The following is a 110,696-nucleotide window of genomic DNA, read 5'->3' on the forward strand; positions in this document are numbered from 1 at the left end:
GTCACCGGCGCGGCGGGCGGCCTGGGCGCGTCCCACGCCCGCGCGCTCGGCGCCCTCGGGGTCCACGTGTGCGTCGCCGACGTCGCCGACCCGTCCGATGTGGTCGGCAAGATCGTCGCCGGCGGCGGATCGGCGTCGGGGCACCACCTCGACGTCACCGACGCCGGTCAGTGGGACGCCGTGATCGCGGAAATCGAAGCCGGGCAAGGGAAACTCGGCGGGCTGGTCAACAACGCCGGGATCTCGCGGCGGCTGGAGTTCATGGACACCTCCGCCGACGTGTGGGATCAGGTCCTCGCGGTCAACCTGACCGGGCCGTTCCGCGGGATGCGGGCGGCCGCGCCCCTGCTGCGCGACTCCGGCGGCGGATCGATCGTCAACATCTCGTCGATCTCCGGTCAGATCGGTTACTTCTCGCCCGCGTACTCGGCCGCCAAGTGGGGCTTGACGGGCCTTTCGAAGTCGGCCGCCGGGAACTTCGCGAAGTGGGGCATCCGAGTCAACTCCGTCCACCCGGGACTCGTCGGCACGGCGCTGCTCGCGGGTGCCGACGCGTTCGTCCGGTCCGCTGTGGACAGTGTGCCGGCGGGCCGGATGGGCCGTCCCGAGGAGATCACCGACGCCGTGCTCTTCCTGCTGTCGAACCGGTCCACGTACATGACCGGCAGCGAGGTCACCGTCGACGGCGGCCTCGTCTCCAACGGGCTCTACCACCGCATTGTCGCGGAGTCGGGAGGTGATCTCGGATGAGCGGGCAGGAGTACGACGTCGTCGTCGTGGGCGGCGGGGGAGCGGGGCTGGCCGCCGCCGTGTCCGCCGCCGAACACGGCGGGTCCGTCCTGCTGTTCGAAGCCGAGAAGGAGCTCGGCGGCTCGACGCAGCTGTCGGCGGGCATGTTCACCGCCGCCGGCACGAGCGTCCAGCGGGCCTTGGGCATCGAGGACACGCCGGAGCGGTTCTTCCAGCACTACATGGACCTCAACCAGTGGCGGCTCAAGCCCGGGCTGGTGCGGGCGTTCTGCGAGGAGTCCGGCCCGGCGCTGGAATGGCTGATCGGCCTGGGCGCCGAGATTCCCGCGAAAGTGTCGCACAACGCGCACGCGCCGGGCCTCACCCGCGCCGGGGTCGAAGACGTCTGGCGCGCGCACGTGCCGAAGGACCAGGGTTACGGCCTCGTCCAGGTCCTCGACCGGGCGAGACGCGCGGCCGGTGTCGAAGCCGTGCTGAACACGCGCGTCGAGCGGCTGCTCGTCGAGGGCGGCCGCGTCACCGGCGTGGTCGCCGACGGGATCGACGTGCCCGCGGACGCCGTCGTCGTCACGACCGGCGGGTTCGCCCAGGACCCGGCCCTCGTCTCGCGGTACTACCCGGCCGCCGGCGCGGCGGGCGAGGACCTGTTCGTCGTCGCGGCGGAAGGTTCCCGCGGCGATCACCTCGCGTTCGGGGCGCAGGTCGACGCGGCGATCGCCGGCGACGGCTGGGGCCTGCTGCTGCCCACCGCGTACTTCCAGCGGCTGCACCACTGGCAGTCCGGCTTCCCGCCGGTGTCGCGGGTGCTGGTCAACGCCCACGGCCGCCGGTTCATGGACGAGGACGCCTCCTACGCCGTGTCCGGCGGGATCATCGACGCCCAGGACGGTCCCGTATGGACGGTCTTCGACGAGCGGGCGCGGCTGAGCCTGCCCGCCGGGTACGCGCATTGGGACGCCGGCCACGTCCTGGCCGAAGCCGACGCCGGGCGGACCGTCCGCGCGGACAGCGTCGAAGAGCTGGCCGGGAAGCTGGGCGTGGCCGCCGGCGCGCTGCGGGCGACGCTCGACCGGTGGAACGCGCACCTGCCCACCGGCGAGGACCCGGACTTCCTGCGGCACGAGACGCTGAAAGCCAAGGGCCGCACGGCACCACCCGAGCCGATCGCGACACCGCCGTTCTACGCGGCGCGCACGCTGCCCGCCGAGCTGGTCTGCACCCACGCCGGGCTGGAGATCGACGGCACCGCCGCCGTGCTCGACGCGCGGGGCGAGCGCGTGCCCGGCCTGTTCGCCGCGGGGGAGGCCGGAGCCGGTGTGCTCGGGCCGCGGTACGTCGGCGGCGGGAACGCCGTCGCCAACGCCATCACCATGGGCCGGGTCGCCGGCCGCACCGCCACTCACTCACCGTCGAGGAGCACCCCATGACCGTCCACACCGGACCCGCGCAGCAGGCGCTCGGCAGACGCACCGTCCGCAAGGTCGCCGTGCGGATCATGCCGATCGTCGCCCTGCTCTACGTCTTCAACTACATGGACCGGGCCAACATCGGCTACGCCCAGCTCGGCATGGGCAAGGAGCTGGCGATCGACGCCGCCACGTTCGGCGCCGCGTCGGCGATCTTCTTCCTCGCCTACGTCGTGTTCGAGGTGCCGAGCAACATGATCATGAAGCGGGTCGGCGCCCGGCTGTGGCTGAGCCGCATCGCGGTCAGCTGGGGCATCGTGACGGTGGTGACCGGGTTCGTCGCGAACACGACCCATCTGGTCATCGCGCGCATCGTGCTCGGCATCGCCGAGGCGGGTCTCTTCCCGGGCTTGCTGCTGTACCTGACCCTGTGGTTCCGCGGCAAGGAGCGCGGCCGCGCCATCGCGACGCTCGCGCTGGCCCAGCCGATCGCGCTGATCCTCGGCAGCCTCACCGGCGGCTGGATCCTCGATCACGCGCACTGGCTCGGGATGAGCAGCTGGCAGTGGGTGTTCGTGCTGCAGGGCGCGCCGGCCGTGCTCATCGGCGTCGTCACCTTCCGGTGGCTGCCGGACAAGCCGGGCGACGCGAAGTTCCTCACCCGCGAAGAACGCGGCTGGCTGCAGGCCGAGATCGACCGGGAGTACGTGCCGGAGGAGAAGGAGACGTTCCTGGGGCAGCTGAAGGCGGTCCGCAACGGCAAGGTGCTGCACCTGGCGTTCGCCAACCTGTTCATCGCCTGCGGGCTGTACGGGCTGACGTTCTTCCTGCCGCTGATCGTCAAGCAGCTCGACCCGAAGTACTCCTCGACCAACATCGGGCTGCTCGGCGCGATCCCGTACGTCGTCGGCGCGGTCGGCATGCTGCTGCTCGCGCGCAACTCCGACCGCACCGGCGAGCGCAAGGGCCACGTCGTCGCGCTGGTGCTCGTCGCGGCGCTGGGGTTCTTCGGAGCCATCCAGTTCAAGTCCGTGCCCGCGCTGTCGCTGGTCAGCCTGTCGCTGGCGGCGGTCGGGGTGCTCGGCTACCTGGCGCCGTACTGGGCGATGGCGGCGAAGGTGCTCTCGAAGGAGCACACCGCCGTCGGGCTGGCCGCCATCAACTCGATCGCGGCGCTGGGCGGGTTCTTCGGCCCCTACGCGATCGGGCTCGCCGCGACCGACACCGACGTCACCGTGGGGCTGTACTTCCCGATCGGCTGCCTGGTGCTCGCGGCGATCATGCTGGCCTTCCTGCGGGTGCCCCGCGAGCGCAACTAGTTTCGACTTTGACCAGTTGCTAGCCTGGAGTGATGGACGCTGAGCTGGACTTCTGGTCGTTCGTCGAGCTGGCCAACCGGCGGCTCGCGACCGAGTACGGCTTCCGCCACCAGCTGGCCACCGAGGTGCTGCTGACCCTCAACCGGGCCTCGGACCTGGTCACCTACGACCTGGAGGCCGCGGTGCACCGGCCCCGCGGCCGGTCGTGGTCGGCGTTCCGGCTGCTGTTCGTGGTCTGGCTGGCCGGCCCGCTGGAGCCCAAGAGCGCCGCCCGGCTCACCGGGATGAGCCGGGCGGCCGTGTCCAACCTGGTCAAGACGCTCGTCGCGGACGGCCTGCTCGACCGCGTCCCGGACACCCGGGACGGCCGCTCGGTCCAGCTGTCGCTGACCGCGGCGGGCCACGAGGAGATGGTCTCGGTCTTCCGCGAGCACAACGAGCGCGAATTCGGCTGGACGGACGCGCTGACCGAGACCGAACAGCGGATCCTCGTGATGCTGCTGGGCAAGCTGATCACCAGCCGGACGCGCCCGGACACCCGAAGCCGCCGCTGACCCCTTCCGGGGCGGCGGGCCGCGGGCTACGCTGCCCCCAAGATAGTAAAAACGTGAACTAAATACGCCGAGCGGTCAGGAGGCTAACCATGGCGTACTACCGCCGCGCGGGCACCATCCCGCCGAAGCGGCACACCCAGCACCGCACGCCCGAAGGCGGCCTGTACTACGAGGAGCTGATGGGCGAGGAGGGCTTCTCGTCGGACTCGTCGCTGCTCTACCACCGCGGGGTGCCGTCGGCGATCGTCGGCGCGACGCCGTGGGAGCTGCCGGACCAGACGCTCACCGAGAACCGCCCGCTGGTGCCGCGCCACCTGAAGCTGCACGAGCTGTTCTCCGGCCAGGACTGGAAGAGCGCCGACGTCGTGACCGGCCGCCGCCTGGTGCTCGGCAACGGCGACGTGCGCATCTCGTACGTCGCGGCGGGGGAGACCTCGCCGCTGTACCGCAACGCCGTCGGCGACGAGTGCGTGTACGTCGAATCCGGCGAAGCCCGCGTCGAGACGGTGTTCGGCGTGCTGCCGGCGCGCCAGGGCGACTACGTGATCCTGCCGCGCGCGACCACGCACCGCTGGGTGCCCTCCGGCGACGAGCCCCTGCGCGCGTACGTCATCGAGGCGAACTCGCACATCACGCCGCCGAAGCGGTACCTGTCCCGCTTCGGCCAGCTGCTGGAGCACGCGCCGTACTGCGAACGGGACCTGCACGGCCCCGAGGAGCCCCTGCTCGCCGAGGGCGAGGACGTCGAGGTGCTGGTCAAGCACCGCGGCTCGCGCGGCATCACCGGCACCCGGTACGTCTACCCGGCGCACCCCTTCGACGTCGTCGGCTGGGACGGGTTCCTCTACCCCTACACGTTCAACATCGCCGACTTCGAGCCGATCACCGGCCGCGTGCACCAGCCGCCGCCCGTGCACCAGGTCTTCGCGGGCCACAACTTCGTCATCTGCAACTTCGTGCCGCGCAAGGTCGACTACCACCCGCTCGCCGTGCCGGTGCCGTACTACCACTCCAATGTGGACTCCGACGAGGTGATGTTCTACTGCGGCGGCGACTACGAGGCCCGCAAGGGCTCGGGCATCGGCCAGGGCTCGATCAGCCTGCACCCGGGCGGGCACAGCCACGGCCCGCAGCCCGGCGCCGTCGAGCGGTCGCTCGGCGCGGAGTTCTTCGACGAGCTGGCCGTCATGGTCGACACCTTCCGGCCGCTCGAACTCGGCGAAGGCGGCCTGGCGAGCGAAGATCCCGGCTACGCGTGGACCTGGTCCGGACGGGGGCCGGTGGCATGATCCCCGCGCTCTTCGCCGGGCTCTGCGACGACGCCGCGGTGTTCCCGCCCGGCCTGGCGCCCCTGCCCGACGCCGTCGCGGCGCACGACACCCACGAGAAAGCCTGGTACGCCGACCTCGTCGGCCCGCTGGTGCTCGCCGCCCCGGCGCTCGGCGCGCTCGGCGACCTGCTCGGCTCCCGGGAAACGCCACTGCCGGTCGCGGTGACGCTGCCCGGCGGGCCCGCGCAGCTGCCCGGGGTGCTCGACGCCGTGGCGGGGCTGCCGGTCGAGCTGCGCGCGCTGGAGATCGCCGTCCCGGACGGCATGGGGCCGGACGAAGTCCTCGACGCCGTTTCGGCCGCGACCGCCCCGGTGTACGTCGAGATCCCGCGGGACGACCGGCGGCTTCCGCTGCTGCGAGCACTCGCCGGGACCGGCCACCGCGCGAAGTTCCGGACCGGCGGCGTCCGCGCCGGCCTCTACCCGTCCGAGGCCGAGCTGGCCGCCGCGATCTGTGCCGCCGTCGACGCCGGCGTCCCGTTCAAGGCGACCGCGGGGCTGCACCACGCGCTGCGCAACACCGACCCCGAAACCGGGTTCGAGCAGCACGGGTTCCTGAACCTGCTGCTCGCGGCCGGCGATCCCGACCACGCCGAAGCGCACCTCGCCGAGCGCGACGGCGAGGTCGTCGCCGGGCTGGTCCGGCGCCTGGACGCCGGTGTCCGCACGCGGTTCACGTCGTTCGGCACGTGCAGCGTCAGCGATCCCCTGACCGAGCTGGCCGCGCTCGGCCTGCTGCCCCGAGGAGAGGCATGACCACGATCGACATCCCCGCCGGCTCGCTCTTCGGCACCGCCAACCTGCCCTACGGCGTGTTCTCGGTGCGCGGCGACGCCCCGCGCGTCGGCGTCCGCGTCGGGGACTCCGTGCTCGACCTGGCCCGCGCGCTGGGGGACGACGTCTTCGCGGCGCCGTCCCTGAACCCGTTCATGGCCCAGGGCCACGACCGCTGGGTCGCGGTCCGCGAGCGGATCACCGCGCTCGTCGGCGGCGAGGTCCCGGACGGTTCGGTGTTCCCGGCCGGCGACGTCACCCTGCACCTGCCGTTCGAGGTCGCGGACTACGTCGACTTCTACGCGTCCGAGCACCACGCGTCCAACGTGGGGCGGCTGTTCCGGCCCGACGCGGAACCGCTGCTGCCCAACTGGAAGCACCTGCCGGTCAGCTACCACGGCCGGGCCGGGACGGTGCTGGTCTCCGGCACGGACATCGTCCGCCCGAGCGGGCAGCGCAAGGGCGACCCGGCGCCGGTGTTCGGCCCGAGCACGCGTCTCGACATCGAGGCCGAGCTGGGCTTCGTCGTCGGCACGGGCACGCCGCTGAACACGCCGATCGCGCCGGACGACTTCGCCCGGCACGTGTTCGGCGCGGTGCTGCTCAACGACTGGTCCGCCCGCGACATCCAGGCCTGGGAGTACGTGCCGCTGGGCCCCCACCTCGGCAAGAGCTTCGCGACGTCGATCTCGGCGTGGGTCGTCCCGATCCTGGCGCTGGAGGCCGCGCGGGTCCCGCTGCCCGGCCAGGACCCGGAGCCGCTGCCGTACCTGCGCGAGACCCGCCCGTGGGGGCTGGACGTCGAGCTGGCCGTGGCGTGGAACGGCCAGGAGGTCAGCCGCCCGCCGTACCGCGAGATGTACTGGTCGCCGGCGCAGATGCTGGCGCACCTGACGGTCAACGGGGCGTCGTCGCGCACCGGCGACCTCTTCGGGTCCGGCACGGTCTCGGGCACGGAGAAGCACCAGCGCGGCTCGTTCCTCGAACTCAGCTGGGGCGGCAAGGAACCGCTGACGGTCAACGGCGAGCAGCGCTCGTTCCTCGTGGACGGCGACGAGGTGGTGATCACCGGCACGGCCCCGGGCGCGAACGGCGAGCGCATCGGGTTCGGCGAGGTCCGCGGCCGCGTCCTCCCGGCCGGCTGAGGCGCGCGCCACAGTGGTCTTGACCACTGTTCAAAGAAGCGGTGGCGGGGTAATCGGGACACTGGAAGCAGTCGAAAGGACCGCCCGTGAACGAGAACCCCACCCCCCGCCTCGTCGCGAACCCGAACCGCATCCAGGTCCGGACCGAAGCGGACCTGCGTCGCGGCGCGCCTCCGGTGAACCCCCAGCCGGAGCCGGCGAAGCCGGGAGACCGCTGACGCGGCACCGGTCCGGTGTGGTCGGTCCACACCGGACCGGCCGGTCGCGGCCCGTCGAGCTGGTTCTTCAGGTCCGTCCACTGGTGCACCCCGGTCGCGTCCGCACGAGCCAGCCGGTCCACGCGGGGCTTCCCTCGCCGTCGCACAGGTTCCGGCGCGCCTGCCGGCGCCCCTCGGCCGTCGACACGGCCGAGGATCAGCGAGCGGGCTCCGGCGCGAGCACGCAGTGCGTGCCGGTGTAGATGGTGGGCATGCAGCGGTTGCAGTGGACGCACAACGACCGGGCGCCGGCGTCGGCCCGCATGCGCCGGACGAGGCCGGGTTCACGCAGCAGGGCGCGGGCCAGCGCGACGAACGCGAACCCTTCGGCCATGGCCAGGTTCATCGTGTCGACCGTGGTGATCCCGCCGAGCAGGATCAGCGGCAGGTTCAGCGCGGCGCGGAACTGGCGGGCGCGGTCGAGCAGGTAGGCCTCGCGGAAGGGGTACTCGCGCAGGAAGAACCGGCCGCCCAGGCGCAGGCCGAGCCGGGCCGGCTGCGGGAACCGGGCGGCGAAGTCGCGGACCGGGGCGTCGCCGGTGAACAGGTACATCGGGTTCAGCAGCGAGCTGCCCGCGGTGAGCTCGAGGGCGTCGACGCTGCCATCGGCTTCCAGCCACTGGGCGACCTGGATGCTTTCGTCCAGCCAGAAGCCGCCGGGGACGCCGTCGTCCATGTTGAGCTTGGCGGTGATCGCGAGCCGGTCGCCGACCGCGTCCCGGACGGCCCGCGCCACGGCCAGGGCCAGGCGGGCGCGGTTGGCCAGGCTGCCACCGAAGGCGTCGGTGCGGTGGTTGAGCCGCGGGCTGAGGAACGCGCTGACGAGGTAGTTGTGTCCGAAGTGGACCTCGACGGCGTCGAAGCCGGCGGCCAGTGCGGTGCGGGCGGCCGCCGCGTGCGCTTCGACGACGCGGGCGAGGTCGGCGGCGGTGGCGGCGCGGGTGAGCCGCATCCCGAGCGGGCTGAACCGGCGGCTCGGCGAGAGCGCGGGCAGCCGGGTGGACGCGGCGTTCGCGACGGGGCCGGCGTGCCCGATCTGCGCGCAGGCGGCGGCCCCTTCGTCGTGGACGGCGGCGGTGAACCGGCGCAGCCCGGGGAGCGCCTCGGGCCGCATCCAGATCTGGTGGCGGTCGGTGCGGCCTTCGGGGGAGACCGCGCAGTAGGCGAGGGTGGTCATCCCGACGCCCCCGCGAGCCGGCCGCCGGTGGTAGTCGATCAGCTCGTCGGTGACGAGCGCATCGGGCGTGCGCCCTTCGAAGGTGGCGGCCTTGATCACGCGGTTGCGCAGTTCGACGGGCCCGAGCCGGGCGGGAGCGAAGACGTCGGGCGGGTTCACGGCGCGTCCAGCCCGGCGAGCACGAACGACCGCACGGCGGGCAGCGGAATCCCGGGCGAGCGCGGTGCGGGCGCGGCGGGCGTCCCGAACACGTGCAACACGAGCTGAAACGCCAGCGTCCAGCGGCTCGCCGCCTGTTCCGCCGTCAGGTCGGGACGGGCCGCGCGCACCAGCTCGACCCAGGGATCCAGGCTGAACCACGGCGAGCTCCACGGCATCCGCCGTCCCGAAAACAGCAGCCGCGCCAGCAGGTGCAGCCGCAGGCTGCCGACCGGGTCGGCGGCCAGCCCGGCCAGCGGATCCAGCACGGCGTCGACCAGATCCGCCACCGCGGGCACCCACCCCGCCCGCCGGCGGCGTTCGACGTCGTCGAGCAGCTCCCGCCAGACCGGTGCCAGCCGGTCCTCCAGCATCGCCGCCACCAGCGCGTCCTTCGACCCGAAGTGGTAGTGCACGGCCGCCGGGTTGACGCCCGCCGCCGCGCAGACCGCCCGGACCGAGACGCTGTCGTAGCCCGCGGCCAGCAGCAGTCCTTCGGCGGCGGTCACCAGCCGGTCGCGGGTGGAGTCCGCCGTCGTCTTCTCCGCCATCCGACGAGTACACCACCGCGCCGTCCGAGTTTCAAGCACTGATTGAATCAGTGATGGGACCTGGGGTGTGTCCGGTAGGCGCTGACGGACAAGCGTGGGCGGTGATCGAGCCGTCGCTGTCACCGCAGCAAGGCGGCGGGCGGCGGTGGCTGGAAAACTGCGCACGAGCGCCTCCGGTCATCTCGGCGGACTCCGGCGTGGTCGGGGCGCATCAGCATGCCGCGGGTGCCCGGAAAAAGGGGATGCAGCGCCGCCGTCGAAGTCCTCGCCCTCGACGGGGAAGGACTCGGGCGGTCCCGAGGCGGGCTGAGCACCAAGATCCACCTGGCCGGTGCACCGACGCCGGGGCACGTTCGTCGGTCCGGAGCGCGATGATCAGTTCATCCGATGACTTACCGGGCAGCTCCTAGGAGTACGTCCAGTGCCCGAGCCACGACTCGCGCCACGCCACCGTCAGCTCGCTCACTCCGTCCACACCGGACTGATCCACCTGCGCCTTCCACGCCTCCTCCAGTGCCGCGCACAGCTTCGACGCGGGCAGCTCGATGCCCGCCGAGGAGAACCGGCGCAGGACCGGCTTCGGCAGGGCCAGCTTCGCCTTGCCCCGGATCACCGACTGCTCGGTGGCGCGGCAGATGAGGTACTCGACGGTGGCCAGCTCACCCGCCGACGCGACGCCGTCGGGCATCGGCACCTGGGGCGCGACCTGCGCCAGCGCCCGGTACAGGCAGTCCAGCGGCGCGGCGAGACCGCGGTGCTGGCGCGCGACCTCCCACGACACCCACACGGCCATGCAGTCGGGCATCTGGAACGGGCGGTAGGGGAACGCCGGCCCGGCGAAGGTCTGGTAGTCGCCGGTCGGGTCCTGTGCCACCGCGGCCGGGCCGTCCGGGTCGGGCGGCAGGCCCAGCCGCTTGAACAGCTCGCGCAGCAGCTTGTGCGGCCGCGCCGGGGTCGAGCACTCGCCGAGCAGCTTGCCGAGGATGCGGTTCAGCCGGTCGGCGGCCACGCCGTGGATCGCCAGCTGCAGGTGGACGAACGCGACGTCGGACAGCGTCGTCGCCGCGCAGCCGACCACGCCGACCTGCGGGTAGCGCTGCAGGAACGACACGATCGCGTGCGTCGACCCGATCCGCGCCGGCCCGACGAACGTCACCGGCAGGCAGGTGCCGATCCGCTGGCGCGAGCGCAGGTCACCCCGGTACAGCGGCGAAAACCCGCCGTCGGCGTGGGTGACCTCGAACCAGTTGCCCTGCCGGTGCCCCGGGCGTGTGTCGGCGAGCCAGAGGCTGTACCCGTGCTTCTCGCACAGCTCGCGGAACCGGTCGGCCAGCTCGAACCGGGCGGCCGCGGACACGTCCCGCAGCGCGATCGCGAACCGCACCGCCAGCGACGCGCACGGGGACGCGACCTCCTTGCGGGTGCGCAGATCGTGGTTGCGGGTCTTCACCACCGCCGGCAGCTGGGCCGGGCACTGCAGCGACAGCAGCGGCGCGTCGACGAGCGCGGACGCGGCGTCGGAGATCTCGCGCACCAGGTCACGCACGGCCAGGCCGTGCCATTCGCACACCTCGCGCGCCGCCGGGTCGATCCCGATCAGGGCCTCGAAGGTCTGCGCGGACTCGTAGATGAACGTCGGGTTCGGCGAGGTCGTCTGGTGGAACACCCAGCCGCCGTCGCCCGCCTGCGGGCGTTCCGCCGGCTGCTGGCCGTCGACCCGGTCGACGAGCTCGGCGCCGTCCAGCGGCTTGCGCGTGCGCGTGCCGATCACCACGCCGGCGCCGTTCGTCGCCGAGCACAGCGTCTCGAGGAACACCGCGCTGTCGGCGCCGGTGGACACCAGCTCGCGCAGGTACCCCTGGCGCGCCATCGCGTGGTGCACCTCGAAGTCCACTTTGGTCACCGGCTGGCGGGCGATCTCGAAGCCCGCCCGCGCGAGGTCGGCCACGTTCCGCACGGAAGCCCGCCGGCTGCGCATCTTCACCACCCACCCGACGAGTCGAACCGCACGTCGGCTTCCAGCGGCGTGCGCCGGTCCCAGGCGCCGGCGCCCACCCACCGCGGCGCGCCGATGCGGGACAACGGGATCGCCGACTCCCGCCACGACACCTGGCCGAACAGCACGAGCGCGGCCAGCACCGGCAGCGCCACCGCGACCGTGAGCGCCGCCTGCACGACCTCGCCGCGGCTCTGCGCCGCCACGCTCGCGGCGAACGCGGCCACGGCCGCGATGCTCAGCTGGACCAGCGCCTGCGGCAGCGTGCCGAGGTACCCGAGCACGGTGCGCCGCGGCGGCAGCGAAAGCCGGCTGTAGAGGAAGCCCGGCAACAGCAGCAGCATCGTGATCACGGACTGGCCGTCGCCGATGTGGCCGAGCGCCTCGGTCGCGGCCCTGCCGTACGGCCACGGGCGGCCGACCAGCAGCCAGCCGAGCACGAACGAGACCGTCGCGACGGCCAGCGCGTAGAACGTCACGTTGAGCGGGCCCGACTTCGTGGAGTCCCGCAGGACGAGCGTCGCGCGCACCCGGATGTGGTCCCCGCGCGGGTCGGGGCCACCGGAGCGGCGCCAGTACGCCCGCCCCTCGTCCTCGGCGATGCCGTTGACCAGGACGAGGTCCTGCCCGAACTCGCGCTCGGTCAGCTCGCGCGCGGCCGCGCGCAGGTTGGCGGCCGTGAACTCCGGGTGCCGCCGCAGCGAGTTGTCCAGTTCTCCCGAATCCGTCCGCACCGCTTCCCCGGTGGTGGCCGCGGCGGCGAGCCGGTGACAGGCGGGCAGGCTGCGCGGGGACAGCTCGACGCCGGACTGGCCCGCCTCCCACTTGCGGCGGCGCAGCAGGTCGGCCAGCCGCCGCAGCACGGTCTGCGCCTGCAGTTCCAGGATCTTGTGCCGGGCGCCGTCGGTTTCCTGCAGCGGGGCGGCGTCCTGGCGTTCGGCCAGTGACACGAGGTCTTCGGCCAGCCCGTCGACCTGGTGCCGGTCGGCGTCGGTCGACAGGTACATCCGGGAGATCTCCGCCTCGGGCGCGGTCCGGGCGACCAGGTGGTAGGACTTCAGCGTGGCCGGGATCATCGTCTCGTAACCCACGACGTAGCCGCGGCGGCTCGAGGCCAGGCGCCGCCACTGCTCCTTCGCCAGCGGCTGCCGCCGTTCGACGTGCAACGGGGTTTCGTAGCTGAGCCGGTGTTCTTCCACCGAATCGTCCAGCGCCACGACCAGCATGTAGTCGCGGATCGCGACATTGAGCAGGTACGCGTATTCGACCAGCAGGTCGGCACAGCCGTCGAGGATGTCCAGTGCCAGTTCGCGGCATTGCCGCCCGTGGCCGGGAACCGTGCCGCGGGCCGAGGGCAGCGTGAACTCCGCCTCCGGGTGGTTCCGCTCGGTGAGCAGCGTCAGCAGCGCCTGCTGCACCAGCCAGCGTGGTTCGTGCACCTGGAACAGGAAGGTGTTCAGCTCGTGCTTCGGGGTCTGCGCGTGCTCGTCGCTGGAGAGGATGCCGCGCAGGAGGCGGTACAGCCCGGCGGCGACCAGCCGGGACGCTTCGTGCTGGGTGAGCCGGGGCAGTTTCTGGCCCGCGCTGTCGAAGACGTCGACCGGGGAGGCGTCGCGGCGCGGCAGCCGGGCCAGCGGCACCCACAGGGAACGCTGCCGCGCGGGCCGTGAAGCGGCGCGCTCGCCGTGTTCCTGGCCGATGAGGTCCTGCAGCTGCGCGGTGGCCTCGCGTTGCCCTTCGTCGAGCAGCTTGAGGCTGACGTCGACCTCGGTGCTGCGCCGCGCCGTGCCGTGCTCGACCACGGTCAGCCGTTCGGTCAGCCGGCGCACGTGGTTGAGCCGCAGGGACGTGTCCAGCAGGGCCAGGCCGACGGCCGCGCCCTGCCGGGACAGGCGGGGCGGGGCGCCGGGAATGGGAATCGTTTCGATCGCGTGCCGGAGACTGTCGATGCCGTCCACACCACTGAGAGTAGGAGCCGGGGCGCGCTGATACGGGAAAACGCCGAAACTTCGTTCTTCCGCGGTTGTCACAGGATCCGCCCGGCCGGTGTCTGGTGTTCGTCCACCGAGACGACACAGTGAGGAAGAAAGCCATGGAACCCCGTATCGACCTGTTCGCGAACGAAATCGGCGCCCGGTTCGGCAAGCGGTTCGCCAACGCCGGTCAGGTCGTCGAACGGTCGGCGCTGCCGAAGTCCACCCAGGAGCTGGTCAGCCTGCGGGCCAGCCAGATCAACGGGTGCGGCTGGTGCATCGACATGCACACCAAGGAGGCCGCGGCCGCCGGGGAGACGCAGGCCAGGCTGCACCTCGTCGCCGCGTGGCGCGAGTCGACGGTGTTCACCGAGGCCGAGCGGGCCGCGCTCGCCCTGGCCGAGGAGGGCACCCGGCTCGCCGACGCGGCCACCGGCGTGTCCGACGAGACGTGGCACCGGGTGCGCGAGCACTACGACGACGACCAGGTCGCCGCGCTGGTCTGCCTGGTCGCCCTGATCAACGCGGCCAACCGGCTCGCGGTCATCGTCCACCAGAAGGGCGGTTCCTACGAGCCGGGGATGTTCGCCGCGTACGCCGGCGCTTGACAGAAGCGGACACCTGTCCGGTAAGGTCGCGATCAACCGGACAGGTGTCCACTTCGAGCGGGGAGCCGCATGACCATCACCGGAAAAGTCGTCGCCGTCACCGGCGCCAGCAGCGGAATCGGCGCGGCGACGGCACGTCACCTCGCGTCGCTCGGCGCGCCGGTCGTGCTCGGCGCCCGCCGCGCCGACCGCCTCGACGGGCTGGCCGCCGAGATCACGGCCGGCGGGGGGCGCGCGGCCGCCGTACGCGTGGACGTCACCGACCCCGGCGACCTGCGGGCGCTCGTCGACACCGCCGTGGACCGCTTCGGCCGGCTGGACGTCCTGGTGGGCAACGCCGGCGTCAGCCGGATCGGCCCGATGGCGGACCTGGACGTCGAGGGCTGGTCGGCGATGGTGGACGTGAACGTCAAGGGCATCCTGCACGGGATCGCCGCGGCCCTGCCGGTGTTCCGCCGTCAGGGCCGCGGGCACCTGGTCACCGTGGTTTCGACGTCGGGGCTGAAGATCGTCCCGACGCAGGCGGTGTACGCGGGCACGAAGAACGCGGTGCGCACGCTCCTCGAAGGCCTGCGGCAGGAGAGCACCGACGGCGTCCTGCGGACGACGTCGATCTCACCGGGCTACGTCCGCACGGAGCTCGTCGACCACGCGGTCGACGACCCGGTGGCGCGCGAGCAGGCGAAGCGGACCATGGCCGAGCTGGGGATCGACCCGGACGCCGTGGCCCGGGCGGTCGCCTTCGCGATCGACCAGCCCGAGGACGTGGAGATCGGGGACCTGACGATCCGCCCGGCCCGTCAGGGCTGACGGGCCGGACGCGGCCGTGCTCCGGGTCGCCGTCGTGGCCGGCTACCGCGTGAAGGTGAACCAGTTGACGTTCACGAAGTCCGACGTGCTGCCGCTGAAGGTCAGGTAGAGGTCGTGCACGCCGGTCGCCGCGCCGACGATGTTGGCGGGCACCGTCTGCCACTGCTGCCAGCCGCCGTTGTTGGCGAAGTCGATCTCGGCGATCACCGGTCCGGTCAGGCTGTCCAGGCGGGCCCGGACGGCGCCGCTGACCCCGGCGGCCGCGCCGGAGGCGAGCCGGGCGACGAACTGGCCGGGCGAGCCGGCGCCGAAGTCGACACGGGAGTACTTCAGCCAGTCGCCGTTCGCGATCCAGCCGACGTCGACGCCGCCGCCGGTGTCGCTGCAGGCTTCGTTCTGGGTGCCGCTCTGGGCGCTGTAGGACTCCGCCTGGATGGTGGAGTAAGCGCTCACGCCGCCGCCACCGGGCGACGTGCCGCCGCCGGCGCCCGCGCCGAGCGCGACCGTCCAGGACGTCGGCGCCGGGTCCTGGAGGTGGCCGTCCACGGGCCGGGAACCGGTCGGACCCACGTCGTCGTAAGGGAAGGCGTAGCCGATCGACGCGTACTGGTGCACCAGCCGGGCGTAGTGGTTGGTGGTGGCGTCCTGGTAGTACTGGGCGGGCGAAACCCCGTCGGGCTGGTTGTTGCCGCCGGCCACCAGCAGGCTGCTGCGGTTGAGCGCGGCGGCGAGGCGGGCGGCGACCGCGCCCCGCGCGTCCGCGCCGGAGTTGTACAGCGGGCCGCTCGCGCAGCCGAAGATGTCCGCCGCGCTCGGCTTGGTGAACGGCACGCCGTTGGTGTTCAGGCCGGCGAACACCAGTGTGTCGCCGCTGACCGTGCCCGTGTAGGACCCGATCGAGCCCTGCCCGTTGATCGTCAGCGGGGTGGTGCGGTAGTGGTCCCAGACGGCGTTGAGGTAGTTGGTCCAGTAGCCGCCGAAGTCGGTGGGGGAGTGTCCCGGCGCGAGCACCCGCACGACCTTGCCGGAGGCGTCGGTGACGACCAGCCGGTCCCACGGCGCGCCGTCCTTGGCGTGCTGGGCGCGCAGCCCGTCGGCGATGGCGCCGAGCGCGCCGTCCGGCAGCGGGCTGACCGACTGCGCGCCCGCGGCTCCGGTCGTGGCCATGGAAACCGGCAGCGCCACCATGTCGACGTAGCTGATGTTCGCGTAGAGGTTCGCGCTGTTGTAGGTGAACTCGCAGAACGTCCAGTTCGTCTGCCAGTTCGGGTCCGAGCTGGTGAAGCCGGGCTGGACCAGGCCGGGGCCCGGGTTGACGAAGAACTGGATCTTCTTGTCCACCGAGAACCACACCCGGCCGCCGATGAGGTAGTCGGTCAGCGTCACCGTGACCTGGGCGCCCGAGCCGCCGAGCGGGATGGCGTAGTCCGGGATCGGCGTCACCGGCGAGGACGGGTTCGGCAGGCGCTGGAACCGGCCGTCGGCGGTGACGAACCCGGGCCAGCCGGAGGTGTCGGCGCCGCTGATGTAGGCGTAGACGGTGCCGCTGCCGGAATTGTTCTTCAGCGTCAACGGCAGGGCGGCGGCGGCCCGCGCACGCGGCGCGGTGACGGCGGACCACAGCGGCGTGCCGGCGGCAACGGCCGCCAGACCCGCGGTGACGAAGGTACGCCTGGAAAGCATCGGCACCTCCTCGGAAACGGGCGGAAGGTCGCGTGGATCGGCACGCGTCCGCCGGGCAGGGTGGCCGAACCGTAGGAAAGCGCGTTCCGGCGGTCAATATCCGGGACGGCAGATGGGGCACGAAAGTCCCCCGACGCTGCCCTTTCGGGGCAATCGGGCCGGACCGGTGGCGGCAGTGGTACTGCTTCCGTCCACAAGGGACTCGCGCGGTCAGCGGCGCACGGTGGTCGTGTCGCTCGTCAGCGGCGTGCCCTCCGCCGTCGCCGGGACGAGCCGCGGGACCGCCCGCCCCCGCTCGTCCAGCAGGACCGAATGCGGCTCGCCCGCGCCGAAAGCGTGCCGCTCTCCCCACTGGCGCAGCGTGACGATCACCGCGAACAGGTCCTCGCCCGCCGGGGTCAGCTCGTACCGGCGGCGTTTGCCGGACGGCGCCTCGACCTGCGTCATCAGGCCGTGCGCGGTGAGCTTGCGGAGCCGGTCGGCGAGAATGTTGCGGGCGATGCCCGTGCGCTGCTGGAAGTCCGTGAACGACCGGGCCCCGTCCATCGCGTCGCGGACGATCAGCAGGCTCCAGCGGTCGCCGACCAGATCCACCGCCCGCGCGACCGGGCAGTGCGGGTCCGTCCACTCGTCGCGGGCCACCGCTCCTCCAATGAGTTGCCGTTCGAAACCATTCTGCCCTACCCTCCGAAGAGTTGCAAAGTGCAACCGATTGGGAGGTCGTGGTGGGACGCGGGACGAGGCTGCTCCTGGCGGTCGTGTGCGGGGTCGCCGTCGCCGGGGTCTACGCCGGGCAGCCGGTGCTGGGGCCGATGGGCGACGACCTCGGCGTCCCGCGCGAGGCGGCCGGCTGGTTCGTGGCGGTGGCGCAGCTCGGGTACCTGGCCGGGCTCGTGCTGCTGGTGCCGCTGGGCGACCTGCTCGACCGACGCCGCCTGATCGCCGCGCACCTGGGGCTGGTGGCGGCCGGGCTGACCGTCACCGCGGCCGCGCCGGCCGGCGGCCTCGCGTTCGCCGGTCTGGCGCTCGCGGGCGTGTTCGCGGTGGTGGTGCAGACCACCGTCGCCTACGCGGCGGCGTTGTCCCCGCCGGGGGAGCGCGGCCGCAACCTCGGTGTCGTCACGTCCGGGGTCGTGGTCGGCATCCTCGGCGCCCGGGCCGGCGCCGGAACCCTGGCGGACGTGGTGGGCTGGCGTGGCAGCTACCTCGCTCTCGCGTTCTTCGCCGCCGTCCTCGGCGTCGTCTGCCTCGTCGCGCTGCCGGCGGACACCCGGCGCCGCACCGAGCGGTACGGACAGCTCCTGCGGTCCTTCGGCGCGCTGTTCGGGCAGCGCGTGTTCCTCGGCCGCGGGCTGATCGCGTTCTTCCTCTTCGCCTCCTTCGGCACGCTCTGGAGCGGGCTCGCGCTGCCGCTGTCGGGCGAGCCCTGGCACCTGAGCCCGTCGCAGATCGGCCTGTTCGGCGTCGCCGGGCTCGCAGGCGCGGCGGGGGCCGCCCGGTCCGGCCGCTGGGGCGACGCGGGGCACGCCCGCCGCGTCACCGGCGTCGCGCTGGTCCTGCTGGCCGGGTCCTGGCCGGCGATCGGGCAGCTCGGCTGGTCGCTGCTGCTGCCGGTCCTCGGCGTGGTGGTGCTCGACTTCGCCGTCCAGGTCGTGCACGTCGGCAACCAGCACGTGCTCGCCGCGGTGTTCGCCGAGCGCACCAGCAGCGCCATCGGCGGGTACATGGTCTTCTACTCGCTCGGCTCCGCGCTGGGCGCGGCCGCGACCACGGCGGTGTTCGGCGCCGCGGGCTGGACCGGCTGCGCCGTCCTCGGTGCGGCTTTCGCCTGCTGCGCGTTCGGCGCGTGGGCGCTCACGCCGTCCGCATCCTGAAAACGGTTCGCATGGCGGCTGAACTGACCAGCCTCCTTGACAGGGCCCTTCGTCATTCATACATTCGGCGTCACTTTGTATGAATGACGGGAGGGTCCGCATGCTGGGCAAGACCGCCGTCGTCCTGGGTGGGAGTGCCGCCGGCCTGTGCGCCGCCGGTGCGCTCGCCCCCTTCTTCGACCGGGTTCTCGTGCTCGAGCGCGACGCACTGCCCGCCGGTGCCGAACACCGGCGCGGGGTGCCGCAGAGCAAGCACCCGCACTTCCTGCTCAACTCCGGCCGCCGGGCGATCGGGGCCCTGTTCCCCGGGTTCGAGGCCGACCTCATCGCCGCGGGCGGGCTGCACCTGATGCCGTCCATGGACGCCGCCTACCTCGACGGCGCGGGCTGGTCCGCGCGCAAGCGCAGCTCGATGACCATGGTGTACAGCTCCCGGATCCTCATCGAGCGCGTGCTGCGCGACAAGGTGCGGGAGCTGCCCAACGTCGTGATCCGCGAAGGCGTCACCGCCGGCGGTATCACCACGCACGACGGGAAAGTCACCGGAGTCGAAGCCGGCGGCGAGCACGTCGACGCCGGCTTCGTCGTGGACGCGATGGGCCGCGGCTCCCCGGCCGGCGGCTGGCTGGTGGCCGCGGGCTGGCCCGCGCCCGAGGTGCGCACCCTCGACGCCAAGGTCACCTACACCTCGCGCTGGTACGACCTGCCCGCCGAGCGGCCCGCGTCCTGGTGGTGGCGGCACCTGGTGATCATGCCGACCCCGGACAAGGGCGAGCACCCCGCCGAGCACGAGTTCCTCGTCAACTTCTTCCCGATCGAGGGCAACCGGGTCATCGCCTGCATGGGCTCGTGGGGGCTGGAGATGCCGCGCACCACCGAAGCGTTCGCCGAGGTCGCCCGCCGGGTGCGGACGCCGTTGTTCGCGGCCGCGATGGAGCGGTGCGCGCCGGCCTCCGAAGTGCACCTCACCCGTTCGACCGGCAACAAGTGGCGCCGCTACGACCGCCTGCGCACCCCGCCGGCGAACCTGGTCTTCGTCGGCGACTCGATCTGCGCGTTCAACCCGTTCTACGCCCAGGGCATCAGCTCCGCGGCGGGTTCGGCCCTGCTGCTGCGGGCGCACCTCGCCCGCGCCGGTCGGCTCGACGCGGCGTTCGTGCCGCGGTTCCTGGCGGCGCAGCGCAAGCTGCTGGCCGTGCCGTGGCGGCTGGCGATGGCCAGGGACCAGGGGTACGAGTGCGCCGAGGGGACCGAGAAACCGCCCGAGTGGCGGCGGCGCCTGCTGGCGGCCGTGTCCGGGCCGGCGTTCCGGCTCATCGTCGGCGCCGCCCGGGAGGACGACGTCGTCGACGAGCACTTCGCCAAGGTGTTCAACCTCGACGAGTCGCTCGGGGACATGCTGCGCAACCCCCGCGTGCTCGCCGGGCTCCTGCGCTACCGCGTCCGCGCGGCGCTCGGGCGGCACCGCGTGCCGTCCGGGTTCGACCCGCGGGCCGAGCCACCCGCCACGGACTACTCGCCCGCGGCCGCGCGATGAGCACCGCGTGCGGGCCGGACGCCGAGGCCGTCACGCGCGGGCTCGGCTTCGACTGCCACGACGTCTCGCCGGTGGTGTCGGTCCGCCCGCCGTGGCAGCTCGGGAACTGGACGATGCCGCTGCTGGAACTGCTGGTCGTCGGCGGCGCCGTCTTCGCGCTGGTGCACGCCGTCCGCCGGGCCCGCGCGGGCGATCCGGTCAACCTGGCGCTGTGGTGGGCGTCGCTGGTCTACCTCCTGGTCACCGAGCCGCCGCTGTACTTCCCGGAGTGGTTCGGCCTCGACCGGCGGTACGGCTTCATCTTCGCCCACAACCGGTTCACCGTGCAGTTCATGGGCGACCGGCTGCCGCTGTACATCGTCGCGTTCTACCCGATGTTCAGCCAGCTCGCGTACGAGCTCGTGCGGTCGCTGGGCATCTTCCGGCGCGGCGCGCTGCGCGGCTCGGTGGCCGTCGCCTTCGTGTGCCAGGTGTTCTACGAGGTCTTCGACCAGATCGGGCCGCCGCTGAAGTGGTGGGCCTGGAACCCCGGCAACCGGATCGTCGACCGGCCGGCGCTGGCCACGGTGCCGTTGACGAGCATGCTGCTGTTCGCCTCGGTGTCGATGGCCGCCATGACCTACCTGGTGGTGCGGTTGGCCGGGCACCGCGCGTCGGTCCCGAAGGTCCTGCTGGCCGGTGTGCTCACGCCGTTCGCCATGGTGGTCGCGGGCCTCCCGGCGAGCCTGGTCCAGGGCCACACCACCGCGCAGGCCTGGATCCTCGGCGCCGAGCTGGCCCTGGTCTGGCTGGCCGGGGGCTGGGTCGTCGCGACGCACCGGTCGCCGCCGGAGGAACCGGTGCCCGCCTTCGCCCGGTACTACCCGGCGAGCTACCTCGGGGTGCTCGCCGTGATCTGGCTCGGCTCCTTCCCGGTGCCGCCGGCAAGCGCGCTCTACGCGCTCGCCTGCTTCCTCGCGGCCGGTCTCGTGCTGGCCGCGCTGTACCGGGCCCGGCGGCCTGCTCCGGCCTGAGTGATCCCGGTCGGGGAAGATGGGCCCATGGGGTACCACGGATGGCGGGGCAACCCGCCCGGCACGGAGAACGAGGCGCGCCGCCGGATCGTCGAAGCGGCGACGGCGTGTCTCGACCGCGCCGGCCTGGCGAAGACGAGCTTGTCCGACGTCGCCGCCGAAGCCGGGGTGACCCGGCAGACCGTGTACCGCTACTTCCCGGGCCTGAAGGACATCCTCCGCGCCGTCGCGCTGGCGGGCGTCGAGGAGTTCGCCGGGCGGATGGAACGCCACCTGGCCGCCTTCGGCAGCGCGACCGAAGCGGCGGTGGAGTCGGTCGTCTACGCGGTCCGGACGGTTCCGGCCGAACCCCACCTGGGCCTGCTCCTGCAGGCGGGCGAAGCCGACTTCTTCAGCGACGGCGTCCTTTCGCCGCAGGCGTTCTCGTTCGGCGCGCGGATCCTCGGCAACCTGCCGGTCGACTGGGCGGCCGCCGGCGTGAGGACCGACGACGACCTGCGCGGCCTGGCGGAGGTCCTGATGCGGCTGTTCATGTCCTTCCTGCAGCACCCCGCGGACCCGGCGTCCACCGACGACCGGCTGCGCGCCCTCGTCCGCCGCTGGATCGGCCCGGCCTTGGGCGGCTAGCGTCAGGTCTTCGGCGGCTTCCGGTACGGGCGCGTCGCGCCGGTTTCGGCGTCGTGCTCGGTGACGTCGATGCCGTTCTGCTCCAGCTTCGGGTACTCGATCTTGTCGAAGATGTTGTCCGGACGGCGGTACGGGTAGACGTCGCCGTCCGGGTTGGGGATGCCCGTGCTCGTCTCCTTGCCCGGTCTGCCCGGGAAGACCACGTGGGTGTCCGGCGTCGAGTTCTTCGCGAACGTCTCCGACGCGTAGTCCCACTTTTGCCCGACGAAGTTCTTCTGGTCCGTGTTGGACGTACCGTGATCGCCGTGCGACCAGTACCCCTGGTCCGGGTCCTTCTTCATCTTGTCGTCGACCCAGCCCGGCATCTTCAGGTGGTTGTCGGCGACGAGCCCTTCCAGGGTGTTGCCGCCGTGCTGCTTGGCGATCTGGTTGGCGCGGAACTCGATCGAGCCCAGGTACGGGTCGTCGGGCGCGCCGTGCCCCTTCTTGTAGCCGCCGGACCAGAAGAAGTGCTTGTCGGCGCGCATCATCTGGTCGAGCTGCGGCTTGAACCGCTCCCACTCCTCAGGCGTCATGCGGTTCACGTCGACGCCGAGGTCGGGCTTCTTCGACGGCGGCGGCCGCAGGTCCGGGTCCTGGTCGAACCCGTCCGGTCGCGGCCGCTTCGGCGGCTGCGCGCCGCCGGTCCTGCCGCACGTGCCGACGAGCCCGAGCGGGTCGGCGGCGAGCAGGGGCTCGTCGACGTAGCCCGCGGGGTCCGGCGCGGCGGCCAGCCCGAGCGGGTCCTGGCTGAGGTACCGCGCGGTCTCCGGGTCGTAGTAGCGGAACACGTTGTAGTGCAGCCCGGTTTCCTCGTCCCGGTGCTGGCCGGGGAAGGCCAGCGGCACGGCCGCGGTGTCCGCGCCCGGCAGCGGCACGCCCCAGAGGCTGCTGTGGTCGCGCCAGGTGACCGCGCCGCGCTCGTCGAGCAGCTCGGTCGGCGTACCGGCGGGTGAGGTGATCACGCAGCGGAACCGCTCGCCGGAGTCGGTCCGCTCGACCTGCACGACCGGCCGGCCGTCGCGGGGGTGGCGCTCCCACGTCAGGATCCGGGCCGTGCCGTCCGGGCCGAGCTCCACCCGCTCGACGAGGTCGAACCCGCTCCAGAAGAACCGCGTGTCGACGGCGAGCTCGGGTTCGCCGCCGGCACCGGTGACCCAGCGGCGCTTGGCGAACCGGCGGCCCAGCGGGTCGTAGTGGTAGGTCCAGCGCGCGCCGTCCGGGGTGCGCACCCCGCGCAACCGGTCCAGCTGGTCCCACGTGTACGTCCACGACCGCTCGCCGCGGTGGCGCCCGGTGACGCGGCCCTGCGCGTCGCCGGTGTAGCGGGTGCCGCCGGCCGAGACCAGCGTGTTGCGCCGGTAGGTCCGCGGGCCCGGCAGCGACGGCGTGGCGGCCGCGGTGACGCTGCCGGCGGCGTCGCGGGTGAACCGTTCGGCCCCGCCCGGGCCGTGGGCCTCGATCACGCGGCCGGCGTCGTCGAACTCGAACCGCCACGGCCTCGTCGCGTCCCCGACCGCGGCGAGCCTGCCGTCGGGCCGGTAGCCGTAGGTGCGCTGCCCGACGCCGGCGATCTCCTCCGCCGCGAGCCGGTCCTCCGCGTCGAACCGCCGCCGCAGCACCACCGTGCCGTCGACGCTGCGGACGGTTTCGCGCCCGGCCGCGTCGTGCTCGAACCCGACGTCGTGCCCGGCGATCCGCAGCGACCGCGGCAGGCCGGCGTCGTCGAACGACCACGCACTGTCCACTCCGGACGACGTGCGGCGGCGCAGGACGGTGCCGTCGTAGCTCCAGCAGACGCCGAGGCCGTTGACCGTCTCGGCGATCACCCGGCCGCGCCGGTCCCGCGTGAACTCCAGGCGCGACTCGGCGTTCTCGGCCAGGACGAGCCGGCCGAGGGCGTCGTAGGCGTAACGGGTGACGTCGTCGGCCGTGCGCCGTTCGACGACGTTGCCGAGTGCGTCGTAGCGGAATTCGATGTGCCGGCCGAGGCCGTCGGTCATCGTCCGCAGCCGGCCGGCCGCGTCGTAGCCGTAGGTGAGCCGCCTGCCGTCGTAGTCGGTCTCCTCGACCAGCCGCCCGGCCGGGTCGTAGGTGTAGTGCCAGGTCAGGCCGCGCGGGTCGGTCACCGACGTGAGCCGCAGCTCGCCGTCGTAGGTGTAGGTCGTGCGGGCGCCCGCCGCGTCGATGTCCGCGACAGCGAGCCCGAAGGGACCGTACGCGCGGCGCCGTACCCCGCCGGCCGCGTCGCGGTATTCGACGACCTGGCCTTCCGCGTCGTGCACCCAGGTCTCCCGGTGACCGTGCGGGCCGATCCGCCAGGCGCGGCGGCCCTCGGCCGTCCAGCCGAGCCGGGCCGCGCCACCGGAGGCGGTGTGCACCAGCCGCGGACGGCCGAACAGGTCGCGGTCACCGGGGCGCACACCGGTCACCGGCGCGTCGCCGAGCGGGTCGGGCGCGGCCACGGGCCCGGCTTCCGGCGCGGTTCCGGGCAGCGCGGCGAACGGCGTGGCCGCGGGCACCACCCGCTGCACGACGGCGTCGCCGTCGCCCGCCTGCAGCCGTACCTGCCCGTCACCGGCCGGGGTGATCCCGGCCACCGAGCCGTCCGGCCGGGTGACCGTGACCAGCTCGCCGTTCTCGTAGCCGTAGCGGGTTTCGCGGCCCAGTTCGTCCACTTCGGACAGCAGCTCGTCGTAGCGGCTCCACGTGTACCGCCGGGAGTGGCCGAGCGGATCGATCCGCTCGACGAGCTGCCGCGCGTCGTTGAGCCGGTAGGTCCAGGTGTGGCCGGCCGCGTCGGTGTGCCGGGTGACGCCGGGCTCGTAGCCGAATGTCGCGTTGTAGTAGCCGTTCGCCCCGGCGGTGCGGACGCAGCGGCCTTCGGCGTCGTAGACGTACCGGTACCAGGTGCCGGTGCGGTCCTGCCAGCCGACGAGCCGGTGCTCGAAGTCGTAGTCCAGCGTCATCGGACGGCCCGCGAAGTCCGCGACGGTGGTGAGCTGGCCCAGCCGGTTGTAGCCGAACCGGACCAGCGGCGCGGCTCCCGGCGCGCCGAGCGCGACGACGCGGCCCGCGTCCGTGGCGATCCGGACTTCGACGCCGTCGTCGCGGCGCAGCGCGGCGGGCGCGCCGTCGTCGGCGTAGGCGATTTCGGTGCGGCTGCCGTTCTGCTCGATCGCCGTGAGCGGCACGACGCGGCCGTCGCCGGCGAAGTGCAGCTCGCGGTCGCCGGTGGACAGCCGGTAGCCGCCGGGGGAGCGGCGCAGCGGGTGGCGCGGGCCTTCCAGCGGCAGCACGGCGTCCCCGGCGGGCACCGGGTAGACGAGGACCATGCCGTCCTCGGCGTAGAACCGGATCCCGCCGTCGCCCACCTCCAGCCGCTGGTCCAAAGTGGACGTCCAGGAACGGCCGAACCACCGGCCGGCGCGGTAGGCCGACAGGTGGGTGCGGGACAGCGCCAGCTCGCCCGCCTCGCCCGGCAGGGTCAGGTCGACCTGGGTCATCACGACCTCGCCGGTCGCGACGTCCACGGGGTCCCCGCAGTAGGTCTTGGCGTCGGACGGCAGGGCGCGGTCGCGGGCGCGGGCGCCGTCGGTGCCCGGGTCGCTTCTCGGCGTGCTCCCGCCCGCGGTGTGCCCGCCGCCGGAGGAGGTGGTGGTGTCCGGAGTGGGCGAAGGGGTTTCGTCCGGTCCCTTGGGCTGCGGGTCGGTCTTGGCGCCGGGTCTCGGGTGCGGGGTGTCTCCGGCGCCGGAGGTGGAGGTGCTGTCGCCGTTGGGCCCGTCGAGTCCTTTGGGGTTGCCGTCGATGCCGGCGTGCTTCGGCGGCGGCGCGGTCTTGCCCGGCGTGATCTTCCGCAACGCCTTGGCCGCGTCGTCGAACAACGATCCCGCCCGCTTCAGCAGCGGGATCAACGCCTGCAACGCCTTCACCAGACGTTTCGTCAGATCCGCGATCTTCGACGCCGTCTTCGCCACCGCGCCGACGACCTGCGGCACCACCCAGGTCAACCCGATCCCGAGCGTGAACACCACCTGCAACGCCCAGCTGATCAAATGCCCGACCAGCTCCGCGATGATGTCCCGCACCAACGCCCGCACCGCCGCGACGACCTCACCCGCGGTCTTCACCCCGCTCGAGGCACCTTCGCAGCCCTTCCGCGCCGTCTCCAGCAAGGTCACGGTGTCCTGCGCCCGCTGCCGGTACGCGTCCCCCGCCACGCCCGTCCACGACGCCGTGTCGGCCTGCACCATCCCCGTCAAGTCCTGGCCGATGCTGCCCAGCTCCGTGGCGATGTTCTGCCACGTCTGCGCCTGCGCCGCGATCTCATCCGCGTTGCCGGTCAGCCCGTTCAGCGCCTCCTTCAAGGGCCCGACGTGCTCCATCAGCCACCCCACGCCCGCCGCCAGGATCGCGCCGAACGGGTCCATCGCCATCGACAGCGCATCCAGCGCCGTCCCCACCGCACCCAACGCCACCGAAGCCCAGTCACCACTCTCGATGGCCGACTTGAGGTCGTTCGCCGACTCCAGCAGCGACACCCCGGAGTACGCCGTGGTCGAGTCCTTGGTCTCGGCGACCAGCGGGTTGCCCACTACGCGACCCTCCTGACATCCAGGCGAACTTTGGTGGAACTTTCAAGCAAGTCTGGGGGGTGAAAGTAGCAGTGCGCGCCGAGGACGCACCGGAGCCGCGGCGCGGGTGCCCGAAAATCCGCCATTCGTGCCCCCGGCGGCCATCGACGGGGAACGCGCCGGTGCCCAGGCGGGCACCGGCGCGTCGGCCGGGGGAGCGGCGGTGAGAAGTCGTCCGGTGCCCGGGCGGCGGCACCGGCACGGTGTCCGGGTAGGGGCGGTCAGAAGTCGTCGGGTGTGCTGATGCGGCTGCGGACCAGCGCACCGGACTCGGTCAGCGTGCCCGTGCCGTAGTCGGTTCCGGCGCAGGTTCCGGGGCGCAGCGCGGCGCTGCTTTCGTTCGCGTCGGAGTAGGTCCAGTTCGCGTAGCTGATCTTCAGCTGGTCGAGCAGGTCGAGCCAGGCCGTGCTGCTCGACTGGTCCAGCGCGCCGCCGCCGGTCGCGCTGACCGTGCCGAACTCCGTGACGAACAGCGGCAGCTTCGTGGCCGCCCGGCTCACCGTGGCGCGGTAGGTGTCCTTGTGGCTGGCGGCGTAGAAGTGGAACGTGTACATGATGTTGGTCGCGTTCACCGGGTTGTTGACGATCTCGGTCTCGTTCGAGCCGTCCGAAACGCCGAGGGACGACCAGCCGCGGGTGCCGACGATCACGACGGCGTCCGGGTCCGCGGCACGGATCACCGGGATGACCTGCTCGGCGTAGCTCTTGATGGCCGCCCAGCTGACGCCGTTGGGTTCGTTGGCGATTTCGTAGATCACGTTCTTCTTCGCCGCGTTGCGCGCGGCGACGGCCGCGAAGAACGTCTTGGCGCGGTCGAGGTTGTAGTTGGGGTCGCCCGGGGTGAGCGCGTGGAAGTCGATCACCGCGTACATCCCGCGCTTCTCGGCTTCGTCGACGAGGCTGTTGACGCGGTTGGTGAACCACGGCGGATTGGTCTCGTACCCCTGCTCCTGGACGTACATGGCGATGCGGAGCAGGTCGGCGTGCCAGTCGTTCGCCAGCGCGTCGAGCGACGCGGTGTTGTAGCACCCGTCGAACCACTGGAGCCCGTGGGTGCTCATGCCCCGCAGCTGGATCACCCGGTTCGCCTCGCTGCACAGGTGGACGCCGCAGACGTGCAGCTGCCCGTTGGCCGCCAGCGGCGTGCGCCCGGCCGGCGGCGTCGTGGTCGTGGTGCTGGTGCTGGTGGTGGTCGTCGGGCTCGGGCCGGTGGTGCCCGTGCAGGTCACGCCGTTGAGGGCGAACGACGCCGGTACCGGGTTGGCGCCGGTGGTGGTCCCGGTGAAGCCGAGGTCGACGGCGGCGCCGGAGCCCAGCGACCGGTTCCAGTCGACGTTGGTGGCGGTGGCCGTGGTCCCGGACTGCGACCAGGTGGCGTTCCAGCCCTGTGCCACCTTCTGGCCGGCGTCGGGGAAGGTGAACCGCAGCGACCAGCCGGTGATCGCGTCGCCGAGGTTGGTGACCTTGACCCCGGCCTGGAACCCGCCCTGCCACTGGTTGGTGACCGTGTAGTCGACCCGGCAGCCTTGGGCGGCGGCCGAGGCCTGGGGCATCACCAGCAGGGCCGCGGATCCGAGGACCGTCGCGCAGGCGGCCGCCAGCGCGGCAATGGAGCGCTTCATCGAACTCCTCAGTGTCGTGTGTGTTCCTCCGCTGCGGCTGGGAGCGCTCCCAGGAATGAGAACATCCGCCTCGGGACGACGTCAAGGGTCCGGGTGTCAGGGGGTGAGTGCGTCGGCCCGGCCGCTCACCAGGCCGAGGACCTCGTCCACTCCGGTCAGCCGCAGGGTGCGGGCCACCCCGCTGTGCTCGGGGGTCACCACCCGCAACCGGGTGCTGCGGCGGGCTTTCAGCAGGATCGTGATGCCGATGGAGGCGAGGAAGGAGACGTCGGTCAGGTCGACGACGATCAGCGCGGGCCCGCGGGCCAGTGCGGCGGCGAGCGCGTCGCCGAACATCGGGGCGGTGTGGAGGTCGACTTCCCCCGACACCTCCACCACCAGCCGCTCGTCGGTGTCCCCGGCGCGGCGGGTCGTCGTCTGCAGCAGGTCCTCCGGCCGGACCCGGCCACGCTCACCCGTCACGTCCACCCTCCGGCTGTCGTCGGCGTTTTCCCCGCCATACCCACGGCCGTGATGGTCGAAACATCGGCTTCCCGGCCCGCGACCGAGGCGTCACGGTCTTTCACCGGTGCTGGCCTGCATGGCTGGTCACGCCTCGTGGTGCGGGAACCGCGGGCACCGAGCGCAGGTGCCGGGCGGCGTGGGCCAGGTAGCGCCGGATCGGCCGCGCTCTCCCGGGATGGGCGGCGGCAGACGCTCCGCGCCCCGTCGCCGGATCAGCCGCGCTGTCCCGAGGTGCCCCGCGCCAGACGCCCCGCGCGCGACCGCTGGATCGGCCGCGTCCTCCGAGATGGCGGGCGCCAGACGCCCCGCGCGCGACCGCTGGATCGGCCGCGTCCTCCGAGATGGCCGGCGCCAGACGCCCCGCGCCCAGTCGCCGGATCAGCCGCGCTCCTCCTCCACGTGCAGCGCTTCCTGCTCCGGCCCCGCGGCCGACTCGTCGCGCGCCGCCGCGCCGACCGCGTCCGGCTCTGTGTCCCGGGGTGGCCCATCGCCTTCCACCGGCTCCAGCTGGACCGCTGCCCGCTCCGCCGACTCCGCGTCCGGGTTCTCGCGCGACCACGCCGGCGAGTCCAGGCCGTCCGGCTCCGGTTCGCCGTCCAGCTCCAGCCGTTCCTGCTGCTCCGAGCGGGCGAAATCCTCTTCGGACATTCGGCCTCCACCTCCGGTCGGTTCCCTTCGTGGCCGCATGGTTACCCCGGCGATGTGCGCCCACACTTCCCGGCTGGTGGTTGCAACGTGGCATGCCACGTTGCAAACTGAGGTGCTCCCGTCCCCACCCCCCTCCGGAGGTCAAAGGTGACCGACTTCGATCGACGTGACGTGCTGCGTGCCCTCACCGCGCTGGGGGTGACCGGCGTGACCGCGAGCCTGCTCGGCGGGACCGCCGAAGCCGCCGCCCCGAGCCCGCTGGACCTGAAGTTCACCGTCAAGGAGCAGTTCCGGCCGTTCGACCTCATCGCGCCGAACTTCGTCCAGGTCGACACCGCGGCCGGGCCGGGCTCGCTCGTCGAAACCGGCGTCCGGCCGAAGGCGCCCTACGGGACCGTGACCGCCGAGGTGCGCGGGGCGGGCGCGCACGTCGTCGCCGGGCTGGCCGGTGGCGGCGTTTCCGTGCTCGGCACCTACGACGCCGCCGCGGGGCAGGCGGGCATCGAGATCACCACCGCCGCCGGCACCGCCGTCGTCAAGACCGTGGCGGCGAACCTGCCCTCGTCGTTCGGGTTCGCCGTGGTGGTCAACGAAAACGCGGTCACCGTGCTCGCCGACACCGGATCGGGCTGGCGGCCGCTGCTGACCGAGCGCGACCGGGTCCGGGCGCGGATCGACCTGCGCGATCCCGCGGTGCTGGGCAAGCTCGGCTACGCCTACGGCAGCCGCGGGACGGCTCGGCTGGGCCGGGTCCGGGCCGGGTACTTCGGGCAGGCCGGCGTCCGCGATCCGCACGTCGTGCAGTACGCCGACGGCCGGCCCTACATCCGTCACGGCAAGCTCTACCTGACGATGACCAACGCCGGGCTCGGGTTCTTCCAGCAGGCGCACTGGGCGGTGTGGACGCTCGACCTCGCCGACCCGACGAAGCTCGAGCAGGTCGCGACGCTGTTCTTCGCGCGCGACGGCGTCGTGCTCGGCGACCACGCCGGCCAGATCGTCCGCGACGGCGACCGGTTCATCCTGCTGATGAGCTCCTGGGGCGACTTCGCGTTCAACGGCGTCCACGTGCGCCACACCGTCACCCACGCCGACGTCCTTTCCGGCGTGCACGTGCTGCCCACCGAGCAGCTCCCGCTGCCCACGGCCGTCAGCTCGTGGGACCCGGCGCTGACGAAGATCGACGGCCGCTGGCACATCGCGTTCGTCGAAAGCCCGGCCCAGCAACCGGCTTTCGTGTTCCACCCCGCGCTGGCCGCCGCCCCGCGCGGTGCCGACTACGACCAGGGCCTGACGCTGCTCGGCGCCGACACGTCCGTCAAGCAGACCGAAGGCACGATCCTGCAGCAGGTCGGCGGCCGGTGGTACCTGTTCGCCAGCGACGGCGACGCCCGCGAGTATCCGGTGTACGACCTGCGGCTGCGCAAGCTGGGCACGCTCAACGCGCCGTACGGCACCAACATCCCGCACCCGATGCTCGTCCGCGTCGGCGGCCGCTGGTGGCTGCCGACGTTCAACGGCACCCAGTACGCCGAAGACGTCCTGGGCTACGGCGGGCACGGCGACTTCATCCTCATGCAGGCCTGAACCCCCGCGCGCGCCCGGCCGTCGCCGGGCGCGCGCGGACGGCGGGCCGGGAAGCGCTCGGCTGGGCCGCCGTCCGCGCCGCCCGTGACCGCACGCCCAGCGCGCCCGGGCACGAGCGGTCCGGCGTGGTCGCCGGACTCGGCCACGGCACCACCGGCCAGACCGTGCTGATCCACGGCGCGGCCGGCGGACCTCGCCCACCGGGGGCGGTTGAAGCCCCTCGCCGAGGCCGCCGACGCCTTCGCCCGCCGCCGGGAAGGCCGGGGAAACACGATCATCCGGGTCGGCTGAGGAGACCTGGTCAGGCCGTCCGGTAGCGCGAGGCGAGTTCGGGGCTCTGCCCGCCGAACGCGGCCAGCTCCGCCTCGAAGACGGTCTCGAGGAGGCTCGCGTCCTCCACGCCCGGCGCGCAGACGACCTCGCCCAGCTCCAGCCCGCGCAGCGACGCGGTGACGACGTCGGCCGCGCTCATGCGCGGGACCGAGCTCAGGTCCATTCCCTGGCGCTCGTGGAACTCGGTGGCGACCACGCCCGGGCACACGACCTGCACTCCGACGCCGGTGCCTTCGAGTTCCGCGCTGAGCGTCTGGGACAGCGTGACCAGGTGGGCGAGGGTGCCGGCGTACACCGCGCGGCGGGGCATCTGGCTGTGCGGTGCCGGCCCGCTGAAGGCGATCATGCCGGCGACGTTGACGATGGCGCCCCGCCCACGCTCCCGCATGCCGCCCACGGCGGCGCGGGCGAGCAGCGTGGGCGCGAGCACCTTCACCTTGACCAGTTCCCGGGCCTTGTCGGCGGGCAAGTCGGCCAACGGCATGTAGTGCGCCACGCCGGCGTTGTTGACCAGCAGGTCGAGAGGTTCGCTTGCCGCGATCTCCGCGACCGCGTCGATGCCTTCGTCGCGGGAAAGGTCGGCCGCCACGGTGCGGACCGCGACGCCGGGGTGGGCGGCGGCGAACTCGTCCAGCCGCTCCTGCCGCCGTCCGACGAGCACGAGGTCGTGGCCGTCGGCGGCCAGGCGTTCAGCGAACGCGCGGCCGATGCCGGAGGTCGCGCCGGTGACGAGGGCGAGCTTGCTCATACGTGGTGTTCCTTCGGTGCGGGGGCCGGAGCCGGGGCCAGCGCGGCGGACCCGAGGAGGGCCAGCTTGTCCGCGGCGTCCGTGCCGGGGTCGGGGTGGTAGACGGCGAGCACGAGGCCCGGTGCCTCGCTGACGAGCAGCTTTTCCCGGTTCAGGACCAGTTCGCCGACCACCGGGTGGGCGAACCGGACCGTCGCGCCGCGCCGGTTCTCGACGTCGTGGCGCGCCCACAGCTCGCGGAAACGGGGACTGGCCAGCGAAAGCTCGCCGACGAGCTCGATGAACCGGGGATCGTCGATCTCGGTGCCCACGGACTGGCGGAAGCCGGCGACCAAGGCCCGTGTCGCGCTTTCCCAGTCCGGGAAGAGCGCTTTCTCGGCCGGGTCGAGGAAGACGTCCCGCAGCCGGTTGGCGCCCACGACCAGGCGCGGGGAAAGCGCCGCGGCGAGCGGGTTGGCCGCGAGGACGTCGAGGTAGCGGTCCTCGACGAAGGCGGGCAGCGTGAGCGCCGCGACGAACTTGACGATGTTCGGCGGGACGGTTTCCTTGCGGCTCCGCCGCCGTCGGCGGCGCGGCGGGGGATCGGTGAGGCTGATCAGGTACGCCGTGGCGTCCTCGTCCAGCTGCAGCACGCGGGCGAGTGCCTCGATGACCTGGCGGGACGGGTTGCGGTCACGGCCCTGCTCCAGGCGCAGGTAGTAGTCGGCGCTGATGCCGGCCAGCATCGCGACCTCTTCCCGGCGCAGGCCCGGCACCCGCCGCACCCCGTCCGCCGGGATGCCCGCCCGTTCGGGGGTGAGCAGCTCCCGGCGGGCGCGGAGGAGATCGCCCAGGAGGTTCGGTTCGTCGGTCACGTTTTCACGGTAGCCCGCGGTTCCCGCCCGTGCCTGGCCCTGTCACTCCCAGGGACGCGGTGTCCGAAGTGGACTCCGCGGTGGCTGCTGTGGACGGTCAGCCGACGGGGAACTTGACCCCGGTCAGCTCCTCCGAGACCGTCCACAGGCGTCGCTGGACCGCCAGGTCGTAGGACCGCGGGCTGGACGCGACCACCTGCGGGCGCCCGCGGTAGCCGCCCGGGCCGTCCGGGCCGTAGTACTGGCCGCCGAGGGCGGCCGGGTCGGTCGCGGCACGCAGGATCGGCAGCGCGCCCCGCTCCGAGCTCTGGGTGAACAGCGGCGCGACCGCCGGGAACAGCGCGCGGGCGATCGCGGGGGAGTTGCGCATCAGCTCCGTGCGGGCCACCCCGGGATGAGCGGCGAGCGACGCCGTCGTGCCGTGCGAGGCGAGGCGGCGCTGCAGCTCGTAGTGGAACATCAGGTTGGCCAGCTTGGCCTGCCCGTACGCGGCGACGCGGTCGTAGGAGTTCTCCCACTGCAGGTCGTCGAAGTGGATCGCGGCGCGGATGCGGTGGGCGATGCTGGCGACCGTCACCACGCGGGAGCCCGCGACCGGCAGCAGCAGGTCCAGCAGGAGCCCGGTGAGGGCGAAGTGCCCGAGGTGGTTCGTGCCGAACTGCAGCTCGAACCCGTCCCGGGTGGTCTGCCGCGGCGGGTACATCACGCCGGCGTTGTTGATCAGCAGGTCGATCTTCGGCAGCGTGGCGTGCAGGTCGGCCGCGGCGGCGCGGACGGACTCGAGCGAGGCCAGGTCCAGCTCCTGCACGGTGACGTCGGCACCCGCGCCGAACCGGGCGGCCGCCTGCTTGCCCTTCTCGACGTCGCGGACGGCGAGCACGACCTTCGCCCCGCGCTGGGTCAGCACTTTCGCCGTGTCGAAGCCGAGGCCGGTGTTGGCGCCGGTGATGACGGCGACGCGGCCCTGCTGGCTGGGGACGTCGCGTTCGGTCCAGTTCCTGCTCATGGTGATCCCTCCGTGCCGGCTCGTTGCGGACCGGCGGTCTGTTACGTCTCCGACGCTAAGGAACCGTCGGTCTGTTGTCAAGAGACCGCCGGTCTTCAAGGTGCCGGAAAGGCGATACGCTGGGTGGCATGACGTTCCAGCGGGCGCGCAGCGCGGAGCAGCGGGAGGAGCGGCGCCGGACGATCCTCGACACGGCGCTGGCCATGCTCGCCGAAATGCCGGTGGCCGAGGTGAGCCTCAACGAGCTCAGCAGGCGGGTCGGGCTGGCCAAGTCGAACGTGCTGCGCTATTTCGAATCCCGCGAAGCGGTCCTGCTCGAACTGCTCGACCGGGCACTGCGGGACTGGCTGACCGAGCTGGCGGGCGAGCTGGCCGCGGGCGTCGACCCGGGCCTGCCGCCGGCGGAGCGCGGCGAGGTGTTCGCGGCGGTGGTCGCCCGCTCGCTGGCCCGCCGCACGGTGCTGTGCGACCTGATCGGCGCGCAGGCCGGCGTGCTGGAGCACAACGTGTCCGTGGACGTGGTCGTGCGCTTCAAGCGCTCGGCTCTGGCCGGGCTCGACACGATGGCCGAGCTGATGCGCCGTTACCTGCCGGAGGTCGGGGACGAAGCGAAGCCGGTGTGCCTGCTGGCGATGATCCTGACGGGCGGGCTGTGGACGCACTGCCGTCCGTCGGCGAGCGCGCTGGCCGCCTACGAGGCGGACCCGGCGCTGACGGCGCTCCGCCTGGACCTGGCACCCGCGCTGGAGCACGGCCTGGCGGTGCTCATCGCGGGCGCGATGGCGCGGACCGCCGGCTGATCCGTTGTGGACGCCCGCGCGTCACGGGCCGTCGAGGAGGATGAGCACGCCGATGCCGATCAGGACGAGCGGCAACAGGAAGTGTCCCCGCCGCGACAGCGCCTTCGCGATCGCCGGGCGGGTGGCGAAGAACCGGCCCGCGGCGAGCCACCCGGCGACCAGGACCAGGAACACGGCCAGGTAGCCGGTCATGCCGCCGACGCCGGCGGTGGCGAAGACCGGTACGTAGACGCCGATGTTGTCCCCGCCGTCGGCCAAGGTGACGGCGGCGACTTCGAGGACGCCGGGACCACCGCCGCGGCCGGCCTTGCCGTCGCCGGGATCGTGCCGGTGCCGCCAGGCCCGCACGGCGGCCCGGACGCCCAGCGCCACCGGCAGCAGCCCGAGGTACGGGAGGACGCGCGCGGGCAGGAGAGCGGCACCGGACGCGGCGGCGGCCGCCACCGCCAGGATCGCCGTGAAGCCGGCGTACTGGCCGATCGCGACCCTGCGGGCGGACCCGGGGTGGCCGGCTCCTTGCGCGAAGAACAGCGCCAGGACCACGAGGTCGTCGACGTTGGTGACGGCGAACAGCCCGGCCGCCCGGCCGATGACGCCGAAGTCCATGCCCGGCACGGTACCCGGAGCGGGCGGGCCGCTCGGTCCCGTCCGGCCGCGCCTCGGCGAACCGGGGACGCGTCGGCGTGCGGGGCGTAAGGCGGTCCACGCGGTCGATGTCCCAGCCGGCCAGGTACCAGCGCCGTCCCGTGTGGCCACTTCGCCGCGATCGAGGCGCCGGACCGCGCGTCGGCGACGTCCGGGCGTCTTCGGGAAGCCGCGGTGGCGGGCATGCTCATTTGCTAGCATGCGGGCATGCCTTCGACCGCGAAGCGGCAGTTCAGCGTCTACCTGCCTGCCGACCTCATCAGGCGGGTGAAGCACGCGTCGGTCGACGCCGATGAGTCGCTGTCGGCGTTCGTGGAGCGCGTGCTCGAGGACTACCTGCGACGAAGCGAGGAACGCCCGTGATGCGTGTGATGCCGATCCGCTACACCGCCGACGTCGAAGCCTTGACGCGGTTCTACCGGGTGCTCGGCCTCGAGGCAGGCCCGGTGTCACGCCCCGGCGGGTGGGCCGAGCTGCCCGCCGCGGGCGGGATGCTCGCCGTCCACCGGTCCGGCGGAGCCGACGTGGGCCGGTGCGAGCTGGCCTTCGAAACCGGGGAACCGCTCGACGCCGTCGCCGCGCGGCTGCGGGCGGCCGGGTTCGAACCGGGGCCGGTGATCGACGAGGGGTACGGCAGCTCGCTGCGGGTCCAGGACCCCGACGGCGTCTGGGTGCAGGTCAACGTGTACGAGCGAGAGCTGTACACGTGAGCGCGCCGGCGCGGCGGCCGGGCTCGCTGCTGCTGGCGGCCGGCGTCGTCGCGGTGGAGTTCGCGGCGGCCGTGACCAGCTTCGTCGCGTCCACGCTGCTGCCGGTGATCGCCGGCGACCTCGGCGCCCGGGACCGGCTGGGGCTGCTGATCGCCGGTTCGACGCTGGGGCTGTTCGTCGCGCTGCCGCTGGCGAGCCGGGTGCTCGCCGGGCTGGGCACGCGCGGCACGCTGGCCGCCGGGACGCTCGCCTACGCCGGCGGGCTCGCCGTGGCGGCCACCGCGCGGACGGCGTGGGTGTTCGCGCTGGGCCAGCTGTCCACCGGGCTCGCGAGCGGGCTGCTGGCGGTGTTCGGGATCGGCTCGGCGATCCGGCACCTCGACGAGCGGCTGCGCCGCCGGGTGGTCGCGGCGTCGTCGGCGATGTGGATCCTGCCCGCACTGGCCGGTCCCGCGGCGACGCTCGGCCTGGCCCACCTCGCCGGGTGGCGCTGGACGCTGCTCGCGCCGGTACCGTTCGTCCTCTTCGGACGGTTGCTCGTCGTGCGCGCCGCCGGCGACGAGCCGGAGGCGCCGCCGCGGCCGCTGGGCCGGACGCTGCTGGTGCCGCTCGGCGCGGCGGGGGTGGTCCTCAGCGAGGGATGGTGGCCGCTCGCGGTCCTCGGCGCGGTCGTCGCCGGTGCCGGGACGATGGCGATCCTGCCCGCGGGCACCGCGTGCCTGCGCCGGGGCACGCCGGCGGCACTCGCGGCCATGGTGTTGTTCGCCGTCGGCTACTTCGGCGCGGACAGCCTCGTGACCGTGCTGCTGACCGCCGGGTACGGCGTGAGCCTCGGCCAGGCCGCGATCGTCCTGAGCGCCGCGCCGCTGGGCTGGGCGCTCACGAGCCTGGCGGTCGCCCGGTCCCCGCGCCGCTTTTCGGCGGCCGGGCTCGCCTTGACCGCGGCGGGGACGGCGGTCCTGGCCTTCGGCGGCTCGTTCGGCGTGGCGCTGGCCGCGTGGGCGGTGGCCGGGATCGGCGTCGGTCTCGCCTATCCCGGCCTGTACGTCCGCGCGACGACCACGGGCCCGGCCTACAGCGCCACCGAGCTGGCCACCGCGGTCATCACGGCCGAGTGCGTCGGGCAGCTGCTGGGCCGCGCGCTCGGTGGCGCGCTGAGCTCGGCCGGCGGCCTGTTCGCCGCCTACGGCGTGTTCGCGGTCGCGCTGGCCGCCGCCGCGCTGGTCAGCCGAAGGTGAACCACCGCGACGTCAGCAGCACCAGGCCGAGGGAGCACGCCGCCACCACGACCAGGCCCAGCGCCGCGACGACGAGGGGCCGGAACCCGCTGCGCGCCATCTGCCGCAGGTCGAAGTTCAGGCCGACGCCGGCGAAGCACAGCAGGAACGCCCACTTGGACAGGTTGCCGAGGCCGGTGACCTCGGCCTTCGTGAACACGTGCGCGGTGGCCAGCGCGGACACGGCGATGAAGCCGAGCACGAACTTCGGGAACGTGCGCCAGACGAAGACGGCCCGCTCTTTCGGTCCATTCGCGACCGACTTGCCGCCGCGGGTCGACCAGTAGGCCGCGTAACCGAGGACGACCAGGCCGATCAGGGCGTTGCGGGTGCTCTTCACCGCGACGGCGACGTCCTGGGCGTGCGGGGAGTAGGCCGCGCCGGTCGCCGTCGTCTCCGCGGTGTTGTCGACGGCCAGGCCCGCCCACAGCCCGAACTGCGTGTCGGACAGGTGCAGGGCGTGCCCGATCAGCGGGAAGGTGAACAGGGCGACCGCGCCGAGCGCGAGGATCGCGGCGATGGCGTAGCCGGAGTCCTCGTCGTCGGCGTCGATCGAGCCGCGGCCGGCGATGATCGCCGAGACGCCGCAGACGGACGTGCCGATCGCCAGCAGCGAGGACAGCTTCCCGCCGAGCCCGGAAAGCTTGCCCACCAAGAGGATCGCCGTGGTCGCGACGGCCATGTCGACGAGGATCAGGCCGAGGCTCAGTCCGCCGAGCTTGGCCAGGTCGCCCAGCACGAACCGGGCGCCGAGCAGCACGATGCCGATCTTCAGCCAGAACTCGTAGGTGGCCACGCCCGGCCGGAACACCGCCGCGACGCCGAGCGTGTTGCGGATGAGCAACCCGAGGATGATCGCCCACAGCACGTACTCGACGTCGGGCAGCGCGGTGCCGGCCGCCTTGCCGATGGCGCGGATCCCGTTCTGCGCCAGCGTGCCCGCCACGCCGACCGCGGCGAGCAGCAGCAGGCCGGGAACGTGCCGCAGGACCGGGATCGCGGTGAGCCCGCCGCCACGGGCGGTCGTGCCGGCCGGCGCGGTCATTTGACGAGGAAGGGGATCGTCGGCAGCACACCGAAGGCGGCCAGCAGCACCACTGCGGCCGCGACGGCCACCGCGGCCCAGTCGGCGGTCAACCAGGGCTTGCTCATGCGGGTTCCTTCCGGCGCGGGAACGGGTGCGCAGAGTGGACCGCTGTCCGGGCCGTGGGCGCAACGGTTTCCAGGAACTGGGACGTGCCGCCGTCCAGGATCTGGAACCCGGCGGCCGCTCGTTGACCGGGCTCGGCCGGGCTTCCTAGAGTCGGCGGTGTCAGCGGAAAGCGCACGCGCTTTTCTTCCCCTGCTGTTTCGCAGAACAGGGACATCCATGCCCGAATCCGTCTGGGTCGCCCAGTCTGATCCGCGGGTCCGGCCATTGCTCGCCGACCTGGCCCGCGAATATTCGACGCGGTACCACCGTGTGCTCAACGACGTCCATTTCGAGCTGCGCGAATATCCCGCGGAGCGGTTCGCGCCGCCGGCGGGCGGCCTGCTGCTGCTCGTGCGGGACGGGCACGCCGTCGCCGGCGGGGCCTTCCAGCGCTACGACCCGGAAACCGCCGAACTCAAGCGGATCTGGACGCACCGCGCGCACCGCGGCCGCGGGCTCGCCCGGCGCGTGGTGGCCGAACTGGAGGCCGAAGCCGCCTCGCGCGGGTACACCCGTGTCTTCCTCACCACCGGCCCGAACCAGCCCGAGGCCCGCGGTCTCTACCTGGCCACCGGCTACACCCCGCACTTCGACGTCGCCGCCGTGCCGGCCACGCGGCTCGCGTTCTCGAAGGCGCTGCCCGCGGTGGTGGGCACGAGATGACCAGTGACCTCGGGACCCGGCCCGCGCCCGCGGCGGCACCGGAGGAGACGCTGAAGATCGTGCCCGCGCGGCACCCGCTGACCTGGGTGGCGGCGGCCGTCGTCGCCGTCCTCGTCGCGATGGCGGGCCACGCGCTGGTGACGAACAAGGCGTTCGACTGGCCGACGTTCGCGAAGTTCGTCTTCCAGAAATCGATCTTGGAAGCCATCGCGCTGACACTGGAACTGACGTTGTTCGGCGTCGTCGCCGGATTCCTGCTGGGCACCGTGCTGGCGTTGATGCGCATTTCCCGAAATCCGCTCCTGCGCGCGGTCAGCTGGACCTACACGTGGATCTTCCGGTCGGTGCCGCTCATTCTCCAGCTGCTTTTCTGGTACAACCTCGCGATCCTGTACAACGAGATTTCCTTCGGCGTCCCGTTCGGGCCGTCGTTCGTCTCGGTGGGGACGATGAGCCTGATCCCGCCGTTTCTCGCGGCCGGCCTCGGGCTGGCCCTGCACCAGGGCGCCTACGCCGCGGAGATCGTGCGCGCCGGGTTCCTCTCGGTGGACGCCGGGCAGCGCGAAGCCGCCGCGGCTCTGGGCATCCCGGCCGGGCGGCAGTTCCGCCGGATCGTGCTGCCGCAGGCGATGCGCACGATCGTGCCGACCGCCGCGAACGAGATCGTCGGGCTGCTGAAGGCGACGTCGCAGGTGTACGTGATGGCCCTGCCGGAGCTGTTCTACCAGGTCCAGGTGATCTACACGCGCAGCGGCCGGGTGATCCCGCTGCTGCTGGTGGCCACCGCCTGGTACCTGGCGCTGACCACCGTCCTGTCGGTCGCGCAGTACTACGTCGAGCGCCACTTCGGCCGCGGCACGCAGCGCACGCTGCCGCCGACGCCGCTGCAGCGCCTGCGCGCGGCCTGGAGGCGGGCATGACGGACTTCATGGTGGACGTCCGCGGCGTCCACAAGAGCTTCGGGGCGCTGACCGTCCTCGACGGCGTCGACCTGCGGGTGCGCCCGGGTGAAGTGACTGTCCTGCTGGGACCGTCCGGGTCCGGGAAGTCGACGCTGCTGCGGCTGATCAACCACCTCGAGCGCGCCGACCGCGGCTTCATCAGCGTCGGCGGCGAGCTGATGGGCTACCGCCGTGCCGGGGACCGCCTGTACGAGCTGAAGGAACGCGAGATCCTCAAGCAGCGCACGAAGATCGGGTTCGTGTTCCAGAACTTCAACCTGTTCGGTCACCTGACCGTGCTGGAGAACGTCGTCGAGGCGCCGGTGTCCGCGCAACGCCGTCCGCGGGCCGAAGCCGAGGCCAAGGCCCGCGAGCTGCTGGCCCGCGTCGGCCTCGAAGACAAGGCGGCCGAGTACCCGCGGCGGCTGTCCGGCGGCCAGCAGCAGCGGGTCGCGATCGCCCGGGCCCTGGCGCTCGAACCCGGGGTCCTGCTGTTCGACGAGCCGACGTCCGCCCTCGACCCCGAACTGGTCGGCGAAGTCCTGGAAGTGATCCGCGGCCTGGCGAAGGCGGGCACGACCATGGTCGTCGTAACCCACGAGCTGGGCTTCGCCCGCGAAGTCGCCGACACCGTCGTCTTCCTCGACGAAGGCCGCGTGGTCGAGCAGGGTCCGCCGGCCGAAGTGCTGGACCACCCCCGTCACGCCCGCACGCGTGCCTTCGTCGAGAAAGTCCTTTGAGGAGAATGATGAGACTGCGTACTTTGCTGCTCGCTTCGGTGTTCGCGCTCGCCGCGTGCGGCAGCCCCGAAGCGGCGACCACGGCCCCGGCGGACAAGCCGGGCGGCGTCAACATCACCGCGAACCAGAACCGCGTCCGGGCGCAGAAGGTGGACGCGGTCGCGGCGCTCGTCCCGGCCGGGATCCGGGCCCGCGGCACGCTGGTGGTCGGGACGACCGGCAACGGCACCCCGCCGCTGTCGTTCCGCGCGGACGACGACAAGACGGTGATCGGCGTCGAGCCCGACCTCGCGCAGCTGGTCGCGGACGTGCTGGGGCTGAAGCTGGACCTGCAGGCGTCGTCGTGGGAGAACCTGTTCCTGTCGGTGGAGAACCGGCAGTTCGACGCCGGGTTCTCGAACATCACGGTGACGGAGGAGCGCAAGGACAAGTACGACTTCGCGACCTACCGCAAGGACACGATCGCGTTCGAGGTGCGGAACGAGAAGAACATCACGGTGAAGGAGCCGAAGGACATCGCGGGGCTGACGATCGGCGTCGGCGCGGGCACCAACCAGGAGCAGATCCTGCTGCGCTGGGACCAGCAGAACAAGGCGGCGGGTCTGGCCCCGGTGAAGTTCCAGTACTACCAGGCGACTTCGGACTACTACCTGGCGCTGCAGTCGGGCCGCATCGACGCGTACGTGGGCCCGAACCCGACATCGGCGTACCACGTGGCGGTGGACGGCCGGACGAAGATCGTCGGAACGGTCTCGGGCGGCGGCACGATCCCGGCGGACATCGCGGCGATGACGAAGAAGGACGACGGCCTGGTGAAGGCCCTGCAGCAGGCCCTGGACACGGTGATCAAGAACGGCCAGTACGCCGAGGTGCTCAAGCGCTGGAACCTGGCGTCGGAGGCGCTGCCCGCCTCGGAGATCAACCCACAGGGCCTGCCGCGCAAGTGAAGTACAGGTGGCCTCGGCCCAGCGCGCTTCGCAGGTGGGGCCGATGCTGACTTCGCCGAGCCGGAGAACGGCCTGAGGTGCTCGTCGCGCAAGGGCACCGCAGGCCCGCTACCGAACCCGGAACGCGCGCCGGTAAGCGCCCGGCGTGGTACCGACCTGGGCGTGGAACCGGCGGCGCAGGTTGACCGCCGAAGCCAGGCCGACCCGGGTGGCGATCGCCTCCACCGGGAGGTCCGTGTCCTCCAGCAGGGTGCGGGCCTCCGCCACCCGGCGGGCCAGCAGCCACGCGCCCGGGCTCGTGCCCAGCTGCTCGGCGAACCGGCGGGCCAGCGTGCGCGGGGACACCCCTGCCCGCGCGGCCAGGTCGGCCACCGACAACGGTGTCCCGAGCCGGGCCGCGGCCCAGTCCAGGAGCCCGTCCAGTGCGTCCGGTGGCGGGGGCGGCGGGGCGAACTGCACCTGGCCGCCCTCCCGGTGGGGCGGCATCACCATGTGCCGCGCGACCAGCGCGGCGTGCGCGGCCCCGTGGTCCTTGCGCACCAGGTGCAGGCACAGGTCGATCCCCGCGCCCGCCCCGGCGCTCGTCGCGACGTCGCCGTGGTCCACATACAGCACGTCCGGCTCCACGCGCACCTTCGGGAACTCGCGCTGCAGCTGCTCCGCGCGTTGCCAGTGTGTCGTCGCCGAGCGGCCGTCGAGCAGTCCCGTGCGGGCCAGCGCGAACACCCCCGAACAGATGGTGACCAGCCGCGCGCCCCGGGCATGGGCCCGCAGCAGCGCGCGGCGGACGCGCGGGGGCAGCGGCGCCTCCACCGGCGCCCAGCCCGGGATGATCACGGTGTCCGCGGTGGCGAGCGCCGACAGCCCGCGGGAGACGGACATCGCGTACCCGGCCGTCGTCGGGACCGGGCCGGGCTGCTCCGCGCACACCTCGAACTCGTAGTACCGCGGCACGCCCGCTCGCGGCGTGCCGAACACCTCGGCCGCGCAGCCCAGCTCGAACGTCGACTGCACCGGCCGCACCAGCGCCACCACACGATGCATGGCAAGAAAGTACCCCAAGGTGTCGGATCGGACACTGGTCCACCCCGCCCCGGCCCGGCACCGTGGTGATCATGCATCCCGAAATCCTCGAACAGGAGGGCTACACCTCCGCCACCGTCCAGGAAGCGCCCGTCCGCGAGCTGTTCCCCGGCATCCGGCTGCGTCCACTGTGGACAGACAAGACCGGCGCGCACGCCAACGTCCTCGAGATGGACCCGGGCACGTCGTGGCCGCACCGGGACGTCCACGAACCGGGGCCGGAAGAGGTCTACGTCGTCGCGGGCACGTTCAACGACGGCGCGCGCGACTACCCGGCAGGCACGTTCCTGCACGCCCCGGCCGGGACGTGGCACGTGCCGTCCAGCGCCCCCGGGTGCACGCTGTTCCTCTTCTACCCGGAGGGCTGAGCGGGCTGGTGCGGGGCCGCCGGCTGCGGTACAACCGGAACGTGTCCGAGCGCGGCCGGCGCCCCGGCCAGCACGCGATCGTCGAGCGTGACGTGCTGGTGCGGTACCTCGACGCGTGGACGGCGAAGGCGGTCCGCTCCCACCGCGGCGGCACGTACGTCGAGTGCGGCGGCTTCGCGGCCGACGCGCTCCGGGTCTTCGGGGAGTTCGCCGACCGCCTCGACGGGCACCACCTCGAGCTGGTGATCGCCGGCTCGGCCGCGCCGGAAGGGGCGCCGGAGGGGCTGTCCGTGCGGGTGGTCGCCGAGCCTCGCGCGGCCGAGACCACCGGCCCGACGCTGGCGCACCTGGACGGCCCGGAAGCGTGGCCGCTGCTGGGGTTCTTCGCGTGCGGCGAGGGACACGAGGTGGTGGTCACCGCGCCCATGCCGGACGCGGACTACCGCGACGCGCTGGGCGCGGCGGCCTGTTCGACGGCGGTCGAGCTGGTCGGCGACGACGGAAAGGCGCGCCTGCTGGCCTTCGCCACGGCGGACAGCAGGCACCTCGCGATGTTCAAGAGCGAGCTGTGGGCGGTGGACGAGTTCGCGGGAATCCGCTACCGCGACCCACGCGACCCGGAGGGCGCACTGGTCGACATCTCGCTGACCCCGCAGCTGCTGCCGCTGCGCCGGGCCCTGCTGGGCGAACTGCGCCGGTCGGGCCCGCGGACGGTCGCGGAGCTGCAGCGGTTCACGCTGCTGGAGACGATCTACCGCCCGGAGGACGCGATCGGCGCGGTGACGTCGGCGGTCGCGGCCGGCGACGTCACGCGCGAGCCGGAGAAAGGCCGGCTGGCTTCGCGGACCGTGGTCGGGCTTGCGTAGCGGGCCGGTGCTCCGCCGTTGCGTCCGGTGGGGTCGCGGGAGCCGGGATGGCCTGGCCGCGCGGACCGTGGGGTCGCGGGAGCCGGGATGGCCTGGCCGCGCGAACCCTCGCGGGCCGCCGCCTTCAACCTTCCTCCGTCTCCACCGCAGCGGCGCGCAGTGCGGCGGCGACCCGCTCGGCGGCCTCGGACAACGGCCGCGGGAGGTGGGCCAGCAACACGCGGCGCCGCTCGCCGGGCCCGCCCCGCACCTGCAGCACCCGCACCCCCGGCGGCGCCACCGCGCCCAGCGATCCGGGCACCGTCGTGATGCCGCAGCCGGCGGCGACCAGGTGCAGCTTGGCCAGCCAGTCACGCGCCGTGTGGGCGATCTCGGGCCGCTCGTCCAGGCCCGGCCACACGCCCATCACCCGGTCGTCGCCCGAACCGGCGATCCAGCGCTGCCCGCGCAGGTCCACCACGTCGACGTACTCCCGGCGCGCCAGCGGGTGCGTCGCCGGCACGGCCACCCGCAGGCTGCGCTCGGTGAGCACCCGCACGGCCAGCGCCGGCGTCTCGGTGTCCGGCGGGCGGAACGGCGGCGCCGAGGCCAGCAGCGCCAGATCCACCGTGCCCGCCCGCACGGCCCGCACCAGCGCCGGAGTCCCGCCTTCGCGGCTGACCACGGTGATCGCCGGATCCGTCCGCCGCAGGGCGGTCAGGGCGCGGGGGAGCAGCTCCGCCCCCGCGGTCGGGAACCAGCCCAGCCGGACCGTGCCCTGTTCGCCCGGCAGCCCGGCCAGCTCGCGCGCGGTCGCGTCGAGCTGGCCGACGACGGCCGCCGCCCGGCGGACCACGATCTGCCCCGCCGGGGTGAGCCGCACGCCGTCGTGGCGCCGCTCCAGCAACGACGTGCCCGCCGCGCGCTCCAGCGCTGCGATCTGGCGCGAGACGGCGGACTGCGTGTAGCCCAGTGCGCTGGCCGCGGCCGTGAGCGTGCCCCGCTCGGCGACTTCGCGGAACACCCGCAGCGCGGTCAGGGACGCGTCGGAGATGGCCATGACGTCTACGCATACCAGGGTTGCCATTCTTTCGCTTTCCGCATGGGCCGGACGCTCCTAGCGTTGAGGCATGACCTCGAAGATCGCCCTCGTCACCGGCGCCACCCAAGGACTCGGCCTCGCCCTCGTCGAAGGGCTCGCCGCCCGGCTGTCCACCACCGACACCGTCTACCTCACCAGCCGCGACGCCGGGCGCGTCGCCCAGGCCGTCGAAGCCATGCCGGCCGGCGGTGCCGAAATCCGCGGCGAAGTCCTCGACGTCGCCGGCCCCGGTGCGGCCGGACGGCTCGCCGAGCGGCTGGCGGAGCGGCACGGCGGCGTCGACATCGTGTTCGGCAACGCCGTCATGCGCGTCGGCCCGGACGACGACCCGCGCGAGATCGTCGACGCCTACGCCGAGGTCAACAACTTCGGCACCACCCGGCTGCTGCGCGCGTTCGCGCCGCTGCTGCGGGACGGCGGCCGGTTCCTCGTCGTCGCCAGCTCGTTCGGGACGCTCAACCACCTGGCACCGGCGCTGCACGACCGGTTCGACGGACTGTCCTCCCTGGACGAAGTGGACAAGCAGGTCGCGGCCTGGCGGGACGCGGTCAAGGACGGCAGCGCCCGCGCGGGGGACTGGCCGGGCTTCGTCAACATCCCGTCCAAGATCGGCCAGGTCGCGGCCGTGCGCGCGCTCGCCGCCCAGCGGCGGGAGGACGACCTGGCCCGTGACATCCTGCTCGCCGCCGTCTGCCCGGGCATGATGAACACGCCCACGTCCGCCCTGTGGTGGGACGTGCGGGACGCGCCCAGTCCCGCCCAGGCCGCGGCCGACCTCCTGGAGCTCGTGTTCCGGCCGGCCGATCCCGCCCAGTACGGCGAGCTGGTCCGCCACGGTGCCGTGCTGCCCTGGGCCCCCGTCCCGCCGAAGATCGATTAGGGTGGGTGGCGACCGGGCACCGTGGGAGGAGCGAGCCGTGCCGACGCTGACCGAACTGCCCCACTGGACGATCCGCACGTCCGGCGACGAGGTGACGTTCGTCCCCGTCACGGCGCGGGTGCGGACCGGTGGCGGGCTCGCCCTGCACGAAGACGACGTCCCCGGGTTCGCCAAGGCGCTCGGCGAGGTGATGAAGCTGCCCGCGTACTGGCACGCGCGGGCCCGGTCCACGAGCCGCGAGCCCGTGTGGTCGGCGCCGCGCCACGACGAGGGCTTCGTCCGCGTCGCCGGGCCGTGCCGCCCGGAGGCGGACCGGCCCGGCAGGTCGTTCACCTTCGCCCTGGCCGACGTCCGTGAGCTTCGGGTGCGGATCGCCGCCTACCTCGAGGGCCTGCCGGCCCGCTGAGGCTCAGCGCAGCGAGACGTCCGACGAGCGGCTCGGGACGGCGTCGAGCGTGGCCAGCGTCCCGGCGTCGAATTCGACGTCGAGGGCGGCGATGTTCTCCTCGAGGTGCCGCACGCTCGCGGTGCCCGCGATCAGGTGGACGTTCGGGGCGTGGTGCAGCAGCCACGCCAGGCCGACCTGGGCCGTCGTGCGGCCGATGGCCTGCGCGACGGCCGCCACCGCCGGCTCGTCAGCCACCTTCGGCAGGCTGTCGAATGCGCTGCCGAGCGGGCAGAACGGCACCCAGGCGATGTCTTCGGCCAGGCACAGCGCGAGCATGTCCTCGTCCTCGCGGCTGACGAGGCTGTAGGCGTTCTGGACGCAGGCGATGCCCGCCGGCAGGGCCCGGCGCAGGACGTCGAGGGTCACGCTGCTCAGCCCGATCGCGCCGATCTTGCCCTCGTCGCGCAGCTCGGTCAGCACGGCGAGCTGGTCGTCGACGTCGACCACCTGGTCGCCCTCGGCCAGCAGGCCGGGCCGTGTGTCGAGGCGGCGCAGGTTCATGAGCGGGATCCGGTCGATGCCGAGGCTGCGCAGGTTGTCCTCGACGCTCGCGCGCAGCTGCTCGGGCCGCTGGGCGGGCCGCAGCGGGATCGGGCCGCCGGGGTTCGGGTCGGCGCCGACCTTGCTGGCCACCAGGACCTCGTCGCCGGGCCGGATCGCGTCGCGCAGGAGCCCGTTGACGAAGCCGTTGCCGTAGAAGTGGGCGGTATCGACGTGGTCGACGCCGAGGTCGAACGCGCGCCGCAGCAGCGCGATGGCCGCCGGGCGGTCGTCGTGGAGCCGCTCGAGCTGCATCGCCCCGTAGCCGGCGCGGGAGACGGTGCGGCCGGCGAGGGTGCCGGTTCGTTCGATGGAAGGCATGTGGTCCCGTCCTCGTGCGATGATGGTGAAGCGGAGGAACCTCCGCTCTGCCGACCGTAGCACAACCGGAGGTGCCTCCGCTTTGCCTTCGCCCGAACCTGAGCGTCCGGTGCGTTCCGACGCGCGCCGCAACCGCGAGAAACTCCTGGCCGTGGCGCGAGCCGCCTTCGCCGGCGCCGAGGGCCCGGTGGCGCTCGAAGCCGTCGCCCGCGAGGCCGGTGTCGGGATCGGCACCCTCTACCGCCACTTCCCGACTCGCGAAGCGCTCGTCGAAGCCGTCTACGCCGCGGAGCTCGACGACGTCACCGCCAGTGCCCCGGCGCTGCTCGAAGAGCTCCCGCCGGAGGTGGCCCTGCGCGCCTGGATGGACCGCTACGCCGCGTTCGTGGCCACCAAGCGCGGGATGGCCGACGTCCTGCGCGCGAGCCTGGCGTCGGGACGCATCACGACACCGGTGACGCGCAAGCGGATCACCGCGGCGATCGGCGCGATCCTCGAGGCGGGTGCGCGCGCGGGCACGCTGCGGGCCGGGATCGACCCCGAAGACGTCACCCTCATGCTGCTGGGCGTGTTCCTCTCGACGGTGGCCGTCGAGGACCCGGCGCGGATCGGCCGGATGCTCGACCTCCTCGCCGCCGCCCTGCGCCCGTGAAGGCGCGGCTCGCGCCCGTCTACGCGGCGGGGTTCGTCACGGCGTTCGGCGCCCACAGCATCGCCGCCGGGCTCGGTGGCTACGCCGAATCCGAACACGCGTCCCTGCTCACGCTGGGGCTGTTGCTGGCGGTCTACGACGGCGCCGAAGTCGTGCTGAAACCGGTCTTCGGCGCGCTGGCCGACCGCGTCGGACCGCGCCCGGTGCTGCTGGGCGGGTTGCTGGCGTTCGCCGTCGCGTCGGCGGCGTTCGTCCTCGCCGGCAATCCCGCGCTGGTCGGCGTGGCCCGCCTCGGCCAGGGTGCCGCCGCGGCCGCGTTCTCCCCGGCCGCGGGCGCGCTGGTGGCCCGGCTGACGCCGGAAACCGGCCGCGGCCGCGCGTTCGGCGGCTACGGCGCGTGGAAAGGCCTCGGCTACACCCTCGGCCCGGTGCTCGGCGGCGTGCTGATCACGCTGGGCGGCTATCCGCTGCTGTTCGGCACGCTCGGCCTGCTCGCGCTGGCGGTCGCGGGGTGGTCCCTGGCCGCCGTCCCCGTCGTGGCACCGCTGCCGCGAACCCGGCAGACCGTGCTCGATCTCGCCCGCCGGCTGGCCACCCGCGGCTTCCTCCGTCCGACCGCGACACTCGCGGGCGCGACGGCCGCCGTCGCCGTCGGGGTGGGATTCCTGCCCGTGGCCGGCGCGCGCTTCGGCCCCTTGGCCACCGGAGCGGTCGTCTCGCTGCTGGCGGCCGTGGGCGCGGTGGTCCAGCCGTGGGCGGGCCGGGCCCGCGACGCCGGCCGGATCGGCGACGGCGTGGGCATGGCGGCCGGGCTCGCGCTGGCCGCGCTGGGCCTGGCGGCCGCCACCGTGGTGCCGGGCATCGCGGGGTTGCTGGTGGCGGCGCTGACGATCGGCGCGGGCACCGGCCTGGCCACCCCGATCGGCTTCGCGCACCTCGCCGCGGCCACGCCCCCCGAACGTCTCGGCCAGACGATGGGCGCGGCGGAAGTCGGCCGCGAACTCGGCGACGCGGGCGGCCCGCTGCTCGTCGGCGCGGTGGCGGCCGCCGGCTCGCTCGGCCTCGGGTTGTCCGGGCTGGCCGGGCTGCTGGCCCTTTTCGCCGTGGTGGTCGGGATCGGCGCGCGAAAGTAGCCCGGCATCCGAAAACAAAGTGACGGACGGCGCCCGGACCGGGTGACCGCCGCCGGTTCCGGAAACGCAGCGTGTCCGGACCGGCGTCCTTGATCCGCCATGCGGACGCTCACAAATGCCGTTTCGTGTTGCATGATGATTACTCCCCCGATTCGCGGGGCGTGTCGTGAGGGAGGACCTGACATGGGACAGGCGCGGGGCGAAGTCACCACGAGCATGGTCGATCTGAGTGCGTTTTCCCTGGCCGATCTGCGCGACAGCGACGACCCGGCGTTGCTGCGCTCGCTGCGGCTGGTCGCCGGGCGCGCCGAATGCAGCCGGACCGGGGTGCTGCAGAACCAGGCGCCGGACGCGCGCTGAGCCGGGGGTCAGGGAACCCACGACCCGATGCTGGACACCCACCGGGTGTCACTGACGAGCCTCGACGCGATGGCCGCGGGCAGAAGTGACGCGGCCGTCGTCGAGCAGCTCAGGCAAGCCGACCGCAGCAGGCGGCTGACCCTGCTGCGAGCCGTGCTCGACGCCGCCGCCGAGCGGGATCCCGCGATGTCCCCGCTGCCGCCGCTCGACGAGGCCTGGACGTTGCTGATCGAGGCGCAGCAACGGGATCCGGCCGCGACCGACCGCGTCCTCGCGCACCCGCACACGGGCCTGTGGGCGGCGGACGTCCTGCAGCGGCTGGCGAAAGGCGGTACCGGGCCGGACGATCCGCCGTTGTGGGCCGACCTCGGCGGCCTGCACCGGCTGGCCACCGCCGCGGCGATCCGCGCCGGGCACGACTTCCGGTCGCGGGTCCCGGTGTGGCGCGGCCGGCTCATGCTGCCCACGCTCGGCCTCGCCGAGGTCCGCAGCCACCGCGAATGGGATTTCGCGCAGGTGCACGCCGAACGCGGTCACATCCTCGTGCGCGGCCCGTCCGGCAGCGTGCAGCTGCCCGACGACAGCTCGGCCGACGGTCCGGGCTGGTTCGCCCTGCGCACGCTGCGCGTGGCCGGCGGTGAGCTGTGGCTCGACGACATCGACCCGTACCGCGAATTCGCCGGCCCGCTGCCACCGCATCGGCTCGACACCGCGGAAGTCGCGCGGTGGGCGGAAAGCCTGGACGAGACCTGGCGATTGCTGACCGCGCACCACCCCGCGATCGCGGCGGAGCTGGCCGCCGGGCTGACCACGCTGGTGCCGCGGGCGGCGGTCGACCGGTTCACGCCGTACAGCGCGTCGCACAACGACGTCTTCGGTTCCCTGGTGTTGTCCCCGCCACCGGAACCGGTGACGTTCGCGGCGACGCTGGTGCACGAATTCCAGCACAGCAAGCTGGGGGTGCTGTTGGTTCTCGTGGACCTGCTGGATCCCGCGGCGGACAACGAATCGCCGCGGCTCTACGCGCCTTGGCGCGACGATCCCCGACCGGCGTCCGGCCTCCTGCACGGCGCGTTTTCCTTTCTGGGCGTGACGGCGTTCTACCGCGAGCACTATCCGGTGGAAAAAGGACTGGCGGCCCGGGCCGCGCAATTCGAATTCGCGTACCGGCGCGAGCAGACCGCCCGCGCGGTGAGCACGCTGCTCGCGGACGCGGTTCCGTCGGCGCTGGGCAGGCGGTTCCTGACCGCGGCGGGGGAGCGGCTGCGCGAGTGGGGCACCGAACCGCTGCCGGGTGAAATCGTGCGCGCGGCCGGGTGGGCGAACCTCGACCACCACCTGTCGTGGCGGCTGCGCCACCTGCGCGTCGCGGACGACGTGGTGGGGGAGCTGGCCGAAGCGTGGCTGCGGAACCGCCCGTGCCCGCCGGTTTCGCGGGAGCCGCCGAGCCTGCGGCCGGCGGCGCGCCCGGCCGGCGCGGCGAGGCTGGCGCTCACCCGGACGTGGCTGACGGACCCGGACCTGTACGACATTTACCGCGCCGAGCCGGAGCTGGCGATGGCGGAGATCAGCGGGGCGTCGGCAGCGGATCTGGCTTTGGTGGACGGCGACACCCGCACGGCGGCGGAGCTGTACCGGCAACAGCTCGCGACGGCGCCGGACGCACCGGCGGTCTGGGCGGGATTGGCGGTGGCGACCGGACATCCGGCGTTGCTGGCTCATCCGGAGCTGGTGCACGCGGTGCACCGCGAGATCCGGCTGCGGCGGGGCGGCGTCCCGAACCCGGATCAGCTGGCACGCTGGCTGAGCTGAAGCCGCCACCGGCCGGGAACTTCCCGGCCGGCGGCGGGCCGGAGAACCGATCGGCCGCCCTCAGATCTGCATCGGGTCGATGTCGCAGTTCGCCCGGTGGTTGAACTGCGCGTCCGCCGTCGCCGGGTGCTCCGGGCCGAGAACCTGCCGCAGCCGCTGGACCGCGTTCAGCTGGAGGCTGTCCGCCTCCTCCGTCCGGCCCAGCCGCCGCAGGTCCAGCGCCTGGTTGACCAGCAGCGCCAACGAAGACGGGTGGTCCGGGCCCAGCACGCGCTCGGACCGCTCCAGCGTCGCCTGGTCGAGCTGGTACGCGCGTTCGTGGTCACCGGATTCGGCCAGGTCGCTCGCGTAGTTCGTCGCGCAGACCAGGGTGAACGGGTGGTCTTCGCCCAGCGCCTCGGTCATGTCCGCGAGCGCCCGCTCGTCCAGCGCGCGGGCTTGCTCGACCTGCTCGGCCGAACCGAGCAGGCGCAGCGTGACGGCCAGGTTCGTCGCCGCGGCCACGCTGAACGGGTGCTTTTCGCCCCACGTCGCTTCGTAGAGCCCCTTGACGTGCTCGCCGAGCCGGCGGGCCTCGGCCAGGTTGCCGTCCTGGCGGTGCTCGATCGACAGGTCCATCGTCGCCGACATCGCGTCGGGGTGGGACTCGCCGTACTTCGCGACCAGCCCGTCCGTCGCCTCCATGGCGAGGGTCAGCGCCTTCTTGTCGCGGTGCAGGCCCGCTTTGCGGTAGGCGATCGCGAGGTTCTTGATGGCCGACAGCGTCATCGGGTGCCTGCTGCCCAGCTGCGCCCGCATCCGGCGGACCGTGTCCTCCTGCTCGGCGCGCGCCCGCAGGTAGTCGCCCGTCTCGCGCAGGTCCACCGACCAGTTGTCCAGCGTCAGCAGCGTGTGCCGGTGGTCCGGGCCCAGGACGGTCTGCTTGCGTTGCGCCGTCCGCTCGTCCAGGTCCCGTGCCGCGGCGAACTCGCCGACCAGGCGCAGGCTCAGCGCGTAGTTGTTGGCCGCCGCCAGCGTGTCCGGGTCGTCTTCGCCGAAGCGGTCCAGCGCGCTCAGGTAGGCGAACTCGTTCATCCGGCGCGCCCGCTCGAAATCGCCCTTCGCGCGCAGGTCCGAGGCGACGCCGTGCATGGTGAGCAACGTTTCTTCGTGCGTCTCGCCGAGCGTTTCCTGCATCAGGGCGAGGGTCCGCTCCGCGACCGCGCGGCCTTCCTCGAACCGGCCGAGCGCGCGGAGCATGCGTCCCCACCACCGCGAAACGACCAGCGTGTCGGGGTGCTTCTCGCCGAGCTTCTCGGTCCAGTACTGCGCGTAGTCCTGCGCCATTTCCAGCGCGCCGGCCGGGTCGCCGAAGGCGAAGAGGTAGTTGACCGCGTTGATCGCCATCCGGCGCACCCAGCGGTCGGTGCAGTTGCGCGCGTCGACGGCGCGGATGTGCGGCAGCAGTTCGGCGTAGCGCGTCCAGTAGTCGACCGAGTCGGGCTGCTTGGGGTCGCGGTTGGCGAGCAGCAGGTGCGCGGTGTGGCGCACCCGTTCCTGGTCTTCGGGCGTGAGCTTGTTGCGCAGCACCAGCTGTACGAGCCGGTGCAGCTGAAGCGTGTCGCTGCGGTGGTCGATCTTCGCGAGGCTGTAGCGGGTGATTTCGCGGATGGCCCGCCCCAGCTGGATCGGGTCGCCGAGGGTCTGCTCGAGCGCTTCCGAGGTCGGGACGTTGCGGACGCCGCTGAACATCGCCCGCGGGATCGGCTCGGGCGAGAAGAAAGCGCACACCTCGAGCAGTTCCAGCGCGCCGCGGTTCTCGTCGCGAAGGCGGTCCAGCGAAACGTTCCACGCGGCCTCGACCGCGACGTCGTAGTCCGCCGGGGGCCGCGACTGGAGCAGTTCGGTGCGCTTGTTTTCGAACAGCTGCAGGTATTCGTCGGTCGCCATGCCCGTCTCGGCCCGCCAGGCCGCGGCCTGCTCGACGGCCAGCGGGAGGTCGCCGAGCACGGTGGCGAGCCGGTCGGCGTCCTCGTCGCCGAGATCGCGGTTGCGCCGCTGCAGCAGCTCCCGGCTTTCCGTGCGGCGGAAGACATCCACCTCGACCGCCTGCGCCACCTCCGACCACTGCGGGTTCCGGGAGGTGACGAGGATGTGGCCCTCACCCCGCCGCGGCCAGAACTCGCGCACGTCCTCCGGGCGGTCGGCGTTGTCGAACACGAGCAGCCAGCGGCGATACGGTTCGCCGCTGCCCAGCGTCTCCAGCACGGCGGGCACCGCGGTGTCCACCGACTGCTCCACCGGAAGGTCGAGCCGTTTGGCCAGTTTGACCAGCGACGCCTGGATTTCCGAAGGGTTTTCCGAGGGAATCCACCAGATCAGGTCGTATTCTTCGGCGTGTCGGTAGACGTACTCGACCGCGATCTGGGATTTGCCGATGCCGCCCATCCCGTGCAGTGCCCCCGGCAGCACGGCGGTGCGGGTGGACTTGGAAAGTTCACCGTGCAGGGCGCGAAGCAGATCTCCGCGGCCGATGAAGTTGACGTTGCGCAGCGGAACGCCGCCCCAGACGGCAGGCTGCTGGCCGGAGCTGCGGATCTCAGTGCCCGGCTCCGAACTGGTGGTGGTCACTGCGGAAATCCCTCGAGGTGGCTTGATCGGTTCAGGATGCAGATCGGATGCGGCGGACCCTATCTCATCCTCAATCGTCCTCGAAGCTGGGTCGTTACGGGACTTCTGAAAGCGTTCCAAGGCATCACCCAATCGGTTGGCGCGTCGGGCGTAAGGCCCCGACAAGGCTCTCAGAACGTCACGTTGAACAGATAGCAAAGGTTCGGTGCGCGAGGTAACCACCGGTAGAGTGGCTTCGTCGGGAGCCGCCAGCGTGCCGCGCAGGTCGGCCACCGCGGGTTCGTGCGGGCCCAGGACGTCTTCGACCACCCGCTGGACGCGCGCGGTGTCGGCGCGGGAAACGGTCGCCAGCAGCCGGCGGCGCAGCCCGGGCGCGAAATCGTACTCCACCGGCGGTTTTTCCCCGCCCGCGTTCGCCGGCACCCGGTGCAGCAGCCGTCCCATGTGGATTTCCGCCAGGTGCGCGGGATGCGCCTGCGGCATCAGGGTGCCGTGCACCGCCTGCATGACTCGCAGCGTCAGCGGGGCCGCCGCGAGGAGCCCGGCCAGGCGGATCGCGGGTGAGGTTCCGGTGGCGAGGAATCGATCCAGCCTTTCCGTCGGGGAAAGCGCTTCTCCGGCGTCACCCGTGCCGTCGCCGGTGAGTTCGTCCGGCCGCGGCGGGACGAGCACCGGAAGCCGCACGCCGGTGGTGCCGGAGACGAGGTCCGCCCACCGCCGCAGGTGGCGCGGGGCCAGCTCCAGCACGGGAATCGGGTTCGCCGTCCCGGGCAGCACGCCGCGCAGGGACCGGGGCGCCACGCGCACGCCCGTCCAGTTCCAGCGTTCACCCGGAAGGAGGTGGAAGAAGGAGACGTGGCAGGTTTTCGCCCACAGCGTCAGGATCCGGAACATCGACCCGCTGCGCCACGCGGCGCCGACGCCGTCGCTGAGCACGATGACGAGGCGCCGCCCCGTCGGATCCGCCAGCTGCGCCGGCTCGCACGCGGTGCCCGGCGTGGTTTCCACGGCCCGCACGACCGGATCGTCGGTGTCCACCGAAACCGTCTTGACGTCGCTGAACGCGCCCTGCCGTTCCAGCAGGGCGCGGAACGCGCGCGTGGTCCGATCCCAGAGCACCATGGAAGAACCGCGGTCCACGACGAGCACGACCTCGAACGCGTGGCCGCGCGAGGGCCGGTGCACCGGCAGCCAGACCCGGGTCTCCGCCGCGGCGACCGCGGTTTCCTCCTCGTCCAGCTCGGTCCGGTCCTTGAGCCGGACGAGCCGGTTCAGCGGGCGCAGCGCCTTCGCCAGACCTCGGGGCAGGCTCGGCGGCACCGCGCGGATCGGCGGCGCCGCCGCGGGTTTGCGCGGCCGCCGCGGCACCGGGACCGGTTCGAGCGGCACCGGCGGTGGTTCGGGATGGCCGCCGCCCGGCCGGACCGGCTCGGGGCGCGCGGGCGGCGGGTGCTCGACGCGGGGTTCCGGCGGCTCGGGTGGTGGCTCCGGTGGCTCCGGTGGCGCTTGGGGCGGGGGCGGCGGCTCGGGCGGCGGGCCCGGTTCCGGGCGCGGCGGCTCGCTCGCCGCGATGCGGGCGGCGAGCCAGACCGCGTCGGCGATCTCGTCCGCGTTGAGCGCCTCGGTGGGGAGGCGGTCGACCGGGTCGGCCATCGTTCAGTCGGCTCCCCGGACGTTGAGCCGGCGCCACAGCGTGTCGCGGAGCACCTCCCAGTTCGCGTCGTGCTGGTGCGCGCCGGACGTGGTCAGGTGCAGCGCGTTGAGCAGCTGGTCGTTGGCGAGGCCGCCCTCCTGCCCGCTGCTGGCGAGGAATTCGTGGATCAAGTCGTCGCTGCGGGCCGGCACGTCGCGGAAGTGCGCCGCCACCATGCCGACGAGCTGCTCGAACCCGGGCTGCGGCAGGTCGAGGCGGAGGCAGCGGCGCAGGAACGCGGGCGGGAAGTCGCGTTCGCCGTTGCTCGTCACCACCACGACCGGGAACGCGCGGCACCGCACGTGCCCGTCCCGCACCGTCGCGCGGCCGCCGCGGTCGTGCGTGAAGACGGTGACTTCCGGCTGGGTGGCGGCGATCCGGGCGAGCGGCTGGATCTCGAAGTCGCCGTCTTCGAACACCGCGAGCAGGTCGTTGGGCAGGTCGATGTCCGACTTGTCCAGCTCGTCGACGAGCAGGACGCGTGGCCGGTCGTGGGGCAGCAGCGCGGTGCCGAGCGGGCCGAGCCGGACGAACCCGCCGATGTCCCCGCCTTCCTCGGTCGCCGCGGCCTGGACGCGGCCGATGGCGTCGTAGGTGTAGAGCCCGTCCCGCGAGACCGTGCGGCTGCTGATCGGCCAGCGCAGCACCGGGCCCAGCCCGAGCTCACGCGCGATCTTGTAGGCCAGGCTGGACTTCCCGGTGCCGGGATTGCCGGTGACCAGCAGCGGACGCCGCAGGTAGAGCGCCGCGTTGACGGTCAGGACCTCTTTGGGCGTCGCCTCCCGCGCCGAGGCGACGGACGGTTCCCCGAGCCGTCGCACGAATTCGGCGTCCGACGACGGCGGGACCGGCAGGGCCGGGCCGCCGTCGAAGGTGCGCCAGCTGGGCGGTGCGGGCAGCTCGGGGGCGTCCTCGCCGTCGGGCGGCGGCAGCCCGTGACCGCGGTAGACGCACCATGGCGGGATCTCGGCACCGCTCATCGGGCGGGCACCTCCTCGATCGGGGCCGCGGGCGGATCCTGCGGCTCGACGGGCCGTTCCGGGTCGTCCCACAGCAGCGAAACCCGGCTGCCCACATGGGAGTCGGGCCGCGCCGCCTGCCGGGCGCGGGTCCGCAGGAGGCGCAGGTGCTCGACGAGTTCGGGCAGGACGTCACGCAGGGACTTGATCTCCGCCTCGAACGCCGAGCGGGCGGATTCGGTGCGGTGCCAGATCATCACCGGGATCCCGGTCCGGACCCCGACGAGCACCTCGCCCGGGTCCGGGCCTTCCGGCACCGAACGCAGCACGAGCGACACGACTTTCTTCTGCTCGGCCAGCTTGGCGTCGAGCGCGGTCAGGTGCCGCCGCTTCGCGCCGTCGCTCCACAGCCAGTGCTCTTCGGGGGTGGTCAGGCCGGCGGGCACCTTCTTCAGCAGATCCCAGCGGCGCCGCCATTCCCGGTGCCAGCGCGGCGAACGCGCGCGGTCGAGGCTGCGGACGACGACCTGGTAGTGCAGGCCGAGCGGGCGGGGCAGCGGGCTGTCCGCCTCGAGGTCCCACTGGTCGACGGGCAGGTTCAGCAGCGCGTACGGCAGGAGGAACTCGATCCGGATGGCCGAGGCGTCCCGCGCCCAGCCGGTCTCGGCCTTCGCGACCAGTTCGGCGACGTGCGCGCGGACGGCGTCGAGGTCACCGGTGAACGGCTCGCCGCGCCGCGGCCGCCAGCCGGCGGGATCGTTGTGCCGCCAGTGCACGACGACGAGCAGGCCGGGATCGAGCAGGTCCGGTTCGATGCGGACGACGAGGTAGGCGACGACCGCCGCCGGCGTCGCGGGTTCGGTGGCCTGCGCCAGCCGGACGGCGCTGATCTGCTCGGTCAGGCCGAGCCGCGCGGCCTGCCGGTCGTTCCAGTCGCGCAGCGCTTCGGCGCGCTGCTCGTCCGCGGCGGCGGCGAGGTATTCGACGAACAGCAGCAACGGCGGAACGCCGTCGGGCTGCGCGTTCATCCGTTCGAGGGTGGCGAGCGCGTCAGCCGGCCGGTGGTCGGCGGAAGTGAGCTCGGCGGCGGGCCCGGCGGCGGCCCGCACGAGCTCGGCGAGCCTGCTGCTGGGATTTTCGCCCAGGAGGGTGAGCAGTTCCTGCCGATCGTATTCGGTGACGAGATCGAGAGCGGCCATGTCGTCGACGGCGGCGCGGGCGCGTCGCACGGGAATGGACCCGGGCTCCATTTGCTCGACGGCGTCGACGAAGGCACTGAGCGCGCGCGGGTGCTGCCGCCGGCAGGCCTGCACGATGCCGATCAGGCTGGCCCGCGTGGTGGGCAGTTCTTCGACGACGAGGGGAACCCCGAGGTGGTCGGCGAGCAGGTCGAGACAGAGCCGCCGGCTGCCGGGATCGCGCAGGGACGGGATCTGCTCCAGGCAGTCGATGAGAAAGCCCAGGGAGCTGGGGAAGTCACCCCCGTTCCACGACGTCACCCGGCCCCTCCCTCACCCTCCGGAAGTAACGGGATATCCCAGCACGACCGCCGGGGACAACCACTGGAGGACGATCTCAACCGGACGGCCTATTGCCAGCGGCCGTACGGGCGCGGGGAAGGACGGCGCGTTGGCCGCCGGTGAACCGAGACGGATTCGGCGACGGCGCTGACCGCGACAGTCGCTTCGTCTATCGCGACGCGAGGCGACGGACAAGCCAGCCGCCTGCGGCGCCTACCGCCACGCCTCCCAGCGCCAATCCGAACCCGACGCGTGAAGTGGCTACTGCATCGTCCGGCCCCGCTGGTGGCGGACCGCCGACCTCGACCCCCGACCTGTCCCAGGGAGTGGGTGGGCCGCCGGCTTCGGCGCGGCGAAACTGCTGTTCGACGACGTTCAGGAAAGCCCGTCTGCGGCGCCCCTTGTCTTTGCCGGACATCCAGCTTTCGTGGGAGTGTTTCCAGTATTCGCGGCCGAGTTCACCTTCGAAGAAGTGCGCGATGTTCCGGCGGACTCCGTCGAGGTCGTACTGGCCGCTGAGGTACATAGAGTAGTAGTTCAGGAAGACGAGATTGCAGAACGCCCGGTAGGACGTGGCCTTGCCGTTGTTCTCGACGGAGTAACCACCCCAGCACTGGAGGTACTCCGGGTGTTCGACGGCGAAGAGCAAGATCGCGGAGTGGAGCTGCCGCTCATCCCGGATCCCGGCTCGGCGTGATTCGCGCACTTGGCCGAGCAGGGACGCGGCGACCCCGAAGACGCCGATGGTCGCGATAAGAGCGGAGACGCCTCCGTAGGCCTGCCCGATGTCGCTCAGGTGGGCCCAGTCGGCGCCGTCGATCCGGTCCAGCAGGGGAAAAGAGAGCGGTGAGAGGAAGACGAGAAGCACGCATGCCGCTCCCGCGGCGCTGACTGCCGCGACGAGGGCCAGACGTCGAGTTCGTATGCGTAGCGAGGTGCGCACGGAGCCTCCTTTTGCGGCGATGGGATCACGGGCGACTTCCGGTCTCACCCAGTTGGTGCGGATTGGCGTTGTTCCACAGCGCTTCGGCTTCGTTCACCTATGTCTGACATTCTGGCATGTTTGGTGCTTGGTAGGTGTAGTATTCCGCAAGTCGGCAACCAGCCGGATGGCCAGCTCGCCGTTCGTCGTGTTCTTCAGTTCGGCCAGAAGTCTCAGCGTGTGCAGCGCGCGCTCACGTGCGCTGGCGGGTGAGCGTTCGGCGTAGTACCGGGACGCGGCGGCGTCGATCGCGCTCGAAGCGGGGTCGATGAGGATGAACCTCATACTCGTGCCGGTCTTCAGCAGTGTTTCCAGCAGCCCGTAGTGGTCGTTGACGAAGGTGTTGCGCGCCATCCCGGTGATGAGCAGGTCGCCGGCGTTCTCGATGGCTTGCTCCAGCTCGGGTCCGAACCGTTCGCTGAACATCGGCCGACGAGCCCGTGCGATCTGCCGGCTCGGTGTCATCGGCCACGGTGTGCCCGCTTTCCACAGCCGCTCACCGACCGGATGGTATTCGTCGTGCTGGACGCAGACCATGCCGTGTGGCCCGGAAACGTCGAGGCAATTGAACCCCGCTGACGAGATCCGCGAGGAGACGCGCACTTCCAGCCGGCCGGCGGTCCTGTCGCGCAAAGTCGACAGGTCGTCGAGCGTGGTGGTGATCCGCTGCCGCAGCCTGCCGTGTCCCAGGCTTTGTGAGCTCCGCCGATCGGCTGTCTCGATGAGCGCGTCGTCGGTCGGATCCAGGACGAGGACACGGATGCGGCCACCGGCCTCGAGGATCGCCGACATGTCGCTGCGCATGCCGTGGACGGTTCTGGTCATCGAATGACCGACCAGCAAGAGGTCGAACGCGCCGACCTGGAGCCGTTCGAGGTGAAGGCCGCCGTTGACGAGGTTCCGGGCGTAGTCCAATTGCTCCGGAAACTCGACGAAACCTCCCGTGGCCCAGCCCGGTTCGTCCGCTGTCTCGAAGCATCCACCGTCAGTGCATTATGACCGGACGCTTTTCGTAGTGAGACGCCGCCGTCCCGGCGCGCGGAAGCCGAAACGAACGGGCCCGGCCGATCCGAAGACCGGCCGGGCCCGCTCACCGGAAATCGATCACTTCTTCAGATCGAACCGGTCCAGCTCCATGACCTTCGTCCACGCCGCGACGAAGTCCGCGACGAACTTCTCCTTCGCGTCGTCGCTGGCGTACACCTCCGACAGCGCCCGCAGCTGGGAGTTGGCGCCGAACACCAGGTCCACCGCCGTTGCCGTCCACTTCAGCTTGTCCGTGCTCGCGTCGAGGATCTCGTACACGTTCTCCTCCGCCTCCGAGGCCTTCCAGCGGGTGCCGGGGGCCAGGAGGTTGCGGAAGAAGTCGTTCGTGAGCACGCCCGGGCGATCCGTCAGGACGCCGTGCTGGGAGCCCGCGTGGTTGGTGCCCAGCGCGCGGAGGCCGCCGACCAGGACCGTCATCTCCGGGGCCGTCAGGTTCAGCATGTACGCGCGGTCCACCAGGAGGGTCTCCGGCTGCAGCTTCTCGCCCGCCCGCAGGTAGTTGCGGAAGCCGTCGGCGCGGGGCTCCAGCACCGCGAACGACTCGACGTCCGTCTGCTCCTGCGAAGCGTCCGTGCGGCCCGGGTGGAACGGCACGGTCGTCTCGACGCCCGCGTCACGCGCCGCCTTCTCGACCGCCGCCGAGCCCGCCAGCACGATCAGGTCGGCCAGCGAGATCTGCGCGCCGCCCGCCGCGTTGAACTCCTGCTGGATGCTCTCCAGCTTCTCCAGCACCGGCGCCAGCTGCTCCGGCTGGTTGACCTCCCAGCTGCGCTGCGGCTCCAGGCGGATGCGGGCGCCGTTCGCGCCGCCGCGCTTGTCCGTGGACCGGAAGCTCGCCGCCGACGCCCACGCCGTGCCGACCAGCTGCGCCGTCGTCAGGCCGGACTCGAGGACCTTCGCCTTGAGGGCCGCGATGTCGGCCTCGCCGACGAGCTCGCCCTCGACCGGCGGCACCGGGTCCTGCCACAGCTGCGGCTCCGGGACCCACGGGCCCAGGTAGCGGGTGACCGGGCCCATGTCGCGGTGCAGGAGCTTGTACCACGCCTTGGCGAACGCCAGCGCGAACTCGTCCGGGTTCTCCAGGAACCGGCGCGAGATCGGGCCGTACACCGGGTCGAAGCGCAGCGCCAGGTCCGTGGTGAGCATGGTCGGCTTGTGCTTCTTGTTCGGGTCGTACGGGTCCGGGATGATCTCCGGCGCGTCCTTGGCGACGTACTGCTTGCCGCCGCCCGGGCTCGTCGTCAGCTCCCACTCGTAGCCGAACAGGATCTCGAAGAAGCGGTTGCTCCACTCGGTCGGCTTGTCGGTCCACGTCACCTCGAGGCCGCTGGTGATCGTGTCCGGGCCCTTGCCGCTGCCGTGGGTGCTCAGCCAGCCGAGGCCCTGCGCCTCCAGCGGGGCGCCTTCCGGCTCCGGGCCCACGTGGTCGTCGGCGGTGCCGGCGCCGTGGGTCTTGCCGAAGGTGTGGCCGCCGGCGATGAGGGCGACGGTCTCCTCGTCGTTCATCGCCATCCGGCCGAACGTCTCCCGGATGAAGTGCGCCGCCGCCATGTAGTCGGCGCTGCCGCGGGGACCCTCGGGGTTGACGTAGATGAGGCCCATCTCGGTCGCGCCGAGCTCGGGCACCATCTCCGTGTCACTGGCGTAGCGCTCGTCGCCGAGCCAGTCGTCCTCCGGGCCCCAGAAGATCTCTTCGGGCTCCCACGTGTCGACGCGGCCGAAGCCGAAGCCGAACGTCTTGAAGCCCATCGACTCCAGCGCGACGTTGCCGGCCAGCACCAGCAGGTCGGCCCACGAGATCTTCTGGCCGTACTTCTGCTTGACCGGCCACAGCAGGCGGCGGGCCTTGTCGAGGTTGGCGTTGTCGGGCCAGCTGTTCAGCGGGGCGAACCGCTGGCCGCCGTCACCGGCGCCGCCGCGGCCGTCGTAGATCCGGTACGTGCCGGCCGCGTGCCAGCTCATCCGGATCATCAGGCCGCCGTAGTGGCCGAAGTCGGCGGGCCACCAGTCCTGCGAGGTGGTGAGCACCTCGGCGATGTCCTGCTTGAGGGCTTCGACGTCGAGCTTGGCGAACTCCTTGGCGTAGTCGAAGTCCGGGCCGAGCGGGTTGGCCTTCGACGAGTGCGCGTGCAGCACCGACAGGTCGAGCTGGTTGGGCCACCAGTCCCGGACGGTGCGCGGGCGACCGCCCGTCTTCGGGGACGGCGAATCGATCGCCGGGTTCTCGCTCTCGCTGCCGCTCGCGGTCACCGAGTCGTGTGCGACCGGGCAGCCGGCCGCCGCCTTCCGGTCCACGCCCTGCGCGCTGGAGGGGCCGTTGTCCTGGGTGTTGCTCATCTACTTCCTTCCGAGCCGGCGATCATGAAGAGGTTCGGGCGGCCGAGCAGTCGGGGCAGGTGCCCCAATAGACGACCTCCGCCTGGTCGATCACGAAACCGTGGTCGTCCGAGGCGGTCAGGCACGGTGTGTGGCCGACGGCGCAGTCGACGTCCGCGATCGCACCGCACGTCCGGCACACGACGTGGTGGTGGTTGTCCCCGACCCGGGACTCGTACCGGGCGGTGGCGCCGGCGGGCTGGATGCGCCGCACCAGGCCGGTGTCGGTGAGCGCCCGCAGCACGTCGTAGATCGTCTGGTGCGACACCGTCGGGTGCTCGGCCCGCACCAGCGCGATCACCGTCTCGGTGTCGACGTGCGGGTGGTCGCGCAGCGCGGCGAGCACGGCCAGCCGGGGCCGCGTCACCCGCAACGAGGCCGCCCGCAGCTGCGCCTCGAAGTCGGTCATCACGTCCAGCACCCTAGAGCGCTTCTCTGGAATGAGTCAAGTTATGGTCGGGTGAACTGCCAAGATCATGTCACAGCGGGTCACCGGCCGCCGCGTGGGTGGTGACCGCCGTGGCGCGCGACGAGCCGGGCCGTTTCGTCGACGAACTCCACCACGGCGGACCCGGCTGCCGCTCGTCGGTGAGCCTCGTCGCGCCATCCTCACGCCGGGGAATCATTCGTGCCCGCCGGACGCTGAGCAGGGCGTGAAGAAGATCGGTTTCCTGTCGTTCGGCCACTGGTCGCCGGGCCCGCACTCCGAGACGCGCTCCGCCGCCGACTTCCTGCGCCAGTCGATCGACCTGGCGGTCGCGGCCGAGGAGCTGGGGGTGGACGGCGCGTACTTCCGGGTGCACCACTTCGCGCGGCAGGCGGCCAGCCCGTTCCCGCTGCTCGCGGCGATCGGCGCGCGGACGTCGAAGATCGAGATCGGCACCGGCGTGATCGACATGCGCTACGAGAACCCGCTGTACATGGTCGAGGACTCCGGCGCCGCCGACCTGATCTCCGGCGGCCGGCTGCAGCTCGGCATCAGCCGGGGGTCCCCCGAGCAGGTGATCGACGGCTGGCGGTACTTCGGCTACTCACCCGCCGAAGGCGAGACGGACGCCGACATGGCCCGGCGGCACACCGAGGTCTACCTCAAGCTGCTCGAGGGCGAGGGCTTCGCGCAGCCGAACCCGCGGCCGATGTTCGCCAACCCGCCGGGCCTGCTGCGGCTGGAGCCGCACTCGCCGGGCCTGCGCGAGCGCATCTGGTGGGGATCCGGCTCGAACGCGACGAGCGTCTGGGCCGCCAAGCTCGGCATGAACCTGCAGAGCTCCACGCTCAAGGACGACGAGACGGGCGAGCCGCTGCACGTCCAGCAGCGCAAGCAGATCGAGGCCTACCGCGAGGCGTGGAAGGAGGCCGGCCACACCCGCGAGCCGCGTGTGTCGGTCAGCCGCAGCATCTTCGCGCTGACCACCGACCTGGACCGCGCCTACTTCGGCCGTGACCGCCATTCGCGCGACCAGGTGGGCATGATCGACGAGAACACCCGCGCCATCTTCGGGCGGTCCTATGCCGCCGAGCCGGACGAGCTGGTGCGGGAGCTGCGGGAGGACGAGGCCGTCGAGGCCGCGGACACCCTCCTGCTGACCATCCCGAACCAGCTCGGCGTCGACTACAACGCCCACGTGCTGGAGAACATCCTGAAGCACGTGGCCCCGGAGCTCGGCTGGCGCTGACGCGCCGGTCAGCCGTGGGAGACGGTCAGGCCGTAGAAGGCGACCCGCGCGCCCCTGGTGGTGCTGTCCGACGACGACTGGTTGTACGAACCCGCCTTGAAGTACTGCCGGTACGGCTTGAAGGACGACGGGATGCCGTAGTGGGTGGTGCTGCCGTTGACCGTCAGGTCGATGGTGTTGCCGCCCGAGATGCCGATCGTGTACGTCCACGTCTTGCCGATCGACACGTGCCCGACGGTGTGCAGGGTCTGCCCGCCGTCGGGCGAGTTCTCCGTGCCGAGCACGATGTCGCCGCTCGAGCGGTAGTACAGCTCCAGCAACGGTTTCGTCGACGTCCCGCCGGTGCCGAGGTGGACCTGGCCGACGCACACGTTGGATGTCACCGACACCACCCGCAGCGTCGCCTTCAGCTTGTGCGACCCGCTGAGCGGCCAGTCCGCGGCCGACCCGTCGCGGTTCATCTCGCGCAGCTCCGAGCGCGCGTACTTCGAATTCGGCGTGGTGACGCCCTTTTCGGGCGCCCAGAAGGTCATCGCGCCGTCGCGCGTGTCGGTGTAGAAGTAGCTGTCCTGGAAGCCGTTCGGGCCCTGCAGCCGCGACGACGGGATGGTGGTGGGCGAGCCGGGGGAGCCGACCGGCTCCTGCAGCTGCCACACCGAGAGGTCGAAATTGCCGCCCGGCGCGACGGACGGGTCGGCCAGGACGCTCTGTCCGGTCACCGGGGCCGCTTCCGCGGCCGGCGCGGCTCCGGCGGCCAGCGCCGGGACCGCCAGCAGGACGAGCAGGGCTCGCACGCGCATCGGATGTCCTTTCACCATGGGAACGCTGCACCATTCGTTCATGGCAGTGAATAAATGGTCTGGACAACTCGGCGGCGTGGGGAAAACGGTAGGGCGACGCGGTCGCGCTGTCAAGGATTGACGAATCCGGCCGCGGGTCCGTGACCGTGCCGGCTGGCCTCGTCCGCCCGCTCGTCCGCCACCCTCACCTGACCGCCGCGCCGGCCCGCTTCACCGTCTCCGTGATCGGCGCGGTCTCGACGGCGGTGACGCCGGGCAGCGCCGCGACCGGACCGGTCAGGTAGCGGTGCAGGGCGAGATTGCCGGTGCTGTTCACGGCGGCGTAGAGGTTGGTCGGGCCGGTGGTCGACGCCGCGAACGAGACCTCGGGGTGGGCGGCCAGCGCCCGGCCGGCGTCGTCCTGCGCGGCCGGGCCGACGGTGAGCCACAGCATGGCGAGCTTGGTGCGGCCGAGGACGCGCGGGTCGTGGTCGAGGTCGAAGTAGACCACGCCGTGGCGGCGCAGCTCGATCAGCCGCCGCTGCGCGGTCGAGACCGAGCAGCCGGCCGCCCGGGCCAGCTCGGGGTAGCCGGTGCGGCCGTCCCGGGCCAGCAGGGCCGTCAGCGCGCGGTCGGTCGCGGTGAGGTCCGCGCCGCCGGTGCCGTCCCGGGGACCGAACCGCAGGGCGGCGACCTGCCCGGCGTCCAGCGGGCCGGTCTTGTTCACGATGCTGAGCTCCCCGCCGTAGTAGGTGTGGAGCAGGCAGTGCGCGCTGATCTCCCGCACCCGCGGCGTGTTCGGCAGGGCCCGCAGCAGCGTCGGCCCGGTCTCGGCGGGGGCGCGGGCGACGCCCATGATCTCCGTGCCGCCGGACGCGATGTGCACCCACGAGGTCTCGTCGTGCCGGGCGAGCGCCCGCGCGAGCGAGCCGGTGCGATCCGGCGCGCACCGGATCCGCAGCAGCCACTCCTCCTCGCCAACGGCTTCGGGCCGGATCTGACCCGTGACGCGTAACCCGGCCTCGGCGCGCAACCTGCCGTAGCGACGCTGGACCGTCTGCGGGGAGACGCCCACTACCTCGGCGATGCGCTGGAACGGCGCCCGGCCGTCGATCTGCAGCGCGTGGAGGATCTTCCGATCCAGTTCATCGATGTGGTGCGTTCCGAGCATGAAGCCCCCCTCCGAGGAGGATGTTCCCATCTCTGCGCCGTGGCTCGCTGCCGGGCCAGGGCGGCCCCGAGAGTGGGGGCATGACACTGATCATCCGCGGCGCCCGGGTCCTGACCATGGACCCCGGCGCCGGTGACCTGACCCGGGCGGACATCGCGGTCGAGGCGGGCCGGATCACCGCGATCGGCCCGGACCTGCCCGGTGCCGCGGCGGAAATCGACGCCGCGGGGTGCCTCGCGATCCCGGGTTTCGTGGACACGCACCGGCACATGTGGCAGGCGTCCCTGCGCGGCAGCGCACCGCACCACACGCTGGCGGAGTACTTCGGCACCGTGCTGGAGCGCATCGGACCCGCCTTGACGCCCGAGGACCTCTACCTCGGAAACCTGCTCTCCGCCTACGCGGCGCTGGACGCGGGCATCACGACGGTGCAGGACATCTCCAACATCCAGGACACGCCGGCCGCGTCCGACGCGCTGGTCCAGGCACTGAAGGACAGCGGGATCCGCGCGACCTTCGCCTACGGCAACAGCTTTCCGCGCGCGAAGAGCCACGGCGCCGCCCTCGGCCAGGACGTGCGCCGCGTCCGTGCCGGGCTGCTGCCGGACGACGACGCGCTGGTCACGCTCGCCCTCGTCACCGAGCCCGGCGACGAGGACGCCGAACGCCACAACGCCCGGCTCGCCGACGAACTCGCCGTGCGCACGGCGCGTCACGTGGTGCACCGCCACCACGGCGAAGGCCCGGTTTCCCGGCTCCACGCGCTCGGTGTCCTCCGGCCCGGCACGACGTTCATCCACGGCACCGGCCTCGGCGCGGACGAGCTGGGCCTGATCGCCGCCGGTGGCGGGTCGCTGTCGATCGCGCCGGCGGTCGAGCTGGTGATGGGGCACGGGCGTCCGCCGCTCACCGCCGCCGCCCGGGCCGGGGTGCCGGTGAGCCTCAGCACCGACGTCGAGGTCACCGTGGCCGCCGACATGTTCACCCAGATGCGTGCCGCCTACCAGGTGGCCCGGTACGACGAGCTGTCCGCGGCCGAGCCGGTGACGAGCGTGCGGGACGTGCTGCGCCAGGCCACGAACGGTGCCGCGCTGGCGCCGGGCCGCGCGGCGGACATCGTGCTGCTGCGCGCGGACCGCGCCGGCGTCGCCCCGGTGTACGACCCGTACAGCACGGTGACGCAGCAGATGGACCGCGCCCACGTCGACACGGTGCTGGTGGCGGGCGAGGTGGTGAAGCGCCACGGAAGCCTGCGGGCCGACGTCGGCCCGCACCTCGAGGCCGCCGAGCGCCTCCGTCACCGGCTGTCCGCGGCCGGCGTGCTGCCAGAATGACGGCATGACCGAACCCGGCGCCGATCCCGGCCGGCGACACCGCCTGGACGCCCTCGTCCTCGTCGTCCAGTCCGAGCTGGCCGCGGCCGGGCTTCCCGTGGCGCCCGCCGAGCGTCCGATCGGCACGGCGGGCGCCATCGTGTCGGTCGACCTGCCGGACCTGAACGGCGTGCTGGTCCACTGGCGGCGGCACGAGGTCTGCCGAGACGCCGCGCAGGCCGCCTGGGCCGAGGATCCGCACGGCGAGGGGGACGAGTACGCCGCCTTTTCGCGGCTGTCGTCCGCGGTCGGCGAGGCGATGGGAGAGGCGATGCGGAAGATTCTCACCGCCGCCGGGCTGGAGGTCACCCCGACGCTCAACGACTACGAGCCGCACGAGCTGCTGGTGACCCGCTCCCTGGCGCCGTCTCCGTGGCGTGCCCGGCACGACGCCCGCTTCCGGGAACGGTACGAGTCGATGCGGCGGGCCTGGAACAGCCGGCTCGCCGCGGAGCGCCCGGACGACGATGGCGACGTCCGCGGCGAGCAGTGATCAGCTGACGCTTCGGCTCGGCTCGCCGCCCAGCGTGCGGGCGAACGTGTCCGGGATCCGGACGTCCGCCCGGCCGAGGTCGTGCACGCTGCGGCGGCCGAGGGCGAGCAGCGTCGAGTCGATTCCGTTGCGCAGCACGTCCAGGACGTTCTCCACGCCGGCCTGCCCGTTCGCCGCCAGGCCCCAGAGGTACGCGCGGCCGATGAGCACCGCGCGGGCCCCGAGCACGAGGGCCTTGACGACGTCGCTGCCGCGCCGGATGCCGCCGTCCAGCAGGACCTCCACCTGATCGCCGACCGCGTCGGCGATCGCGGGCAGCGCGCGGATCGTGGCGGGCGTGCCGTCGAGGTTGTTGCCGCCGTGGTTGGACACCGAGATCGCGCTGACCCCGGCGTCGGCCGCGCGGCGGGCCTCGTCGACCCGGATGACGCCCTTGAGCAGGAACGGCCCGTCCCACTGCGCGCGCAGCCACCGCACGTCCTCCCACGACGGCGGCGGGGTCTGCAGCCACTGGCCGTACGCGCCGAAGAACGTGGGGACCGGACTGCCGGGTTCCGCCATGTTCGGGACGCCGAGATCGGGCAGGCGGCGGGTGCGCGCGTAGCCGAGCAGCCAGCGCGGGCGCGTCAGGCCTTCGGGCGCGAAGCGCAGCAGCTCGCGGAAGGTGAGTTTTTCGGGGATGTGCGGGCTGCCCCAGTCGCGGCTGTGGGAGAACGACCAGTCGAGCGTGAGGATGAGCCCGGCGGCCCCCGCCCGGCGGGCGCGCTCCAGCCGGGCGAGGATGTCGTCGCGGCCGCCGGTCCAGTAGACCTGGAAGAACGTGGCCGGGTTGGCGGCGACGACTTCTTCGATCGGCTTGCTCGCGAAGGAGGACAGGCCGATCGCCGTGCCGCGGGCGGCCGCCGCGCGGGCGACGGCGACTTCGCCGTCCGGGTGCACGGCCTGCACGCCGGTGGGGGAGAGCAGCACCGGCAGCGCGATGTCCCGGCCGAGCACGGTGGTCGCCAGCTCGCGTTCCCCGGGCAGCCCGGCCGTGCGCGGGGCGAAGGTCAGCTCGTCGAAGGCGGCGAGGTTGTCCTTGAGCGTCAACCCCTTCTCCGAACCGGCGATCAGGGCCGAGTAGACGGACGTGGGCAGGCGCTTCTTCGCGCGCCGCTGTGCTTCGGCGACGGACTCGAACCAGGCGTTGCTCATCGGTTTCCCTTCAGGTCGACGCGCAGCGGGCGCCAGGCGATCCTGGGCCGCAGCGGCACGGTGGTCCGGTGGGCCAGGCAGCCGGCCCAGACGCCGGCGCCGTAGGCGAGGTCGTCGGCGAGGGCGCCGGCGGTGTAGCGAACCGGGTCCAGCTCGCGTCCGCTCTTCCACCAGGCGGTCAGCGGCGGTCCGAGCAGCAGCGACGCGAGCGCGGCACGCCGTCCCCGGCTGGCCCGGGTCAGGAAGGCGAGGAGGACGGGAGCGGCGAGTTGGGTGGTGTAGCGGCCGGCACCGAGCCAGGTCTGCCGCACGGCCGTGCCCGTCGCCCGGACCACGCCGCCGGCCGGGATGTGGTTGGCGCGCAATGTCTTCAGCATGGTCAGTACGGCCGTGCCGAACGCTCCGGCCGCGAGCGCCGGCCGCCGGGCGAGCAGCGCCGCGACGGTCAGCGCCGGCCAGGGGTGCAGGACGAGCGGCGCGAGAGCGTCGGGATGGCGCTGCGCGAGCGGCGCGGCCGACGTGCCGTATCGGAAGCGGCGCGCGAGAAGCCCGCGCCAGGTCGCGGGTTCGTGGTGGCCGACGTGGACGTCCGGCGCGTAGCGGACCCGCCGGCCTGCGGCGTGCAGCCGCCACACGAGGTCGACGTCCTCGCCGACCCGTAGCCGGGGGTCGAACGCCCCGGCCGCCGTCACGGCGGAGCGGCGCACGACCAGCGCGGCGGTGGGGACGTACGACGTCCGGGTGCCCGGGGCGACGCGGGCGGGCCGGTCCCCGAGGTCGAGGCTGCTCGCCGCCCGCGTGTACTTCCCGGCCGCGGTGTCCGGCGCCAGGGCACGGACGCGCGGGGCGACCGCGGCGAGCAGCGGATCGGCGAAGTGGGCCGCGAGCCGCTGCGCCCACGGTCCCGGCGCGACGCAGTCACTGTCCACAAAGGCCACAAGATCGGTGGAGACGTGCGCCAGGGCGGTGTTCCGGGCGGCACCGGGCCCGCCGTTGACGTCCCGGCGCACGAGTTCCGCGCCGTGCGCGGCGGCGACGGCGGCGAGCGCGGCGGGGCCGGCGGAGCCGTCGTCGACGACGAGCACGGGGTGGCGGCCGTCGAGTGAGGCCAGGCACCGGGCGAGTTCGGCGGGCCGGTCGAGGACGGGGACCACGACGGTGAGGTCGGCGGCCCGGGTGGGTGCGGGCGGCACGGGATGGGCGAGGCCGGCGTCGGTGAGCCGCCGGGCGAGCGCGCCACCGGCGGCGGAGGTGACCGGCCCGTCGGCGAGTTCCCGCCAGGCTGCGCGCCCGGCGGCGGTGAGGCGCAGGACTCGGGCGGGCGAGCCGCCGAACCAGAGGCCGGGGGTGAGCCGCTTCGTGCCGGGATCGAGCACGACGCGGAAGCCGCGAGGCAGGGGAGTGGTCACGGCGCGGGCCTTCCGTGGGCGGGGGTCGAGGCGGCGCGGGCGGCTTGGGTGTGCGGGGGAGTGGTCACAGCGCGGGCCCTCGGTGAGCGGGGGCCGAGGCGGCTTGGGTGTGCACGGTCTGGCCTCAGCGCGGGCCCTCGGTGAGCGGGGGCCGAGGCGGCTCGGGTGTGCACGGGCCTGGTCACAGCGCGAGCCCTCCGTCGACCGGGATGACCGCACCCGTCGTCGCGCCGGCGGCCGGGTCCGCCAGGAACGCCAGCACCTGCGCGATCTCCGCCGGGTCCAGCAGCCTTCCGACCGGCTGCTGCGCCGCGAAGTCCCGCGCGCCCGCCAGGCCGTACAGCCGCGCGCTCTCCGTCAGGATCGGCGTGTCGGTCGATCCCGGGCTGACCGCGTTCGCCGTCACGCCGGAGTCGCCCAGTTCGCTGCCCAGCGCCCGCACCAGCCCCGCCACGCCGGCTTTCGCCGCGCAGTACGCGGCCAGCATCGGCAGCCCGCGCGTCGCCGCGGCCGAGGCGACCGCGAGGAACCGGCCCGATCTCGGGACCGGCCGCCGCAGCATCGCCGGGATCGCCGCCCGCGCCAGGTTGAGCACTCCGCGCAGGTCCACGTCGAGGACGGCGTCCTCCTGCCCGGGCGGCACCTCCCACAGCGGCACGCCCCCGGCGATGACCCCGGCGGCCGCGACCGCGACGTCGAGCCCGCCCCAGCGGCGTTCGGCTTCCGCGACCGCCGCGGTCAGGGCCGCGCGGTCGCGGACGTCGGCGACGAACGCCTCGACCCCCGCCTGCCCGGCGACGGCCGCCAGCTCGGCCGCGCTGCCCATCGGGTACGGCAGCGCGGGATCGTCGGCGGCGACGTCGACCGCCAGCACCGCGTACCCCTGACCGGCCAGGCGCCGGACGGTCGCGGCGCCGATCCCGCGGGCCGCGCCGGTCACCAGCGCGACGCGCGGCGTCATGCCCAACCGTCCACATGGGACACCAGCTGCGCGGTCAGCTCGTCGAGCAACGCCTGCCCTTCCCGCGCGGTCGCCGTCGTCGGATCGCCGAGCACGCCCGTCCGGGTCACCGCGCGCACGCCGCCGTCACGCAGCAACGGCAGCACTTCACGCAGCGGACGCCGGTCCCCCGGCGCCGCCCGGTCCATCCGCACGCCGCCGGGCCGCAACGCCAGCTGCAGCGCGGTTTCCGGCCGCCCGGCGTGCGGATCGCCGTGCCAGCGCGGGTGGAAGACCTCGACGTCGCGCGATTCCGCCCGCAGCCGCGCGACGGCCCGGGTGACCGGTGCCGCGTTGCCGCCGTGCGCGGAGACGAACAGCAGCCGCGGGAACGTCTCCGCCGCGGACCGGCCCAGCTCCACCAGCAGCAGCTCGGTCGCTTCTTGCCCGATCGACAGCGTCCCGGCGAATCCCGCGTGCTCGCCGCTGGAGCCGTACACCACCGGCGGTGCCACCAGCACGCCGGGACGCTTGCCCGCCAGCCGGTCGCACAACGCGAGGGCGATGTCGGTGTCGGTCGAGAGCGGCAGGTGCGGGCCGTGCTGCTCGGTCGCCCCGACCGGCACGGCCAGTATCGCGCCGGCCGCAGCACGCTCGGCGACGTCCGGCCAGGTCAGGTCGGCCAGCCGCATGTCAGGGCCGGAACCCGGCGAGGGGGTTCTCGTCGCAGGCGCGCTCCGGCGGACGGCGCATCCCGATGGTCACCGGGACCGGACGGCGGTGGCTGTGGTCGAGCGACGGCTTCGGGACGGCGGTGACACCGGCCAGCGCGCGTTCGCCGTGGCCGCGGACGCATTCCGGATCGGGGCCGTCGAGCGGGAGGCCGGTGAAGAACTTCGCGGCCATGCAGCCGCCGCGGCAGGCGTCGAACGCCGAACACGACGTGCACGCCCCGCCGCTCTGCGGGCCGCGCAGCTCGGTGAACAGCGCGGATTCGCGCCACACCCGGGTGAATCCGCCGCCGTCGCGGACGTTGCCGGCGAGGAAGGTGTCGTGGATGGCGAACGGGCAGGCGTAGACGTCGCCGACCGGGTCGACCAGGCACACGACGCGTCCGGCGCCGCACAGGTTGAGCCCGGGCAGGCCGCCGTCGCCGTAGCCGGCGAGGTGGAAGAACGAGTCGCCGGTCAGGACGTTTTCGCCGTGCGCGACCAGCCAGTCGTACAGCTCCCGCTGCTGGGTGGCGGTCGGGTGCAGCTCGTCCCAGGTGTCGGCGCCGCGGCCCGACGGGCGCAACCGGGTGATCCGCAGCTGGGCGCCGTACCGGTCGGCGATCGCCTGGAACGCGTCGAGCTGGCCGACGTTGTGCCGGGTCAGCACCACGGAGATCTTGAAGTTCCCGAAGCCCGCGTCGGAAAGGTGGGTCATGGCGCGGATCGCGGTGGCGTACGAGCCGGGACCGCGGACGTGGTCGTTGACCTCCGCGGTGGCGCCGTCGAGGGAGATCTGCACGTCGACGTAGTCGCTCGCGGCCAGCCGTTTCGCGGCATCCTCGGTGATCTTGACACCGTTGGTGGAGAACTTGACCCCGACGTGGTGCTCGGTGGCGTAGCCCACGAGTTCCCAGAAGTCCGGGCGGACGGTCGGTTCGCCGCCGCCGATGTTGACGTAGAAGACCTGCATGCGCTCGAACTCGTCGATCAGCGCCCGGCATTCCGCAGTGGACAGTTCGCGCGGGTCGCGGCGGCCGGAGGAGGAAAGGCAGTGCACGCAGGAGAGATTGCAGGCGTAGGTCAGTTCCCAGGTGAGGCAGATGGGGGCGTCGAGCCCGTACTGGAATTCGTCCACAAGGGACATCAGCGGCTCCTCGGGCGGATCGTCCGCGACGCGGCCAGCGCGGCGAGGGCGGTGCGGTAGCGGGGCAGCTCGGCCGGGGTGACCCCGGCGGCGGCGCAGGCCGCGCGGGCGGTCGGCTGCCCGGTCAGTCCCCGGACCACGGCGAGCATGGTCCGGTTCTTCAGAAACGACAGCCGGCGGGTGCCGAAGTGGTAGAGCAGGGCGCCGAACCGCTCCGGCCGGATGGACACCCGGTCGTCCAGTTCCCAGGCGCCGTCGAGGTCGAACTCCGCCGGGGTGTCCTCAGTAGACACCGCACATGCCGTCGATCGACACTTCTTCGACCAGGAGCTCCTCGGCCAGGGCTTCGTCCGGTTCGGTGGTCTGCGGGTTCTCGCTCATCCTGGCTCCTTTGGCAGAGATGATTTTGACACCGAGTGTCGAATACCGGGGAGAGTAATGTCACCGCGTGTCGGCAAGCAAGGTCCGCGACGAAAAGGCACCCGGATGACCGATGGCACGCTCGCCCGGCCCGCGAACCGCCGCGGCCGCCCGCCGGGCACGAGCGCACGGGAACTGGAGGTCGCGGCGCTGCGGCTGTTCACCGAACAGGGGTTCCACGAGACGACGGTCGACCAGATCGCCGCCGCGGCCGGGGTCAGCAGGCGCACGTTCTTCCGGTACTACGACGCGAAGGCGGACGTCCTCTGGAACGAGTTCGACACCGAGGTCGCGACGATCCGCACGCTGCTCGCCGGGATGCCGCCGGACCTGCCGGTGCTGGAGGCGGTGCGCCGGGCGGTGCTGGCGGCCAACCACTACCGCGCCGAAGACGTGCCGGAGCTGCGGACCCGGATGACGCTGCTGAGCTCGGTGCCGGAGCTGGCCGCGAGCGCGGCGGTCCACTACGACGCGTGGGAACGGGCGGTCAGCGCGTATGTCGCCCGCCGGTCCGGCCAGCCGGAGGACTCGCTGTACCCGCTGGTGGTGGGCCGCGCGGTACTGGCGGCCTGCCGGGCGGCGTACGACCGGTGGTCCGCGCGGGCGGACGCCGACCTGGTGGTGTACCTGGACGCGGCGTTGCGCGCGCTGGCGGCGGGGCTGGCCGACGACGTGCTCGGCCCGGAGCCGGACCCGGTGCGGACCTGACGGTTCCCGCCTGACCGGTGGTGTCCTCGGGGAACGCCGGGCGGTTGTGCGGGGAGGTCGGGGCTTGGGCGGCCGGACGGGACGCGCGCTGATCGTCCGGGAGTGCCGGGCGGGCCATGTTCGGCTGGGGCCGGGCTCGGGCTGCCTCGTCCTCGGCGAGCGCCGGAGCGAGGCGCGGCCCGCTCGCCATCCTCGCCACCAGCCCGTGTTGCCGTGCGCGCCGACTTGTTCTAGTATTTCTAGAACAATGTTGCTACGACTGGATGACCGGGATCCCGCACCGCTGCACGAAAAGATCGCGTCGGCCCTGCGGCGCGCCCTCGCGACCGGGGAAGTCGCGGTGGGCGAACGGCTGCCCGCCGCGCGGGAGCTGGCCGCCTCGCTCGGGGTCAACATGCACACCGTGCTGCGCGCCTACGCCCAGCTCGCCGACGAGGGGCTCGTCGCCATGCGGCGGGGGCGCGGTGTGACCGTGCTGGCCGCCGGGCCCGACCGGGCCGAGCTGCACCACCGGATCCGGGCGCTGCTCGACGAGGCGCGGCGGCTGGGGATCGGGCGCGAGGAGCTGGTCGCCATGATCGGGGAGGTTCGATGAAGCCCGCTGTCCTGCGCTACGGCGTTCCGGCGGTGATCATGCTCGGCGTGGTCGTGCCGGCGCTCGTCCTGGCGCCCCGGCTGCCCGACCCGATCGCCGTGCACTGGGGGTGGGGCGGCGTGCCCAATGCTCACGCGCCGTGGTGGCTGGTCACCGGCGGCGCGGCCGTGTTCTGGGGCGCCGCGTGGATCGCCGTGGCCCGGAGCGTCTCGGCGGCTTCGGGCGTCTACGCCCTCGGCGGCATCCTGCTGGCCGCGCATTCGGTGGGGCTGTGGGCCAACGTCGACGTCACGTCGTGGGACCACGCGCGTCCCGTCGGCTGGCTGCTCGCGCTGGGCATCCTCGCCGTGGGGCTGGTGGCCGGCGCCGCCGGATGGGTGCTGGCGCCACCGAGGCCGGCCGACGCCGAGCGTGGTGCGGCGCCGTCCTTCGGGCTCGGCGCGGACGAGCAAGCGGTCTGGTCCGGGACCGCGCACAACCTCGCCATGGTCGTCGCCGCGCCGGTCGCCGCCGCCGCGGCCGCGGTGCTGGGCAGCGCGGACGTGTGGCGGATCGGGTTGCTGGTTTCCGTGGTGGCCCTGGTGTTTTCGACCGTGCGGGTGCTCGTCGGGCCGTCCGGTGTGCGGGTGCGGGTCGGGCTGCTCGGCTGGCCGCGCCGGACCCTCGCCTACGACGAGATCGCCGAGGCGCGCGCCGATCGGATCGTGCCGCTGGCCTACGGCGGCTGGGGCTGGCGGCGCCGTCCCGGCCGCAGCGCGATCGTGGTCCGGGCCGGCGAGGGCCTGGTGCTGCACCTGCGTTCCGGCGGCCGCTTCGTGGTCACCGTCGACGCGGCGGAGACGGCGGCGGGCCTGGTCAACGACTACGTGTCCCGGCACCGGTCACCGGCGTCGTAGCGGCTACCAGTCGCCCGCGGCGAGGACCGAGGGGAAGCCCTCGGCCAGCATCCGGCGACGGACGCGGTGCAGCAGCCGGGCCATGAAGAAGCCGCCGACACCGCGGAAGCCCGTGTGCCGGTAGGTGAGGCGGGTCCCGCCGGCGGACTCGTCGAGGCGGCACGTCACCGTGCTCGGCGCGTCGGACTCGTGGTTGCGCCAGCTGAAACTCAGCAGCTCCGGGGCGTCGGCGGCGAGGATCTCGCACCGGACGACGCCGTCCCAGCCGGGGACCGGCCTGCCGACGAACCGGAACCGCGTGCCCACCTCCGGGACGAAGCCTTCGGGCCGGCCGCCGCGGCCGGTCGACGTCCACCGCGGGACCAGCGCCGGGTCGGTGAGGGCCCGCCAGACGCGGGGCCGGGGCTGCGGGTACTCGCGGACGATCTCGAACTCGCTCATACTGCTCCTTACAGTCACTGTAAAGAGTACTCCTGCTGTACGATGGTGCGGTGCTGAACACCGAGTCGTTGCGCGAGCGCCGGAAGCGGGAGTTGCGGGCGCAGCTGTCGGCCACCGCGACGCGGATGTTCCTGGAGCACGGCTTCGAAGCGGTGCGCGTCGCCGACGTCGCGCGGGCCTGCGGTGTCGCGGAGAAGACGGTCTTCAACCACTTCGGCAGCAAGGAAGCACTGGTCGCGGACCGCTGGGACGTCCAGGTCGGCGCGCTGGTCGCCCGGCTGGCGGACCCGTCGGTGGCCCCGCTCGACGCGGCGCTGGAGGTGCTCGAGGCGGAGCTGGGCTACCTGGTCGCGTCGGCGCGCGAGCGGAGCTGGGCGGAAATCCGCCGGTTCGGCGAGCTGGTCCGCTCGACGCCGGCCCTGGTGGCCCACTACCGCGAAGCCCGCGACCGGCTGACGGAGGCGGCGGCAGCGGCATTGTCGAGCCGGACCGGCGCCGAGCGGGGCGATCCGGAAGTTTGCGTCACGGCGGCGGCGATCGCGGGGTTGTGGAACGTCTACGCGCTCAGCCTGCAGAAGCACATGACGAAGAGCGGGCCGCACGTGGCGCGAGCGGTGCGCGCAGACCTCGCCGCGGCGGCCGACGCGCTACGCCGGGGTCTGTGAGTCTCGCGGTCCCTGGCGCTCAGTGGCGCAGCGGGCCCGTGAACTGCTTGTCCGAAGTCACCTGGAACGTGCACACCGCCGCGGACTTCCCGGCCAGCCACGCCTTGCTGTCCGGATAGAACACCCCGACCGACGCCTCGACCGGCGGGGTGTACCCCGGGCCGAACACCGTCGCCCGCTGGGCTTCGCAGCCCGCCTTCGCCTGGGCTTCCAACGTCTCCTCGCCCGGGTATTCGCCCGCGACGTACCCCTTCAGCGGGACCGTCGCGAACGCCTCGCCGTCGTGCGGCTCCGCGCAGGACACCTTCGTCGCGTCCAGGCCGTAGGCCGCCGGGGTGTTGTAGCACTCGCCCGGCTGCAACGCGACGATCGTCGGCGTCGTCGCCAGCAGTTCCGTCTTCTTCACCAGCACGATCACGCCCACCGTCAGCGCGCCCACCCACAACACGCTCAGCACGATCCCCGCGATCGCCATCCCGCGGCCCGCCTGGCCGGACTTGCCGATCTGCACCAGCGCGACGATGCCGAAGATCAGGCCCAGCACCAGCGAGAACCCGCAGATGCCGAGGATGCCCAGGATCAGCGACGCGACCGCGAACCCGTTGCGTCCCCGCGGGCCGGGCGGGGCCGGGGCCATCGCCATCCACTGCGGTGGGCTGGGCGGCATTCCGCCTGGCGGGTGCTGCTCGGACATGGGCCCCCTCTGCCGGTCACCGTCCGCTGGCCGGCGGACGCCTGCGCAGATCATAGTGGCGGATCGGGTCACGGTGTCACATCGACGCTTGTCGCCCGATGCGGTGGCTGCCTGCAGTCGTCCTCCGGTTCCCGCGGGGGAGGAAGCATGCACGCCAGGCGGCGCTCGATCCGGTTCGCCGGCACCCACGGCACCATCAGCGCGGCGGTCATGGACGGCTGGTTCGGCGGGGACCGCAAGCACACCTTCAGCGTCCCGCGGATCAAGCGCATCACCAACACCGAGCCGGGATTCGCCCGCCCCGGGCGGCTGACCTTCACGGTCGAGGGCGCCGCCACGGAGGTCCTGCCCAACCCGGCGGGCGGCGGCGACCGGGTCGACATGAACACGTTCTGTTACAACGGCTGGGACACCAAGCTGGTCGCGGCGATCGAAAAGCCATGGCCGCGATGCAGGAGCACCCGTTGCGCTCGGCGGCGGCGACGCTATACCGTGAGCAAACTAGAACAGGTTATAGTTTGTGGTGGGCCGGACCGAGGAGCGGACATGGCGAACAGGGCGCCGCGCGGCGACGAGGCCGACTACGTCGTCGTCGGGTCGGGGAGCTCGGGGGCGGCGATCGCGGGCCGGCTGGCGCAGTCCGGGGCCAGCGTGATCGTGCTCGAAGCGGGCAAGAGCGACGAGCGGCTGCTCATCAGGAAGCCCGGGCTGGTCGGGCCCATGCACGCGGTGCCGCAGCTGAAGAAGCCGTTCGACTGGGGCTTCTACGGCGTCGAGCAGAAACACGTTCTCGATCGGCGGATGCCGGTGCCGCGCGGCAAGGTGGTCGGCGGGTCCAGCTCCATCAACGGCATGGTCTACGTCCGCGGCAACCGCGCCAACTTCGACTCGTGGGCCGCCGAAGGCAACACCGGCTGGGACGCCGACAGCGTCAACGCGGCGTACAAGCGGATGGAGGACTTCGAGGACGGCGAGAACGCCTTCCGCGGCGCGGGCGGCCCGATCCGCGTCACGCGCGCCAAGAACCCGCAGGAGGGGTCACTGCAGTTCGTCGAAGCCACTTCCGAGGCGCTCGGCTGCAAGATCCTCGACGACTACAACGCCGAGTCGCAGGAGGGCGTCAGCCGGATGCAGCAGAACGCGGCCGACGGCCTGCGCTACAGCGCTTCCCGCGGCTACCTCCACCACCTTGCCCCGCCGACGCTGGAACTGCAGTCCGGGGCGCTGGTCAGGAAGGTGCTCTTCGACGGCGGGCGCGCGGTCGGCGTCGAGGTGGCCGACGGCCGGGGGACCCGCGTCGTGCGCGCCGGCAAGGAGGTCATCCTTTCGGCCGGGTTCGTCGGCTCCGCGCAGCTGCTCATGCTGTCCGGCATCGGGCACGCCGAGCACCTGCGCGAGCACGGCATCGCGGTGCGCGCCGACCTGCCGGTCGGGGACAACCTGCACGACCACATGTTCCACGCCCTGACGTTCCACGTGTCCTCCAGCAAGAACAAGGGCACGGCACCGTACTTCGCCCGCGGCCTGGCGCGGGAGCTGCTGCGGCCGGGCAGCACGTTCCTGGCGAACTCGGTGTTCGAGGCGGTCGCGTTCCTGCGGACCTCGCAGGCCGGCGCGGTGCCCGACCTGCAGCTGCACCTGCTGCCGTGGGCCTACGTCTCGCCCAACCAGGACGCGCCGATCCGGCACGACGTCGACAAGCGCCCCGCGCTCACCGTGCTGACGACGCTGATCTACCCGAAGAGCCGCGGCACGCTGCGGCTCGCCTCCGCCGACCCCGCCGCGGCGCCGCGCATCGACTTCCGGTACCTGTCCGACCCGGCCGACCTGGAACTGCTCGGCGAGGGCTCGGAAATGGTGCGCGAGATCTTCGCGTCGAAGGCGTTCAAAGGCGCGGTCAAGGAGGAGATCCACCCGGGCACGCACCTGCGCGGCCAGGAGCTGCGCGACGCGATCCTCAACCGTGCGACGTCGGTCTACCACGGCGTCGGCACCTGCCGGATGGGCGTCGACGAACTCGCCGTCGTCGGGCCCGACCTGAAAGTGCGCGGGGTCGACGGGCTGCGGGTCTGCGACGCCTCGATCATGCCGTCGATCACCGGCGGCAACACCAACGCGCCCGCCATCATGATCGGCGAAATGGGCGCGCGGCTCGTCCTCTCGGGAAAGTGAGCGGACCATGACCCTGACCCCGCTCGGCCTCTCGCGTCCGGCCGGCGTCACCGACGAGTTCCTGCGGCAGCTCGTCGCCCGGGTGCCCGGATCGTCCGGCGAGACCTGGCCGCTCACCGAGGTCTACACCGGCGAGGTGCTCGTCGGCCTGCCGCAGTCGACGCCGGCGGACATCGAGCGGGCGTTCGCCGCCGCGCGCGAGGCGCAGCGGAAATGGGCAGCCACGCCGCTCAAGCAGCGGCTCGCGGTGTTCAAGCGGGCGCACGCGCTCTTCGTCGGCAACGCGCGGACCGTCGCCGACCTCATCCAGGTCGAGAGCGGCAAGAACCGCCGGATGGCGATCGAGGAGACGTGCGACCCGGCGATGGTGATGAGCCACTACCTCAAGCGGGCCGCCAAGCTCCTCGCGCCGGTGCGCCGCGGCGGGCCGGTGCCGTTCCTGACGTCCTCGACCGAGATCCGGCTGCCGAAGGGCGTCGTCGGCGTGATCGCGCCGTGGAACTTCCCGTTCGCCACCGGCATTTCCGACGCCGTGCCCGCCCTGATGGCCGGCAACGCGGTGGTGCTCAAGCCGGACAACAAGACGGCCCTCTCGCCGCTCTACGGCGTCCGCATGCTGGAAGAGGCCGGCCTGCCGGAGGGGCTGTTCCAGGTCGTCTGCGGGGAGGGCCCGGACGTCGGCCCGGCGCTCATCGACCAGGCCGACTACGTCATGTTCACCGGCTCCACCGCCACCGGCAAGGTGATCGGGGAGCGGGCGGGCCGCAACCTCATCGGCTGCTGCCTCGAGCTGGGCGGCAAGAACCCGATGATCGTGCTGCCGGACGCCGACTTCGGGGAAGCCGTCCCGGGCGCGATCTTCGGCGCGTTCGGCAACACCGGCCAGATCTGCATGCACATCGAGCGGATCTACCTGCCCGACTGCCGCTACGACGAGTTCACGGCCGCGTTCGTGGCGAAGGCGTCCGCGCTCGACGTCCGCGCGGCCTACGACTTCGGCCCGGACATGGGGTCGCTCGTGTCGCCGGACCACCTGCGCCGCGTCAAGGCGCACGTCGACGACGCGGTCGCCAAGGGGGCCACCGTGCTCTGCGGCGGCAAGCCGCGGCCCGACCTCGGCCCGGCGTTCTTCGAGCCGACGATCCTCGAGGGCGTCACGAAGGACATGCTCTGCGGTGTCACGGAAACGTTCGGGCCCGTGGTCGCGCTGCACCGGTACCGGACGGTCGACGAAGCGATCGCGCTCGCCAACGACACCGACTACGGCCTCAACGCCTCGGTGTGGAGCCGCGACGTCGGCGCCGCCCGCGCGGTCGCCGCGCGGCTGGAGTCCGGCAACGTGAACGTCAACGACATCCTCGCGACCGCGTTCGCCGCCAAGGGGACGCCCTCCGGCGGGGTGAAGAGCTCCGGAGTCGGCGCCCGCCACGGCGACCAGGGGCTGCTCAAGTACACCGACGTGCAGCACCTGGCCGTGCTGAAGAAGCAGGTCATGGGCCCGCGGCCCGGACAGCGCTACGACCGGTACGTCGAAAGCATGCTGTCCGGGCTCAAGCTCATGCGGAAGCTGCGCATCCGGTAGCGGTCAGTTGAGCCTGCGGGTGCCCGCGGGCAGGCCGCCGCCGGCGTAGACGTTCTCGGCGAGCTCGGCCAGCGCGGTCAGGGCGACGTTCTGGGCCCACGGGCCGTAGGACACGCGGGAGACGCCCAGCTCCTGCGCGCGCGCCAGCGGGATCGACCCGGGGACGCCGATCAGGTTGACCTTGCGCTCGCCCAGCTCGTCGACCAGCCGCGCGACCTGGGCCTCGTCGAGCTTGCCGGGAACGAAGAAGTTGGCCGCGCCGGCCTCCAGGTAGGCGCGGCCGCGGGTGATGGCCTCGGTCAGCGCGGTCTCCGGATCGGTCTTGAGGAAGGCGTCGGTACGCGCGTTGAGCACGAAGTCGACGCCGGCCTTTTCCGCCGCCGCGACGGCCGCTTCGACCGCCTTCACGGCTTCGCCCAGCGGCTTCATCCGGTCTTCGAGGTTGGCGCCGACGGCCCCGGCGTCGATCGCCCGCGCGACGGTGCCGCCGGGGTCGCCGTAGCCGGCTTCGAGGTCGGCCGTCACCGGCAGGTCGCCCGCCACCCGCACGATCAGCGCGACCTCGGCGATCATCTCGTCACGCGGGATCTTCTCGCCGTCCGGGTAGCCGCGCGAAGCGGCGATGCCGTGGCTGGGCGTCGCGAGCGCCTTCGTGCCGGGCGTCTCGGCGACGACCTTGGCGGTGATGGCGTCCCAGACGTTGACGAGCAGCAGCAGCTCGGGGGCGGCGTGCAGCTCCTGCAGCCGGGTGGCCTTCTCGGCGGTGGAAGTCATGCCGCCAACCTAGTCCCGATCTTCAGCCGTCCACCAGAAGTCCCCGCAACGGGCCCTGCAGCCGCCCGGCGCGGCGCGAGACGCCGGGCAGCAGCACCAGCCGGTGGGTGCGGTGCTCGCCGCGGCGTTCCCGCTCCGCCTGCTCCTCGGCCAGCGGCCGCCAGAGGTGGTCGACGACGTCCGCCGGGTCGGTGGCGTCCAGCTCCGCGGCCGGGCGGCCCAGGTGCTCGGCCCACAGGCGCAGCCGCGTCGCGCGGGCCACCGCGGGGTCGTCGGTCGCGATGTTGACCTCGGTGTCGTTGAACAGCGAGTGCTCGTTGAGGTTCGCGGAGCCGACGGTCAGCCACTCGTCGTCGACGATGCCGAGCTTCGCGTGCACGTACACCGGCGCCGAGGACTCCCCGTCGTGCGCGCTGATGGTCGTCGCGAGGAGACGGCGGTGGCCGTCGTCCGCGTCGAGCAGCCGGCCCAGCTGCCCGCGGGTGGTGTCGGAGCCGTTGCTGGGCTTGCGCGGCAGCAGCAGGACGACGCGGAAGCGGTCGTCGGGTGGCTCGCGCAGCTTGCCGAGGAGCACCTCGGCGATCTCGGGCGACCACAGGAACTGGTTCTCCAGGTAGATCAGCCGGCGCGCCGACCGCAGCGCCCGCAGGTAGCCGTCGAGGAGCGTGAAGTCGCCTTTCGGGGCGAAGCCGTAGGTGTGGTCCGGCACGGTGCGCAGCAGCTGGACGCGGCTGCCGCCGGCCGGCGCGGGCACCTCCGGCGCCGGCAGGTCCTCGCCCGCCACTTCGCTCCAGCGTTGCCGGAAGTGGCCGGCGACGTCGGCGACGATCGGGCCTTCGAGCCGGGAGGCCAGGTCGTGCCACCCGATCGGCCGCGGCGGGTGTTCCGGGCTGTCGTGCCGGTCGCCCTCCAGCGCCGTGAAGTCCACCCCGCCGACGAACGCGACGGCGTCGTCCACCACGACCACCTTCTCGTGGTGGCAGTGCAGGGTCCGCTCGCGGGAGTCCAGCACGCAGCGCACGCTCGTGCCGTCGGTGAACTTCCGCCGCTCGCGCCGCGCGAGCCGCCGCGTCGGCTGGAACGCCGGCACCGGCGGCCCGGCCCACAGCAGCACCCGTACCTCGACGCCGCGCGCGCCCACCTCGGCGAGCAGATCCCGCAGGGTGGGCGCGCCGGGCTCGCGCGTCAGCCGGAAATCGGCGCTGGCGTGCCAGTTGGCGATGTGCACGTGGGACCGCGCGTGCCGGATGGCGTCGGCGATCGAGGGCAGCGACTCCTCGCCGTCGATGAGCACCTCGACGCGGTTGCCGTCACGGACGGCGGCCCGTCCGCCGAGCCGGTCGCCGGCGCCACCCGGTCTCAGCACGTCGCCCCAGCCGAGCCGCCGCAACCGCCGCCGGTGGTGGCCGCAGAGCAGCCGCTCGAGCGCGTCACCCAGCCGTTCGTCCGCCTTGTCCAGGAATGTCGTCACCCGTCCCATGTCACTACAGATCGGTGCGGTTCGCCGAGCAGTGACGCTGCGTCGAGGACTCGGTTGCCCAGCGCCTCCGGTTCAGCGATGGCCTCGAACCGCACGGTCCTCGCGCCGCGGCCGGGCGCCGGCCCCGCGCACGAGGAGGAGGACCAGCACGGCGGCCAGCACGCCGGTCCCGGCCCACATCGACTGCCGCCAGCCGTCCACAAAGGACTGCTGTGCCGCGTGGAACACCGGCGGCGGCGCCGTGACGGCGTTCGCCACGCCCCGCCGGGCGGCGTCGGCGACCTCCGCCGGAACGCCGTCGAGGCGCGCGTCGATGGCGCCGCGGTAGCCGGCCGTCAGGACCGTGCCGAGGAGCGCGACGCCGAGCGCGGTGCCGAGCTCCCGGGTGACGTCGTTCAGCGCGGACGCGACGCCCTGGCGTTCCCGCGGCAGCGCGCTCGTGATCGCTTCGGTCGACGGGGTCATCGTCAGGCCCATGCCCAGTCCCATGGCGAGCATGCCGGGCAGCACCGAAAGGTAGCCGCCGTCGACGGAGACGAAGAGAGCCATCATGGCCAGCCCGGCGGCCCCGAGTGTGATTCCTGCAGCCGTCGTCGCGCGGCCGCCGGCGCGCTCGGCGACCCGCGGCGCGAGCCCGGACGCGGCCATCATCAGCAGCGCCGTCGGCATCAGCGCGCACGTGGCGCGGAAGCCGGACCAGCCGAGCACCGCCTGGAAGTACGGGAAGAGCACCACGAAGATCCCCGCCTGCACCCCGAAGACCGCCAGCAGGGCCACGGAACCGCCCGCCAGGCCGCGCTCGCGGAAGAGGCGGACGTCGAGCAGCGGTGCCCGGTGACGCAGTTCCCACCTGACGAACCCGAGGACGCCGACGACCCCGGCGGCCAGGCTCAGCAGCGTCGCCGGGGCGCCCCAGCCGCGGTCCGGTCCTTCGTGGAGCGCCAGGACGATCCCGGTCACGGCGGCCGCCGACGCCAGCGAGCCGCCGACGTCGAACCCGTGCCGGGTCTCTTCGCGGGAGTCGGGCACCGACTGCCACGTCACCGCGACGGCCGCCACGACGAGCGCGATCGGCAGGACGAACAGCCACCGCCAGCTCGTCAGGTCGACCAGGACCGCCGAGAGGAACATCCCGAGGATCCCGCCCCCGCCGGCGACGCCGGTCCACACGCCGATCGCGCGGGAGCGGTGCTCCTCGGGGAAGGTCGACGTGATGACCGCGAGCGTCACCGGCATGATCATCGCCGCGCCGGCACCGGCCAGGAGCCGGGCGGCCAGCAGGATCACGGCGGACGGCGCCAGGCCCGCCGCGAGGTTCGCCACCCCGAACAGCGCCAGCCCGGTGAGCAGCACGGGCTTGCGGCCCCGCCGGTCGCCGACCGCGCCGAGCGGCAGCAGCAGCGCCGCGAGGGTGAGGGTGTAGCCGTTGATGATCCACAGGACGGTGGCCTGTCCCGCGCCGAACTCGACCGCGATCTCGGGCTGGGCGACGTTCAGCCCGGAGACGGACGCGATCACCGCCGTCAGGGCGAGGCAGACGCCGAGCAGGACCGCGCGGCGCCGGCGCGGGTCGTCGATGATCGTGCTCACGGCTTCCTCCTCGCCCGCACGACGACGTCGTGCAGCGGATGCTTCGCCGTCCGGACGCGCTCTTCGGCGGTGACGATCTCCCAGTCGTCCAGCAGTTCCGTGATGCCGGGGACGGTGGCCGACGCCTCGGCAACGTGGTGGTGCCCGCCGGCGTGCCCGACGACGAGCAGCGTGCCGCCGGGTGCCACCCACTCCGCGATGCGCCGGTAGAACGCGAGCTGCGGCATCGCCGGGTGGGCGTAGTGCGTCACGACCAGGTCGAACGGCGTGGCGGGCGTCCAGGTGGTCAGGTCGGCCCGGACCCACTCGACACCCGGCGAGCCCGCGTGCCGGAGAGCTTCCGAAGAGATGTCCACCGCCGTGACGGCCCAGCCGCGGGAGGCCAGCCAGATCGCTTCGGCGCCTTGCCCGCAGCCGGCGTCCAGCGCGGTGCCCGGCGTCAGTTCGCCGGTTTCCCGGACCAGGTGGGGGTTGGGGTCGCCGGCGCCGTGGCGGGCCTGCCGCCAGTGGTGTTCCCAGTAGGGCATGTCGAAATCGGTCACGCCGGCCACCGTGCCGGAGCGGCTGGCGAATTGGCAAAGCTTCTTGCCGATTGGCAAAATGGGGGCATGGACGAGATCGACCGGGCGCTCGACGCCGTCGGCCCCCGGCTGAAGCGGCTCCGTCAGCAGCGGGACACCACGCTCACCGCGCTGGCCGAGCAGACCGGCATTTCCGCGAGCACGCTGTCACGCCTGGAGGCGGGCCTGCGCCGCCCCACGCTGGAGCAGCTCCTCCCGCTGGCGCGGGCCCACGGCGTGACCCTCGACGAGCTCGTCGACGCGCCGCCGACCGGCGACCCGCGCGTGAACCTGCGTCCCATCGCCTGCCGGGACGGCGCGACGATCATCCCGCTGACCCGCCGGCCGGGCGGCATCCAGGCGTACAAGTTCGTCCTGCCCGCCGGGGACGCGGAGCCCGACCCGCGGACGCACGAGGGCCACGACTGGGTGTACGTGCTCAACGGAACGCTCCGCCTGGTCCTCGGCGAGCACGACCTCGTCCTCGGGCCGGGCGAGGCGGCGGAGTTCGACACCCGGACGCCGCACTGGTTCGGCGCCACGGGCGCGGAGCCGGTCGAGTTCCTCAGCCTCGTCGGCCGGCAGGGCGAACGCGCCCACGTCCGGGTGGCGTCCCGGCCGGTCGCCGCCGGGTGAGGCGGTCAGGAACCGATCGTCGGGAGGAACGCCGGGGCCCGGCGCGCCGGGGCGGCGCGCTCGAACGCCGCAGCGAGCGCGAGGACCCGGGCGTCGGCCCAGCGGCCCGCGAAGAACGAGACGCCGATCGGGAGCGGGCCCGCGAACCCGGCCGGGACCGACACGTTCGGGTAGCCCGCGACCGCCGCCGGGGTCGACGAGCCCAGCACGAACGCGTCGCCGGTCGCGTAGTCCGTCTTCCACGCCGGGCTGTTGGTCGGCGCCATGATCGCGTCCAGGTGCAGCCGCGACAGCGTCTCGTCGATCGACCGCCGGGCCAGCGAAGTCGCCGTCTCGCGCTGCTGCCGGTAACCCGGGTCGCTCGGCGGTGGCGCGGCCGCGGCCTGCTCGAACAGCTCCTGGCCGAACTTCGACAGCTCGACCGGGTCGCTCCGGTCGAACGCGATCAGCTCCTCGAGCGTGGCCGGGTGGCCGGGCCGGTGGGCGAGGTAGGCGTCGAGGTCGTGCTTGAACTCGGTGAGCAGCGCCGGCGTCTCGGCGGCCCCGATCCGGTCCTGGTTGGGCAGGTCCACGTCGACGACCGTGGCGCCGCGGGCGGTCAGCGTCCGCACGGCGTCCCCGACGACCCGGTCGACGTCGGCGTCCAGCCCGGCCAGCCGCCAGACCCCGATCCGGGCGCCGCGCAGGGCGCCCGGGCGCAGCAGGGCCGCGTAGTCCCGCGGCTGCCCGGCCGGGATCGCCGCCGTCGCGGGGTCGGCCGGGTCGCGGCCCTGCAGCACGGACAGCGTGATGGCGGCGTCGACGACGTGGCGCGCCATCGGCCCGGCGGTGTCCTGCTCGGCGGAGATCGGCACCACGCCGGTCCGGCTGACCAGCCCGAGCGTCGGCTTCGCGCCGACGACGTCGTTGGCGCCGGCCGGGCAGACGATCGAGCCGTCGGTCTCGGTGCCGATCGCGACCTGGGCCAGGGTGGCCGCCACGGCGGCGCCGGAACCGGAGGACGAGCCGCACGGGTTGCGGTCGAGGACGTACGGGTTGTTCGTCTGGCCGCCGACCGCGGACCAGCCGGACGTCGAGTGGGTGGAGCGGAAGTTCGCCCACTCGGACAGGTTCGTCTTGCCGAGGATCACCGCGCCGCCGCGCTGCAGCCGGTCCACCAGCGCCGCGTCGGCCGCCGGGCGGCTGCGCGGCAGCGCCCGTGACCCCGCGGTCGCCGGCTGCGTGCGCGTGTCGATGTTGTCCTTGAGCAGCACCGGGATCCCGTCCAGCCGGCTGAGCGGCCGGCCGGTCCGGCGGCGGGCGTCGCTCGCGGCGGCGGCGCGCAGCGCACCGGGGTCGACGGCGACCACGGAGTGGACCTTGCCGTCGAGGTCTTCGATCCGGTGCAGGTAGGCCGCGGTCAGCCGCACCGAGGTGAGGCTGCCGCCCGCCATCCGCTGCTGCAGGTCCGGGATGGTGGCCGCGTCCAGGTCGAAGCCGAGGCCCGTGGCGGCGACGGCGGGGACCGGGGCCAGCAGGGAACCGGCGAGAGCGACGAGCACGGCGGCCGAGCGCAGACGATTCACGGCATCCATGGCACTCCCCGGCCACGCCGGAGTCAACCCCCCGTTCGTCGGGCCCGTCCGTCCACAAGGGACTCGATGCCCGGCGGCAGGCGGGTCCGGTCGGCCACGAACCCCACGATCGCCGTCCGCAGCGCGCGCACCGCCCGGGTCGGTTCGACCTGCTTGCGGTAGGCCAGCTGCACGACGCGGGTCATGCCCGCCTCCGGCACGAACCGTGTCATCCGGAACCGGTCGCCGGCCACCGTGCTCGGCACCACCGCGGACCCCACGCCGGCCCGCACCAGCTCCAGGACGGCGTCCATCTCGCCGCCCTCGATCGCGAACGCCGGTTCGAACCCGGCCGCGCGGCAGGCGTTGACCGTCGCCTCCCGGACGTCGTAGCCGCGGCGGAACATCACCAGCGGGACGTCGGCCAGCTCCCGGACCTCGAGCCGGGTGCGCCGGGCCGGGGCGTCCGCCGGCGAGACGAGGACCAGCTCTTCCAGCAGCAACGGGGTCGCGGCCAGGTGCGGGTCGGCCGGGGCGGCGGCCAGCAGCGCCAGGTCCAGCGCGCCTTCGGCCAGCCGCTGGCGCAGGTCGCGCGAGCCGCTTTCCTGCAGTTCCAGCTGGATGCCCGGATAACGGCGGCGGAACGCCCCGAGCATCGCCGGGAGCAGGCCCGTGCACAGGCTCGGCGGGGCGCCCAGCCGGACGCGGCCGCGGTCGAGCTCGTCCAGCTCCCGGATGGCCCGCCGGGCGGTCTCGGTCTCGGCGAGGATCCGCCGCGCGATCGGCAGCAGGACTTCGCCCGCCTCGGTGAGGGTCACATTGCCGCGGATCCGGTGGAACAGCGGCGCGCCGAGATCGTGCTCCAGCGCCCGGATCTGCTGGGACAGCGACGGCTGGGCGACGCGCACCCGCTCGGCTGCGCGGGTGAAGTGGCGGTCTTCGGCGACGGCGACGAAGTAGGCGAGCTGCTGGAACTGCACTCGCTCATGATAGCTGGCGCCTATCAACTGCAGAGCTATCATGTCTTTGACCTCTGATCAGGGCCCGCTTACCGTCGGCCGGGTGGTGAACGACCTCGCGACCCGGCGTCCCGTCCGGCGGTTCTGGGCCTCGACGATCGGCAAGAAGATCGTCATGGCGGTGAGCGGCGGCCTGCTGCTCGCGTTCGTGTTCGCGCACATGCTGGGCAACCTCAAGACGTTCCTCGGCGGCGCCGACCTCAACGGCTACGCGCACTGGCTGCGCACCCTCGGCGAACCGGTGCTGCACCACGGCTGGTTCCTCTGGATCCAGCGCGTGGTCCTGCTCGCCGCGCTCGTCCTGCACGTCACCGCCGCGGTGCAGCTGGCCGGGCGCGCCCGCCGCGCCCGGCCGGTGCCCTACGTCCACCGGCGGCCGGTGCGCGCCACCTTCGCGGTGCGCACGATGCGTTGGGGCGGCGCGACGCTGGCGGTGTTCGTCGTCTGGCACATCCTCGACTTCACCGTCGGCGCGGTGAACCGGGACTACGTGCCGGGCGACCCGTACCACAACCTCCTGGCGGACTTCCGGGTCTGGTGGGTGAACCTGATCTACCTGGTCGCCCTCGCCATGCTGGGCCTGCACATCCACCACGGCTTCGCCAGTGCCGCGCGCACTCTCGGCGTGACCGGCGCGAAGCGGGAGCGGGCCGTCAAGATCCTCGGCCGCACGACGGCGGTCGTGATCGCGGGCGGCTACGCGCTCGTCCCGATCGCGATCATGACAGGACTGGTGCACTGATGACGGACTACCGCACGGGCGACCCGATCGCCGACACGAAGGCTCCCGCCGTCGCGCTGGAAAACCGGTGGGACGAACGGAAGTTCGCCGCGAAGCTGGTGAACCCGGCGAACCGGCGCAAGCACCGCGTGATCGTCGTGGGCACCGGGCTGGCCGGCGGGTCGGCCGGGGCGACCCTGGCCGAGCAGGGCTACCAGGTCGTGCAGTTCTGCTTCCAGGACTCGCCGCGGCGCGCGCACTCGGTCGCCGCGCAGGGCGGGATCAACGCGGCGAAGAACTACCGCAACGACGGCGACTCGGTGTTCCGGTTGTTCTACGACACCGTGAAAGGCGGCGACTTCCGGTCGCGGGAGTCCAATGTGTACCGGCTCGCCCAGGTGTCGGCCCGGATCATCGACCAGGCCGTGGCCCAGGGCGTGCCGTTCGCCCGCGAATACGGCGGCCTGCTGGACACGCGCTCCTTCGGCGGGGTCCAGGTGCAGCGGACGTTCTACGCCCGCGGCCAGACCGGGCAGCAGCTGCTGATCGGCGCCTACCAGGCGCTGTCCCGGCAGATCGACGCCGGGAACGTCGAGCTGCACCCGCGGACCGAGATGCTCGACCTGGTCGTCGCCGGCGGCCGGGCGCGCGGCATCGTCGCGCGGGACCTGGTGACCGGCGAGATCCGCACGCACCTGGCCGACGCCGTGGTGCTCGCCACGGGCGGCTACGGCAACGTCTTCTCCCTCTCCACCAACGCCAAGGGCTCGAACGCGACGGCGATCTGGCGGGCGCACAAGCGCGGCGCGTACTTCGCCAACCCGTGCTTCACGCAGATCCACCCGACGTGCATCCCGCGGTCTGGGGAGCACCAGTCGAAGCTGACGCTGATGAGCGAGTCGCTGCGCAACGACGGCCGCATCTGGGTGCCCCGCCGCCAGGGCGACCCGCGGCCGCCGTCGGAGATCCCCGAGGCCGAGCGCGACTACTACCTCGAGCGGCTGTACCCGGGCTTCGGCAACCTGGTGCCGCGCGACATCGCTTCGCGGGCGGCCAAGAACGTCTGCGACGCGGGGCTGGGCGTCGGGCCCGGCGGCCTGGGTGTCTACCTCGACTTCGCCGACGCGATCGAGCGGATGGGCCGCCCGGCGATCGAAACCCGCTACGGCAACCTGTTCGAGATGTACCAGCGCATCACGGCGGAGGACCCGTACGAGGTGCCGATGCGGATCTACCCGGCCATCCACTACACGATGGGCGGCCTCTGGGTCGACTACGACCTGCAGAGCACGATCCCCGGGTTGTTCGTGATCGGGGAGGCGAACTTCTCCGACCACGGCGCCAACCGGCTCGGCGCGTCGGCGTTGATGCAGGGCCTCGCCGACGGCTACTTCGTGCTCCCGGTCACGCTCAACGACTACATCGGCGGCAACCGCTTCGACGAAGTTCCGCCCGACGTCGTCGCCCGGGCGGAAACCGAGGTGCGGGACCGGATCACGCGGCTGCTCGCGGTGCGGGGAACGCGGTCCGCCGACTCCTTCCACCGCGAGCTGGGCCTGCTGATGTGGGACCACTGCGGGATGTCCCGCAACCGCGAAGGCCTGCGCATGGCGCTGGCGCGGGTGCCGGAGCTGCGCGCGGAGTTCTGGCGCGACGTCCGCATCCCCGGCACCGCCGCGGAACTCAACCAGGAGCTGGAAAAGGCGAACCGTGTCGCCGACTTCCTCGAGCTGGCGGAGCTGCTGCTCATCGACGCGCTCGCGCGCGAAGAGTCCTGCGGCGGCCACTTCCGCGAAGAACACCAGACCCCCGAAGGCGAGGCGCGGCGCGACGACGAGCACTTCGCGTACGTCGCCGCGTGGGAGCACGGCGGGCCGGACGGCGTGCCCGTGCTGCACCGCGAAGACCTGACCTTCGAGCACGTCCACCCGACCCAGCGGAGCTACACATGAACCTCACCGTCCGCGTCTGGCGGCAGGCCGGTCCGGCCGCCGAAGGCCGGCTCGTCTCCTACCCGGTCGAGGGCGCCAGCCCCGACATGTCGTTACTCGAACTGCTGGACGTGCTCAACGAGGAGCTGATCGGCCGCGGCGAGGAGCCGGTCGCCTTCGACCACGACTGCCGGGAAGGGATCTGCGGGTCGTGCGGTGTCGTGATCAACGGGCAGGCGCACGGACCGGAGCGCACGACGTCGTGCCAGCTGCACCTGCGGTCCTTCCGCGACGGCGACGTCGTCGACGTGGAACCGTGGCGCGCCGAGGGGTTCCCGGTGATCAAGGACCTGGTGGTCGACCGCTCGGCGCTGGACCGGATCGTCCAGGCCGGCGGCTACGTCAGCGCGCCGACCGGCAGTGCCCCGGACGCCCACGCGACCCCGGTCCCGAAGCCGGACGCGGACCTGGCGTTCGACAACGCGACCTGCATCGGCTGCGGCGCCTGCGTGGCGGCGTGCCCGAACGGCTCGGCGACGCTGTTCACGGCGGCGAAGGTCACGCACCTGAGCCTGCTGCCGCAGGGGCAGCCGGAACGCGCGCGGCGGGTGCTCGCCATGGTGGAGACGATGGACGCCGAAGGCTTCGGCGGCTGCACCAACACCGGGGAGTGCGTCGCGGCGTGCCCGAAGGGGATTCCGTTCGCGAGCATCGCCACGTTGAACCGCGAGTTCCGGAAGGCGAGCCGCGGCTGACGGCTCAGCCCGCTCTCAAGGCGAACTCGTCGGCCGCGCCCGGCAGCACGGTCCGCTCGAGGCCGGCCGCCGTCGTGTCGAGCCGGGGGATCACCTCTTCGACCAGCTCCGCGTGCCCGGGCCGTCGAACCGTTCCCGGTCTCACTTCTCGAGCGTGGCGTACACGATGACGTTGTCGAGGTAGTTGCGGTTCTTCGCGTCGTACGGGCCGCCGCAGGTGATCAGCCGCAGCTCGGGGCGCGTTGTGTTGCCGTACACGGCTTCCGTGGGGAACTCGCGTTTCGCGACCTGGTCGACCTTCGTCACCTTGAAGGTCAGCCGGCCGCCGTCGGCGCGGTCGACGTGCACCGCGTCGCCGGGCTTCAGCTCGTGCAGCCGCCAGAAGATGCCCTTGCGGTGGTCGCCGTCGATGTGGCCGAGGAGCACCGCCGGCCCGGCTTCGCCGGGTGTCGGGCCGTATTCGTACCAGCCGGCCTGCAGCGGCTGGTCGACCGGCGGCACCTCGACCGTGCGGTCCGGATTGAGGCCCAGCGGCACCAGTGTCGACTTGGCACCGATGGCGGGCACGTCGAGCGCGGTCGGCAGGGACCGCGTCAGGCCGGCGGCCGCGGGGGCGGGCGGCGGCGGTGCGGCGGGAGTGGCCGTCGCTCCGCAGCCGGCGAGCAGCAGCGCGGAAACGGCGGCGAGAAGCGCGCGGCGCAGCATCGGCTCAGTTCCCGGCGAGGCTGCCGTCGCCGGTCTGCGGCGCGCCGGCGGGGACGACGACGACCTGGCCGGGCCCGCCCGGCCGCGGCGGCGCCTCGGGCGCGGGTTCCTTCGACGGGCCGCAGGCGACCGAGGCGAGCTTGACGTCGCCGGTGCCGAGCGCGCCGGTGGCCGTGCCGCCCAGCAGCTTGATGTGCAGGGCAGTCACCTCGAGCGTGCCGTCGTAGCGCTGGAGCTGCTCGTTGACCGTCACTTCGGCGACGCCGGGGATCCCGAGCTTCTGGTTGGGTGACGTCGCGGCGGGCAGCGTGCCGAGCCGGCCGAGGTTCACCCCGGCGAGGTCGCTGCTGCCCGTGACGTCGCCGCCTGCCGACGCGCAGCGGGCACTGACCAGCCGGATCGACGGCACGCGGCCGGCGGCCGGGGCGAGCAGCGGAAGCGTCGCCTCCACGACACTCGCCTTGGCGGCCACGGATCCGGGGCCGCCGACGACCGAGCTGCCGATCGCCTTGGCGGTCACGACACCCCGGAGCGGGACGTCGGCGACGCTCGCCGACGACGGGCCGCCACTGCCGGACTCGGCGAGCCTGCCGGTGCCGACGGTGATCCCGCGGCCGCCGGTCAGGACGCCCGGCAGCAGCGAGACGTCGGCGGACGCGCCGTAGGCGGACCCGGTGACGGCGTCGTCCGCGGCCGCGACACCGGCCGTTCCGGCCAGCACGGCGACGGTCACCCCGGCCAGGCTCCCGGCTCGGAGCAGGGTCGTGCGCATGAAGAAGTCCTTTCACCGCGGGGGAAACGGGAGACGCCGCGGCGGGACGTGGCCCGGCGGCGGGGAAAGCCCGGCCACGCTATCAAAATCGCCGGTCCGGGCAAGGATTCCCGGCGGCGGCGGCGTTCCCCGCGATGCGCGAAACGTGATGCCCGGCCGGCCGGGCACCACGAAGCGGTCACCGGCCGGGGCGGATTTCCGTGCGGCGCCGACGCCCGGTAGCGCGCGTTGCGGCATTCGAGGGGCACCGGCCGCCGAGCAGACACGGACGGGTGATTACCTGGACGGGCGGCCTCGACCACGCACCGTCATGTGACGACCACGGCCCCGCCTCACGCCCGATAGGGCCCGTGGTTCCCGATGTCCGGGCTCACGCGCGGCGCCGGCCCGCTCTGCCCGGGGACCGGCGTGACGGCCGGTTGCTCGATCCCGGTCTCGCCGACCGGCTGGACGTACACCTCGGTCGCCGTCCGGTCGGGTTCGCGGTCCTGGAAGTGGGTCTCGACGATGTGGTCCTGACGGCGGCGGCCGAGCACGGCCAGCGTCAGCGCGTGGGCGACGGCCAGCAGGAGGAGGAACACGCCCAGCCGGCCGACCAGCGCGGCCGTCGAGCCCGACCACCCCGGGCCCACCACCGAAAGCAGCGCGAGCACGCCGAAGGCGACGAGGTGGAAGACCGTCACCACCATCCACGCCATCGAGCCGGTCCCCTCACCGCCGTCCGGCCCGCTCAGGTAGCGGCGGCCGCCGCGGTAGAGGATCTGGCCGTCCGCCACCACGAAGATCAGTCCGATGATCAGGAACCCGGGGAGTTCGTTGTCGGGCATCGTCTCCTCCTCTTTCGCACGGAGTACCCGGCGACGGCGGCGCGACGGCGGACTTCACCGGATCGAGCGATCGGCTCGCGCGCCCCTTCCTGGAGGAACTCCAGGTTTACGATCACGATCATGCGATTCGCCATCAAGACCTCACCCCAGGACACGGCCTGGGCGGACATGCTCGCGGTCTGGCAGGCCGCCGACGAGATCGAGCTGTTCGAGTCCGCCTGGACGTTCGACCACTTCTACCCGATCTTCTCCGACCCGACCGGCCCCTGCCTGGAAGGCTGGGTCACGCTGACCGCCCTCGCGCAGGCCACGAAGCGGCTCCGGCTCGGCACCCTCGTCAGCGGGATCCACTACCGCCACCCCGCGCTGCTGGCCAACATGGCCGCGACGCTCGACATCGTCTCCGGCGGACGGCTGGAGATCGGCATCGGCGCCGGCTGGAACGAAGAGGAGTCCGGCGCCTACGGCATGCGGCTCGGCTCGGTGAAGGAGCGCAGCGACCGGTTCGAGGAAGCCTGCGAGGTGATCGTCGGGCTGCTCACCCGGGAGGCGACGACGTTCCAGGGCGAGCACTACCAGCTGACCGACGCGCGATGCGAGCCGAAGCCCGTGCAGAAGCCGCACCCGCCGATCTGCATCGGCGGCAGCGGCGAGAAGCGCACACTGCGCACGGCCGCGAAGTACGCCCAGCACTGGAACTTCGTCGGCGGGACGCCCGAGGAGTTCGCCCGCAAGCGTGACGTGCTGCACCGCCACTGCGCGGACATCGGCCGCGACCCGGCCGAAATCACGCTGTCCTCGCACGTCCGGCTCGGCGCGGACGGCGACTACGCGAAGGTCGCCGCGGAGGCGGAGGCGCTCGGCGAAGCGGGTCTGGACCTCGCCATCGTCTACCTGCCGCCGCCGCACACCCCGGCCGTGCTGGAGCCGCTGGCGAAGGCGCTCGAGCCGCTGCGCTGAGCGGGCCGGGGCCGCGCCGGCGTGCGCGGCCCCGGCGCTCACCCGGCCGTGCGGGTGGATCACCCGGCCGGGGCGCCGCGAATTGCGGGGTCCGGGACCCGGTGGCAGCGTCGGGCGCACCGAGCTGTTTCCCGCCACGGAACCCAGGAGCCGGCCATGACCACCACCGAGATGCCCGCCGTGCACGAATGCACGGTCAGCGGCTGTTCCTACAACCACGACGGCTGCCACGCCTTCGCGATCACCGTCGGCGGCGACGACGGCGCCGCCGACTGCGGCACCTTCGTCCCGCTGAACACGAAAGGCGGCCTGGACCGCGTGGTGGCTCAGGTGGGCGCCTGCTCGCGCACCGACTGCCGGCACAACTCGTCGCTCGAATGCACCGCGTCGAGCGTCCGGGTGGGGCCGGGCGAGGGCGGGCACGCCGCCAACTGCCTGACCTTCACGCGGTAGCGCCCAGCGCGGTCTCGATGACTTCCCGGCTGTCCACCAGCAGCGCGTCGGCGGGCGTGTGGCCGGTGGCGGCCAGGTAGGCGTCGACGAGGCGGTTGCCGGCCGCGTACCCGGCGCCGGCCGGCAGCCCGACCGGCGCCGCGCCGTAGCGGACGGCGGTCGCGTCGCCGTGCACCCACGCGGTGAAGTTCCGCATGCCGGTGACACCGAGGCCGCTGACGACCTTCGCGAACACGGCGTCGTCGCCCAGGTGCGGCACGCCCATCCGGGTGTAGCCGAGTTCGTCGCCGTAGAGCTGACGCGCGAACGCGTCCGCGAGCCCTTCGGAGACCACCTGCTCGCCGACGGTGACCGTCGCGGGGTCCCACCCCACCGCGCCCTCGGCGTAGCGGAGGTTGTGGTGCAGTTCGTGGACGGCCGTCGCCTCCAGCCGCGCCAGGTTCTCGGGATACGGCCACAGGTTGAGGAACAGGTACCCGGGCACGCTGCCGTTCGCGGTCAACCCCAGCGCCGGGCCCATGAAGTGCTCGTCCCCGGGATCGCCGAGGACGAGCAGGACGGTGATGTCCGGCACCGTGATGCCGGGGGTCGCGGCGACCTGCACGGCGACGGCGTCGTCGAGCGCCCGCCGGATCCGGTTCCACGCGCCGGCGTCGTGCAGCGCTTCCAGCGCCTCGAGGCATCGCTCGCCGTCGCGGTCGAGCGGGAAGCCCGAGCCCATCCGGTGCATCGCCACCAGGTCGACGTCCCCGGGAAAGTACCGGTACAGGCCGGCGGCGGGCCGGAGCATCGCGCGCAGCAGCCCCGGCCGGTCGGCGGCGGGCGCGCGCAGGACCTCCCGCATGGCCGGGTAGGTGTCGAGAACGGTGATCGTCATGCCGGCGACGCTAATCTCTCCAGCGGCTGGAGAGTCAAGGGTCGTTTGGTGCCTGGGCCGGCCGGGTAGCCGAGCCCGCATGCCCGGACGTGAAGACTTGCCCAGCACGCTGCTGCGGTCCCCGCGCAAGGCGCAGGACACCTGGGTGGCCGCGCACGACTCGGCGCTGCGGACGTACGGCCCCGGCAGGCGAGCGCAGCAGACGGCCTACGCGGCGTTGAAGCACTCTTTCGAGAAGGTCGGCGACCATTGGGAGCCGAAGCCGGAGCGAGGCCCCTCCGACGAACAGGCGGCCGGCGGCGCGGGCCGGCCGGCCCGGCCGACACGCGGCGGGGTAAACGCGACGGCGAGCCGGCAGCACCTGTACGAGCGGGCCAAACAGCTCGGTATCCCGGGGCGGTCCCGAATGTCCAAAGAGGATTTGGTGACCGCGCTGGAGAAGGAGAGCCGGCGACGCACCGCTCGCGCCCGGCGCTCGGGCGAGTAGCGGCGCGGGTCCGGCGTGGCCGCATTGGGGAGCTGGCGCGCACGGGTCCGCATGGCGGCGCCTGGGGAACCCGCGCCGCCGCGCCCGGCGGCTAGCGCCGAGAGGTTTGCATGCCGGCGCCTGGAGAACCGCGCCGCCCGACCGGCACCCGGCCGCTCGGGGAGTGGCGGTGCTGGTTGGGTGTGGTGGTGCTGGGGAGCTGGCGCGCACCGCCCGGCGCTCGGGTGAGTGGCGGCGCGGGTCCGGCGTGGCGGCACCTAGAGAACCGGCGCCGCCCGGCGCTCGGGCGGCCGGCCGCGCGGGTTCGGCGTGGCGGCGCTGGAGAACTGGCGCCGCCGACCCGCGTCCCGGCGGCCGGCCGAGAGGTTTCCCATGCCGGCGCCAAGCCGACCCCGCGCCACCCGGCGCTCCGACCGGCGTCAGCGGCGAGCGGCCAGTCGCGCGGGGTTCAGCTCGTACAGCGCGTACGCCTTGCGGATCACCGGCTGGGCCACGTTCCGCACCCGCACCCCGCCGGGGGTCACGCCCTGCTCGCAGCCGAAGTGCGCGTGGCCGTGCAGCGCCAAGTCCGCGCCCACCTCGTCGATCGGCTCGCACAGCAGGTAGGACCCGAGGAACGGGTGGATCTCCGGTGGCTCGCCGTGCAGCGTCCCGGGGATCGGCGCGTAGTGCGTGAGCGCGACCACCACGTCGGTGTCCAGCGAAGCCAGCGCGGACCGCAGCGCGTCGGCCGACGCCATCGTCGTTTCGACGAACGCCTTCATCTCCCGCTCGCCGAACCGGCTGGCGCACTTGCCGGCGAAGCCGCCGCCGAAGCCCTTCACGCCCGCGACGCCCAGCGACCCGTCCGGCAGGTCGAACCGCGCGCTCGTGCCCTCCAGCATCACCACGCCCGCCTCGCCGAGCAGCTCCGCGATCCCTTCGGCCTCGTCGCTGTGGTGGTCGTGGTTGCCGAGCACCGCGGCGATCGGCACGCCCAGCCCGGTCAGCTCGTCGGCCACCACGCGGGCCTCCGCGCACGTGCCGTGCCGGGTCAGGTCGCCGGCCAGCAGCAGGACGTCGGCGGTGCCCGCCAGGTGTTCCAGCGCGGGGCGCAGCAGGCCCCGCGAATCTTCTCCGAGGTGCACGTCCCCGACGGCGGCGATCCTCATCGGCTGATCTCCTCCGCGCTCGCCGGTTCGCGGACGTCGGCGACCCGGACGTCGTTGTGCACCAGCTCCCCGGTCAGGTACTCGGCGACGACGGCGTCCACCTCCGCCTTCCGCGCGGGGCAGGTCACCTCGCCGGTCAGGTGGACGTGCTCGCCGCGCACCGTCACGTGCACGCCCAGCTCGGCGGTGCGGGGATCTTCGGCGAGGGCCCGGCTGAGGCGGGCGACGAGGTATTGCGGCGGTTCCGGCACGAGTGCCTCCTTCGGGTCGATCACGGACAGGTCGCCGAGCAGGCTCAGGAACGCCCGCGCGTACGGCGACGCCGACACCTGGACGGCGACCTCCGTCCAGTTCACCTGCTCGCGCAGGTCGCGGGCGATCCGCAGCAGCGGCTCGAAGTCGCAGCGGTGCGCGTCGAGCACCAGCAGCTTGTCCACGAGCAGGTCGGTCCCGGACAGGACCGGCGCCGCGGTCGGCCCGACCCGCATCAGCGCCGCGCGGTCGAGCAGCTCGTCGGTCACCGGCCGGTGGTTGGGCCGGTGGATCAGGTCGACCAGGACGTCGCCGTCGTAGACCTTCGTCAGCCAGTCCTCCGGCGGGTGCGCGCGGCGCAGCCCGGCCGCGGTGAGGACCTGCGCGGCCCGCTCCGTGTCGCCGGGCTTGAGGAACAGGTCGACGTCGTGGTCGGACGGCGGTCCGCCACGGGCGTACACGGCCAGCCCGCCGGCGACGGCGAACCGGATCCCGGTCCCGTCCAGGGCGGTCACCACGCGCGTCAGGCTCTGGAGAAGGGCGTCCGGTCCCATGCGTGCCCGGTTACCCGGTCCGCGGCGGCTCAACCGGCGACTCAGAGCGTCAGGTACTCGCCGCGCTGCAGCAGCTGGACGCGGGTGGGCGGATTGCGGACCCGGACTTCCTCGAGGAAGTTCGACACGGGCGAGTGGAACAGGCCGTAGTCGTCGAAGTGGACCGGCACCGCGCGGCGCGGCTCGAGGAGGTTCAGCAGCTCGACGCCGCCGCGGTGGTCGAGGCTGACGAGGACGCCGAAGGCCCGCGTCCCGCCGAGGTGCACGACCGCGAGGTCGAGGTCGGGGAAGTGCTCGCGGATGGTTTCGAGGTCGTCGTGCAGCACGGTGTCGCCGCTGACGTAGATCCGCAGTGGGGCCGCGTCCGCGGTGGCGCGATACTCGAGCACGCTGCCCATGACCGGCGGCAGGATCCGCTGCATCAGCCCGGGCGCGTGCTTCGCGGGAACGGCGGTCACGGTCAGCTGCGCGTCGCCGTCGGTGAAGGTCTCGGCCGTCCACGTCGGCAGCGGAAGCGGGGCGTGGAAGCCGCGGCGGAGCAGCCGGGTGGCGGCGTGCTCGGTGGTCAGGATCGGCGTGTCGCGCGGCAGCTCGCGGGCGGCGATCCGGTCGAAGTGGTCGCCGTGCAGGTGCGAGAGCACGACGGCGGTCAGCGGCGGCAGCTCCACCGGCTGCAGCGCGGGTTCGGTGCGGCGCCGGGAGAACATGCCCTGGCCGAAGTAGGACCACTGGCCGCGGTGGAGGAAGTTGGGGTCGGTGAGGAGGGTGAACGGGCCCAGCCGCAGCACCGTCGTCGCGGTCCCGACGAACATGAGGGAATTCCCGGCGGGAGGGTCGAACGGAGACATCGGCTGGGTCCTTTCGCCGGGCGTTTCGGGTGCGGCTACCCGGCGGCGCGGGAGCTGACCGGGTGGGCGTGACGCCCGGATCACGACACGGACTGCGTTGCCGGCGCGACGATTTCGGCCAGGCCGAGCCGGGCGAGCTTGCCGGCCACCGCGGGCGAGGGGGAGACGATCACCCGGTAGTCGCGGTCCCGCAGGTGGGGCAGCAGCACGGCGACGGCTTCGGTGGTGAAGTGGTCGACGCCGGTCAGGTCGACGAGCACGGCCGGGACACCGGCGGCGGCCGCGGCCGCCAGTGCGGCCGCGAAGTCGTCCTCCGCCGGCGCGCCCTGCGCGCGCACGGTCATCGTCCCGGCCTCGGGGTCGGTCACCTCGACCACGCCGTCGTGGGCACTGCTCATCGGGGCCTCCTGGCGGTCAGCGCGTGAAGCAGCTCAGCGACGGCAGGGCCGCCGCCGAACGGTCCGACAGTTCCACGAGCCACACGAGCAGGTGGCTCACCACGCCGATGACCTCTTCGGCCGTGCCGCGGGTGGCCAGCTCGACGTGGATGGCCCGGCTCGCCTCGTCGCCGCCGAGGGCCGCCAGCAGGGCCCGCAGGGCGGCCAGCGGCCCCGGCGGCAGCCGGTCGACCTCGACCGGACGCGCGTCGCCGTCCGCCACGACGACGGTGAAGACGGCCTCGGACCCGGCCGGCTGCCGCGCCTGGATCACCGACGCGCACCGGGCGACGAGATCCTCGACGATCCCGGCGGCCGCGTGGACCGAATCGGCGCGGGCCAGCACGTAGAGCGCGTCGGCGACGTCGTCGTACGCCCCGGCCATCGCGGCCTCGGCCAGCTCGGCCGTGAACCGCCGGGACGGCGTGTCCGCGTCTGGGTTCTGCGTCATCCGCCCGAGATACCCGCCGGGGACGCGGCTAACCGGTCACTGCGGTTCCGGCAGCGCGAAGAGGGTGTGCTGGTGCGGGTCGTCGGGTTCGCCGCCGAGCCGCAGGCACTTGCGGCAGTTGACCGGGTCGCTGGTCGGCGTGATCTCGCCGGCGGCGCCGAGGCCGGACCACCCCTGGTGGCAGGCGGGCGCGGGCAGCGTGAGCTCGTCGAGCCACGGCACCCACGCGACCCGGTGGGCGATGCCGGACCGGCCGATGTGCAGCCGCATCCCGGTGAAGAGCCGCTGCTGCGCGGCGGCGAACCGCGCGGGATCGACGCGCGTGACGGGGAACAGCGGGATCGGTTCGCTCACCGGCCCAGTATGCGGGGCCAGGCGTGTGTGCGCGGTGGCCGGCCGGTCGGGGGGCGTGCCGCCCGGCCACCGCGACACAGATCGAGAGGGGACCGCGCCGCGGGAATGACGGCCCGGCCGCGAGTTCACCGGTTCGGGTGACGTATACCTGCCTCGACCCGTGCCGGAACCGGCGGGCTCGGTGGTGTCCGGCCGGTGTCGTCGCTCAGCCGGCGGACAGCCAGTCGAGATTGACGCTGCCGGTGTCGCCGGCTTCGTACGACAGCGTGACCACCGGGTCCCGGCCGGTGAGCGGGACGTCGGCGAAGGTCACCGTGCCCCAGGCGTCCCAGCTGCCGGACACCTTCGGGAAGCTCACTTGGCGCAGCGGCCGCCCGTCCACCGACAGCGTCATCGTGCGGGTGTCGTTGTTGGCGTTGGCGTAGCGCACGGTGATCGCGGCCGATGCGGCGTCGGCGGAGGTGCGGTGCAGCGTGAACGACGACGCGGCGCCCTGTGCCCAGAGCCCGTCGAGGAACGCGCGGCCGGAGTAGCCGCTGTGGTTGACGTTCGTCTTCACGCCGCCGGTGTTGAGCGCGTCCTCGGCCTCCAGGTGCGCGGGTGCCGGGCAGCCGTCGACGGTGCCCGCGGTGTCGGGGCAGCGGTCGCGGGCGTCGGGCACGTGGTCGCCGTCCCGGTCGCCGTCGGCCGCGCCGGTGAGGGTGATGGCGACGGTGTGGTCGCCGCTGAGCGTGGCCGGGACGGCGTTGCCGGGCGCCGGCCTGCCGTCGACGGTGAACGAGGCGATCCTGGTGCCGGCGCCGTGCAGCGCGATCGTCAGGTTCGCCGCGCGGTAGCGGAGGTTCCGCAGGGTGACGTCACCCCAGCCCGCGGGGAGGTCGGGTGCGAACGCCAGGCCGCGGCCGGTGAAGGTCAGCCCGAAGAGGCCGCTGTGGATCATGTCGAGGAACGCCGTGGCCGACCACGTCTGGTCGGGTTCGGAGCCCCAGTGGAACTTCACGGTGTCGCCGAGCCGCTGCCAGCCGCCGTCGACGACGCCGGTGGTGCCGTTGTAGATCTCCCAGAACCCGCTGTTGTTGCCGGCGAGCTTCGCCAGGCGCGCCACCTCGGAGGCGAACGCGCTCTGTTCCCCTTGCCCGGCCAGCGCTTTCGCCCACAGTCCCTGCACGAGGGGCCACACGATCGCGTTGTGCCGTCCGGGTTGCGCGTCCGAGTAGCGGTCCCAGTTCGGAAAGGTGTCGGGCATGCCCCAGGTCATTTCCCTGGCGTGGGCGACGATCGACCGGGCCTGCGCCGGGTTCGCGATGCCGAAGAGCAGGGCGAACGCCAGCCCGGAGCCCTCCTGGTAGGCGCCGGCGGCGCCGTCGGCGAGCAGCTGGTAGTCGTACAGGCCGGTCTTGGGGTTCCAGAAGTACCGGTTGATGGCGGCCTTGAGCGCGGCGGCCCTGGTCCGGTAGCCGGCGACCTCCCGGCCCGGGCGGCCCAGCCGTTCGGCCATGTTCGCGGCGTTGACGTAGGCGGCGTAGTAGACCGCGTTGGTGCTGAGGTACATCCCGCCGGCAACGCCGGGCCAGGGCATGCTCCCGGTGCTGACCGACTCGGTCGCGTCGGCGGGTGGCGCGGGGTAGCCGGCGATGCCGTCGTTGAAGAAGGACGCGCCGGTGAAGAGCCCGTACGCGGCGTTGTAGCCGGCGGTGGTGGCGTGTTCGCGGACGGTCAGGGTGTTCGCCGTGGTCCGGTAGGCGTCGGCGAGGAACCCGCTGTCGCCGGTGACGAGGTAGTGCTGCCAGGCGGCGGTGACCCAGATGACCTGGTCCCACTGCTGGTCGTCCTGCTGGACGCGCAGGGCGCCACCGGCGTCCTTGTCGACGACGGCCCAGAGCGTGTTCTCGGCGAGGGCGGGGGAGAGGAGGCTGGTGGCGTTCCAGCTGTTGACGGAAGCGTCCCGGGTCCAGGGCTGGCTGTACCCGCCGCCGGCGCGGACGAGGCCGACGGAGGGGTCGAGCAGGCCGCTCCGGTCGTACTTCGCGTCGTAGGCCATGGTGTTGGTGCGGAGCAGGTTGTCCAGGGCTTCGGTGTAGGCGGTGCCGAGAAGCGCCTGGCTCGTGGGGTTCGCGAAGTCGAGCTGCGGCGGCGCCTGGCTCGCGGACGCGGTGGCGGCGGTCACGGCACCGCTGGCGATCATGACCGCGACGAGGGTGGAACGAACTCTCATGCGCAACCCCTTTTTAGGCGCATTGCACCACGCGAGACGGGGTTTTCCCGGGATGGCGGCGATCCTGTCCGTTCTTGTCGGCGGTTCGACGTGTCCGCTTTGCCGGATTTCTCGGCGGAGGTGGTGGCCGCACGGGCCGCGGAGCTGCATACTGCGACCATGGCGCGAGCGAAAGCGGAGGTGACGCGGTGAGCCCCCGGGAGGGGCCGTCCCGCCCGAAGTTCGGCCGGATCGACCCGTATTGCCTGATGGCGGTGCTGCCGGTCCTGCTGGTGGCGGGGATCCTGGGTGCGCTGGTCAACGTGCTGCTGGGAGTGGGCTGCGCGGTATTCGCGGCGCTGATCTTGCTGTTCGATTCGTGGGCCAACCGTCCACTGCCGCGCCCGGTGAGCGAACCCCGCCCGCGCCCGGCGGCGGCGCGCGCCCGCCCACCGGCGCGCCCGCGCCCACCGGCGGTTCGGGAGCGAGAGCGCGCCCAGCCGGCGCCTTGGGCACAAGGTCCGGACCGCGCCCAGGGTCCGGCTCGGGCTCCGGCGCGGCGCACGGCTCCGCCGCCACCGCGCCCGCAGGCACCCCGGATGCGGCAGGCGCCGCGAAGCGCACCCTACGGCTGAGCCGGGGTTCGGCTGGGCGCAAGCTGCGCCCTGGGCGGCGGGGAGTGTCGGCCGGGTGCCTGAGGGCTGTGGGGGTCTTGGGGCGGCGCAGGGGCTTCGCTGGGGCGGTGGGGAGTGTCGGACCGGCGCCTGAGGGCTGTGGCGGTCTTGGAGCGGCGCAGGGGCTTCGCCTGGGGCGTTGGGGATTGTCGGCCGGGCGCCTGAGGGCTGTGGATGGTCTTGGGGCGGCGCAAGGGCATCGCCCGGGGCTGCCGGAAGCGGCAGACCCGTGCCCTACGGCTGCGGTGGGCCGGGGTCAGCACAAGTCCCCACCCGCACCGCCTCCCCGGAGACCAAACCAGCACCGTCCTAACCGGACACCGCGCTCAAAAGGCCCCCATGTCCAGCGAAAGCCACCGCTCAGGCCGCAGGAAAACCACGACATGCTCCCCGATCCGAGTCCGCTCGAACTCCAGATACGCACCGACCTTCTCCGCCGGCAAGTACCGCGCCGCCATCTCGTGCGCGCGCTCCGGGGTGTCCGGCTCGATCCGCGTCACCGGACCTTCCACCGAGACGTACCGAACCGTCGGTGCCGTCCGTTGTGCCATCAAGCCGAACCGGCCCGCCGCCTTGATCGCGCGCATCTTGCGGGACTCCGGCAGTGTGCGCACCCACAGCTCGCCGCCCGGGTTGTACTGGTACCACAACGGGATGGTCAGCGGTGCGCGGTCCGGCCGCTCCACCACCGACAGGGCGCCGATGTGGGGTTCTGCCAGGAACTGCTCTCTTTCCTCTGCCGAAAGTGCCATGCCGCGGACGCTACCGGCCACCACCGACAAAACCGCGGTCCCGGCGCGGCACAACCCGCGCCGGGGCCGCGGATTCACTGGCAGGCTTCGCAGTCCGGGTCGTCGATGCGGCAGGCCGCGCCGTCGGTGAGCGGGAAGTCGAAGTCGTCCAGTGCCGGGACCACCGGTGTGGTCGATGCTTCTTCCGTTGTCGTCGTGGTGGACATGGCCCTCCCTGGGGGTTCGAACGGTTCCTATCCCTGTGTAGCGCCCAAGATCGCCGCGCATTCCGTGACGCACGGCACATCCGGTGTGCTAGCTTCCCGGCATGCGCCTCGCCTTCGCCCGGACGCTCGCCCTCTTCGCCTCCCTCCTCCTGCTCACCCTGGCCTCCCCGCCGGCGAACGCCGCGTCCGGCTGTGAATGCGCGACGCCGTCCGTCGACCGGTTCCAGCAGTGGCTCGCCAGCGGGGAAGGCACCACCGTCCCGGCCACCGGGAACATCCTCGTCCGGGAAAAGCACGGGTACGCCGCGAAAATCGAGTTCCGCGACGTCGAATGGCACGTCGCGGTCGTCTGGCTCGGCAACCGGTTCGACGCGCAGGCCGACCTGTCCCACTCGGCCGGCTTCCGGCTGACCTACCGCGCGACCGACGACCTCTACGTGCAGCTGCGCCCGGCCTCCCACTGGAGCGGCGGGGACAAGTGGCTCACCCGGGTACCGTCGACCGGCGGGAAGCTCGTCACGCGGTTCTTCAGCTTCAAGCCACGGGACTGGACGTCGCTGCCGGAGCTGGGCACGCCGGCGTACTCGTTCACGTCCGCGCTCACCGAGGCCCGCGGCCTGGTCTTCGTCGGCAAGACGCCCAACCGCCTCGAGTTCCGCGGCCTGCGCATCGACGGCTACCGTCCGCCCTGCCGGTGAACGGCCCGGGCTCAGCCGTGGGCCGCGACGGCGGCTTCGATCGTCGGGTAGGCCGGGAAGAAGTCCGCCAGCCCGGTCAACGCGAACGTCCGGGCGAGCCGGGACGGCACGCCCACCAGCGCGATCTCCGCCGAAGCCGCCTCGGCCGCGTTCCGGGCCGCGATGAGCGCCGAAATCCCGCTGGAGTCGCAGAACGTCACCCCGGCCAGCTCCACCACCAGCAGCTGCCCGGCGGCGAGGCTCAGCTCCGCGATCCCGGCTCGCAGTCGGGGCGCCGTCGCCACGTCGAGCTCCCCGCCGACGGTCACGATCGGGCCGCTCCGGGCCGTCCGGGTGGAAACGGTGAACGGGTTCGTCACGACGGGTGCCCTTCCGGCGGCGGGACGCTGAACGCGAGCAGCGCGGTGTCGTCTTCGACGCCGTCGCCGAAGCCGGCCAGCAGGCCGGTGACCGCCTCGACCACCGCCGGCGCGGTGGCCGGCGTGCGGCCGGTCAGGTCGGCCCGCAGGTGTTCTTCGCTGTAGCGGGCGCGCCCGCGCGTGCGGGCTTCGGTCAGCCCGTCGGTGTACAGCAGCATCGTGTCCCCGGCGGCGAGGAGCACTTCCGCCGACGCGAACCGCGCGTCGGGAAGGGCGCCGACCAGCTGACCGCCCGGGAGCGGGACGAACGACGCCGATCCGTCGGCCCGCAGCACCAGGGCGGGCGGGTGCCCGCCGCTCGCGAGGGTGACCGTCGCGGTGCCGCGGCCGGGGCGGATGCGGCCGTGCACGACCGTGCAGTACCGCGGGTCGGCGCCGTGGAACTCGTGGTGCAGCACGGTGTTGAGGGTGCCGAGCGCGGCGGTCGGGTCCGGGTCGTGGACCGCGGCCGCCCGCAGCGTGTAGCGCGCCAGCGACGTCACCACCGCCGCCGGGGCGCCCTTGCCCGAGACGTCGCCGAGGAAGAACCCCCACGTGCCGCCGCCCAGCGGGAACAGGTCGTAGAAGTCGCCGCCCACCTCGTCGGCCGACGCGGGGTGGTAGTACGCCGCGACCTGCATGCCCGGCACCTCGGCCAGGGCGGGCGGCAGCAATGTCTGCTGCAGCGTCCTCGCCAGCCGCTGCACCCGGTCGCGTTCGCGTTCGGCCTCGTCGCGCGCCCGCAGCAGCTCCTGCTCGTAGGCGCGCCGGTCGCGAGCGTCGAACACCGTCGTGCGGATGAGCTGCGCCTGGCCGCCGGCGCCGGTCTTGACGACCGATGTGACCAGCACCGGCAGCCGGTCGCCGCTCGCCGTCTTCAGCTCGAACGCGACGCCGTTGAGTTCGCCCTGCATGCGCAGCAGCGGCGCGAAGTGCGTTTCGTGGTACAGCCGGCCGCCGACGGTGAGCAGGTCGGAGAACCGGCGGCGCCCGACGACGTCCGCGCGGTCCAAGCCCAGCCAGCCGAGCAGCGTCGCGTTGATCTTCGCGATCGTGCCGTCCAGCAACGTCGAGAGGTAGCCGCACGGCGCGTTCTCGTAGAGGTCCTCCGCGCTGTCCTCCAGCAACGCGGAGAACGCGGGATCGGCGTCCTCCCGGCCACCTGCCCCGGCTCCGCACATCATGAACCGCTCACGAACTCCATGATCGCGCGGGCGGTCGCCTCCGGCGCGCTGAGCTGCGGGCAGTGCCCGTTCGCCGCGAGCGTCACCAGCCGGCTGCCCGCGATCCGCTCGTGCGTGAACCGCCCGACCTCGCGCGGGGCGATGGCGTCCTCGGCGCACTCGACGATCAGCGTCGGCACGGTCACCCCGGCCAGGTCGGCGCGGTTGTCGGACAGGAACGTGGCCCGCGCGAAGACCCGGGCGATCGCCGGATCGGTGCGGCAGAAGCTGTTCGTCAGCTCCGCACCCAGCTCCGGGCGGTCCGGGTTGCCCATGATCACCGGCGCCATCGCCGCCGACCAGCCGAGGTAGTTGGACTCCAGCGCTTCGAGCAGCTCGTCGATGTCCTCGCGGCTGAACCCGCCGCGGTACCCCTCGTCGTCGATGTAGCGGGGCGACGGCGTGAGCAGCACCAGCTTCGCGAACCGGTCCGGCTCGCGGTTGGCGGCCAGCACCGCGATCATCGCGCTGACCGAATGGCCCACCAGCACGACGTCGCGCAGCTCGAGCTCGTGGCAGATGGCGAGGACGTCCTCGGCATACCCGTCGAGGGTGCCGTAGCGCTGCGCGGTCCAGGCCGACAGGTCGGAGCGTCCGGCGCCGGTGTGGTCGAACAGCACGACGCGGTACCGCTCGGCCAGGCTCGGGACGAGCAGGCGCCACAGGTTCTGATCACAGCCGAAGCCGTGGGCGAGCAGCACCGCGGTCCCGTCTTCCCGGCCGGTGACGACGACGTTGTTCCTGGTGCGCATGTTCACCGGGCCATCCTGCCACCCCGGCCGGCGACCGGACCGATTCGCTGTCCGGTTGTTGCACGCACGACGGGGCTCAGGCGAATTGCCCGGTACCTATCTTTTGTCCTGTCCGACGAAAGTCGGTACCGCCCGCCCCGGCCCCGGACCACCCTCGGCGCACCGGACGACCGGTTACCCCCTCCGACCGGGACCGGCGCGGCCATCCTTCGCGCCGGTTCTTCCCCGTGAAAGCGAGTCACCAGCATGCGCACGAAACGTTCGCTCACCCGCTTCGCCATCCCGTTGCTGGCCGCCGCCGCGGCGGCCGGCTTCCTGATGAGCCCGGCCGCCGCGACCACAGTCGACGGCTACTCGCCCGAAGTGCAGCACGACGCCGTCACGTCCCTGATGGCCGACGCCGGGATCAGCGAGTCCGCCGCACTTTCGTTCCTGCGCGCGCAGGCCGCCGGCGTCGAAACCGTGCACCGCGTCACCGCCGCCCTCGGCGCCCGCGCCGCCGACGGGTACCTCGACGCCGCGGCCGAACCCGTCGTGAACGTGCTCGACCAGGCGGCCGCCGCGCAGGTCACCGCGGCCGGTGCCCAGGCCCGGCTGGTCAAGCACTCCAGCGCGGCGCTGGCGGAGGCGCAGGACACGCTGCGGGCGCTGCCCGCGGTCGCGCACACGTCGATCGGCCTCGACCCGAAGGCGAACCAGGTGGTCCTGACCGTGGCGGACGCGGCCGAGAACACCGGCGCCCTGCTGCGGGCGGCCGCCTCGCTCGGCGACCGCGTCCGGGTCGAGCGCGTCCCCGGCGAGATGCACCTGGCGATCTACGACGGCGAGGCCATCACCGGCGGCGGTGTCCGCTGCTCGGTCGGCTTCAACACCAACCGCGGCGGCCAGAACTACATCGTCGACGCCGGTCACTGCACCCGCGCCGTGGCGCAGTGGAACGTGGGCCCGTCCCAGGGCTCGAGCTTCCCGGGCAACGACTACGGCCTGATCCGCAACACGACCGGCAGCGCGCCCGGCGCGGTCACCTTGTGGAACGGCTCGACGCAGCGGATCACCGCCGCCGGCACCGCGACGGTCGGCCAGCGGATCAGCAAGAGCGGCAGCACCACGCACCTGACGTCGGGCACGGTGCAGGCCACGAACGTCACGGTGAACTACGCCGAAGGCTCGGTGTCGCAGCTGATCCAGACGAGCGCGCTGGTCAACCCGGGCGACTCCGGCGGGTGCCTGTTCGCCGGCAGCACCGGGCTCGGCATCACGTCCGGCAAGGGCAGCGGGACGTCGTTCTTCCAGCCCGTCGGCGAGGCGCTGAGCGCCTACGGCGTCACGCTGAACTGACCGGCGTCAGTCGCGGCGGCTGCGGCCGAAGATCAGCCGGTAGCCGGCCAGGATGATCAGCGCGCCGAGGATCGCCAGGCCCCACGTGCGCAGGTCGAAGAACGTGCCGAGCTGCGTGTGGAACAACGTCTTGCCCACCCAGCCGCCGACGAACGCGCCGGCGATGCCGAGCAGGACCGTGATGATGCAGCCACCGGGGTCCCTGCCCGGCATGAGGGCCTTCGCGATCAGTCCCGCGATGAGCCCGAGCACGATCCAGCCGATGACGCCCACGGGTGCCTCCGTCCGCCTGTTTTCCCCGCCTGTCTTCCCGAGGGCCCAGGATGGCAGGCGGACGGTCCCGGGGCGCGGCGGGCCACGCCCGGGTGACCCGGATCTCAGGCGCCTGCTCCGTCCGGGCGACGAGGCGTAACGACCCGGTCGCTGTCGGGGACTTCCGGTGCGGTGACCCGACGAGCGGAGGCCGCGGATGAAGATCGACCTGTTCAACGAGATCCAGAACCCGCGCCCGTGGCCGGACGGGCACGAGCAGCTGCGGTTCCGGCAGGCGATCGAGCAGGCCGTGCTCGCCGACGAGCTGGGCTACGGCTGCTGGTGGCAGGTCGAGCACCACGGCGCGGGGGAGTTCAGCCTGTCGTCCGCGCCCGAGCTGATGCTGGCGGCGCTGTCCCAGCGCACGAGCCGGATCCGGCTCGGCCACTCGGCCGTGCTGGCGCCGGGCCGGTTCAACCACCCGATCCGCGTCGCCGAGCGCGCGGCGACGCTCGACCACCTCAGCGGCGGCCGCGTCGAGCTGGGCCTGACCCGCTCGACCATCCCCGAGTGGCGCCTGTTCGGCATCGAGCCGGACGAAGCCCGCGCCCAGACGCAGCAGGCGTTCGAGATGGTGCCGAAGATGTGGACGTCCGAACGGTTCTCCTACGAGAGCGACGCCTACCGCGTCGACGACGTCCCGATCGGCCCGAAGCCGCTGCAGCGGCCGCACCCGCCGCTCTGGCAGGCGGCGGCGAGCCCGGCGTCGTTCGAGGAGGCGGGCCGGCGCGGGG

At 72.9% G+C, this 110,696-nt stretch carries 110 protein-coding genes (2 of these 110 running past the window's edge); 50 read left to right on the forward strand and 60 right to left on the reverse strand.

Features of this window, described 5'->3' with window-relative positions; genetic code table 11:
* The 8 genes from BT341_RS22895 to BT341_RS47360 form a co-directional block, all read left to right on the forward strand.
* Nucleotides 1–750 carry the 3' portion of an SDR family NAD(P)-dependent oxidoreductase gene (locus BT341_RS22895; protein ID WP_072478230.1) on the forward strand. It extends 27 nt beyond the left edge of the window, so the window shows 750 of its 777 coding nt (coding positions 28–777); its start codon lies off the left edge, out of view; the stop codon is at nt 748–750.
* Complete coding sequence (locus BT341_RS22900) at nt 747–2,177, forward strand: FAD-dependent oxidoreductase (protein ID WP_072478231.1); 1,431 nt, start codon at nt 747–749, stop codon at nt 2,175–2,177. Before BT341_RS22895 ends, BT341_RS22900 begins: the two co-directional genes overlap by 4 nt.
* Entirely contained in the window at nt 2,174–3,475 is a 1,302-nt protein-coding gene (locus BT341_RS22905; protein WP_072478232.1) for an MFS transporter, read from the forward strand. Before BT341_RS22900 ends, BT341_RS22905 begins: the two co-directional genes overlap by 4 nt.
* Before the next feature lie 32 nt (nt 3,476–3,507).
* The gene (locus BT341_RS22910) at nt 3,508–4,029 is read left to right on the forward strand and encodes a MarR family winged helix-turn-helix transcriptional regulator (RefSeq protein WP_072478233.1); all 522 of its coding nucleotides are present in this window, start codon (nt 3,508–3,510) and stop codon (nt 4,027–4,029) included.
* A gap of 89 nt (nt 4,030–4,118) precedes the next feature.
* Nucleotides 4,119–5,318, forward strand: a complete 1,200-nt coding sequence (locus BT341_RS22915) for a homogentisate 1,2-dioxygenase (protein ID WP_072478234.1) — start codon at nt 4,119–4,121, stop codon at nt 5,316–5,318.
* The gene (locus BT341_RS22920; protein ID WP_072482132.1) at nt 5,315–6,115 is read left to right on the forward strand and encodes a hypothetical protein; all 801 of its coding nucleotides are present in this window, start codon (nt 5,315–5,317) and stop codon (nt 6,113–6,115) included. The genes BT341_RS22915 and BT341_RS22920 overlap by 4 nt, the downstream gene beginning before the upstream one ends.
* The gene (fahA, locus tag BT341_RS22925; RefSeq protein WP_072478235.1) at nt 6,112–7,278 is read left to right on the forward strand and encodes a fumarylacetoacetase; all 1,167 of its coding nucleotides are present in this window, start codon (nt 6,112–6,114) and stop codon (nt 7,276–7,278) included. The genes BT341_RS22920 and fahA overlap by 4 nt, the downstream gene beginning before the upstream one ends.
* Nucleotides 7,279–7,364: 86 nt before the next feature.
* Nucleotides 7,365–7,496, forward strand: a complete 132-nt coding sequence (locus tag BT341_RS47360; RefSeq protein WP_281256001.1) for a hypothetical protein — start codon at nt 7,365–7,367, stop codon at nt 7,494–7,496.
* Nucleotides 7,497–7,692: 196 nt separating this feature from the next.
* Here the strand turns inward: BT341_RS47360 and BT341_RS22930 are convergent, their stop codons facing one another.
* The 4 genes from BT341_RS22930 to BT341_RS22945 all read right to left on the reverse strand — a co-directional run bounded on the left by BT341_RS22930 (nt 7,693) and on the right by BT341_RS22945 (nt 13,415).
* Nucleotides 7,693–8,871 carry an NADH:flavin oxidoreductase gene (locus BT341_RS22930; RefSeq protein ID WP_072478236.1) on the reverse strand — a complete coding sequence of 393 codons (1,179 nt, stop codon included), beginning with the start codon at nt 8,869–8,871 and terminating at the stop codon, nt 7,693–7,695.
* Nucleotides 8,868–9,461, reverse strand: coding sequence for a TetR/AcrR family transcriptional regulator (locus BT341_RS22935; protein ID WP_072478237.1), 594 nt, complete (start codon nt 9,459–9,461; stop codon nt 8,868–8,870). The genes BT341_RS22930 and BT341_RS22935 overlap by 4 nt, the downstream gene beginning before the upstream one ends.
* 406 nt (nt 9,462–9,867) lie before the next feature.
* Complete coding sequence (locus tag BT341_RS22940; RefSeq protein WP_245805071.1) at nt 9,868–11,439, reverse strand: hypothetical protein; 1,572 nt, start codon at nt 11,437–11,439, stop codon at nt 9,868–9,870.
* A gap of 2 nt (nt 11,440–11,441) precedes the next feature.
* A complete protein-coding gene (locus tag BT341_RS22945) occupies nt 11,442–13,415 on the reverse strand; it encodes a hypothetical protein (protein WP_072478238.1) in 1,974 nt (657 codons plus the stop codon).
* A 134-nt stretch (nt 13,416–13,549) separates the two neighbouring features.
* Here BT341_RS22945 and BT341_RS22950 point away from each other — a divergent pair, with 134 nt between their 5' ends.
* Both BT341_RS22950 and BT341_RS22955 read left to right on the forward strand, forming a co-directional pair.
* A complete protein-coding gene (locus tag BT341_RS22950) occupies nt 13,550–14,038 on the forward strand; it encodes a carboxymuconolactone decarboxylase family protein (protein WP_072478239.1) in 489 nt (162 codons plus the stop codon).
* Between the two features lie 69 nt (nt 14,039–14,107).
* The gene (locus BT341_RS22955) at nt 14,108–14,848 is read left to right on the forward strand and encodes an SDR family oxidoreductase (protein WP_072478240.1); all 741 of its coding nucleotides are present in this window, start codon (nt 14,108–14,110) and stop codon (nt 14,846–14,848) included.
* A gap of 42 nt (nt 14,849–14,890) precedes the next feature.
* Here the strand turns inward: BT341_RS22955 and BT341_RS22960 are convergent, their stop codons facing one another.
* Nucleotides 14,891–16,531, reverse strand: a complete 1,641-nt coding sequence (locus tag BT341_RS22960; protein WP_072478241.1) for a beta-1,3-glucanase family protein — start codon at nt 16,529–16,531, stop codon at nt 14,891–14,893.
* 210 nt (nt 16,532–16,741) lie between these two features.
* Entirely contained in the window at nt 16,742–17,173 is a 432-nt protein-coding gene (locus BT341_RS22965; protein ID WP_072478242.1) for a winged helix-turn-helix transcriptional regulator, read from the reverse strand.
* Nucleotides 17,174–17,256: 83 nt separating this feature from the next.
* Between BT341_RS22965 and BT341_RS22970 the strand changes: the two genes are divergently transcribed.
* The 4 genes from BT341_RS22970 to BT341_RS22985 all read left to right on the forward strand — a co-directional run bounded on the left by BT341_RS22970 (nt 17,257) and on the right by BT341_RS22985 (nt 21,582).
* The gene (locus BT341_RS22970) at nt 17,257–18,405 is read left to right on the forward strand and encodes an MFS transporter (protein WP_072482134.1); all 1,149 of its coding nucleotides are present in this window, start codon (nt 17,257–17,259) and stop codon (nt 18,403–18,405) included.
* Between the two features lie 100 nt (nt 18,406–18,505).
* Nucleotides 18,506–19,942 carry an FAD-dependent oxidoreductase gene (locus tag BT341_RS22975; RefSeq protein WP_072478243.1) on the forward strand — a complete coding sequence of 479 codons (1,437 nt, stop codon included), beginning with the start codon at nt 18,506–18,508 and terminating at the stop codon, nt 19,940–19,942.
* The gene (locus BT341_RS22980; RefSeq protein WP_072478244.1) at nt 19,939–20,955 is read left to right on the forward strand and encodes a hypothetical protein; all 1,017 of its coding nucleotides are present in this window, start codon (nt 19,939–19,941) and stop codon (nt 20,953–20,955) included. The genes BT341_RS22975 and BT341_RS22980 overlap by 4 nt, the downstream gene beginning before the upstream one ends.
* A 27-nt stretch (nt 20,956–20,982) precedes the next feature.
* Nucleotides 20,983–21,582, forward strand: coding sequence for a TetR/AcrR family transcriptional regulator (locus BT341_RS22985; RefSeq protein WP_072478245.1), 600 nt, complete (start codon nt 20,983–20,985; stop codon nt 21,580–21,582).
* A 2-nt stretch (nt 21,583–21,584) separates the two neighbouring features.
* Here BT341_RS22985 and BT341_RS22990 read toward each other — a convergent pair whose 3' ends face one another.
* From BT341_RS22990 to BT341_RS23005, 4 genes are all read right to left on the reverse strand, one after another.
* The gene (locus BT341_RS22990) at nt 21,585–26,216 is read right to left on the reverse strand and encodes a DUF6531 domain-containing protein (protein WP_072478246.1); all 4,632 of its coding nucleotides are present in this window, start codon (nt 26,214–26,216) and stop codon (nt 21,585–21,587) included.
* Between the two features lie 260 nt (nt 26,217–26,476).
* Nucleotides 26,477–27,877, reverse strand: a complete 1,401-nt coding sequence (locus BT341_RS22995; RefSeq protein ID WP_072478247.1) for a cellulase family glycosylhydrolase — start codon at nt 27,875–27,877, stop codon at nt 26,477–26,479.
* 96 nt (nt 27,878–27,973) lie between these two features.
* Nucleotides 27,974–28,339: an STAS domain-containing protein gene (locus BT341_RS23000; RefSeq protein ID WP_245805072.1), complete on the reverse strand. Its 366-nt coding sequence runs from the start codon at nt 28,337–28,339 to the stop codon at nt 27,974–27,976.
* Between the two features lie 420 nt (nt 28,340–28,759).
* Nucleotides 28,760–29,029, reverse strand: coding sequence for a hypothetical protein (locus BT341_RS23005; protein WP_072478249.1), 270 nt, complete (start codon nt 29,027–29,029; stop codon nt 28,760–28,762).
* Between the two features lie 147 nt (nt 29,030–29,176).
* Here BT341_RS23005 and BT341_RS23010 point away from each other — a divergent pair, with 147 nt between their 5' ends.
* Nucleotides 29,177–30,616, forward strand: a complete 1,440-nt coding sequence (locus tag BT341_RS23010) for a hypothetical protein (protein WP_072478250.1) — start codon at nt 29,177–29,179, stop codon at nt 30,614–30,616.
* Between the two features lie 301 nt (nt 30,617–30,917).
* On the opposite strand, the gene BT341_RS23015 is transcribed toward BT341_RS23010, so the two are convergent.
* The 3 genes from BT341_RS23015 to BT341_RS23025 all read right to left on the reverse strand — a co-directional run bounded on the left by BT341_RS23015 (nt 30,918) and on the right by BT341_RS23025 (nt 33,557).
* Complete coding sequence (locus tag BT341_RS23015) at nt 30,918–31,697, reverse strand: SDR family NAD(P)-dependent oxidoreductase (RefSeq protein WP_072478251.1); 780 nt, start codon at nt 31,695–31,697, stop codon at nt 30,918–30,920.
* Nucleotides 31,694–32,551, reverse strand: a complete 858-nt coding sequence (locus BT341_RS23020) for a helix-turn-helix domain-containing protein (protein WP_072478252.1) — start codon at nt 32,549–32,551, stop codon at nt 31,694–31,696. Before BT341_RS23020 ends, BT341_RS23015 begins: the two co-directional genes overlap by 4 nt.
* Nucleotides 32,552–32,648: 97 nt before the next feature.
* Nucleotides 32,649–33,557 carry an SDR family NAD(P)-dependent oxidoreductase gene (locus tag BT341_RS23025; RefSeq protein ID WP_072478253.1) on the reverse strand — a complete coding sequence of 303 codons (909 nt, stop codon included), beginning with the start codon at nt 33,555–33,557 and terminating at the stop codon, nt 32,649–32,651.
* A 128-nt stretch (nt 33,558–33,685) separates the two neighbouring features.
* On the opposite strand from BT341_RS23025, the gene BT341_RS23030 reads away from it, so the two are divergent.
* Nucleotides 33,686–34,357: a TetR/AcrR family transcriptional regulator gene (locus BT341_RS23030; RefSeq protein WP_072478254.1), complete on the forward strand. Its 672-nt coding sequence runs from the start codon at nt 33,686–33,688 to the stop codon at nt 34,355–34,357.
* 21 nt (nt 34,358–34,378) lie between these two features.
* Here BT341_RS23030 and BT341_RS23035 read toward each other — a convergent pair whose 3' ends face one another.
* The gene (locus BT341_RS23035) at nt 34,379–34,963 is read right to left on the reverse strand and encodes a cadmium resistance transporter (protein ID WP_072478255.1); all 585 of its coding nucleotides are present in this window, start codon (nt 34,961–34,963) and stop codon (nt 34,379–34,381) included.
* Nucleotides 34,964–35,209: 246 nt separating this feature from the next.
* On the opposite strand from BT341_RS23035, the gene BT341_RS23040 reads away from it, so the two are divergent.
* The 3 genes from BT341_RS23040 to BT341_RS23050 are packed head-to-tail and all read left to right on the forward strand — an operon-like array spanning nt 35,210 to nt 36,950.
* On the forward strand, nt 35,210–35,365 hold the full coding sequence (locus BT341_RS23040) for a ribbon-helix-helix protein, CopG family (protein ID WP_072478256.1): 156 nt from the start codon (nt 35,210–35,212) through the stop codon (nt 35,363–35,365).
* Complete coding sequence (locus BT341_RS44440; RefSeq protein ID WP_072478257.1) at nt 35,365–35,712, forward strand: VOC family protein; 348 nt, start codon at nt 35,365–35,367, stop codon at nt 35,710–35,712. Before BT341_RS23040 ends, BT341_RS44440 begins: the two co-directional genes overlap by 1 nt.
* Complete coding sequence (locus tag BT341_RS23050) at nt 35,709–36,950, forward strand: MFS transporter (protein ID WP_072478258.1); 1,242 nt, start codon at nt 35,709–35,711, stop codon at nt 36,948–36,950. The genes BT341_RS44440 and BT341_RS23050 overlap by 4 nt, the downstream gene beginning before the upstream one ends.
* Here the strand turns inward: BT341_RS23050 and BT341_RS23055 are convergent.
* Nucleotides 36,937–38,034: a YeiH family protein gene (locus BT341_RS23055; protein WP_072478259.1), complete on the reverse strand. Its 1,098-nt coding sequence runs from the start codon at nt 38,032–38,034 to the stop codon at nt 36,937–36,939. The two genes, BT341_RS23050 and BT341_RS23055, sit on opposite strands and share 14 nt — an antisense overlap.
* A 324-nt stretch (nt 38,035–38,358) precedes the next feature.
* On the opposite strand from BT341_RS23055, the gene BT341_RS23060 reads away from it, so the two are divergent.
* The 4 genes from BT341_RS23060 to BT341_RS23075 are packed head-to-tail and all read left to right on the forward strand — an operon-like array spanning nt 38,359 to nt 41,472.
* Nucleotides 38,359–38,844, forward strand: coding sequence for a GNAT family N-acetyltransferase (locus BT341_RS23060; protein ID WP_072478260.1), 486 nt, complete (start codon nt 38,359–38,361; stop codon nt 38,842–38,844).
* Nucleotides 38,841–39,764 (forward strand): amino acid ABC transporter permease, encoded by a 924-nt coding sequence (locus BT341_RS23065; protein WP_072478261.1) that lies wholly within the window; start codon nt 38,841–38,843, stop codon nt 39,762–39,764. The genes BT341_RS23060 and BT341_RS23065 overlap by 4 nt, the downstream gene beginning before the upstream one ends.
* On the forward strand, nt 39,761–40,525 hold the full coding sequence (locus BT341_RS23070) for an amino acid ABC transporter ATP-binding protein (protein WP_072478262.1): 765 nt from the start codon (nt 39,761–39,763) through the stop codon (nt 40,523–40,525). The genes BT341_RS23065 and BT341_RS23070 overlap by 4 nt, the downstream gene beginning before the upstream one ends.
* An 8-nt stretch (nt 40,526–40,533) precedes the next feature.
* On the forward strand, nt 40,534–41,472 hold the full coding sequence (locus tag BT341_RS23075; RefSeq protein WP_084742974.1) for an ABC transporter substrate-binding protein: 939 nt from the start codon (nt 40,534–40,536) through the stop codon (nt 41,470–41,472).
* A 108-nt stretch (nt 41,473–41,580) separates the two neighbouring features.
* Here the strand turns inward: BT341_RS23075 and BT341_RS23080 are convergent, their stop codons facing one another.
* The gene (locus tag BT341_RS23080) at nt 41,581–42,516 is read right to left on the reverse strand and encodes a GlxA family transcriptional regulator (protein WP_072478264.1); all 936 of its coding nucleotides are present in this window, start codon (nt 42,514–42,516) and stop codon (nt 41,581–41,583) included.
* Between the two features lie 71 nt (nt 42,517–42,587).
* On the opposite strand from BT341_RS23080, the gene BT341_RS23085 reads away from it, so the two are divergent.
* Nucleotides 42,588–42,923 (forward strand): cupin domain-containing protein, encoded by a 336-nt coding sequence (locus tag BT341_RS23085; protein WP_072482135.1) that lies wholly within the window; start codon nt 42,588–42,590, stop codon nt 42,921–42,923.
* 41 nt (nt 42,924–42,964) lie between these two features.
* Entirely contained in the window at nt 42,965–43,789 is an 825-nt protein-coding gene (locus tag BT341_RS23090) for a hypothetical protein (protein WP_072482136.1), read from the forward strand.
* A 124-nt stretch (nt 43,790–43,913) separates the two neighbouring features.
* Here BT341_RS23090 and BT341_RS23095 read toward each other — a convergent pair whose 3' ends face one another.
* Complete coding sequence (locus BT341_RS23095) at nt 43,914–44,828, reverse strand: LysR family transcriptional regulator (RefSeq protein WP_072478265.1); 915 nt, start codon at nt 44,826–44,828, stop codon at nt 43,914–43,916.
* Between the two features lie 70 nt (nt 44,829–44,898).
* On the opposite strand from BT341_RS23095, the gene BT341_RS23100 reads away from it, so the two are divergent.
* Both BT341_RS23100 and BT341_RS23105 read left to right on the forward strand, forming a co-directional pair.
* Complete coding sequence (locus BT341_RS23100) at nt 44,899–45,750, forward strand: SDR family NAD(P)-dependent oxidoreductase (protein ID WP_072478266.1); 852 nt, start codon at nt 44,899–44,901, stop codon at nt 45,748–45,750.
* 37 nt (nt 45,751–45,787) lie between these two features.
* Nucleotides 45,788–46,156, forward strand: coding sequence for a hypothetical protein (locus tag BT341_RS23105; protein WP_072478267.1), 369 nt, complete (start codon nt 45,788–45,790; stop codon nt 46,154–46,156).
* Between the two features lie 3 nt (nt 46,157–46,159).
* On the opposite strand, the gene BT341_RS23110 is transcribed toward BT341_RS23105, so the two are convergent.
* Entirely contained in the window at nt 46,160–47,059 is a 900-nt protein-coding gene (locus tag BT341_RS23110) for an aldo/keto reductase (RefSeq protein WP_072478268.1), read from the reverse strand.
* Nucleotides 47,060–47,141: 82 nt separating this feature from the next.
* On the opposite strand from BT341_RS23110, the gene BT341_RS23115 reads away from it, so the two are divergent.
* From BT341_RS23115 to BT341_RS23125, 4 genes are all read left to right on the forward strand, one after another.
* Nucleotides 47,142–47,711, forward strand: a complete 570-nt coding sequence (locus tag BT341_RS23115) for a TetR/AcrR family transcriptional regulator (RefSeq protein WP_072478269.1) — start codon at nt 47,142–47,144, stop codon at nt 47,709–47,711.
* Nucleotides 47,708–48,844: an MFS transporter gene (locus BT341_RS23120; RefSeq protein WP_072478270.1), complete on the forward strand. Its 1,137-nt coding sequence runs from the start codon at nt 47,708–47,710 to the stop codon at nt 48,842–48,844. The genes BT341_RS23115 and BT341_RS23120 overlap by 4 nt, the downstream gene beginning before the upstream one ends.
* 183 nt (nt 48,845–49,027) lie before the next feature.
* On the forward strand, nt 49,028–49,204 hold the full coding sequence (locus BT341_RS45460; RefSeq protein WP_177328883.1) for a hypothetical protein: 177 nt from the start codon (nt 49,028–49,030) through the stop codon (nt 49,202–49,204).
* 27 nt (nt 49,205–49,231) lie between these two features.
* On the forward strand, nt 49,232–51,016 hold the full coding sequence (locus BT341_RS23125) for an HEXXH motif domain-containing protein (RefSeq protein WP_072478271.1): 1,785 nt from the start codon (nt 49,232–49,234) through the stop codon (nt 51,014–51,016).
* A gap of 60 nt (nt 51,017–51,076) precedes the next feature.
* Here BT341_RS23125 and fxsT read toward each other — a convergent pair whose 3' ends face one another.
* The 7 genes from fxsT to BT341_RS23160 all read right to left on the reverse strand — a co-directional run bounded on the left by fxsT (nt 51,077) and on the right by BT341_RS23160 (nt 62,612).
* On the reverse strand, nt 51,077–55,279 hold the full coding sequence (gene fxsT, locus BT341_RS23130; protein WP_072478272.1) for an FxSxx-COOH system tetratricopeptide repeat protein: 4,203 nt from the start codon (nt 55,277–55,279) through the stop codon (nt 51,077–51,079).
* Nucleotides 55,280–55,282: 3 nt separating this feature from the next.
* Complete coding sequence (locus tag BT341_RS23135) at nt 55,283–56,299, reverse strand: MoxR family ATPase (protein WP_072478273.1); 1,017 nt, start codon at nt 56,297–56,299, stop codon at nt 55,283–55,285.
* A complete protein-coding gene (locus BT341_RS23140) occupies nt 56,296–57,777 on the reverse strand; it encodes a VMAP-C domain-containing protein (protein ID WP_072478274.1) in 1,482 nt (493 codons plus the stop codon). Before BT341_RS23140 ends, BT341_RS23135 begins: the two co-directional genes overlap by 4 nt.
* A 190-nt stretch (nt 57,778–57,967) precedes the next feature.
* Nucleotides 57,968–58,741: a DUF6082 family protein gene (locus BT341_RS23145; RefSeq protein WP_143168626.1), complete on the reverse strand. Its 774-nt coding sequence runs from the start codon at nt 58,739–58,741 to the stop codon at nt 57,968–57,970.
* Between the two features lie 93 nt (nt 58,742–58,834).
* Nucleotides 58,835–59,695, reverse strand: a complete 861-nt coding sequence (locus BT341_RS46640) for a hypothetical protein (protein WP_072478276.1) — start codon at nt 59,693–59,695, stop codon at nt 58,835–58,837.
* A 189-nt stretch (nt 59,696–59,884) separates the two neighbouring features.
* On the reverse strand, nt 59,885–62,164 hold the full coding sequence (gene katG / locus BT341_RS23155) for a catalase/peroxidase HPI (protein WP_072478277.1): 2,280 nt from the start codon (nt 62,162–62,164) through the stop codon (nt 59,885–59,887).
* Nucleotides 62,165–62,186: 22 nt separating this feature from the next.
* Entirely contained in the window at nt 62,187–62,612 is a 426-nt protein-coding gene (locus tag BT341_RS23160) for a Fur family transcriptional regulator (RefSeq protein WP_072482137.1), read from the reverse strand.
* A gap of 244 nt (nt 62,613–62,856) precedes the next feature.
* Here BT341_RS23160 and BT341_RS23165 point away from each other — a divergent pair, with 244 nt between their 5' ends.
* The gene (locus BT341_RS23165) at nt 62,857–63,879 is read left to right on the forward strand and encodes an LLM class flavin-dependent oxidoreductase (RefSeq protein WP_072478278.1); all 1,023 of its coding nucleotides are present in this window, start codon (nt 62,857–62,859) and stop codon (nt 63,877–63,879) included.
* A gap of 8 nt (nt 63,880–63,887) precedes the next feature.
* Here the strand turns inward: BT341_RS23165 and BT341_RS23170 are convergent, their stop codons facing one another.
* A complete protein-coding gene (locus BT341_RS23170) occupies nt 63,888–64,679 on the reverse strand; it encodes a polysaccharide lyase family 7 protein (RefSeq protein ID WP_143168627.1) in 792 nt (263 codons plus the stop codon).
* Between the two features lie 184 nt (nt 64,680–64,863).
* A complete protein-coding gene (locus tag BT341_RS23175) occupies nt 64,864–65,829 on the reverse strand; it encodes an Lrp/AsnC family transcriptional regulator (protein ID WP_072478279.1) in 966 nt (321 codons plus the stop codon).
* Between the two features lie 80 nt (nt 65,830–65,909).
* Here BT341_RS23175 and BT341_RS23180 point away from each other — a divergent pair, with 80 nt between their 5' ends.
* Together BT341_RS23180 and BT341_RS23185 are read left to right on the forward strand one after the other, a co-directional pair.
* A complete protein-coding gene (locus BT341_RS23180; protein ID WP_072478280.1) occupies nt 65,910–67,163 on the forward strand; it encodes an amidohydrolase family protein in 1,254 nt (417 codons plus the stop codon).
* A gap of 4 nt (nt 67,164–67,167) precedes the next feature.
* Nucleotides 67,168–67,695: a hypothetical protein gene (locus BT341_RS23185; RefSeq protein WP_084742977.1), complete on the forward strand. Its 528-nt coding sequence runs from the start codon at nt 67,168–67,170 to the stop codon at nt 67,693–67,695.
* Here the strand turns inward: BT341_RS23185 and mftD are convergent, their stop codons facing one another.
* The 7 genes from mftD to mftA all read right to left on the reverse strand — a co-directional run bounded on the left by mftD (nt 67,696) and on the right by mftA (nt 73,476).
* The gene (mftD, locus tag BT341_RS23190) at nt 67,696–68,889 is read right to left on the reverse strand and encodes a pre-mycofactocin synthase MftD (RefSeq protein ID WP_072478281.1); all 1,194 of its coding nucleotides are present in this window, start codon (nt 68,887–68,889) and stop codon (nt 67,696–67,698) included.
* A complete protein-coding gene (gene mftF, locus BT341_RS23195) occupies nt 68,886–70,298 on the reverse strand; it encodes a mycofactocin biosynthesis glycosyltransferase MftF (RefSeq protein ID WP_072478282.1) in 1,413 nt (470 codons plus the stop codon). Before mftF ends, mftD begins: the two co-directional genes overlap by 4 nt.
* A 181-nt stretch (nt 70,299–70,479) precedes the next feature.
* Entirely contained in the window at nt 70,480–71,259 is a 780-nt protein-coding gene (locus tag BT341_RS23200) for a mycofactocin-coupled SDR family oxidoreductase (RefSeq protein ID WP_072478283.1), read from the reverse strand.
* A complete protein-coding gene (gene mftE, locus BT341_RS23205) occupies nt 71,256–71,930 on the reverse strand; it encodes a mycofactocin biosynthesis peptidyl-dipeptidase MftE (protein ID WP_072478284.1) in 675 nt (224 codons plus the stop codon). The genes BT341_RS23200 and mftE overlap by 4 nt, the downstream gene beginning before the upstream one ends.
* 1 nt (nt 71,931) lies before the next feature.
* Complete coding sequence (mftC, locus tag BT341_RS23210) at nt 71,932–73,095, reverse strand: mycofactocin radical SAM maturase (RefSeq protein WP_072478285.1); 1,164 nt, start codon at nt 73,093–73,095, stop codon at nt 71,932–71,934.
* Complete coding sequence (gene mftB, locus BT341_RS23215; protein ID WP_072478286.1) at nt 73,095–73,388, reverse strand: mycofactocin biosynthesis chaperone MftB; 294 nt, start codon at nt 73,386–73,388, stop codon at nt 73,095–73,097. Before mftB ends, mftC begins: the two co-directional genes overlap by 1 nt.
* Nucleotides 73,378–73,476, reverse strand: coding sequence for a mycofactocin precursor MftA (gene mftA, locus BT341_RS23220; RefSeq protein ID WP_072478287.1), 99 nt, complete (start codon nt 73,474–73,476; stop codon nt 73,378–73,380). Before mftA ends, mftB begins: the two co-directional genes overlap by 11 nt.
* A 105-nt stretch (nt 73,477–73,581) precedes the next feature.
* On the opposite strand from mftA, the gene mftR reads away from it, so the two are divergent.
* The 3 genes from mftR (at nt 73,582) to BT341_RS23235 (ending at nt 75,714) form a co-directional block, all read left to right on the forward strand.
* Complete coding sequence (gene mftR / locus BT341_RS23225; RefSeq protein WP_072478288.1) at nt 73,582–74,223, forward strand: mycofactocin system transcriptional regulator; 642 nt, start codon at nt 73,582–73,584, stop codon at nt 74,221–74,223.
* Between the two features lie 247 nt (nt 74,224–74,470).
* Entirely contained in the window at nt 74,471–74,818 is a 348-nt protein-coding gene (locus tag BT341_RS23230) for a GntR family transcriptional regulator (protein WP_072478289.1), read from the forward strand.
* The gene (locus BT341_RS23235) at nt 74,815–75,714 is read left to right on the forward strand and encodes a DUF1648 domain-containing protein (protein ID WP_072478290.1); all 900 of its coding nucleotides are present in this window, start codon (nt 74,815–74,817) and stop codon (nt 75,712–75,714) included. The genes BT341_RS23230 and BT341_RS23235 overlap by 4 nt, the downstream gene beginning before the upstream one ends.
* Nucleotides 75,715–75,717: 3 nt before the next feature.
* On the opposite strand, the gene BT341_RS23240 is transcribed toward BT341_RS23235, so the two are convergent.
* Complete coding sequence (locus BT341_RS23240; RefSeq protein ID WP_072478291.1) at nt 75,718–76,155, reverse strand: SRPBCC family protein; 438 nt, start codon at nt 76,153–76,155, stop codon at nt 75,718–75,720.
* Between the two features lie 50 nt (nt 76,156–76,205).
* On the opposite strand from BT341_RS23240, the gene BT341_RS23245 reads away from it, so the two are divergent.
* The gene (locus BT341_RS23245) at nt 76,206–76,820 is read left to right on the forward strand and encodes a TetR/AcrR family transcriptional regulator (RefSeq protein ID WP_072478292.1); all 615 of its coding nucleotides are present in this window, start codon (nt 76,206–76,208) and stop codon (nt 76,818–76,820) included.
* Between the two features lie 19 nt (nt 76,821–76,839).
* Here the strand turns inward: BT341_RS23245 and BT341_RS23250 are convergent, their stop codons facing one another.
* Nucleotides 76,840–77,514 (reverse strand): DUF4190 domain-containing protein, encoded by a 675-nt coding sequence (locus BT341_RS23250; protein ID WP_218177760.1) that lies wholly within the window; start codon nt 77,512–77,514, stop codon nt 76,840–76,842.
* A gap of 546 nt (nt 77,515–78,060) precedes the next feature.
* On the opposite strand from BT341_RS23250, the gene BT341_RS23255 reads away from it, so the two are divergent.
* Both BT341_RS23255 and BT341_RS23260 read left to right on the forward strand, forming a co-directional pair.
* Nucleotides 78,061–79,686, forward strand: a complete 1,626-nt coding sequence (locus tag BT341_RS23255; RefSeq protein ID WP_072482140.1) for a GMC family oxidoreductase — start codon at nt 78,061–78,063, stop codon at nt 79,684–79,686.
* 7 nt (nt 79,687–79,693) lie between these two features.
* The gene (locus BT341_RS23260; protein ID WP_072478294.1) at nt 79,694–81,268 is read left to right on the forward strand and encodes a succinic semialdehyde dehydrogenase; all 1,575 of its coding nucleotides are present in this window, start codon (nt 79,694–79,696) and stop codon (nt 81,266–81,268) included.
* Between the two features lie 3 nt (nt 81,269–81,271).
* On the opposite strand, the gene BT341_RS23265 is transcribed toward BT341_RS23260, so the two are convergent.
* The 4 genes from BT341_RS23265 to BT341_RS23280 form a co-directional block, all read right to left on the reverse strand.
* A complete protein-coding gene (locus BT341_RS23265) occupies nt 81,272–82,042 on the reverse strand; it encodes an isocitrate lyase/PEP mutase family protein (protein ID WP_072478295.1) in 771 nt (256 codons plus the stop codon).
* 22 nt (nt 82,043–82,064) lie between these two features.
* Nucleotides 82,065–83,513 carry a phospholipase D-like domain-containing protein gene (locus BT341_RS23270; protein WP_245805073.1) on the reverse strand — a complete coding sequence of 483 codons (1,449 nt, stop codon included), beginning with the start codon at nt 83,511–83,513 and terminating at the stop codon, nt 82,065–82,067.
* A gap of 81 nt (nt 83,514–83,594) precedes the next feature.
* Nucleotides 83,595–85,112, reverse strand: coding sequence for an MFS transporter (locus BT341_RS23275; RefSeq protein WP_072478297.1), 1,518 nt, complete (start codon nt 85,110–85,112; stop codon nt 83,595–83,597).
* On the reverse strand, nt 85,109–85,654 hold the full coding sequence (locus BT341_RS23280; RefSeq protein WP_245805074.1) for a class I SAM-dependent methyltransferase: 546 nt from the start codon (nt 85,652–85,654) through the stop codon (nt 85,109–85,111). The genes BT341_RS23275 and BT341_RS23280 overlap by 4 nt, the downstream gene beginning before the upstream one ends.
* A gap of 66 nt (nt 85,655–85,720) precedes the next feature.
* Here BT341_RS23280 and BT341_RS23285 point away from each other — a divergent pair, with 66 nt between their 5' ends.
* Complete coding sequence (locus BT341_RS23285; protein ID WP_072478298.1) at nt 85,721–86,308, forward strand: helix-turn-helix domain-containing protein; 588 nt, start codon at nt 85,721–85,723, stop codon at nt 86,306–86,308.
* Between the two features lie 5 nt (nt 86,309–86,313).
* Here BT341_RS23285 and BT341_RS23290 read toward each other — a convergent pair whose 3' ends face one another.
* Complete coding sequence (locus BT341_RS23290; protein WP_072478299.1) at nt 86,314–87,882, reverse strand: amidase; 1,569 nt, start codon at nt 87,880–87,882, stop codon at nt 86,314–86,316.
* 23 nt (nt 87,883–87,905) lie between these two features.
* The gene (locus BT341_RS23295) at nt 87,906–88,841 is read right to left on the reverse strand and encodes a LysR family transcriptional regulator (protein WP_072478300.1); all 936 of its coding nucleotides are present in this window, start codon (nt 88,839–88,841) and stop codon (nt 87,906–87,908) included.
* An 82-nt stretch (nt 88,842–88,923) separates the two neighbouring features.
* On the opposite strand from BT341_RS23295, the gene BT341_RS23300 reads away from it, so the two are divergent.
* From BT341_RS23300 to BT341_RS23310, 3 genes are read left to right on the forward strand one after another with little or no spacing between them, the layout of a single operon-like run.
* Complete coding sequence (locus BT341_RS23300) at nt 88,924–89,622, forward strand: succinate dehydrogenase cytochrome b subunit (RefSeq protein ID WP_072478301.1); 699 nt, start codon at nt 88,924–88,926, stop codon at nt 89,620–89,622.
* Nucleotides 89,622–91,553 (forward strand): fumarate reductase/succinate dehydrogenase flavoprotein subunit, encoded by a 1,932-nt coding sequence (locus BT341_RS23305; RefSeq protein ID WP_072478302.1) that lies wholly within the window; start codon nt 89,622–89,624, stop codon nt 91,551–91,553. Before BT341_RS23300 ends, BT341_RS23305 begins: the two co-directional genes overlap by 1 nt.
* Nucleotides 91,550–92,287, forward strand: a complete 738-nt coding sequence (locus tag BT341_RS23310) for a succinate dehydrogenase/fumarate reductase iron-sulfur subunit (RefSeq protein ID WP_072478303.1) — start codon at nt 91,550–91,552, stop codon at nt 92,285–92,287. Before BT341_RS23305 ends, BT341_RS23310 begins: the two co-directional genes overlap by 4 nt.
* A 4-nt stretch (nt 92,288–92,291) precedes the next feature.
* Here the strand turns inward: BT341_RS23310 and BT341_RS44445 are convergent, their stop codons facing one another.
* From BT341_RS44445 to BT341_RS23325, 4 genes are all read right to left on the reverse strand, one after another.
* Complete coding sequence (locus BT341_RS44445) at nt 92,292–92,432, reverse strand: hypothetical protein (protein WP_218177761.1); 141 nt, start codon at nt 92,430–92,432, stop codon at nt 92,292–92,294.
* Nucleotides 92,429–92,992, reverse strand: coding sequence for a class F sortase (locus tag BT341_RS23315; RefSeq protein ID WP_072478304.1), 564 nt, complete (start codon nt 92,990–92,992; stop codon nt 92,429–92,431). Before BT341_RS23315 ends, BT341_RS44445 begins: the two co-directional genes overlap by 4 nt.
* A gap of 4 nt (nt 92,993–92,996) precedes the next feature.
* Complete coding sequence (locus tag BT341_RS23320) at nt 92,997–93,764, reverse strand: choice-of-anchor P family protein (protein WP_072478305.1); 768 nt, start codon at nt 93,762–93,764, stop codon at nt 92,997–92,999.
* Nucleotides 93,765–94,096: 332 nt separating this feature from the next.
* Nucleotides 94,097–94,591, reverse strand: coding sequence for a hypothetical protein (locus BT341_RS23325; RefSeq protein ID WP_072478306.1), 495 nt, complete (start codon nt 94,589–94,591; stop codon nt 94,097–94,099).
* A gap of 120 nt (nt 94,592–94,711) precedes the next feature.
* Here BT341_RS23325 and BT341_RS23330 point away from each other — a divergent pair, with 120 nt between their 5' ends.
* The gene (locus BT341_RS23330) at nt 94,712–95,551 is read left to right on the forward strand and encodes an LLM class F420-dependent oxidoreductase (protein ID WP_072478307.1); all 840 of its coding nucleotides are present in this window, start codon (nt 94,712–94,714) and stop codon (nt 95,549–95,551) included.
* 156 nt (nt 95,552–95,707) lie between these two features.
* Nucleotides 95,708–96,004 (forward strand): DUF1540 domain-containing protein, encoded by a 297-nt coding sequence (locus BT341_RS23335; protein ID WP_072478308.1) that lies wholly within the window; start codon nt 95,708–95,710, stop codon nt 96,002–96,004.
* Here BT341_RS23335 and BT341_RS23340 read toward each other — a convergent pair.
* Nucleotides 95,994–96,881: a DUF2268 domain-containing putative Zn-dependent protease gene (locus BT341_RS23340; protein ID WP_072478309.1), complete on the reverse strand. Its 888-nt coding sequence runs from the start codon at nt 96,879–96,881 to the stop codon at nt 95,994–95,996. The two genes, BT341_RS23335 and BT341_RS23340, sit on opposite strands and share 11 nt — an antisense overlap.
* Nucleotides 96,882–96,960: 79 nt before the next feature.
* Between BT341_RS23340 and BT341_RS23345 the strand changes: the two genes are divergently transcribed.
* Nucleotides 96,961–97,368, forward strand: coding sequence for a ChaB family protein (locus BT341_RS23345; protein ID WP_072478310.1), 408 nt, complete (start codon nt 96,961–96,963; stop codon nt 97,366–97,368).
* Between the two features lie 419 nt (nt 97,369–97,787).
* Here BT341_RS23345 and BT341_RS23350 read toward each other — a convergent pair whose 3' ends face one another.
* The 9 genes from BT341_RS23350 to BT341_RS47365 all read right to left on the reverse strand — a co-directional run bounded on the left by BT341_RS23350 (nt 97,788) and on the right by BT341_RS47365 (nt 105,241).
* Nucleotides 97,788–98,519 (reverse strand): metallophosphoesterase family protein, encoded by a 732-nt coding sequence (locus BT341_RS23350; protein ID WP_072478311.1) that lies wholly within the window; start codon nt 98,517–98,519, stop codon nt 97,788–97,790.
* The gene (locus BT341_RS23355) at nt 98,516–99,325 is read right to left on the reverse strand and encodes a nucleotidyltransferase family protein (RefSeq protein WP_483860500.1); all 810 of its coding nucleotides are present in this window, start codon (nt 99,323–99,325) and stop codon (nt 98,516–98,518) included. Before BT341_RS23355 ends, BT341_RS23350 begins: the two co-directional genes overlap by 4 nt.
* Before the next feature lie 41 nt (nt 99,326–99,366).
* The gene (locus BT341_RS23360) at nt 99,367–100,173 is read right to left on the reverse strand and encodes an MBL fold metallo-hydrolase (RefSeq protein WP_072478312.1); all 807 of its coding nucleotides are present in this window, start codon (nt 100,171–100,173) and stop codon (nt 99,367–99,369) included.
* Between the two features lie 80 nt (nt 100,174–100,253).
* Complete coding sequence (locus BT341_RS23365) at nt 100,254–100,571, reverse strand: STAS domain-containing protein (protein ID WP_072478313.1); 318 nt, start codon at nt 100,569–100,571, stop codon at nt 100,254–100,256.
* A gap of 16 nt (nt 100,572–100,587) precedes the next feature.
* Complete coding sequence (locus BT341_RS23370; RefSeq protein WP_072478314.1) at nt 100,588–101,061, reverse strand: hypothetical protein; 474 nt, start codon at nt 101,059–101,061, stop codon at nt 100,588–100,590.
* A 36-nt stretch (nt 101,062–101,097) separates the two neighbouring features.
* A complete protein-coding gene (locus BT341_RS23375) occupies nt 101,098–101,415 on the reverse strand; it encodes a hypothetical protein (protein WP_245805076.1) in 318 nt (105 codons plus the stop codon).
* A gap of 205 nt (nt 101,416–101,620) precedes the next feature.
* A complete protein-coding gene (locus BT341_RS23380) occupies nt 101,621–103,630 on the reverse strand; it encodes an MGH1-like glycoside hydrolase domain-containing protein (protein WP_072478315.1) in 2,010 nt (669 codons plus the stop codon).
* A gap of 979 nt (nt 103,631–104,609) precedes the next feature.
* Entirely contained in the window at nt 104,610–105,059 is a 450-nt protein-coding gene (locus BT341_RS23385) for a pyridoxamine 5'-phosphate oxidase family protein (RefSeq protein WP_425426491.1), read from the reverse strand.
* A gap of 50 nt (nt 105,060–105,109) precedes the next feature.
* Entirely contained in the window at nt 105,110–105,241 is a 132-nt protein-coding gene (locus tag BT341_RS47365) for a hypothetical protein (protein WP_281256002.1), read from the reverse strand.
* A 101-nt stretch (nt 105,242–105,342) separates the two neighbouring features.
* On the opposite strand from BT341_RS47365, the gene BT341_RS23390 reads away from it, so the two are divergent.
* Nucleotides 105,343–105,939 (forward strand): hypothetical protein, encoded by a 597-nt coding sequence (locus tag BT341_RS23390; protein WP_072478316.1) that lies wholly within the window; start codon nt 105,343–105,345, stop codon nt 105,937–105,939.
* Between the two features lie 11 nt (nt 105,940–105,950).
* Here BT341_RS23390 and BT341_RS23395 read toward each other — a convergent pair whose 3' ends face one another.
* From BT341_RS23395 to BT341_RS23405, 3 genes are read right to left on the reverse strand one after another with little or no spacing between them, the layout of a single operon-like run.
* Nucleotides 105,951–106,298, reverse strand: coding sequence for an STAS domain-containing protein (locus tag BT341_RS23395; RefSeq protein ID WP_072478317.1), 348 nt, complete (start codon nt 106,296–106,298; stop codon nt 105,951–105,953).
* Entirely contained in the window at nt 106,295–107,521 is a 1,227-nt protein-coding gene (locus tag BT341_RS23400; RefSeq protein WP_177328884.1) for a PP2C family protein-serine/threonine phosphatase, read from the reverse strand. The genes BT341_RS23395 and BT341_RS23400 overlap by 4 nt, the downstream gene beginning before the upstream one ends.
* On the reverse strand, nt 107,518–108,318 hold the full coding sequence (locus BT341_RS23405; RefSeq protein WP_072478318.1) for an alpha/beta fold hydrolase: 801 nt from the start codon (nt 108,316–108,318) through the stop codon (nt 107,518–107,520). Before BT341_RS23405 ends, BT341_RS23400 begins: the two co-directional genes overlap by 4 nt.
* Nucleotides 108,319–108,558: 240 nt before the next feature.
* Here BT341_RS23405 and BT341_RS23410 point away from each other — a divergent pair, with 240 nt between their 5' ends.
* Nucleotides 108,559–109,650, forward strand: coding sequence for a S1 family peptidase (locus BT341_RS23410; RefSeq protein WP_072478319.1), 1,092 nt, complete (start codon nt 108,559–108,561; stop codon nt 109,648–109,650).
* 6 nt (nt 109,651–109,656) lie between these two features.
* Here the strand turns inward: BT341_RS23410 and BT341_RS23415 are convergent, their stop codons facing one another.
* Complete coding sequence (locus BT341_RS23415) at nt 109,657–109,923, reverse strand: GlsB/YeaQ/YmgE family stress response membrane protein (protein WP_072478320.1); 267 nt, start codon at nt 109,921–109,923, stop codon at nt 109,657–109,659.
* A gap of 196 nt (nt 109,924–110,119) precedes the next feature.
* Between BT341_RS23415 and BT341_RS23420 the strand changes: the two genes are divergently transcribed.
* Nucleotides 110,120–110,696, forward strand: partial view of an LLM class flavin-dependent oxidoreductase gene (locus tag BT341_RS23420; RefSeq protein ID WP_072478321.1) — the start only. The gene runs 584 nt beyond the window's last position; 577 of the gene's 1,161 nt are visible here — the first part of the coding sequence; the start codon lies at nt 110,120–110,122; its stop codon lies beyond the right edge, outside the window.

This window comes from Amycolatopsis australiensis (genome assembly GCF_900119165.1).
GTDB classification, from domain to species: Bacteria; Actinomycetota; Actinomycetes; order Mycobacteriales; family Pseudonocardiaceae; genus Amycolatopsis; species Amycolatopsis australiensis.

What these genes read in the sequence shown, in the direction of transcription:
- BT341_RS22900 (WP_072478231.1), top strand. Translation starts at nt 747, where the DNA reads ATGAGCGGGCAGGAGTACGACGTCGTCGTCGTGGGCGGCGGGGGAGCG.
- BT341_RS22905 (WP_072478232.1), top strand. Translation starts at nt 2,174, where the DNA reads ATGACCGTCCACACCGGACCCGCGCAGCAGGCGCTCGGCAGACGCACC.
- BT341_RS22910 (WP_072478233.1), top strand. Translation starts at nt 3,508, where the DNA reads ATGGACGCTGAGCTGGACTTCTGGTCGTTCGTCGAGCTGGCCAACCGG.
- BT341_RS22915 (WP_072478234.1), top strand. Translation starts at nt 4,119, where the DNA reads ATGGCGTACTACCGCCGCGCGGGCACCATCCCGCCGAAGCGGCACACC.
- BT341_RS22920 (WP_072482132.1), top strand. Translation starts at nt 5,315, where the DNA reads ATGATCCCCGCGCTCTTCGCCGGGCTCTGCGACGACGCCGCGGTGTTC.
- fahA (WP_072478235.1), top strand. Translation starts at nt 6,112, where the DNA reads ATGACCACGATCGACATCCCCGCCGGCTCGCTCTTCGGCACCGCCAAC.
- BT341_RS22935 (WP_072478237.1), bottom strand. Translation starts at nt 9,461, where the DNA reads ATGGCGGAGAAGACGACGGCGGACTCCACCCGCGACCGGCTGGTGACC.
- BT341_RS22940 (WP_245805071.1), bottom strand. Translation starts at nt 11,439, where the DNA reads ATGCGCAGCCGGCGGGCTTCCGTGCGGAACGTGGCCGACCTCGCGCGG.
- BT341_RS22950 (WP_072478239.1), top strand. Translation starts at nt 13,550, where the DNA reads ATGGAACCCCGTATCGACCTGTTCGCGAACGAAATCGGCGCCCGGTTC.
- BT341_RS22955 (WP_072478240.1), top strand. Translation starts at nt 14,108, where the DNA reads ATGACCATCACCGGAAAAGTCGTCGCCGTCACCGGCGCCAGCAGCGGA.
- BT341_RS22960 (WP_072478241.1), bottom strand. Translation starts at nt 16,531, where the DNA reads ATGCTTTCCAGGCGTACCTTCGTCACCGCGGGTCTGGCGGCCGTTGCC.
- BT341_RS22975 (WP_072478243.1), top strand. Translation starts at nt 18,506, where the DNA reads ATGCTGGGCAAGACCGCCGTCGTCCTGGGTGGGAGTGCCGCCGGCCTG.
- BT341_RS22980 (WP_072478244.1), top strand. Translation starts at nt 19,939, where the DNA reads ATGAGCACCGCGTGCGGGCCGGACGCCGAGGCCGTCACGCGCGGGCTC.
- BT341_RS22985 (WP_072478245.1), top strand. Translation starts at nt 20,983, where the DNA reads ATGGGGTACCACGGATGGCGGGGCAACCCGCCCGGCACGGAGAACGAG.
- BT341_RS22995 (WP_072478247.1), bottom strand. Translation starts at nt 27,877, where the DNA reads ATGAAGCGCTCCATTGCCGCGCTGGCGGCCGCCTGCGCGACGGTCCTC.
- BT341_RS23005 (WP_072478249.1), bottom strand. Translation starts at nt 29,029, where the DNA reads ATGTCCGAAGAGGATTTCGCCCGCTCGGAGCAGCAGGAACGGCTGGAG.
- BT341_RS23015 (WP_072478251.1), bottom strand. Translation starts at nt 31,697, where the DNA reads ATGAGCAAGCTCGCCCTCGTCACCGGCGCGACCTCCGGCATCGGCCGC.
- BT341_RS23025 (WP_072478253.1), bottom strand. Translation starts at nt 33,557, where the DNA reads ATGAGCAGGAACTGGACCGAACGCGACGTCCCCAGCCAGCAGGGCCGC.
- BT341_RS23030 (WP_072478254.1), top strand. Translation starts at nt 33,686, where the DNA reads ATGACGTTCCAGCGGGCGCGCAGCGCGGAGCAGCGGGAGGAGCGGCGC.
- BT341_RS23035 (WP_072478255.1), bottom strand. Translation starts at nt 34,963, where the DNA reads ATGGACTTCGGCGTCATCGGCCGGGCGGCCGGGCTGTTCGCCGTCACC.
- BT341_RS23040 (WP_072478256.1), top strand. Translation starts at nt 35,210, where the DNA reads ATGCCTTCGACCGCGAAGCGGCAGTTCAGCGTCTACCTGCCTGCCGAC.
- BT341_RS44440 (WP_072478257.1), top strand. Translation starts at nt 35,365, where the DNA reads ATGCGTGTGATGCCGATCCGCTACACCGCCGACGTCGAAGCCTTGACG.
- BT341_RS23055 (WP_072478259.1), bottom strand. Translation starts at nt 38,034, where the DNA reads ATGACCGCGCCGGCCGGCACGACCGCCCGTGGCGGCGGGCTCACCGCG.
- BT341_RS23060 (WP_072478260.1), top strand. Translation starts at nt 38,359, where the DNA reads ATGCCCGAATCCGTCTGGGTCGCCCAGTCTGATCCGCGGGTCCGGCCA.
- BT341_RS23065 (WP_072478261.1), top strand. Translation starts at nt 38,841, where the DNA reads ATGACCAGTGACCTCGGGACCCGGCCCGCGCCCGCGGCGGCACCGGAG.
- BT341_RS23070 (WP_072478262.1), top strand. Translation starts at nt 39,761, where the DNA reads ATGACGGACTTCATGGTGGACGTCCGCGGCGTCCACAAGAGCTTCGGG.
- BT341_RS23075 (WP_084742974.1), top strand. Translation starts at nt 40,534, where the DNA reads ATGAGACTGCGTACTTTGCTGCTCGCTTCGGTGTTCGCGCTCGCCGCG.
- BT341_RS23080 (WP_072478264.1), bottom strand. Translation starts at nt 42,516, where the DNA reads ATGCATCGTGTGGTGGCGCTGGTGCGGCCGGTGCAGTCGACGTTCGAG.
- BT341_RS23085 (WP_072482135.1), top strand. Translation starts at nt 42,588, where the DNA reads ATGCATCCCGAAATCCTCGAACAGGAGGGCTACACCTCCGCCACCGTC.
- BT341_RS23095 (WP_072478265.1), bottom strand. Translation starts at nt 44,828, where the DNA reads ATGGCCATCTCCGACGCGTCCCTGACCGCGCTGCGGGTGTTCCGCGAA.
- BT341_RS23100 (WP_072478266.1), top strand. Translation starts at nt 44,899, where the DNA reads ATGACCTCGAAGATCGCCCTCGTCACCGGCGCCACCCAAGGACTCGGC.
- BT341_RS23110 (WP_072478268.1), bottom strand. Translation starts at nt 47,059, where the DNA reads ATGCCTTCCATCGAACGAACCGGCACCCTCGCCGGCCGCACCGTCTCC.
- BT341_RS45460 (WP_177328883.1), top strand. Translation starts at nt 49,028, where the DNA reads ATGGGACAGGCGCGGGGCGAAGTCACCACGAGCATGGTCGATCTGAGT.
- BT341_RS23125 (WP_072478271.1), top strand. Translation starts at nt 49,232, where the DNA reads ATGCTGGACACCCACCGGGTGTCACTGACGAGCCTCGACGCGATGGCC.
- fxsT (WP_072478272.1), bottom strand. Translation starts at nt 55,279, where the DNA reads ATGGCCGACCCGGTCGACCGCCTCCCCACCGAGGCGCTCAACGCGGAC.
- BT341_RS23135 (WP_072478273.1), bottom strand. Translation starts at nt 56,299, where the DNA reads ATGAGCGGTGCCGAGATCCCGCCATGGTGCGTCTACCGCGGTCACGGG.
- katG (WP_072478277.1), bottom strand. Translation starts at nt 62,164, where the DNA reads ATGAGCAACACCCAGGACAACGGCCCCTCCAGCGCGCAGGGCGTGGAC.
- BT341_RS23160 (WP_072482137.1), bottom strand. Translation starts at nt 62,612, where the DNA reads ATGACCGACTTCGAGGCGCAGCTGCGGGCGGCCTCGTTGCGGGTGACG.
- BT341_RS23170 (WP_143168627.1), bottom strand. Translation starts at nt 64,679, where the DNA reads ATGCGCGTGCGAGCCCTGCTCGTCCTGCTGGCGGTCCCGGCGCTGGCC.
- BT341_RS23175 (WP_072478279.1), bottom strand. Translation starts at nt 65,829, where the DNA reads ATGCTCGGAACGCACCACATCGATGAACTGGATCGGAAGATCCTCCAC.
- BT341_RS23180 (WP_072478280.1), top strand. Translation starts at nt 65,910, where the DNA reads ATGACACTGATCATCCGCGGCGCCCGGGTCCTGACCATGGACCCCGGC.
- BT341_RS23185 (WP_084742977.1), top strand. Translation starts at nt 67,168, where the DNA reads ATGACCGAACCCGGCGCCGATCCCGGCCGGCGACACCGCCTGGACGCC.
- mftD (WP_072478281.1), bottom strand. Translation starts at nt 68,889, where the DNA reads ATGAGCAACGCCTGGTTCGAGTCCGTCGCCGAAGCACAGCGGCGCGCG.
- BT341_RS23200 (WP_072478283.1), bottom strand. Translation starts at nt 71,259, where the DNA reads ATGACGCCGCGCGTCGCGCTGGTGACCGGCGCGGCCCGCGGGATCGGC.
- mftE (WP_072478284.1), bottom strand. Translation starts at nt 71,930, where the DNA reads ATGCGGCTGGCCGACCTGACCTGGCCGGACGTCGCCGAGCGTGCTGCG.
- mftC (WP_072478285.1), bottom strand. Translation starts at nt 73,095, where the DNA reads ATGTCCCTTGTGGACGAATTCCAGTACGGGCTCGACGCCCCCATCTGC.
- mftA (WP_072478287.1), bottom strand. Translation starts at nt 73,476, where the DNA reads ATGAGCGAGAACCCGCAGACCACCGAACCGGACGAAGCCCTGGCCGAG.
- mftR (WP_072478288.1), top strand. Translation starts at nt 73,582, where the DNA reads ATGACCGATGGCACGCTCGCCCGGCCCGCGAACCGCCGCGGCCGCCCG.
- BT341_RS23230 (WP_072478289.1), top strand. Translation starts at nt 74,471, where the DNA reads ATGTTGCTACGACTGGATGACCGGGATCCCGCACCGCTGCACGAAAAG.
- BT341_RS23235 (WP_072478290.1), top strand. Translation starts at nt 74,815, where the DNA reads ATGAAGCCCGCTGTCCTGCGCTACGGCGTTCCGGCGGTGATCATGCTC.
- BT341_RS23240 (WP_072478291.1), bottom strand. Translation starts at nt 76,155, where the DNA reads ATGAGCGAGTTCGAGATCGTCCGCGAGTACCCGCAGCCCCGGCCCCGC.
- BT341_RS23250 (WP_218177760.1), bottom strand. Translation starts at nt 77,514, where the DNA reads ATGTCCGAGCAGCACCCGCCAGGCGGAATGCCGCCCAGCCCACCGCAG.
- BT341_RS23255 (WP_072482140.1), top strand. Translation starts at nt 78,061, where the DNA reads ATGGCGAACAGGGCGCCGCGCGGCGACGAGGCCGACTACGTCGTCGTC.
- BT341_RS23260 (WP_072478294.1), top strand. Translation starts at nt 79,694, where the DNA reads ATGACCCTGACCCCGCTCGGCCTCTCGCGTCCGGCCGGCGTCACCGAC.
- BT341_RS23265 (WP_072478295.1), bottom strand. Translation starts at nt 82,042, where the DNA reads ATGACTTCCACCGCCGAGAAGGCCACCCGGCTGCAGGAGCTGCACGCC.
- BT341_RS23285 (WP_072478298.1), top strand. Translation starts at nt 85,721, where the DNA reads ATGGACGAGATCGACCGGGCGCTCGACGCCGTCGGCCCCCGGCTGAAG.
- BT341_RS23290 (WP_072478299.1), bottom strand. Translation starts at nt 87,882, where the DNA reads ATGGATGCCGTGAATCGTCTGCGCTCGGCCGCCGTGCTCGTCGCTCTC.
- BT341_RS23305 (WP_072478302.1), top strand. Translation starts at nt 89,622, where the DNA reads ATGACGGACTACCGCACGGGCGACCCGATCGCCGACACGAAGGCTCCC.
- BT341_RS23310 (WP_072478303.1), top strand. Translation starts at nt 91,550, where the DNA reads ATGAACCTCACCGTCCGCGTCTGGCGGCAGGCCGGTCCGGCCGCCGAA.
- BT341_RS23315 (WP_072478304.1), bottom strand. Translation starts at nt 92,992, where the DNA reads ATGCTGCGCCGCGCGCTTCTCGCCGCCGTTTCCGCGCTGCTGCTCGCC.
- BT341_RS23320 (WP_072478305.1), bottom strand. Translation starts at nt 93,764, where the DNA reads ATGCGCACGACCCTGCTCCGAGCCGGGAGCCTGGCCGGGGTGACCGTC.
- BT341_RS23325 (WP_072478306.1), bottom strand. Translation starts at nt 94,591, where the DNA reads ATGCCCGACAACGAACTCCCCGGGTTCCTGATCATCGGACTGATCTTC.
- BT341_RS23330 (WP_072478307.1), top strand. Translation starts at nt 94,712, where the DNA reads ATGCGATTCGCCATCAAGACCTCACCCCAGGACACGGCCTGGGCGGAC.
- BT341_RS23335 (WP_072478308.1), top strand. Translation starts at nt 95,708, where the DNA reads ATGACCACCACCGAGATGCCCGCCGTGCACGAATGCACGGTCAGCGGC.
- BT341_RS23340 (WP_072478309.1), bottom strand. Translation starts at nt 96,881, where the DNA reads ATGACGATCACCGTTCTCGACACCTACCCGGCCATGCGGGAGGTCCTG.
- BT341_RS23345 (WP_072478310.1), top strand. Translation starts at nt 96,961, where the DNA reads ATGCCCGGACGTGAAGACTTGCCCAGCACGCTGCTGCGGTCCCCGCGC.
- BT341_RS23350 (WP_072478311.1), bottom strand. Translation starts at nt 98,519, where the DNA reads ATGAGGATCGCCGCCGTCGGGGACGTGCACCTCGGAGAAGATTCGCGG.
- BT341_RS23355 (WP_483860500.1), bottom strand. Translation starts at nt 99,325, where the DNA reads ATGGGACCGGACGCCCTTCTCCAGAGCCTGACGCGCGTGGTGACCGCC.
- BT341_RS23360 (WP_072478312.1), bottom strand. Translation starts at nt 100,173, where the DNA reads ATGTCTCCGTTCGACCCTCCCGCCGGGAATTCCCTCATGTTCGTCGGG.
- BT341_RS23365 (WP_072478313.1), bottom strand. Translation starts at nt 100,571, where the DNA reads ATGAGCAGTGCCCACGACGGCGTGGTCGAGGTGACCGACCCCGAGGCC.
- BT341_RS23370 (WP_072478314.1), bottom strand. Translation starts at nt 101,061, where the DNA reads ATGACGCAGAACCCAGACGCGGACACGCCGTCCCGGCGGTTCACGGCC.
- BT341_RS23380 (WP_072478315.1), bottom strand. Translation starts at nt 103,630, where the DNA reads ATGAGAGTTCGTTCCACCCTCGTCGCGGTCATGATCGCCAGCGGTGCC.
- BT341_RS47365 (WP_281256002.1), bottom strand. Translation starts at nt 105,241, where the DNA reads ATGTCCACCACGACGACAACGGAAGAAGCATCGACCACACCGGTGGTC.
- BT341_RS23390 (WP_072478316.1), top strand. Translation starts at nt 105,343, where the DNA reads ATGCGCCTCGCCTTCGCCCGGACGCTCGCCCTCTTCGCCTCCCTCCTC.
- BT341_RS23400 (WP_177328884.1), bottom strand. Translation starts at nt 107,521, where the DNA reads ATGATGTGCGGAGCCGGGGCAGGTGGCCGGGAGGACGCCGATCCCGCG.
- BT341_RS23410 (WP_072478319.1), top strand. Translation starts at nt 108,559, where the DNA reads ATGCGCACGAAACGTTCGCTCACCCGCTTCGCCATCCCGTTGCTGGCC.